The organism is Streptomyces sp. NPDC088147, from assembly GCF_044741565.1.
Taxonomy (GTDB): domain Bacteria; phylum Actinomycetota; class Actinomycetes; order Streptomycetales; family Streptomycetaceae; genus Streptomyces.
This window is the reverse complement of record NZ_JBIUSY010000008.1, coordinates 452,783-564,900: the sequence shown is the minus strand read 5'-3', so window position 1 is coordinate 564,900 and position 112,118 is coordinate 452,783. Positions and strand designations below refer to the sequence as shown.

Genomic DNA, 112,118 nt, shown 5'->3' with positions numbered 1-112,118 from the left:
GCCCCAGCTGCACCTATGTGCTGGACCGGCTCGCCGCGGTGGCGAAGGCGGCGGCCGGGCCGGTGCCTCTCGATATCCACATCTTCGACCGGGCGGGGCGGTTCGGCGCCGGGCAGGTCCACAGCCCCGACCAGCCGGTCACCAGCGTCCTCAACCGGATCGCCGGGCAAGTGGCGTTCGCGGCCGACGAGAGCGTCGTCGCCGCCGGACCGCTGCTGCCCCGGGAGGACCGCCCCACCCTGCACGAATGGTGCCGCGCCAAGTACGAGGAGACCGGCGACCCCGTCTTCGACCTGGTTGCCGAGGACTCGCCCAAGCGTTACGTCCACGGCCTGGCCCTCGCCGACCGGTTCCGGCGGTACGTCGGGATGCTGAGGGAAGTGCCCGGTGTGCGGGTCCAGTTGCATCAGGAGGAGGTGACCGACCTGGAGGAGCTGCCGGACGGCACGCTCCGGGTTGTCGGCGGCGACGGCGAGCCCGTCATCGACACCGGTCACGTCCTCTTGCTGACCGGGCACTCGTCCAACGACCCGGCCCGCTACCCCCGGCAGGCCCAATGGTCCCGGTTCGCCGAGAGCCACCAGGCCGTCTTCGTCCCCTCCGTCTATCCGCTGGAGAACGCCTTCGCGCCCGGCCAGGCCGGTCCCGGCACCACCGTCGGCTGCGCCGGTATGGGGCTCACCGGCATCGACGTCATCCTGCACCTGACCGAGGGCAGGGGCGGAGTCTTCACCGAGCGGCCGGACGGCACCCTGGCGTACCAGGCGTCCGGGCGGGAACCCGACTCCATCGTCATGTTCAGCCGTTCCGCGTTGTTCACCTTCACCCGCCCGTTCAACGCCAAGGAGCGCGACACCGGGAAACTGGAACACCGGGGCGTCTTCCTCACCGAGGACGCGGTGCACCGGCTGCGCCGGTCCGTGGGCCGGCCCGTCACCATCGGCGGCCGAGAGCAGCGGCAGCTCGACTTCCGTGATCACGTCTTCCCCGTCATAGCCCTGGAAATGGCCCAGTTGTACTACGCCACCCTGCTCGGTGACGACATCGGCCGCCGTCTCGAGGCGGCGGCCCGGCCCGGGTACGAGGCGTTCCTCACGGACGGCGGCCGCGGCGCCGCGTCGGACACCTCCGTACAGCGCCTCCTCGCCCCGCTGGAAGCCATCGTCGACCGAGTGGCGGAGACGCTCGACGCGGTCCTGTCCGGCGAGCTCGGACTCACCGAGGCCAAGGAGCGCGACCCGGACGCGGAGGCGGCGCTGCGCCGTGTCCTGGAGGTGATCTTCGGCCCCGAGCAGGCCGGTGCCATCGCCGCCCGGTTCGACGACCCCGTGGGATTCGCGGACGCCGTCGCGGCCGGAACGTCCCCGTGGCGCCACCCGAAGAGCGTCGCCGGCCAGCGCTTCTCCTGGGATCGTTTGATCCGTCCGATCGACCGGGGTTCCTTCGCCACGCCCGAGGAGTACCGGGCGGCGATGCTCGACTTCCTGGACCTCGACCGCCGTTGGGCCGTCCAGGGCAACCTGTCCAATCCGGCGAAGGCGGCGGCCGACGGCGTCTGGCGCGACCTGCGGTACGTCATCGCCGCCGCCGTCGACTTCGGCGGACTGCACGCCGCGTCGCACCGTGACTTCCTCGATGTCTTCACGCGTCACCTGAACCGGCTGTGCAACGGGTCCGCGCTCGAGGTCATGGAGAAGGTCCGCGCCCTGATCCGGCACGGCATCGTCGATGTGTCGGCCGGCCCGGAGGCCGACGTGACGCCGGACGAGCGGAGCGGACGCTTCGTCGTGCGCGGTGGCATCACCGGCGCCGTGCTGCCCGTCGACGTCCTGGTCGACTCCCGCGTCCATCCCTTCGACGCCAAGAACGACGTCCTGCCGCTCTACCCGAACCTGCTGAAGCGCGGGCTCGTCCGCACCTGGTGCAACCCCGGAACCGACGGGCCGGACTTCGCCCCCGGCGGCCTCGACCTGACCGAGGACTTCCACCCGGTGCGCGGCGACGGCGAGGTGGAGAAGCGGATCACACTGCTCGGCTGGCCGAGCGAGGGCGTCATGTTCTTCCAGTACGGCGCGCTGCGCCCGAACCAGAACCACCACATCATGCGGGACATCCTGTGCTGGACGCGGGAGTTCTGGGAACACACCGCCACCGGAACCGAGACGACCCACCCGGACGACACCACCTGGCCTCGCGTGGAACGACTACGGCACTGGCTGGACGCGAACGCCAACCCGGAGCTGACGGGGGACGTACGGCTGTGGCGCGTACTCAAGATCAGCGAGGAGGTCGGCGAGGTCGCCGAGGCGATGCACGGCGCGACAGGGGCCAACCCGCGCAAGGGTGCGTCGCACACCTGGGACGACGTCCACAAGGAGCTGTGCGATGTCGTCGTGGCGAGCATGATCGCGCTCGCCACCTGCACCCCTGACCCCGCGAAGCTGCTCGACGAACGGCTCCAGCACCTTGTCGACCGCGTGACGTCGTCCTGACCGGACTCCCGGCATGCCGTTGACCCGCGCGGAGGGCGATGACGCCCGCGTCCTGTCCGTGTGCGACCCGGTTCGGAGGACCGCTGGTACGTTTTCACCATGAGCGGCTACGGTCAGCGGAGTCCGGACGGGCAGCTCCAGGGGAGTCCGGGTGGGCAGGTCCGGGGAAGTCCGGGCGGGCAGGTCACACTCTGCCTGGACTCGCCCCCACGCCTGGTGGATCTCGGTGTGGGTATCCATGGCGTCAGCTCGGACCGTGATGTGTTCGTCCTGCCCGGTCTGTGGCAACTGCATCTGTACCGGTACGCGGCCGATCTCACCGTCGATGGGGTGCCGTACGCCGTACGGCCGGGCCGGGTGAGTCTCGTACCACCCGGCTCACCGGTCGAGTTCCGCTACCGGGGGCGCTCGGAGCATCTCTACGCGCACTTCGAACTCGCCGATGAGGGCGAGCGGTTGTGCGTTCCGGTCATGCAGGACGCCGGTGCCGGGGCGCCCGCGCTCAACAGCCGGCTGTCCCAGGCCGTCGCCGCGGCGACGCACAGCCCGGTGCGCGCGGTGCCGGAGCTGTGGTCGGCGCTGTGGCAGGTGGCCCTGCTCGGGCGGCGGCCCGGTACGGATCAGCCGCACGCGTCGGTCGCCGCCGCTGTGGCGTACATCGAGTCCCGGCTCCATGAGCCGCTGACCGTCCCGGAGGTGGCGCGTTCCGCGAACGTCTCGCACAACCATCTGCTCCGGCTGTTCCGGGCGGATCTGGACAGCACGGTGGTCGCGTATGTCCGGCGCCGCAGAATGGACCGGGCACGACATCTGCTGACGGAGTCGACGCTGTCGATCCCGGCCATCGCGGCGGCCGTGGGGATGCCGGACCTCCAGGCCTTCAACAAGGCGTGCCGGCGTGAGCTGCGCGCCTCGCCGCGAGCTGTCCGTGCCGGTGCGGCGTGACGCGTCCGCCGCACCGGCACGGGCGTGTCAGGTACGGCCGGAGCCCTGGTAGAGGTCCAGTTCGCCGTCCAGCTCGACGGCGAGGACGGTGGCCTGCTCGTCCAGGTCGGCGGCGCGCGGCGCGTCGATCCACAGCACACCGGGTACGTCGTGCAGCCCGCCGACGACACGGTGGTCCAGCTCCGCACCCGTACCGAGAACACGGACGCGGCGCACGGCGTTGCGCACTCCCCGTACCGCCACCGACTCACGGGGGATGTCGAGGCAGACGAGATAGAGGGTGCGGCGGTCCGCCGACAGTGTGCTGGGACCGTAGTGGTGCCCGGCGGGCAGTCCGGCCACCGTTCCGTACACCGCCCGGGAGTGCCGGCCGATCCAGGCGCCGAGCCCTTCGAGCCGCTCCGCCTGCTCCGCCGGAATCGTGCCGTCCTCCCGCGGACCGACCCCGAGCAGCAGATTCCCGCCCATGCCGATCGTCTCGGTGAAGTAGCGCACCAACTGCCCCACCGATTTGTGCCGGTGGTCGTCACGCTGGAAGCCCCAGGAGTCATTGACCGTCAGACACAGCTCCCACGGTCCGTCCGGCGGGACGATGGGGACGCCCTGCTCGGGGGTCGCGTAGTCCCCGTAACCGAGCATGCGGGCGTTGAGCACCGTCTCGGGGGCGAGCGAGAGAATCAGCTCGGAGAGCCGACGCATCCGCCACTGCGTCTCGCTGCGCTCCCACTCCCCGTCGAACCACAGCAGGTCCGGCCGGTAGCGGCCGACGAGTTCACCGACCTGGGCGTCGCGGTACGCGAGAAAGCGCGCCCACGCGTCGAGGTCCTCGGCCCCGTCCGCGGGAGCCACGAACCGGTTGGTGTTCAGCTCCTCCATTCCCTGGCCCGGGTCCGCGTGCGGCACGCTCGCGTAGTCGGGGTGATTCCAGTCCGAGTGCGAGTAGTACAGCCCGACCTTGAGACCGTGCTCGCGCAGGGCATCGGTGTATCCGGCGACGAGATCACGCCCCGCGGGGGTGTGCGCGGGCACGTTCAGCCCGGCTTGGGCGGTGTCCCAGAGGGCCACACCGTCATGGTGACGGGCGGTCAGTACGGCGTATCTCGCGCCCGCCCGTACGAACAGTTCCGCCCAGGACCTCGGGTCGTAGCGGGAGGCGGTGAAGCCGTCGAGCTGCCGCATATAGCGCTCGTGGGGCACCTGGCCCGTATAGAACGACCAGGACTCGGGCACTCCGTCCACGGCGTAGATGCCGTAGTGGATGAAGATGCCCAGCTTCGCGTCGGAGAACCACGGTTGCATCGGCATGCGGACGACGCTAGAGCGGACCGTCCGGTTCGCGCGTTGTCCGCGGCCACCCTTACTGGTCGATTCTCACCATCCGTCGGCCGGCGGTCCTGGAAGCGGGACGGCGGCGGCGTTCGAGGTCGCGTACACCCGGTGATACGGCCCGTCCCCCTTCCGGGTGTTACCCGGGGGGATTCGGGGTCCGGAAATCCGGCCGGGCGCATGCTTTCCCTCCGGTCGCGTACCGCGGCCCTGAGGAAGGATGGTGGGCACGCCGATGAGCACGAATCGTCGAACCGTTCTGGGTGCGGCTTTGGCCGCGCCGTTGCTGGCCCAGCTCACGGGGACGGCGTCCGCTGCCGCGGACGAGAAGTGGGGCACGATCTCCGAGGGCTGGGTCGAGGTCCGGTGGACCGGGGAGGTACAGGCGGAGCTGGACCGGCTGGGAGCCGTGATCGAGGCCGTGGCGCCGGCCGAGCTGGTCAGGGACTCCGGCGGCTCCGCGGTGCGGTTCCCCGTCCGGTCGGGCAAGGGCGACCCCTCGCCGAAGAGCCCGCCGAAGGCCGAGGGGGACGGTGTCCTCGACGGGGGTATCGCGGTGCGCACGCCCACGGGGCGCGCCCGGGTCGTCAACCTGCGGGGTGTTCTGAGGGACGGGCTGGCGTCGGGGGAGTGCCAGGTCAACGGCCTCGACGTCGGGCACCGCTCGGTGTTCCGGTGTGCCGTGTCCGAGGGACTGCTGACCACCTCCGATGTGCCGGTGGGCCGGCCGCTGAGGGTCAGGATCGACGGGGTGCCGCTGCACCCGACCCCCGAGGCGCTGGAGGTGTACACCGCCACCTTCGGCGCACCCGCGTTCACCGCTGACACGGTGCTGGCACGGGTGACCGCGGAGGGCGTGTACACCCCGCCGACGTAGTGCCGCCCGGGGGGCCGGCTCCGGCTCAGGGAGCCGGGGCCGGCCCCACCGGCCGGGCGGGACCGGGAAGGGTGCCTCCGAAGCGGCGCTGGCGGCCGGCGTACGTGGCGAGCGCCTCCCGCAGCCGCGCCAGGCCGAAGTCGGGCCAGGGGGTCGGATCGAAGACCAGCTCGGCGTAGGCGAGGTGCCAGGGCAGGAAGTTGCTGACGCGCTGCTCACCGGACGTACGGATCAGCAGATCGACGTCGGGAAGGCCGGGCGCGTACATGTTCCTGGCCAGGTCGGCGGGGCCGATGTCCTCGGGCCGGATCGTCCCCGCGACCGCCTCGGCGGCCAGCGCGCGGGCGGCGTCGGTCAGTTCGTCCCGCCCGCCGTAGTCGACGCACAGGGTCAGCGACAGCACATCGTTGTTCGACGTCAGGCTCTCCACCAGCGTCAGGGCGGAGGCGAGTGACGTATCGATACGGTCCCGCCGTCCGCACCAGCGCACCCGTACGCCCAGTTCGTGCAGCCACTCGGTGCCGCGGGCGATCCCGTCGGCCAGTGTGTCGAACAGGGCGGCCAGTTCCTCCTGGGATCGGTCCCAGTTCTCGGTGGAGAACGCGTAGATGCTCAAGTGCCGGACTCCGAGCCGCAGGGCGGCGTTGACCAGCCGCATCGCGGCCTGCCCGCCCGCCTGATGGCCCCGCGAGACCGGCAGGGACTGCCGGGTGGCCCACCGCCGGTTGCCGTCCATGATCACCGCTACATGGCCCGGCACCCCATCCGCCACCGGCCACGCCGGGCGGCGCCGCGCCGCCCCGGTCGACGTCAGTGGTTCCATTCCGTCGACGAAGACCCGGGACTTGCGGAGCGCGACCTCGTCGAACTGCATCCACGCGCCCAGGAGCACCGTGTGCAGGAACGGCTCGTACGCGGGGCTCACCAGCCCGGCCACCGGCATCGCCCGCTCCAGCAGGTCACGCCACCGTCCGAGCTGGATGTCCACCAACTCGTCCAGTGCCTCGCGCCGTTCACCGCTCCGGAGGTCGCCGACCTCCAGCCCCAGCCGCCGCAGATCGGCGCGCGGCAGATAGCACCGCCCGGCGGCGAGGTCGACCGGCAGGTCCTCGAAGTTGTCCACCAACTGGCACACCTCGCCCAAAAGCGAGGCCGACACCAACGCCTGTGGCCCGCTCACATCCAGCAGTGACATCCACATCACGTTGGTCGTCCCCGAGATTCCCCGCAGATAGCGCCGCTGTTCCGCGAACGTCTCGAAGACGGGAGGGGCGGCACAGTCGGCCCGGATGGTGTCGAGGAACTCCTCGACCAGCGCGTGGTCGATCTCCCACCGCCGCACCGTGTCCACGAACGCCCGCCGCAGCGGATGCGCGCTGCGCCCGGTGCGCAGGTCCTCCAGAGTCCCGGAACGCCACCGGGTGAACCGTTCCGCGCGTACCCGCCGCGTTCCGCCCTCATCCGCGATGCGGTCGCTGCGCACCGTGAAGGCGTTCACGGCCAGGACGTGGGGACGGATCGCGGCGGGCAGCACCTCGGCCGCCTTCCACATCGGCGTCAGGAACTGCCTGATCTCCGCCGCGCACAGCTCGTAGGACGCCCGCGTTTCTGGCGCATCGACGAACGGTTCCTCGTTGCCCGGCATTCTCCGTACCTCCCCTTCGACCGCGCCGCCGTGACGAGACGATGCCCCCGGCGGCGACGCGTCCTCCGGCGGCGCCCCCTCACCGACCCATGTCCGGGCGCCGTCACGTCACTAACGACACGTCGGCCGCCCGGTGTTGGTCCGGACGGCACAGCACGGGTCTCGTCACCTCGTTCATCGCGATCGGTGTCGAGCGCCTCGCCGAGCCCGGCGTCCTCGTCGAGATCGAAGCGGTCGCGGTGCGCCGAGTCACCGCGTCGGCCGAGGGCTGCCCGTGCGCCCCCCGGCCGACCCCGCGTACCAGCATGCGGACAAGGCCCGGAGCCATCCCGCGGCGTTGCCGGTGCGCCCCCGGGCCTCTTGGGACACCGGCGCCCGGAGGCATTCGTCCAGACACGTCCTGACCCGCACCCGTTCCCCCAACCGGCCTGCCCCCGACGGCCGTTCGCGTCGTGCTCGACACCCCTCCCCGGTCGCAGGAGTCGGTGGACTGCTTTCTCCGTTGCGGCGGAAGGCTGATCCCTGCGGGAAGAGCCCCGCCCCGAGAGGGAGCAGAGGGGTGGTCAGGCCGTGGAGTTGCGCCGTGTGGAATTCAGGGTGCTGGGGCCGGTCGAAGCCGTTGGCGTCAGTGAGATGCTTCCGCTCGGCGGACCCAAGCCGCGCACTCTCCTGGCGGCTCTCCTGCTGGACATGAACACCGCGGTCACCGCCGACCGGCTCTGCGAGGTGTTGTGGGCCGGGAGCCCACCGGCGTCCGCGCATGCGAACGTCCGCAGCTACGCCGCCGGTCTGCGCAGGGTGCTCAACGCGGCCTCCGGCGGTGACCGGCTCAGCCACGGTCGCCAGGGGTACCGTCTCCGGGCTCGGCCGGACGAACTGGATCTGAGGCTCTTCGACGACCTCGCCGCGCGCGGCCGGGCCGCCATGGCCCAAGGTGATCACCGCTCGGCAGCCGAGCGCCTGCGCGCGGCTCTGGCGTTGTGGCGAGGTGCCGCCTTCGACGGTGTGCCGCATCACTCCGCGCTGCACGTGGAGGCGTCGAGGCTGGAGGAGTCCCGGATCTCCGTCTTCGAGGACCACGCGGTGGCCCGCATCGCGCTGGGTGAGTACGAGGAACTGGTCCCGGAGCTGCGCGCGCAGACAGCGGCGCACCCGCTGCGCGAGCGACTGTGGGGTCTGCTGATCACCGCTCAATACCATTGCGGACGTGCGGGAGACGCGCTGCACTCCTACGCTCGGGCCCGTCGTACGCTCCGGGACGAACTCGGACTCGATCCCGGAACCGAACTGCGGCGGCTGCACCAGGCCGTACTCGCCCGCGACCTCTCCCCGGTGAAAGGACCGCCGCCGCGCTCCAACCCCGTCCGCCGACTGGACCCGCCGGCCCCTGACCCCGCCCATCCGGCCCCTGACCCCGCTCATCCGGGCGCGAGACCGAGGTCCGCGGGAGCGTGGCCGATCTGCCAACTGCCCACGCTCATAGCGGACTTCGTCGGGCGCGAGAAGCTGCTCACCCTTGCGGCCACGCTGTTGGCCCCCTCGAACGCCCGGAGGCCGCCGACGGTGGTACCGGTGGTGATCCTGACCGGTCTGCCCGGCGTGGGCAAGACCGCCGCGGCCACCCACCTCGCCCACCGGCTCCGTGGCACCTTCCCCGACGGCCAGCTCTACGTCCAGCTCGACAGTGCGCGCGGACCACGCCGTACATCCGCCGCCGTCCTCGCGGATCTGCTGCTCAGCATCGGCGTGCCCGGATCGGCGATACCCGCGGCCGAGTCCCAGCGGGCCGCACTGTTCCGGTCGAAGCTCGCGGACCGGCGCGTGCTGGTCGTCCTGGACGACGTCATGGACACCTCCCAGGTCCAGTACCTGCTGCCCGGGGGCGGCGGCTGTGCCGTCCTGATCACCAGCCGGGCGCGGCTCGCCGCCATTCCCGGCGCGCACCTGCTCGACGTGGAACCGCTGGACGACACCGACGGGCGCACCCTGCTCGACCGAATCGCCGGAACGCGGCGCTTCGCCACCGAGCCGGAGGCGACGGAGCACCTCCTCGTCGGATGCGCCGGTCTTCCTCTGGCGCTCAGGGTGGCGGGCGCCCGGCTGGCCGGGAGCCCGCACCGACCGGTGCGCTGGCTGGCCGAGCGGCTGGCCGACGAACAGCGCCGGCTCGGTGAGTTGCGCGCCGGCGACCTCGCCATGCGTGCCTGTGTCGCCACCGCGTATCACGGGCTGGCCCCGGACGCGGCCCGCGTGTTCCGCGCTCTCGGGCTGATCCCCACAGGCGAGTTCCCGTCCTGGATACCCGCGGTCATCATGTCCGGTGTGGCCGGGGACGAGGAACCGGACGACAGTGTGGACGACATCCTGGACGCCCTGATCCACGCCAACCTCATCCGGGCCCACCACGTCGATCCGGAGGGCCGGCCCCGCTACCGTATCCACGATCTGCTGCGCGCCTACGCCGCGGAACGCGCCGCCGAGGAAGAGTCCCCGGCGCGCCGGCGGGAGATCGTCGGACGTGTACTGGACGGCTGGCTGCACCGGGTCCCCGCCGCGAGGGAGCGGTTGCTCCGCACCGGAGCGGACGCGGCCACCGCCTGGCTGGAATACGAGCGCCCCAGTCTCGCGGCCACCGTGGAGTACGCCGCGCGCTCCGGCCACGGCGAGCAGGCGAGCGAACTCGTCGCGGCCCTGGACGACATATGCCACCAGTGCAGCTGGTTGGACGACTGGGAGCGTATGGCGCGGGCCGTGCTGGAGCGGGCGTCGGCCGAAGGCGACCGCAGGCGTATCGCGATGGCCCAGGGCTCGCTGGCCCGCGCCGGCGTCGGGCGCGGCCGGGCGCACGAGGCGATGCGCTGGTTCGTCTCCGCCATCGCGCAGTTGGACGAGCTGGGGGAGCGGCGTCAGGCCGCGTACCTCCGTGTCCACAGCAGCTTCGCGATCGCGGACCGGGGCATGACCGAGGACGCCTACACCGACGCCTCGGCGGCCGTCGCCGTGCTGAGCGAGCTGGGTGACCTGCGGGGCACGGTGCTGGCGTTGCGCAGTCTGGGCTCGGTGCTGTTCCAGCAGCGCCGCGAGGCCGAGGCGGCACGGGTGCTGGAGAGGGCGCTCGAAGCGGCGGAGCGGCTGCGGCAGCCGCTGGCCCTTGCCGATGCCCTGCAGGCGCTGGCCGTGACCGAGATCATGCTCGGCCGCTACGCCGCGGCAGCCCGTCACCTGGACCGGGCGCTGATCCACTACCGCGGGGTGCGGCACCGCCCCGGCGAGGCGTACGCGCACTACACGATCGGGCGATTACGGCTGGCCCAGGCCCCGGAGCGGGCCGACGAGGCGTTCGGCCCGCTGACACAGGCCGCGGAGATGTTCGCCGAGCTGGGTGAGCGCCGCGGGGAGGCGCTCACCGCCTTCATGCGGGGCCGCGCGTACGCCGCCCTCGGCGACCGGGAGCGCGCACGGGGCAGCTTCGGCGCGGCGCTGTCCGGGTTCCGCGCGCTGCGCATGCCCGACTGGGAGACACGCACCCGGCACGAACTCGGCGCCTTCGGCGGCTGATCCCGCCGAGGCAGCCGCAGCCTGCCGTGACGGCCGGTACCGAAATGGCTTTGTGCGTTCCGTGTGCGTCGTGAGCCCAGGGTGGAGCGAGTCCCCACTAACAGGAGGCACGGTGTTCGAACTTGCCACCCTCGATACCGAACTGGCCGCCATCGAGGTGATCCGCGACGTGCTGCTGCACCAGCGGAGACTGCGCGGCAGCGGCTGCACCGGCAGGGTCTGCCTGCGGTGCCTACGGCACCACCGAGACGCGATAGCGGAAGCCATGGCTCGGGGCCGGACCATCGAGTTCCTGCTCCCGGCCTTTCCCACCAAGTCCCCCAACCCGGCCAAGGTCCTGGGCCCACTGCCCGACATGGCCGAGGAACTCGCGCTGAGATTCCTCGAATCGCTCTGCGAACGCATCGCCGAGGTCTACCCGCCCGGCGCCCGCATCCTCATCTGCTCCGACGGCCGGGTCTTCAACGACCTGATCGGCGTGAGCGACGAGAACGTCACCCGTTACGTCCACGAGATCAACCGCATGATCGACCGGATCGGCGCCTCCCACCTCGGCCAGTTCACCCTGGACGAGGTCAGTCCGGGCGCCGGCCACGCCCAGCTGCGCGCGAGGCTCACGGACGGCCGCGGCCCCCACCCGGACGAACTGCGCGCCGAGGTGCGCCAGGGCGGCCACATGGTCCAGATGTACCGGGGGATCACCCGCTTCATGCTGGAGGACCTGTCCGTCCCCGAGTACACCGGCAGCCGCGCCGCCCTCCAGCGCCACTGCCGCGAACTCGCCTACGGCGTCATCGCCCGCAGCCGCGCCTGGGACGAACTGCTGGCCGAGCTGTTCCCGGACGCCGTCCGTCTCTCCATCCACCCCCAGCCGTGCAGTACACGGAAGATCGGGCTCCTGCTGGCGGACACCCCCGACGTCTGGCTCACGCCCTGGCACAGCACGGCCGTCGACACCGGCGACGGGCTCTTCACGCTGATGAAGCGTGCCGAGGCCGAGGCGGCGGGGGGCCGGCTGGTGACGGCCCACGGACGCCCCAGCCACTTCGTTCTGCCCCGGGCCCACGCCACCGCCCCCACCCCCTGACAGGAGGCTCCACCATGACCATCGACACCCCGCTCACCGACCAGGGCCTGAGGATCACGGCCCTCGAACCCTTCGGGATCGCCCTCCACGCCGTCGACCGGGACCGTCCGCCGACCGGCCTGCCCGTCGCGCCCCTGCGCGCCCTCGTTCGTGAGCACCGCCTCCTCCTTCTCCGCGGCTTCGCGGGGTTCGCCGAGCCCGACGAACTCTCGGCGTACGGCGAGCGATGGGGGCAGCTCAGCGTCTGGCCGTTCGGCACCGTGCTGGAGCTCGTCCAGCAGGCCGACCCGGCCGACCACATATTCGACCACAGCCACATGCCGATGCACTGGGACGGCATGTACCGGGAGCACATCCCCGAATTCCAGATCTTCCAGTGCGTCCACGCGCCCGGTGAGGGCAACGGCGGCGAGACCACCTTCTCCGACACCGCCGCCGTGCTCGCCGATGCCGATCCCGCAACCCGCGCCCTGTGGTCACGGGCCACGGGCACCTATCACCGGAAGATGGAGTACTACGACAGCACCTGCGTCTCCCCGGTGGTGACACCCCATCCGATTCATGGCACGCCCGTCATCCGGTACAACGAACCCACCGTGGAGGCCGGCGAGACCTTCGTCAACCACCCGGACCTGGAGTTCTCCGGCCTCGCCGACGAGTCGGAACGCGCCGAACTCCACCGCGGCCTGCGTGCCGCCCTGTACGACCCGTCCCACCTCTACGCGCACGTCTGGCGGACCGGCGATCTGGTGGTGACCGACAACCACACGCTGCTGCACGGCCGCAACGCCTTCACCAGCGGCGCGCCCCGGCACCTGCGCCGCGTCCAGGTCCTCGGCGACCCGCCGCTGGCCAACCCGGGGCTGGTTCGATGACGACCACTCAGCCGCGGAAGACCACCGACGCCCTGATGACCGGGGCCGAGTACCTCGAAAGCCTGCGCGACGGCCGTGCCGTGTACGTGGACGGCGAGCAGGTCAAGGACGTGACCACGCACCCCGCCTTCCGCAACTCCGCCCGTTCCATCGCCCGGCTCTACGACGCTCTCCACGACCCCACCACCGCCGGCGTACTCACCGGGGTGGACCCGGACACCGGCATCCGCACCCATCGCTTCTTCAAACCCAGCCGGTCCGCCACCGACCTCGTCCAGGCCGGGGAGGCGATCGCCACCTGGGCCCGCGCGAGCTACGGCTTCCTGGGCCGCACCCCCGAGTACAAGGCCGCCTTCATGGCCGGACTCGGCGTCAACGCCGACTACTACGGCCCGTTCGCCCCCAACGCCACCGCCTGGTACCGCAGGTTCGCCGGCAAGGCGCTCCATCTGAACCACGTCATCATCAACCCGCCGATCGACCGGAAACGCGCCATCCACGACATGGGTGACGTCTTCGTGCACGCGGTGCGCGAGACCGACGCCGGGGTGGTGGTCAGCGGAGCGAAGATGCTCGCCACCGGGTCCGCCCTGACGAACGCGGGGTTCGTGGCCCCGGTCGGCTCGGCCCAGCTGGAGAAGGGCAAGGCGGAACGCTTCGCGCTCGTCTTCTTCGTCCGGATGGACAACCCGGGGGTACGGCTCATCTGCCGCACCCCGTACGAACGGCGAGCCGAAAGCCCCTTCGACTTCCCGCTGAGCAGCCGCTTCGACGAGAACGACAGCGTGCTGCTGCTGGACGAGGCACTGATTCCCTGGGAGGACGTGCTCGTCCACCGCGACACCGAGCGCGCCACCGGCTTCTACGCGGGCTCCGGCTTCCCCAACCTCTACAACTTCCAGTCCGGGATCCGGCTCGGCGTCAAGCTGGAGCTGATGGCAGGGCTCCTCTCCCGGGCCACCCGGGCCAACGGCACCGATGTCTTCCGCGGGGTGCAGGCAGGCCTCGGTGAACTCCTCACCCTGCGCGACCTGGTCCGGGCACTCACCTCCGCCATGGCCCACGATCCCGAACCAGGCCCGGGAGGCACGGTCCTGCCGCGCCTGGAACACGCGTCCGCCATGCGGATGGCGGGCCCCTACATCTGGAACAGGGTGCACGAGCTCTTCGAGAGCCTGCTCGGCGGCGCGCCCCTCGCGGTCCCCTCCAGCGCCCGCGACCTCGCCCATCCCGAACTGCGCCCGCTCATCGACCGCTACTACCGGGGCGCCGACACCTCGGCACTGGAACGGATCAAGCTCTTCAAGCTGGTCTGGGACGCCATCGGCAGCGAGTTCGGGGCCCGCCACGAACTCTACGAGCGCAACTACTCCGGCAACGGCGAGCAGGTCCGGCTGGACGCGCTGCGCTGGGCCGTCCGCCGCGGCAGCCTCGGCCGCTACGAGGAACTGGTCCAGGAGTGCCTGGACGACTACGACACCGACGGCTGGCGCCGGGGCCCCTGGCTCGGCCCCGAGCAGGACTGAGAAAGGAGCGGACCATGTGCGGCATCACCGGATGGATCGACTTCTCCCGAGACCTCACCACCGAGTCCGGCACGCTCGACGCCATGGTGCGGACGCTGATCCGCCGCGGCCCGGACGCCGGCGGCGGCTGGCTCGACACCCACGCCGCGCTCGGCCACCGGCGCCTCGCGGTCATCGACCTGGAGGGCGGGGCCCAGCCCATGGCCACCCCGGAGCGCGGCCCACGCGGCGACCTGCCGCGCGCCGTGATCTCCTACGGCGGCGAGATCTACAACTATCGCGAGCTGCGCGGCGAACTCTCCCTGCACGGGCACCGGTTCACCACGTCCAGCGACACCGAGGTGGCGCTGCGCGCCTACCTCCAGTGGGGCGCCGACTTCGTGCACCGCCTCAACGGCATGTACTCCATCGCCATCTGGGACACCGCGAGCGAGGAACTCCTCCTCGTCCGTGACCGTCTCGGGGTCAAGCCCCTCTACTACCATCCGACCCCGGGCGGTGTGCTCTTCGGATCGGAGCCCAAGGCCATCCTGGCCCACCCGCTGGTGCGGCCGAGCGCTTCCGCGGAGGAACTCTGCGACGCGCTGCTCTTCCTGCGCACACCCGGCCGGGTGCCGCTGCGCGGCATGCGGGAACTCAGGCCCGGCCATCTGCTGCGGGTCGGCCGTGCGGGCCTGCGCGAAGAGCGGTACTGGGCGCTCGAAGCCCGCCCGCACACCGACGACCTGCCCACCACCATCGCCACAGTCCGCGACCTGCTGGACGACATCGTGCCGCGCCAGATGGTCGCGGACGTCCCCTTGGTCGCGCTGCTTTCAGGCGGTCTGGACTCCAGCGCCGTGACCGCCCTGGCCCAGCGCGTCCGCGCCGCCGAGGGCGGGCGGATCTCCACCTTCGCCGTCGACTTCACCGGCCACAGCGAGAACTTCCGCGGTGATCCCGTCCGCCCCACCCCCGACGGCCCCTACGCCCGCGCCGTCGCCGAGCACGTCGGCAGCGCACACCACACCATCACCCTCGACCGGGCCCGGCTTCTCGACCCGGCCGTGCGCAGGACCGTACTGGAGGCCTGGGACCTCCCGTTCAACTTCGCCGACCTGGACATCTCACTGCACCAGCTCTTCGCAGCCGTCCGCGAGCACGCCACCGTGGCACTCTCCGGCGAGGGAGCCGACGAGGTGTTCGGCGGCTACCTCTGGTTCTCCGACCCCGTCGCGCGGGCCGCGGAAACCTTCCCCTGGCTGCGGCTCGGCGCTCACCGCGGCCTCGACCCCCGCGCGCTCTTCCACCCCTGGTTCGTGGAGGGCATCGACCTCGCCACGTACCAGGCCGACCTGTACCGCACCGCGCTGGCCGAGGTTCCCCGACTCGACGGTGAGGGCCCCGAAGAACGGCGCACACGCGAACTCGGCTACCTCACACTCACCCGCTGGCTGCCCATCCTGCTCGACAAGAAGGACCGGATGGGCATGGCGAACGGCCTGGAGGGCCGGGTGCCGTTCTGCGACCACCGCCTCGTCGAGTACCTCTTCAACGTCCCCTGGGCGATGAAGATCTGCACCGGCCAGGAGAAGGGCCTGCTCCGGGAGGCCGCCGCCGACCTGCTGCCGCGGTCCGTACTGCGCCGCACCAAGGCCGCCTACCCCTCCATCCAGGACCCCGCCTACGACCGCGGGCTCATCGCCGGCCTCACCGCCGCGGCTGTCGGCGACGACGCCCCCCTCACCGGCTACCTGGACCCGGCGGCGGTGCGCCGGCTCACCGACAAGACGACGACCGGCACCCTCTCCGAGTTCGAACGCATCCTCCTGGAGTCCACCGTCCGTCTCGGCGACTGGCTGAGCACCTACGGGGTGGATCTCGACCTCGACCCCGACCGCCTCACCCTGCAAGGAGCGCACTGATGTCACAGCGGAACACGGCACCGGACCCGGTGATCCCCGCGATCGAGATCCGGCGGACCGGCGGCCCGGACGTCCTTCTCCCTGTCGACAGGCCGGCTCCCGGCGCGCCGGGACCAGGGCAGATCCTGGTCCGACTCGCCGCCGCGGGCGTCAACTTCATCGACATCTACCGCCGCGAGGGCCGCTATCCGCTGCCCCTGCCCGCCGTGCCCGGTGAGGAGGGCTCCGGCACCGTACTGGCCGTGGGGACCGGCGTCACCCGGTTCTCGGTCGGCGACCGCGTCGCCTGGACCACCGTCCTCGGCAGCTACGCGGGGCAGGTCCTCGTTCCCGAGGAGAAAGCCGTCGTCGTCCCCGACGGCGTCGACCTGCACATCGCCGCCGCCGCACTCGTCCAGGGCATGACCGCCCACTACCTGGTCAACGACTCCTACCGCGCCCAGGCCGGCGAGACCGTACTGGTGCACGCCGCCGCGGGCGGAGTGGGACTGCTCCTCACCCAACTGCTCAAGCGGCGCGGAGTACGCGTCGTCGGCACGGTCTCCAGCCACGAGAAGGAGAAGCTGGCGGCCGGCAACGGCGTGGACGAGGTCATCCGCTACGACCGCTGCCAGGACCTCCCCGCCGAGGTCCGGCGCCTGACCGACGGCGACGGTGTGCACGCCGCCTACGACGGTGTCGGCGCCGCCACGTTCGACGCCAGCCTGGACAGCCTGCGCCGCCGGGGCACGCTGGTCCTCTTCGGCGGCGCCAGCGGCCCCGTGCCACCCGTCGACGTGATGCGGCTGCTCTGGGGCGGCTCGCTGACCCTCACGCGTCCCTACCTGGAGCATTTCCGCGCCACCGTCGAGGAGTTCACCTGGCGGGCCGGAGAGGTCTTCGCGGGAATCACCGACGGCACTCTGCGCATCACCATCGGCGGCACGTATCCACTCGCCCGTGCCCGGGACGCCCACGCCGACCTGGCCGCCCGCCGCACCACGGGCAAGCTGCTCCTCGTCCCGTAGGTCCTGTCCGGGAAGTCTCTCTTCAGAAAGGCGACACGCCCATGGGCGCCATCGTCGGCGCGGGACTGCTCTCCCACGCCCCCGTCATCATGTTTCCCGAACCTCAGCGCGTCCAGGCCAATGGAGGACGCGACTTCACCCTCGCCACCGGCCTCGCCCGGCTCCGCCGCGAGGTGATCGACAGCACCGACCACGACGCCGTACTGGTGCTCGACACCCACTGGGCCACCACCACCGAGACCGTCATCACCGCCCACACCCACCGGTCCGGACGCTTCACCTCCGACGAGATGCCCAGCGAGGTCAGCCAGATCCCCTACGCCATCCCCGGAGACCCGGAACTCGCCCACGCCGTGGCCGCCGTGGCCGAGAAGGATTCGCTCTGGCTCCGCGCCAACGACGACCCCCACCTCCCGATCCACTACGCCACACTCAACCTCTGGAGCTACCTCGGCCGCCCTGACGTGCCGTGGCTCTCCATGTCGGTCTGCCAGACCGCGACCACCGAGGACCACCTGCGGCTGGGAGCGGCCGTCGCCGAGGCTGTCGACGGGATCGCCCGGCGGGTGCTGGTGCTCGCCTCCGGCGGCCTCTCGCACGGCTTCTGGCCGCTGGCCGAACTGCGCGACCGGATGGCCGGCGACCCGGCCAACATCGTCAGCCCCGAGGCCCGCGCCGCCGACGAGCAACGCGTCGCCTGGCTGGAGGCCGGCCGCCACGACCGGGTCATCGCGACCATGCCGGAGTACCGACGGCACTCCCCGGAAGGCGACTTCGGCCACTACCTGACGCTCGCCGGCGCCCTCGGCGGCCCCGGATGCACCGCCGCCGCGCGCCGCTACGGCGAGTACGAGAACGCCATCGGCACCGGCCAGGTGCATCTCTGGTTCGACCACCCCGCCGGGTGCGGGGCCAACTGACCCGCGCACCACCCTCATCCATCCGACGTCAAGGAGACCCGGTGGCGATCGATCCGCAGCAACTCCGCACCTGCCTCGGCTACTTCGCCACCGGCGTCACCGTCGTCAGCTGCCTGGTGGGCGAGACCCCCCACGGCGCGACCGTGAACGCCTTCACCGCGGTCTCCCTCGACCCGCCGCTCGTCCTGGTCTCCCTCTCCCGTACCTCGAAGGCGGCCCGGCTCCTGGCCGGCCGGCCGTTCACCGTCAACGTCCTGTCCGAGGAGCAACGAGACCTCGCTCTACGGTTCGCGGGCCGCCCGGAGGCTCCCGGCACTCCTCCCGCCTGGCTGCCCGCGCCATCGGGCCTGGCACCCGCCCTCAGCGGTTCGCCGGCCACCTTCTCCTGCTCGCCCTGGGCCTCCTACGACGGCGGCGACCACGTCCTCTTCCTCGGCCGCGTCGAACGGCTCGCGCACCACTCCGAGGCCGGTCCCCTGCTCTTCTACCGCGGCTCCTTCCACTCCGCCCTCACCCGTGGGGCCCACGAACCGGCCCACGTACCGGCGACCTGACTGTGGCCGTCCTGAGACATTCGCCGCGAGAGGGGGCGGGCAGGAATGGTGTCGACCATGGTCCTGACGGTGCACACGCGCAGGGCCATTGAGCAAGGCAAGGAGTGTTCATGATGCGTACCAACCGGAAGATCGCCGTCACCCTCGCTGCCACTGTGCTGGTGGGCACCGCGGGCGCGGGATTCGCGCAGGCTTCGTCGACGACGGGCAGGAGCGCTGCCCCGTCCGCCTGCCGTCCGGCCAACCACACCGCGAAGATCACCGATGCGCCCAGCAGCGCGGGGCACCGTCACTACCGTGTCACCCTCACCGCGGCGCGCGGGTACGAGCCGTGCGAGCTGGCGGGTTCGCCCACCGACGTGCGGTTCTCGGACCACGGCTCGGACAGCGGGGTCACCGCCGGCCGCTACGGCGAGCAGGGGAACGTGGTGACCTTCGGCCCGGGACACCCGGTGCACTTCGACATCCAGGTTCCGAACCACGGCCGCGGCACCACCGCGGACGAGGCGTCGTTCACGCTCCGGGCTCCCGGCGGGCAGATCCCCGGCACGTCGTTCGCCGAGGGCACGCTCACGGTGGCCGCGGGCACCCTCGTCGGACCGGTCCAGCGGGGCGCCTGACCCGGCGGTGTCACCGGGACGCCTGTCTCCCATCGCGGAGGTGCTGTGCCCGCCCGGAGGCGACCGGCGCGCTGTGAGGAGGCGTGAACCGTACGCGGTCACGCCTCCTCGGGGTCCGCCGCCCGCTTGCGTGGTCTCTGCCACGAGATGCCATGAACGCCCGCGGGACAGCGCCCGGGAGCCGCATGCACGGAGTGCGAGGCGTCCGGTGCCACCCGGTGGTTGTACGACGCCTCCGCCTCGTAGCTCTCGCGGTAGTAGCGGTGACAGAGCTCCGGCAGCGCCGCCGGATGGAAGTAGACCTGGAGCAGGTAGTCGCGCAGCCGGGTGCGGGTCCGGCGTTCGTAGTGGTCGTCCAGTCCGTCGCCGGATTCGACATGCACCGTGTAGTCGATGACGACCGTCTCGTTCTTCGCCAGTCTCCGCCCGAATCTCACATCGATGACAACAGTGCCCATGCGCGGCAGAAAGCGCATCGCCCCCGGGACGCCGCAGCGCACGTCGGCACGGACTGCCCGAGCGCCGCTGTCGAAGGTGTGGACGGTGGTGAAGCGGTCGGCGCCCTCGCGAGTCGCTCGCATCACCTGCTGGATGGAGAGGGAGCTGAGCCGGAAGTGTTCGTCGATGGTGACGGTCTCCCGGATGCTCAGGACGCTGACGTCCTCGTTGAGAGCGGCGAACTCCGCGCCGAGAACCTGTTCCGCCAGGGAGTTCTCCCCGAAGACACGGCGGGAGGCTGTCAGATCGTGAGCCGGGGGCGCCATCCGTCCGCGCGGGCGGTACGGGCGCAGCGCGGAACGCAGTGTGCCCGGCGGCAGTGCGAGGATGGACTCCAGGGCGTCGACGGCACGCAGCGAGTCGGCGCGTTCCGGTTCGCTTCTGCCGCGCTGCCAGTAGCTGAGTGTCGTCAGGCTGATGCGGATGCCGCGCGTCGCGAGCCGGTGGCGTACCCGCTCCAGCGAGAGTCCGCTCGCTCTGATCGCCTGCTGGAACACGTCGGCGAACGCGGGTGTTTCGTGCATCTGCGGCACGGCGGGCCGCGGGGGATGGGTGTGGGGGGTCAAGGATCCGGCTTCCGATGGCGTCCGGCCGGTCGTGCGAGGGGGGAGAACCGGCGGAATGGGGAACGGGCCGCTCACCGTAACCGATGGGCGGCCCGTCCCGGCAGACCGACAGACGAATCCGTCAGTCTCGGTGATCAGTTGGTGTTGAGTGTGAGCCCGTAGTGGTCGAGGGCGTCGTCCAGGGGCTGGAAGTACGACGAGCCGCGGGAGTTCACCGTGCCGTCGCACCGCTGGGCGCTGGGACCACCCGATGTCATGCCCTGAGCCTGGTTGCCGGAGATGTACGCGCCGCCGCTGTCGCCGCCCTGCGTGCAGACCGAGGAGCTGCCCAGCCCGGTGACGACGGTCTGGGGGCCGCCGTTCGGGTCGGTGTAGGTGACGGACACGTCATACGAGTCGATCTTTCCGCAGGTCCATTGTGTTGTGCGGCCCGACTTGCACACATCGGCCCCGACGGGGGCGCGCTCGGCACCCGCCACGGCGACGGTGCCCGCCTTGCCCCAGGTGCCGACCTCGGTGGTTATGGAACTGCCCTCGTCGACGGCCGCGATGCCCATGTCGACACTGTCCTGGCCGAGTGCGAACCGGCTGTCGGTTCCCTCGGCGAAGCGTTCGCCGTTGTGCGACAGAACGGGCAGGTTCTCGATGCAGTGACCGGCCGTGACGAGGAACTGCCGGCCGGAAGCGTCCTGGGCTCCGTATCCGACGGAGCATACGTAGCCGTCGAAGGCCATCTCGTCGCCGGGGGAAACGGCGCCCTGAGTGCTCAGCTTCTGCGCGGCGTTCACCACGCGCACCGCGTCCCCGTGGGCCCGCGCGGCCTTCAGGAAGGACTTGGCCGCGGTGCTCTTGTCGCTGTTCACCTTCACGGTGACGGTGTCGGACGCGAGATCGACGGCCCAGGCACTGATGCCGGTGGGCGCCTGAGCGAGCGCCAGCTTGTCCAGCGTGGCCTTGATGGCGTTCAGTGTGCCTTCGCCGTGCTCGGCGACGCGCGCGTTCAGACCGGCGCCCTCGATGCGCTTCTCGGCGGCGTTCCCACGGGCGTTGACGACGAGGTCGCCCTTCGCGTCGAAGTAGGTGCCGTCCATGGCGACGCCCTGCTCGCCGAGGGACGACAGTCTGGCCTGCTGGTCCGCCTGGCGGTCGAGCCGGTCCGTCGCGGCGCTCTCGCTGACTCCGAGCGAGGTCGCCAACGCCGCGACCATTCCCTGGTCGTAGCGCGGAGCGGTGTTCTCGACCGCCTGCCCGCTGGCGGCCGTGGTGAGGGACAGCAGCGCGCCCGCCGCGGCGGCCGCGAAGATCTTCCGGGAGATTCCCACAGGTGTTCCTTCCGGTCTCAGAGCACACGGCCGTACATGGGGATCACGACGGTGCGAAAGGATCGCGTCGTCGGGTGACCGTGTGTCCGGCGTCCGACGAGGTGATCGCCGGACACTGCGGGGAACTGTGGCCCGTGATCGCGGCCGGTACAAGGCAGTCTTCCGCCCCTGAATTTCACAGAGTTGGGGCTCTCTGTTGAAGTACGTTCCGCGCACCCGCCGTCCCGAGGACTCGCACCCACCGGGTTCCGGCCACGAACGGCACCTGAACCGCGCGTGGCCCGCGAGCGTCGGCCAGGGGTCGCTCCTCCATCGCTCACCGCGGATGAGCGATCTGCCGGGCGGGCGCCGGCCGACGCGTTCGCCGCACCACGCTCGCGAACGCTTCCGGGGCCGGTCCCGCGTGTCCGTTCAACAGGGGGTGCCTACGCGGGTCACGCCTTGTGGGCGACGTATCCCCACTGGTCGACGTCCGGGTCCGTCGTTCCCTCGGGATACCACCTGTTGATGGGGCCGAGGCCGGGCGGGGGGATGGTCAGGCCGGAAGCCATCGCTGTCATCTCGTCGGCGGTGCTCGCGACGTACGGGAGCGTGCCGGAGGCGGCGTAGGTCTCGTTCGCCGCGTTGACGGCCGGCGAGGCCAGCGTGGTGCACAGGACCAGACGGCTGCCGGGGGCCAGACGGTCCATGTAGGTCCGCACCAACCGCGCGGCCTCGACCGGGTTCTGGACGTGGCCGATGGTGGAGAGCAGCATCAGCGCGACGGGGCGCTCCAGGTCCAGCGTCCGCGCCGCACGGGCGAGAACCGTGCCGGGGGCGGTCAGATCGGCGTCGATGTAGTCGGTGGCGCCCTCCGGTGTGCTGGTGAGCAGCGCGTGGGCGTGGGACAGGACGATCGGGTCGTGGTCGACGTACACGATCCGGGCATCGGGGGCGACGCCCTGGGCGACCTCGTGGGTGTTGTCCGCGGTCGGCAGACCGCTGCCGAGGTCGAGGAACTGCCGGACCCCCGCCTCGCCCGCCAGGTGACGGACCGTACGCCCGAGGAACGCGCGGCTCGCGCGGGCGATGTCGACCGCGGCGGGCCACTCGGCCTTGAGCTGCTCACCCAGCCGTCGGTCCGCTTCGAAGTGGTCCGTTCCGCCCAGCAGGTAGTTCCAGAACCTTGCGGAGTGAGGCTTCTCGGGCTGGAGGTCCAGGTCCGGCGTGACGTTGTCGGTCATCGGTGCTTCCTTCCGGGAACGGCGGGGCGGGTGCTGGGGGACGGCTCGAAGACGGCTCCCGGCCGTCCCCCGGGCTGGTGCTGTTCCTACGTCTCGTCGCTGACGAGGATGGCGGTCGCGGGGCAGACGGCGGCGGCTTCGCGCACCGCGGCGTGCTGCGCCGGGGCGGGTTCGGGGGCGAGGAGGATGACGACGCCGTCATCGTCACGCTGGTCGAACACCTCCGGGGCGACCAGCACGCACTGTCCGGCGCCGCAGCACTTGTCCTCGTCGACAGTGACCTTCATGGGGCTTCTCTCTTCCTGAATGGTTGTCACGGCCCGAGCCGGACAGGGAGTTACCAGCAGACGGGCACCTGGCGCAGTCCGCCCACCAGGAGTCCTTCCACCCGCTCCAGGTCTTCGATGGGGACAGCCAGTTCGAGGGTGGGCAGCTTGCGCAGCAGTGCTTCCAGGACGACCTGGAGTTCGGTGCGGGCCAGCGCCTGCCCGAGGCAGGAGTGGGGGCCGGCGCCGAAGATCAGGTGGGGGTTGGGGGTGCGGGCGAGGTTCATCTCCTCGGCGTCGTCGAAGACGTCGGCGTCGCGGTTGGCCGCCGGCATGCTGCAGATCACGGTGGTGCCGCGCGGGACCGTCTCGTCGCCGATCACGATGTCCTCGCTGATGTAGCGCCTGAGGCCGAATCCGAGGTTGGTGTCGAAGCGGAGTGCTTCCTCGACGGCGGTGCGTACGAGCGTGGGGTCGTCCAGGAGTTGTTGCCAGCGGCTGCGGTCGGCGAGGAGCATGGCCACCATTTTGCCGATCATATTGGCAGTGGTCTCGTGTCCTGCGACCAGAAGGCCCATGCCGGTGGCCACGAGTTCGGAGTCGGAGAGCCCGTGGCCCTCGCCCTCGCCCTCCTTGATCATCATGCTGAGGAGGTCGTCGGCCGGGTTGTTCCGCTTGGCGGCGATGTGGTCGGACATGTACTGGACGAACTCGGTCTGCGCGGTCTCGATCTCCTCCTTGGAGAAGCGGGTGAGACTGAGCATCGCGTCGGACCAGTGGGAGAAGCGGTCCCGGTCGGTCGCGGGTACGCCCAGCATGTCGCAGATGACGTACACGGGCAGCAGGAAGCCCACGTTCGCCTTGAGGTCGGCGGGGTGGCCGCGCTTGACCATGTCGTCGATGAGCTGGTCGGCCGTGGCGGTCATCCTGGGCCGCAGCGCTGTCATGCGCTTGGCCGTGAACCACTTGCTGACCTGGCGCCGCCACTGCTGGTGGGGTTCTCCCTTGACGGGCAGGGAGAGCGGGTTGTTGCTGGTGACAGCGGATCCACCCGCTCCGTCGGGCGCGAGGCGGGCCGCGTTGTCGGCGGCGGTGGGGCGGGCGAAGCGGGGGTCGGACAGCAGGGCTTTCACGTCCTCGTGCCGGGTGAGGAGCGCCGCGTGGTCGCCGCTGGGCAACTCGACGCCGGCGACCGGGCATTGCCGGCGCAGACGTTCCCAGTCGGCCGGCGCGTCCAGCGCCCCCTCGACGGGCAGGGGGTAACGCACGGTCTGTTCGCTCTGGCTCATACGGAATCTCCCTCGTCAACGGTGGTGTTCTCGTCCGACGGCCGATGCCGCCGTCCCGCTCGGTCCTGTCGGTGGTTTCCCCCTGGGGTCCATGGGAACGTGGTCCGCTGTCACAGCCGGGGCGATTCGGTTGTTCCGCCTTCGCGGCCGGCGTGGCCGGGCAGGCGCGCGGGGCCGCTCGCGCCGGAATCCGCGGCGCGCGGAGCGCCGGGAGCCGGGGCGTCGCGGGGGATGGCGAGTGTCAGCAGTGCGGCGGCCAGAGCGGCGCCGCCGCCGATGAGGGCCGCGACACGGAAGCCGTTCTGCGTGGGTACGGAGTAGCCGCCGAGGCTGTGGCTCATCTGCGCCAGGACGACGCCGGTGACGGCACTGGACACCGAGAGCCCGATGGAACGCATCAGGGCGTTGAACCCGTTGGCCGCCGCGGTCTCGGACCGGGGAACGCTGGACATGATGAGGGCGGGCATCGCGCCGTAGGCGAAGGCCACACCGATACTGACGACGCTGCTGAAGATCACGATGCCGAGGACCGAGCCCATCAGGGGAAGCGCGAGTACGTAGCCGACGGTGACGATCAGGGCGCCGGTCAGCAGCGAGGTCCGTGGTCCCGAGCGGGCGGACAGCCTGGCCCCGAGCGGGGAGAAGGCCATCATGGCGAGTCCGGTGGGCACCATCCACAGTCCGGCCGCGAACATGGATTGGCCCAGACCGTAGCCGAGTGACGTGGGCAGTTGCAGAAGCTGGGGCGCGACGAGGGACTGTGCGAACATCGCGAAGCCGATCAGGACCGAGGCCAGGTTGGTCAGCAGGACTCGGCGACGGGCCGTGGCCCGCAGATCGACCAGCGGGTGGACGGTGCGCAGTTCGAACCATCCCCAGGCGAGGAGGATGACGACAGCCGCCGCGAGCAGACCGACGGTCGTCGCGCTGGTCCAGCCCCATTCGGCGCCCTTGGACACGGCGAGCAGCAGGCAGACGAGTCCGGCGGCGAGTCCCAGCGCGCCCGGGATGTCGAAACGGCCCTTCGCGGCCGGCGGGACGTGCGGCAGGCAGCGTGCGACGGTGAGGCCGGTCAGGGCGCTGACGGCTGCCGATCCCCAGAACAGCACGTGCCAGTCGAAGTTCTGGACCACAGCCGCCGACAGGGGCAGTCCGAGCGCGCCGCCGATCCCCAGTGACGAACTCATGAACGCCACCGACGTGCCCATGCGTTCGGGTGCCACGACGTCCCGCATGGTGCTGATCCCGAGCGGGACAACGCCCATGCCGATGCCCTGCACGGCCCGGCCCGTCACCATGGGGACGAGGGAGCTGGTCAGGGCACAGATCAGGGATCCGGCGACGAGCAGAGTCACACAGACCAGCAGCAGACGGCGCTTGCCGTACAGGTCGCCCAGACGACCGAACACGGGAGTCGCGACGGCGCCCGTGAGCAGGGGCGCGGTGATCACCCATGAGGCGCTGGAGGCGGACGTGTGCAGCAGCCCCGGTAACTCACCGACCAGCGGGATCATCAGCGTCCCCATCAGGGAGGCCACGATGCCCGCCGCGGCCAGGGCGGCGACCGTACCGGAGCGCGCCGCGGGTGCGGAAGCAGTCATGGAAGTGCACACTACACAGATAATGCATGATGCACAACGATTGCATTATGCATGGCGGGTGCATGGTGCACTTCGTGGCGTATTGTGGGCGCGTCCCTACGGAAGTCGAAGGCGGTTGCCATGGATGCCGAACAGGCCGGGGAGCGTCTCGAACGGGAGCTGCTGATCCTCACGCGGCACCGCGAGATGACGGCACCCCGTCGTCCGCACGGCGGCGATGCCCTCGACCGCAGCGCCTACGTGCTCCTCAACCGGCTCGAAGCGCAGGGCCCCATGTCCGTTGCCGACTTCGTCGACGCCTTCGGCCTGGCCGCCTCCACCTTCACCCGGCAGACGGCCGCCCTGCTCAAAGACGGACTCGTCGAACGGATGCTGGACCCCGCCGGAGGCGTGGCCCGCAAATTCCGCATCACGCGCGAAGGCAGGGACCGCGTCACCGCGGACCGTGACAAGGTCGTCGCGGGACTGGCCGAGGTGGTCGCCGACTGGCCCCCCGAGCGCCTCGGCCGCTTCCTCGACGACCTCCAGCAGTTCAACACGGACATCGAACGCCTCACCGGCAGAGCCTGGCCCCGCCGGCCCTCTCGGGGGGCCGCGTACCCCTCTCCCTGAGGCCGCTCCGGGCGACTGCGGGTCAGGTGGTCTGCCGGTAGTGGCCGTCCGTGCCGACGGCTCCGACGGCTCCGACGGCTCCGGCGGGGACAGCGGCGGGCGTGCGCTCGCCGGTGGCGTCCACCAGTGATTTGGCGTAGCAGCGGCTCAGCTCGTGGAAACGGTAGTGGCCGAACTTGGCGCAGGGTTCGTAGCCGCTGGAGAGGTAGAGGGAGATGGCTTCCGGCTGTTTGGTGCCGGTCTCCAGAACCATGCGCGTGCGGCCCGCGGCGCGAGCGTCGTCCTCCAGAGCGGCCAGGATCCGCCGGGCCAGACCATGCCCCCGCACCTCCGGGGTCACATACATGCGCTTGATCTCCGCGTCACCGTCCGCGTATCCGTCCTCGTTCTTCTCCTGGGTGCGCCAGCCGCCGGTCGCGACCGGGGCGCCCCGGTCGTCGTAGGCGATCAGGTAGAGGCCCCGCGGCGGTTCGAACATGCCGGGTGCGAGAGGCGTGGCGTCGCCCTCGTCCCCGTAACGCTCGGCGTACTCGCCCTGTACGCGGTCGTTGAGCTTGACGGCGTCGGGGTGATCGAAGGAGGTGGCTCGAACATTCACGCTGTAGACCGTACTTGTATCCGGCCTGGTGGGTGGGTGAATTGCGTCTCACCGTCCATTCAAACGCCGAGGAAGGCCGACTGTGCCCGGCCCGGGAACCGCGGAACAACGCGCCGCGCCCGTCGGGGGCCGCCTCGTTGCCGACGGCCATGGACTTGTCGAATATCGATATGCCGGTCTAGTCTTGAGCATATCGAAAATCGATAGGGAGCGATGTGATGAACGCGCGACTCACCAGGACCCTGGCCTCGGTGACCTTTGTCCTGGCGGTACTCGGCGGGCTTGCCTTCGCCGGCACGGCGGTCACCCGCATGCTCGACGACGGAGCGGTCTGCGTACAGACGGGCTTCTGGGCCAATGCCTCACTGGCACCGGACAGCCTGCCGATCGGCAAGGGCGTGGAGGCGTCCGGCAGTGCCACGCGCCTCTGCCAGGACAGTCCCTCCGCGGGGCAGCGCGCCGCCGACCTCGGGGGCGAACTGCCCTGGCTGCTGTTCGGCTCCCTCGCGCTGCTGCTCTTCTCCCAACTGCTCAAAGCCGTCCTGGAGCGGGGGCCGTTCACCGAGGCGGTCTCGCGACGGCTCACCGTCGTCGGCTGGTTCGTCGCCGTGGGCACACCGCTGGCCGGCCTGGTCGTCGGCTGGTCACAGTCCTGGCTCGTCGGGAGCATGGCACCGATCGTGGGTTCAGGGCCGACCGTCTCCGGCTCGCTCGTGCTCGTTCTCCCCGGCCTCGCGGCCGTGATCATGGGGAAGATCATGCGCGACGGCGTGCGCATGCGAGAGGACCTCGAAGGGACCATCTGATGCCCGAGGAGGAACTCCACGCGATCCAGATCCACCTCGACCGGCTCCTTGCCGAGCGCGGTCTCACGCTCACCGAACTGTCCGCGCAAGTGGGCATCACCGTCGTCAACTTGTCCGTGCTCAAGAACGGACGGGCCAAAGCCATCCGCTTCTCGACCCTGTCGAAGATCTGCGAAGCCCTTCGGTGCCAGCCGGGAGATCTGATCACCCACCATCCCACCGAACCCACCCCATGAGACGTGTGCCGCCTCTCCGACGCGTGTGCGGGGGAGAGCCTGTGGCCGGCCGCCGCCGGGCTCCGGTACCGCCGCCGGGCTCCGGTACCGGCGCGGGCGCACCGGCGTCAGAACCGGCGTACCGACTTCGTATCGCCGGCCTTGTCTCCCGGGTCCTCGCCGGGCTCGCCCTCCGTGGTACCCGCGCCCCGTGGCCGCGGGACCGCGGGCAGCCGCCCGCTCGCCGTGGCCGTCTCCGCGGCGGCCCGTTCCCGCGGCCCCCAGGTCTCCTTCGTGGTGGCCACCCCGAGCAGTCCGATGAGGCCGATGGCCACATAGAAGCCCGCCGGTCCCGTCCAGCCGAACGATTCGGCGAGCAGCACCGCGAGGAACGGCGCGAACCCGGCGACGGACGCCGCGATCTGGTACCCCAGGGAGGCGCCGGACGTGCGGGTGTTGGTCTTGAACAGCTCCGCGAACCACGCCGCCTGAGTGCCCGTCAGGGCTGCGTGGATCAGGCTGATGGTGACCAGGAAGGTCAGCACGATGAGGACGGGGTTGCCGGTGTTGGCCATCAGATACATCGGGAACCCGAAGGCGACGGCCAGCAGGCATCCGGCCAGGTACAGCGTCCGCCGCCCGATCCGGTCGGTCAGCGCCCCGGAGAGCACCGTCGTACCGACGGCGAGCAGGCTGGCGATGACGATGCCGGCCAGCGCGACCCCGCGGTCGTCCGCGTCGCGGTCGGTGATGTACGACAGCAGGTAGGTGGCCGTGAGGTAGTACGCGCAGGACTCGACGACGCGCAGCGCGATGATGCGCAGGATGTTGCGCCAGTCGTCACGCAGCACGGTCAGGACCGGGTTCCTGACCGTCTCGCCGCTCGCCTTGCTCTGCTCGAACTCCGGCGATTCCGTGAGTTTCACACGGACGACGAGGCCGACGACGATGAGTACGGAACTGGCGAGGAACGGGATGCGCCAGGCCCAGTCGCTGTCGAGCGAGATGGACAGCAGGAAGGCGATGTTGGCGAGAGCGATTCCCAGCGGGTTGCCCGCCTGAGGTATCGCGGCGTACAGGCCGCGCCGCCTGCGCGGGGCATGCTCGTACGCCATCATCACGGCGCCGCCCCACTCCGCGCCGAAGGCGAGGCCCTGTACGCAGCGGATCAGGACGAGCAGGATCGGGGCGGCGATGCCGGCCTGCGCGTAGGTGGGCAGCATGCCGATCAGGACGGTGGCGATGCCCATGGTGAGCAGGGCGGCCACCAGAACGGGCTTGCGGCCGTACTTGTCGCCGAGATGACCACCGATGGCACCGCCGATGGGGCGCATCAGGAAGCCGACGCCGAGCGTGACGAAGGCCAGGAGAGTGCCGACCACCGGGTCGGACTCGGGGAAGAAGACATCGCCGAAATAGAGGGCGGACGCGGTGCCGTACGCGACGAAGTCGTAGTTCTCGACACACGTTCCGGCGGCGGCTCCGAGCGAGGTCCTGAGCTTGCCCGGCGAGCCGTCCTGGTCGGGCGCGGTGGTGGGGTTCTCGGACGGCGCGTTGCGGTTCGCGCTCATGCCGTATCTCCTTTGATCAGCGGTACGTGGTACGGGTTCTGCCGCGGGGTGGTTCGTGAGCGCCCCGTCGGGGAGCCGGGGCTTGTCCGCGGGGAAGGGACGGGATCGGCTGGGTGCGGGGGACGGGGCCGTCAGGCTTCCGCGGTGAGTTCGCGGGCCGACCTCAGTTCCAGCTCACGGAGCTTGGCGACCCGGCGGACGGTGTCCGTGTCGTTGTCGAACGTCGCGCCGAGGAACGCCTCGATGACCGCGCCCGCCATCGCGGGGCCGATCAGCCAGGCGCCCATCGCGATGGCGTTGGCGTCGTCGTGCTCGACGGCCTGGTGGGCCGAGTACACGTCGTGGCCGAGACCGCAGCGGATCCCGGCGATCTTGTTGGCCGCCATGAGAGCGCCCGCACCGGTGCCGCACACGAGCACGGCGCGGTCGGCCTCGCCGGTGCGCACGGCGTCGCAGGTGGCGAAGGTGATGTCGGGGAAGTCGACCGGTGTATCGCTGTCGGTGCCGCGGTCGAGCACCTGATGACCGAGGCCTTCCAGGATTCCGCGTACATGCTCCTTGAGTGCGTATCCGGCGTGGTCGTTGCCCAGGGCGATGCGCATATGTCAGTCCTTGAGAGTGATTGGCGGGAGAGGTTAGGGCAGGTGGGACGGCGGAGAAGGAGGAGCCACGAAGACGGCTCCATCGGCGGAAGTCCGGTCGCAGGGCTCCGCCATCTCCGTTCATGACGTGGACGGCAGGGAACAGCACGGGACGGCGAACGCCCTCAGGCGTCGGCTCCCCGATACGTACGTACAGAAGGACAGTTGTGGTGTGCGGGCAGGAGACGGAAGGCAGGAGGCAGAAGGAGAAGACAGGAGGAGAGCTGGGGCAGGGCAGGGGTTACCGCCCCGGCGTGCGAAGTACTCAGGCCCCCCGGCCGGGGCTGCTTACGCTTCCCCGCACGTCCCACCCGACGACGCGCGTACGACGAGACGCGCCGGCAGGACCACCGATGAAGGTGTGCCGCCCTCGACGGCGTCGAGGAGCAACCGCATCGCCGTCGACCCCATGGCCTCGGCGTCGTGCGACACGACGGTGAGGGGAGGGTCGAGTTCGGAGAACCACTCGATGTCGTCGAAGGCCACCAGGTCGACGTCCACGCCGATCCGCAGCCCCCGGCGGCGCAGTGTGCCGAGCGCCCCGACTGCCATGAGGCTGTCCGCGGCGAGCAACGCGGTCGGCGGTCGCCCCCCGGACAGCAGTCTTTCGGCGGCCGCGTAGCCACTCGCGGAACGGAAGTCCCCCGAGGTGATCAGCTCGGGATCGCTGTCGAGTCCGTAACGCCGGACGGCATCCACGAAGGCATCGTGGCGGGCACGGCCGGTGGATATGGAGAAGGGGCCACCGATGTAGCCGATGCGGGTGTGTCCGCGGTCGGCGAGGTGGGCGACAGCCTGGTCGATGCCGCCGGCGTTGTCGGTGGTGACGCTGGGCACCTCGAATCCTTCGACGGTCCGGTCGACGAAGACGAGGGGCAGCTTCGTGGCGAGGGCGCGCAGATTGGCGCTTCCCTCGCCCTGCGGAGCGATGATGATGCCGTCGACCCGCTGGGTCAGAAAGCTCTCCAGATAGGTGTCCTGCTGCCGGGGGTCCTCATTGGCGTTGGCGAGCAGGGTGACGTACGACGAGCGCAGGGCGGCCTGTTCGGCCCCATGCGCGACGTCGGCGAAGAACGGGTTCCGCACATCGGAGATGAGCAGTCCGACCGTCTGTGAACGGGCGGAGCGCAGGGAACGGGCGCGGGCGTCCGGCCGGTAGCCGAGATCTTCGGCAGCTGCCCGGACGCGTTCGCGGGACTTGGCGGACGTGGAAGGGTTGCCGGAGAGCACTCGGGAAGTCGTGGCGACGGACACGCCGGCGCGCGCGGCGACGTCCTTGATGGTCACGGTGCTGTCCATGGGCCTCTCCATCGTGACGAGGATTGCGCGGTGCCTGCTGTCTGGAATCGTTTCCGTGGAAACGATTCCGGTCAGGATCCTGAGGGCTTCCCCCGCAGTGCGTCAAGGGGTTGGACCGATCCTCCACGCCACGTGAGCGTTTGCCGTTCCTGATCCGCGTAGCCGGGCCCGTGGCAAACGCGTCGGACTGCTCATCACCCACTGCCCCCTTGGCGCCCCGCCCGGATCGGCCACGGCCGGCCGTCGCCGCCGCAGCCCGGTGACTACTCCGCCCCCACGCCCAGTTCGGAGATCAGCCGCCGCACGCGCTGCTCGATCTCGTCCCGGATCGGCCGTACGGCGTCGACGCCCCGGCCGGCCGGATCGTCGAGCTGCCAGTCGAGGTACCGCCTGCCGGGGAAGACCGGGCAGGTGTCCCCGCAGCCCATGGTGATGACCACGTCGGACGCCTGGACCGCCTCGAAGGTGAGGACCTTCGGAATCTCGGCGGAGATGTCGACGCCCCGCTCTCTCATCGCCTCCACGGCGGCCGGGTTCACCGAGCCGGCGGGCGCCGATCCGGCCGAGCGGACCTCGACCCGGTCACCGGCGAGGTGGGTGAGGAAGGCGGCGGCCATCTGGGAGCGGCCTGCGTTGTGCACGCAGACGAACAGCACGGAGGGGCGTGGGGCGGCAGTGGTCATGGCAGGAGTCCTTGCGGAGGGGAGGGTGGTTCTCGGGCATGTCGTGGATGCGGCGCCGTCCGCCCGCAGGGGCGCGGGGCGTCACGGGCCGCCGGGGCTTTCGCAACAGGCCCTAGGGGGAGGCGAGTTCACGCTCGTCGCGCGGGACGACGGTGGTGTCCGTTGAGCGCGCCGGGCGTCCGTACACGACGGCCACCGCACCGAGCCCGAGCGCGGCGCCGACCAACTGGGCCGCGATGAACGGCGCGAGGGAAGCGGGTGCGATCCCGGCGAAGGTGTCGGTGAAGGCGCGGCCGACGGTCACCGCGGGGTTGGCGAAGGAGGTGGAGGACGTGAACCAGTAGGCGGCCCCGATGTAGGAGGCCACGGCGGCCGGGGCCAGTGCGGCGCCGCCGATGCGCTTCAGGCCGAGGACGAGCAGGACGAGCCCGGCGGTGGCGACGACCTCGCCCAGCCACAGATGCCGCGCGGAGCGGTCGTGCGTGGAGAACGTCACCAGCGGCTCGGCGAACATGGCGTTGGCCAGGACGGCCCCGCCGATCGCTCCGGTCACCTGCGCGAGCGTGTACGCGGCGACTTCCCGCAGGGCCGGTCCGGTCCGGTCGCGGCGGCCGGCGGACCAGGCGGCGAGGGTGACGGCAGGGTTGAAGTGTGCGCCGGAGACCGGACCGAGCAGTGTGATCAGCACGGCCAGGCCGAAGACGGTGGCGAGGGAGTTGGCGAGTAGTTGCACACCGGCGTCCTGCGACAGCTCGGTGGCCTGGATGCCGGAGCCGACGACCACCGTCACCAGCAGCCCGGTCCCCACCGCTTCCGCGGCGACACGGCGGCCGAGCGGCGCGCTCACGCGCTCGCTCCGGCGGGCCGCGGCATGGTCAGGAACACGGCGAGCCGGTCCAGGACGCCCGGCTGCAACCAGTAGTACACCCATGTTCCACGCCGCTCGCAGTCGATGAGACCGGCCTGCCGCAGCAGCTTGAGGTGGTGGGAGACCGTCGGCTGGGACAGGTCGAACGCCGGGGTCAGCTCGCAGACGCAGACCTCGCCGCCTTCCCCGCGCGAGGCGATCATCGACACCAGTCGCAGCCGTACCGGGTCACCGAGGGCCTTGAACACCTTGGCCAGCTCCCCGGCGCGCTCCTCGTCCAGGGGTGCGGCGGACAGGGCCGGGCCGCAGGCGGCGGTGTCTTGGCCGATCACCTCGAGCTCTTGATTCGACATGCCTCTATATTGACGTTCTTCGATCCAGGCCGCAAGGTTGCATCGAGGAAAGCCAATGCGGGCCGTTCCGGTGTGCCGCGGTCCGCCATCACCCAGGAGTGCGTCATGAGCGAACAGAGCACAGAGCTGCGCGAAACCGTCCGTCGGCGGTACGCCGCGGCGGCCGTGAAGGTCACGGAGGGTGTCACCGCCTGTTGTGGGCCCCAGCCGGTGGAGGTGGGCGAGGACTTCGGCTCCGCCCTCTATGCCGCCGACGAGCGTGACGCCCTGCCCGCCGAGGCCATGGCCGCCTCGCTCGGCTGCGGCAACCCCACCGCCGTCGCTGAACTCCGCGCCGGCGATCGCGTCCTCGACCTCGGCTCCGGCGGCGGCATCGACGTCCTGCTCTCCGCTCGCCGCGTCGGCCCCACCGGCAAGGCGTACGGGCTGGACATGACCGAGGAGATGCTCGCCCTCGCCCTGGCCAACGCCGAAAGGGCCGGCGCGACGAACGTGGAGTTCCTCAAGGGCACGATCGAGGCGATCCCGCTGCCCGCGGACACCATCGACGTGGTCATCTCCAACTGCGTCATCAACCTCTCCACCGACAAGTCGGCCGTCTTCGCCGAGATGTACCGCGTCCTCAGGCCCGGAGGCCGGATCGGTGTCTCCGACATCGTCGCCGATGACACCCTCACCCCGGCCCAACGCGCCGAGCGTGGCGATTACGTCGGCTGCATCGCCGGCGCGCTGTCCTTCACCGAGTACCGCCAGGGCCTGGAGACCGTCGGGTTCACCGACGTCGGGATCAGCCCGTCCCACCCCGTCGCCGACGGTATGCACTCCGCGATCGTCCGCGCCGTCAAGCCACTGACCGCGGACGCCTTCCAGGAGACGGCGGAGTCCGCCGACACGTACCGCGGCGTCAACGCCTGCTGTACCTCGGCCGGGATCTCCGCCGACTCCACCCCGACCGTCACCGACGCCAAGACCGCCACCACTCCGAACCCCGGTCCGTCGGGGACGCCCACGGACGAACACACCGATGGCGGGACCACCGCCAGGTGATCATCGGGACGCGCCGATATGTCCGCCTCGGGAAGGTCACCGCTGCGGCGCGTCTCACCCGGCTCCGCCGCTGAACGGCGAAGCGGCCGTCAGTAGTGGTAACGCATAGGGGATGTTCGGGGTTCCGGGGCGTGCTGTGACATTCCCCCACCTCTCCCGGCCTTTCCGCCACGGCGTTCACCTGCGCATACTCCAGGGCCGCCGCACCTCGAACCGTCGAGGTGGGAGGGGCCGATCGGATGGAGCTGATGAATCGGATGACGTCGCACACGGTCTCCGCGGCAGCCTCGGGCACGTGGCCGCTCGGTGATCTCATAGTCAACCGGATCGGCTTCGGCGGCATGCGCCTGACCGGCAGCGCCGCCTTCCACCAGGGCACTCCCAGCGATCGCGGCCAGGCAATCGCCGTACTGCGCCGGGCGGTCGATCTCGGCGTCAACCACATCGACACCGCGGCGTTCTACTTCTCCCGGCTGCGTTCCGCCAATGAGCTGATCAACTCGGCGCTGGCACCGTACGCGGACGGCCTCGTCATCGCCACCAAGGTCGGCCCGGCCCGGAACCTCTCCGGAGAGTGGGCCGAACCGGCGCGGCCCGACCAACTGCGCGGCCAGGTCGAGGAGAACCTGCGGCAACTCGGCCGCGACCACCTCGACGTGGTGAACCTGCGCGTCATGGGTCAGGACTCCATCAGCGAGCACTTCGGGGCCCTCGCCGAGCTGCGTGAGGCGGGACTCGTACGCCACCTCGGTGTCTCCGGCGCCCGCCTGGAGCACCTGGCGCAGGCAGAGGCGATCGCGCCGGTGGTGTGCGTGCAGAACCAGTTCGGTCTCGACGCGCCCGACGGGGAGGAGATGCTCCGTGCGTGCGCGGCACGCGGCATCGCGTTCGTGCCCTTCTTCTCCATCGCCGGAGAAGGGCGCGAGGCCGGTGCCGTACGGGGCGAGCACGACGCGGTCCTCGCCGTAGCCCGCGAGCATGGGGCCTCACCGGCGCAGATACGGCTCGCGTGGACCCTGCATCAGGGCACCCACGTACTGGCCATCCCCGGAACGGGCAACCCGGACCACCTCGTTGACAACGTGGCAGCGGGCGCGCTCCGACTGACCGAGGAACAGTTTCAGCTCCTCCATTCGATCGGCCGCTCCGCATCCTGATGCTGCCGGGCGGCAGGGGCGGCGCCGATCGTCCGGGAACGCCGCTATCAGTTACGTCCGGCGGCAGCTTGCCCGCGGGATCGCACAGGCAGGACCGGAACGGGACGCGTGGACGCGCTGGCGGGCCCATGACGATCGCCCGGCGCGAGGACGACGTTGTGCGTCGAGTCGCCCGTGCCGGCACCACTGTCGTTTGCCGGCGGCAGAGCGTGGGCGGCTCGGCTCCTCGCGGAACCGCAGAGTGTCGTCCCGTGGTGGCGGACCGGGGTGGGGAAAACTGGCCGCCGAGGACAACTGCCCGGCGAAAGGCACCGCACGATGACCACGGACGCTCACCCGGCTCCCGTTCGGGTCCTGGTATTCGGCGCGGCACTGCGCGCCGGGTCCACCAACGCGCGCCTCGCCTCGCTGGCGTCGGACCTGATCGCCGAGACAGGCGCCGAGGTCGACCTGGCCAGGATGCGGAATTTCGACATGCCGCTGTACGACGGGGATGTGGAGGACTCCGAGGGGCTGCCCGCCGGCGCCCTGGCCCTGTGCGAAAGACTCCAGCGCAGCGACGCGTTCGTGATCGCGTCGCCCGAGTACAACGCCTCCGTTCCAGGACTGCTGAAGAACGCCATCGACTGGGTGTCCCGGGTACGGCCGCAGCCGTTCAAGACCAAGCACGCGCTGCTGCTCTCATCCTCCCCGTCGATGATCGGCGGCAACCGCGGCCTCTGGGCGCTGAGAGTGCCGCTGGAACACCTGGGGACACGGGTCTACCCCGACATGTTCAGCCTGCCCCGCGCGCACGAGGCGTTCACCGAGGACGGCCGGCTCGCGCACCCCGGCTCCCAGGAGCGGCTCACCGAGACCATCTGCGGGTTCATGCGGCTGGTCCGTGCCGACGTGGAGTTCGTGTGCCTGCGGCGCCGCTGGTACGAGTTCCCCGGCGATCGCACCGACGCACCGGTTACCCACCGGAGCGAGAACTGACCCGCGTTCGCCGACCCGCCATCGCGTAGTTCCTCCACGCCGTCGCATCGGCCCCCGTGGGGCCTTCGCCGGGCTACGGACTCTCCGACAGCGGGACGAAGAACTCCTCCCGGTCACGCCTCTCCGGCGTGACCGCGACCGCGTGATCACGCAGTTGCCGGCGCGAGGAGATTCCCAGCTTGCGGAAGATGCTGCGCAGGTGTGTATCCACGGTCCGCCGGGACAGATACAGCGCAGCGGCGACCTCCTTCGACGTGTCGCCCCGGGCTACACGCTGCGCTATGCGCTGCTCCTGAGCCGTCAGCACGGCCGGCTCACCGCCCTCCGAGCGCGGTGCCCGCGCACCGGCCGCCGCCAGCTCGCCCGCGCAGCGCTCCCGGAATGACCAGGCCCCGGTGCGGCGGAAGATGTCGTACGCCGCGCGCAGCGGTATCCGGGCGGCCGACATGCGCGCCTGTCTGCGCAGCCACTCGCCCCACAGCAGATGGCTCCGGCCCGCCTGCGGGAGCGCCCCGGCAGCTGTCAGGGCGCGCACGGACTCACGGAAGAGCCCGTCGGCCTCGTCGCCGTCCGACAGCAGTGCCCGTGCCCGCAGGTGAAGCCCTCGCGCCCAGTCGCTGCCGGTCAGCCGCGCGCACTCCTCCAGCCGGGCGGCGGCGGCCAGCGCGTCCTGCCGGTGCCCGCTGCGTACCGCGGCCTCGACCAGTTCGGGCAGCAGCCAGTTCCGGTACGCCAACTCGTCCAGCGACACCGCCTCGGCGCAGACCTCGAATGCCTGGCCGTACCGCCCGCGCGAGTTGTACAGCACGGCCCGCGCGTACTCGGCCGCCGTCAGCAGCCGCCCCTCCTCGCGTGCCGCGGCGTCCCTGGCGCCGGTCGCGGCCAACGCCTCGACGGTGTCCCGCCGTCCGCTCCAGGCCGCCAGTGCCAGCGCGGCGTAGTCCAGCGGTACGGCGCCGATGGCCTCGCTGACCCGGTACGCCTCGGCGACGCGGACGCGCGCCTGGGCCAGGTCGCCGTGATGGATGTCCGCCAGCGCCTGGTGCGTCAGGCCCCAGGGGAGCGCCGTCACCGCGGCGAGCCGGCGCGCCGCCGCGGTCCGCCGGTCGGCCAGCGCCCGCCAGGCGGCGCCGTCCCAGACGTCGACGGCGGCATGGCAGGCCAGCCAGCCGCCGACGGCGTCGAGGTCGGTGTGGGCCGGGGCGTCCAGATAGGCGTCCACCGCCCGGCGCATCGGCTGGACGGCGGGACCGTAGCCCCGCAAGGTGCGGGCGGCGACGGCCGACAGAAGCGCCTCGTGGGGGCGTGCGGCCGTTTCTCGTAAGGTCTCCTCTGCCCTGCCCAGGGAGGTCTCCCGGGCCGCCTCCCTCGTGGAGAACTCGCACGCCCGCGCGGCGGCCGTGCGCAGCACGTGCGCCGGAAGCCGCCGGCCGGCGAGGACACCTGCCGACAGCGCCTCCAGCAGGGCGATGCCCTCCTGCCGTACGTCGTGGACGCGGGCGTGTTCCGCCGCCCCGTGCAACGCCCGCGCGGCCGGCCCGTCCCGGTCCACGCTGTATCGCGTCCGCGCGTGCAGGCCCGTCGCCTCCGCCCGCTCCGCGCGCGGCAGCGCGGCGAGCTGGAGGTGGCCCAGCAGATCCAGCGCGTGCCGCAGCCCGCCGCCGCGCCGCCAGGCCGAGGCCGCGGCCAGGAGCCGCAACGCCCGCTGCCGGCGATCGGCCGTCAGCAGCGCCGCCAGTTCCAGCAGGGCCGCGGCCGTCCGCGTCTCATGGCGGGTCAGCCGCTGTTCGGCCGCCGCCTGCAATCGCGCCGCCACGCGCTCGTCGAACGAGGCCGCGGCCTGCCCGAGGTGCCAGGCGTGCTGTTCGGGAACGCGCAGGACGTCACAGGTGCCCGCCAGCGCGCCGTGAACCTGTCGGCGCCGCGTGACGGACGCCCGCGCGTAGACGTACGTCCGCAGCAGAGGATGGGCGAACCGTACGCCCGGCCCGAACGCGATCAGTCCGGAGGACTCCGCCTCGGTCACGTCGGCACCGCGGAGCCCGAGCGCCTCGGTCGCCCGGAGCACGGTCACGGGATCTCCCAGCGGTTCCGCCGCGGCCACCAGCAGCACCTGGTGCGCCGCGTCCGGCAGGCCGTTCAGCGCGTCGCGCGTCCAGTCCGGCGGCAGCCATACGTCCGGCTCCCGCGCCGGGGGCCGGACGGATGCCATCTCCGTCGGGGAGAGAGCGTGCGGTACGGCCAGCAGCGCCCGCGGATTGCCCTGGGCCTCGGCGACGACCCGCTCGCAGACGGACGGATCGAGGGGAGCGGGCAAGTGGGCGCGCAGCAGCGCGAGTGCGTCCCGGTCCGTCAGTCCTGACAACCGCATGCGGGGAAACGAGGCCAGTTCGGGGCAGTCACCGGAGTGCGGCGGCGGCGGCAGCGCGAAGAGGCAGGCCACCCGCGCGTCGCCGCATCGACGCGCGGCGATGGCCAGGGCTTCCCGTGACGGCTGATCCAGCAGATGGGCGTCGTCGTGGAGGCACAGCAGCGGTTGCACGGCCGCGGCCGTGGACAGTAACTGGAGGAGCGCCAGGCCGATCTCCAAGGCGTCGGGGTGGTCGGCGCGCTGGCCCGGGAAGGGCGCCGCAGCCCCCATGGCCCCTTTCGCCATCATGCCCTCCACGGTCTCCCGCTGCCGGGGCGGCAGCCGGGGCACATGGTCGCGCAGCGCGGCGAACACGCGCTGCAAGGCCGCGTAGGGAAGTCGCCGTTCGGCGCTGGTGCCCGCCACCCGCACGACCCGCACGCCGGACGATGTGGTGCCTATGTGCTCCAGCAGGGTGCTCTTGCCGATACCGCGCTCCCCGTCCAGGACGATCGACCCGCCGTGACCCTTCAGGGCGTCCCGTACCAGCCTCTTGAGCGCGGCGATCTGGGGGTCTCTGCCGTACAGCCCGCCCCTGGCGTCCTCCCCTTGACGTGCCGTACCCGCCATACCTGCCGTACGTGCCGACGCGGCTCCCTGCATGCGATCCCCCAGCTCGACGGTGGCCCGCTCGTGGATGTTGACACGTCAATCATATGCGCTACTGTTGATGTGTCAACAAACGGTTGGGCGAAGGAGAGCGAACATGAAGGCGCTGGTCGCGCGGTCCTACGGGCCGCTGGAAGAGCTTGAGATCGCGGAACTGCCCACACCGGTCCCCGGCCCCGGACAACTCCTCGTCCGTCTGGAGGCGGCGGCCCTCAACGCCGTGGACAAGGCGCTGATCACCGGCGCCCTGCGGGACGCCATCCCGGTGACCCACCCGTTCGTCCCCGGAGTCGACGTCAGCGGCACGGTCGAAGCCGTGGGGGAGGGCGTCACCCGGTTCGTGCCAGGAGATCCGGTCATCGCCTGGAACGGCGTCGCCTCCGGCGCCCTCGCCGAGCGTGTAGTGATCGACGACGCCCCCTCGGCCGCCCGGCGCCCCCCGGAACTCACGCCCGCGCAGGGGGCCGCCCTGCCCACGGGCGCCCTCACCGCCGCCGCGCTGCTCGACCTCGCCGACGTGCCCAGCGGCTCCACCGCCCTGATCGTCGGTGCGACGGGCGGCGTCGGCTCGTACACGGTCCAGTTCGCCCGGCGGGCGGGGCTGACCGTGCTGGCCACCGGCCGCGCCGACGACGAGGTGTTCCTGCGCGGCCTCGGGGCCGACCACGTCCTCGACTACCGGGCCGTGGACATCGCCGAGGAGACCCACCGCCTGGTGCCCGGCGGAGTCGATGTCGTGTTCGACATGGCCAACGCCGGTCCCGCTCTCGCCGCCACCGCCGCGGCGGCGAGGCCCGGAGGCCGCCTGGTCTCCCCGCTCGGTGGGCCGCCCGCCTTCGACCGTGACGTCACCGCCTTGTACGGCGGCACGCGCGCGACCGAAGGACGTCTGGCGTCGCTCGCCGCTCAGGCCGTCAAGGGTGAGCTGCGCATTCCGATCGACGCCGACTACCCCTTCGCCGAGTCCCGTCAGGCCCTGCTCGACTTCGCCGGCCGCCATGTGAAAGGCAAGATCACCGTCACTTTCTGACGCCGTGACCTTCTGACGTCGTGACCTTCTGACGCACCGACCGCTCCTGGTGGGGGACACCGGCGGCACCGGCCCATGGCGCATCGCGCGGCGGGCGCCCGGCTTCGCCACCCCACCAGGACCCGGACGGACACCCCCGACCTTCCCCGTGCCTTCCCCTCAGGAGCTGAACAGCTGTGACGGATACGTACTTCGACTTCACCGGCAGGATCGTCCTCATCACCGGAGGTGCCGGCGGCATCGGACGCGCCGTCGCCCTCGCGTTCGCCCGGCAGGGTGCCACCGTCGTCATCGGTGACATCGACGAGCGCAGCGGCGAGACCGTCGCCCTCATCGAGAAGGAGGGCGGCACGGGTCTGTTCGTCCCGACCGACGTCACACGCGCGCGCGACGTGGAGCACCTGGTGTCCACGACCGTCGCCACGTACGGCGCTCTGCACATCGCCTTCAACAACGCGGGCGTCTTCGTGCCCCCCGCGCCCTTGGCCGAGCAGTCCGAGGAGGACTGGGACAAGGCGATCGCGGTCGACCTCAAGGGCGTCTTCCTCTCCCTCAAGTACGAGATCGCGCACATGGCCGGGGCGGGCGGCGGCGCCATCGTCAACACCGCCTCGATCGCCGGTCTCATAGGTGACCCGGACATGGCGCCGTACGTGGCGGCCAAGCACGGTGTGATCGGCCTGACCAAGGCCGCAGCCGTCGACTACGCCAAGGCCGGCATCCGGGTCAACGCGCTCGCTCCGGGCCTCACCAGGACCGCGATGACCCAGCCCTGGCTGGACGACCCGGTCAAGCGGGACATCGTCCTGGCCGGACCGCAGATGGGGCGGGCGGCCGATCCCGAGGAGATCGTCGGCATGGTGCTCCACCTCGCCTCTCCGGCCGCGTCCTTCACCACCGGCGGCGTCTTCGTCGTGGACGGCGGCCAGACGGCCCACTGAGCCGCCACCGCCACCGGCGCTGTCGTCGGCGCGCCGAGCACCGGCGCGTGGCCCTCGTGACGACATCCCGTCCCGCATCCCTGGAGCCGAGTTGACGACAGCACCCCCGCACGAGCCCACCTCGGACCCGCTGCCCTCCGGCGAGATCGCGGTGCTCATCGCCCGCCAGGTCGACCCCGGTCACGAGCAGGAGTTCGAGCGGTGGGCGCATGGCGTGCTCGACACCGCGACGTCCTTCCCGGGCCATCTCGGCTACGGCCTGTTCCGCCCGGCCCGACCCGGCGGCCCATGGTTCCTGGTGCACCGCTTCCGGGACGCCGAGGCATGCGCCGACTGGCAGAACTCGCCGGAGCGCGCGGCCTGGTTCCGCCGCGCGGGCTCCGGCCACCGGGAGATCGACCGCCGTCATCTCACCGGACTGGAGGGCTGGTTCCCCCGGCAGGACGGGGCCGGCGGTCCGGGCGGCGCGGATCCGGGTCCGGACTCGCTCGCGGGACCGGGCGCGTCCGCGATGCCCGCCAGATGGAAGATGACGCTGACGGCGGCACTCGGCATCTTCCCCGTGTCCCTGCTCAGTGGCGTCGTCCTCCAGCCGGCCTTGTCGGCGATCCCGTTACTGCCGCGCACGGCGCTGATCGCCCTCTTCTTCAGCAGCCTGATGTCGTACGCCGTGATGCCGGCACTGACCCGGATGCTGCGCCGATGGCTCTACCCTCGGTGACTCGCGCCTGTCACCCGCCGGGGCTACGGAGGGAAGCACCACGTGAGGACAGGCCCCAGGGGCCTGTCCTCGAAGTCCGTGTCTGCCCGGCGACGCCCGGCGGACACGCTCCGAAGACAGGCCCCAGGCCCCGGGCCCCGGGGGCCGTGCTCGTCAGTCCTTGTTCTGGCCGAGAAGCTGGAGCTCCCAGGCCAGGCTGGTGCCGAAGGCGCCACCGTGCTGGAGGAGGATCTCGGTCACGCCGGGCACGGTCTCCTCGCGCGCCCAGTCCCGCTGCCACTCGGCGATGACGGTGCCGGAGCAGGTCGGGATGACACCGGCCTGGATCATGCGCTCGATGCCCCGTTCGTGGGCCTCGTTGGAGGTGGCGCCGGAGGCGTCCGTGACGGCGAAGACCCGGTAGCCGTCGGCGAGGGCGTGGATGGCCGGCCAGGCCAGGCAGATGTCGGTCCAGAGACCGGCCATGATCAGGTCCTTGCGGCCGGTCGCGGCGACCGCGTCCACGACCCGCTGGTCCTCCCAGGTGTTGATCGTGGTGCGGTCTATGGGGGTCTGCTCGGGGAAGACGTCCTGGAGCTGGCTGATGAGGTGGCCGCCGCGTTCCTCGACCACCGTGGTCAGAATGGTGGGTACGTCGAACAGCTTGGCGCCCTTGGCCAGGGCGGTGACGTTGTTGACCACCAGGGTGGTGTCCATGCTGCGCATACCGGCGAACTGGGCGCCTTGGTGGTCGATCAGCAGCAGCACCGACTTCGAGGGCTCCAGAAGCGCGTCGAGTCCGGTGTAGGTGATGCCGTTGGCTGCCATGTCGTCTCCGTGGTCGTAGCGACGGCGGCCTTGACTGCGACCGCCACCAGCGACCCTTCCAGCCGGACCCCTGCCGCGACATCGGTAACCATTACGTAGTCGGCCGCTGCATCTCCACGACATTTCCTGAGTGAGGGGTTCCTGGGGGGAACATCGGGGTATTTTGGTGATGCGTCAACAATCTGGTAGCCTGGGTATATGCCCGAACCGCGATGGCTCACCCCGCGCGAGGCCGAGATCTGGGCCGCGTACCGCCGACTGTGCCGCGACCTCCAGCGTGCCCAGGATCAGCAGTTGCAGCAGGATTCCGGTATCTCGGCCGCCGACTACGCCCTTCTCGCCCCTCTGTCGGAGACGGAGGACGGAGTCCTGCGGGCCCGGGATCTCGGTGTGGAGGTCGACTGGGAGCGGAGCCGGCTGTCCCACCAGATCAGCCGGATGGAGAAACGCGGACTGGTCGTACGGGAAGCGTGTGAGGATGACGCCCGCGGCTCGATGGTGCGCTTGACCGCGGAAGGCAGAGCGACCATCGAAGCAGCCGCGCCCGGTCATGTGGAGATCGTGCGGCAGCTGTTCTTCGACCCGCTGGACGGGGATGAGATGCGTACGCTCGGAGACTTCCTGGAGCGGATCGTGGCCGCGGTGGAGGGGAACGCCGAGGGTCGCGCCTGAGAAGCGCGGCGCCCGGACCGTCTGTGTGAATCCACCCGCCGAGACTCCCGGGGCGGAGCCGGCCCGAGGTCCGCGCGCGGGGACCTCCGGCCGGTCGCCCCCCCCCCGGCGAGACGCCCCGGACCGGGCCCGGGGGCCGGGCCCCCGGACGGGGCCACATCGGAGGTGGTCAGAAACGCGGTTCCCCGTCGCCCGCCGTCTCCGTGTCGGCGAGGTGCGAGTCCAGGAACGCCAGCGACGCGGGCTGCCAGTGGGGCAGTACGGACGGCAGGCCGGTACCGCCGTGCGGGGCGTCGGGGTAGACCAGGAGTGTCGTGTTGCGGTTGGCGATGTCCCAGCGCCGTTCCAGGAAAAGGGTGTCGTCCACGAGGTGGTCCGCGGTGCCCACCCCGAACAGGACGGGCGGAAGCCCCGTCAGGTCGGCGTAGAGCGGGGACAGGTCCGGGTCGCGGCGCTGGGTGGGCGACAGCTCCGGGTGGGCCAGGTCCATCATGCCGCGCAGTACCGTCGTGCTCAGTACGTCGTGGTCCGTCTCCTCCTGGGTGCTGGGAGTGCCCGACAGGTCGTAGACCCCGAACTCCAGGACCGCGGCGGCGAATCGGCCCACGGTGCCCCGGCGGCGCAGCCGCAGCAGAGTGGCTGCCGCGAGGTTGGCGCCCGCTGACTCCCCGTGGATCAGAAGCCGCGTCGTACCGAACTCCGCGCCGGCATGGTCGATCAGCCAGGACGCGGCCGTCTCGCAGTCATCGTGGGCCGCCGGATAGCGGTGCTCGGGGGCGAGGCGGTAGTCGACCGAGACGACCGCGAGGTCCAGTGTCCGGGAGAGGAAGGCGTTGAGGCCGTCGTTCATCTCGGGGGAGCCCATGATGAAGCCACCGCCGTGGATGTTCAGCAGCACCGCGCGCGCGGGCCGGACCGGCACGAAGGTACGCAGCCTGACCGGGCCGTGCGGCCCCTCGATGTACCGGTCGACGGCCTGGTCCTCTCCGGCGGCGGACAGCTGCCGACGGAGATCGTCCAGGGCCTCGGCGTCGTACGCCTGGGCCGTGCCGCCGGGGAATACGGCGCTGAACGCGGGGGACATGGCCTCCACCATCGCGCGTCCCTCGTCTCGTATGACGGGACGAAGGCGATCGATCTCCGCACTCCAGAGAGCCATGGCGGTCGTTGTCCTTTCCTCGGGGGATCCCGGGGTGCAGGACGACCGCTCCCCGGCTTTGTTGATGCAACAACATCCTTGCATCGAGTTTATTGACACGTCAATCAATCGGCGGCGGGTGTGGGCCGGCGGGAGCGTCGGGCCGCGACGAGCCGTGCGTGCCGGCCCTGTCATGGCGTCGCCCATTGTTGACGCGTCAATCTGAATATGGGATAGTTGAAGCATCAACCAATGGAGTTGTCGTGAGTGACATGACTGACCTCGTACTCGGCCTCGACACGTTCGGTGACGTCCCGCAGGACGCCGGCGTCACCCTCTCCCACGCCGCCGCCATCCGGCAGGTCATCGAGGAAGCCGTGGTCGCCGACGAACTCGGCGTCGACGTCATCGCCGTCGGTGAGCACCACCGCCCGGAGTACTCGATCTCCGCCCCGGAGACCGTCCTGGCCGGCATAGCCGCCCGCACCTCGCGGATCAAGCTCGCCTCCGGTGTGACCGTGCTCAGCTCGGACGACCCCGTCCGGGTCTTCCAGCGCTTCGCCACCGTGGACGCGATATCGAACGGCCGGGCCCAGGCGATCCTCGGCCGCGGCTCCTTCACGGAGTCCTTCCCCCTCTTCGGATATGACCTGAGCGACTACGACGTCCTGTTCGAGGAGAAGCTCGATCTGTTCGTGAAGCTGCTCGACGAGAAGCCGGTCACCTGGAGCGGCACCACGCGTGCCGCGCTGGACACCGCCGAGGTGTTTCCGAAGACCGAGTCGGGACGGCTGGACACCTGGGTCGGCGTGGGCGGGTCCCCGCAGTCCGTCGTGCGCACCGCGCGGCACGGGCTGTCGCTCATGCTCGCGATCATCGGAGGCTCACCCGCGCGCTTCGGGCCGTACATCGACCTCTATCAGCGGGCCGCCGCCCAGTTCGGCACGGTCGCGCATCCCGTGGGCATGCACTCGCCCGGGTTCGTGGCCGACACCGACGAGGAGGCCAAGGAGGTGTTCTATCCGCCGTACAAGGTGATGCGGGACCGGATCGGCGCTCAGCGCGGCTGGCCGCCGCTGCGCCGCGAGGAGTTCGACGCCGAGGTCGAGCACGGCTCGCTGTACATCGGCGCGCCCGAGACGGTCGCACGGAGGATCGCCGGTGCGGTGAAGACGCTCGGCGTCGGACGCTTCGACATGATCTACGGTTCCGGTGCTCTGCCGGTCGGCGCCCGGATGCGTGCCGTCGAGCTGTTCGGCTCGAAGGTGGCGCCCATGGTCCGCGACATCCTGGCGGGCTGAGCCATGACCACCATCGGGATCCTCGGCGCGGGCAAGGTCGGTACCGTGCTCGCCCGGCTCGCGGTCGCCGCGGGCTACGACGTCCTGATCGCCGGTTCGGGCGACCCGGCGAAGATCGCCCTCATCGTGGAGGTGGTCACGCCCGGCGCGGTCGCGGTGACCGCGGCCGAGGCCGCCGAGCGCGCCGATGTCGTCGTACTCGCCCTGCCGCTGGGCAAGTACCGCTCCGTACCCGTGGACGCGCTGCGCGGCAAGCTCGTGGTCGACGCCATGAACTACTGGTGGGAGGTCGACGGGATCCGGGACGATCTGACCGACCCGCGTACCTCCTCCAGCGAGATCGTGCGCGATTTCCTGCCGCGGTCGCGGATCGTCAAGGCGTTCAACCACATGGGGTACCACGATCTGGAGGAGGGTGCCCGGCCGCTGGGCACCCCCGGACGCAAGGCGATCGCGATCGCCGGGGACAGCGAGGACGACGTCGCGGCGGTCGCGGCTCTGGTCGACGCCCTCGGCTTCGATCCGGTGGTCGCCGGTGCGCTGGCGGAGGGCGTCCGTATGCAGCCAGGTACCGAACTGTTCGGCGCCCACACCGACGCCGCCACCGTCCGCGAGATGCTCGACCGGTTTCCCGCCACTGACTCGGGCCGACTCGTGGCCGAGGTCCGTGGCGCCGCCGGCTGAGAAGGCCGTGCCGCCCGGTCCGCTCCCCGGCCCCCGCCGCGCGCGGTGCGTCAGCGCGGGGGATCTCGGTAGTCGGCCCGCACGGCGTGGCGGAGGCGGTTGGCCAGGGGCGGGCCCGGCCAAGGCCGGCTCGGTCAGGCGGCCTCGGCCAGGGGCAGGCCCGGCCAAGGCCGGCTCGGTCGGGGCGGGCTCGGGTCGGGGCCGGCTTGGTCAGGCGCGGCCTTGATGGCGAGGGGGCTCGTCGCTCTCGCGGTAGAGCACCAGGTGCTCGTGGTGAAGAACGCCGTCGCGGATGTCGCCGGTCGCGGTGAAGCCGGTGTCGTCGACGTAGTCGATGTGGTCCCCGGTGACGGTGTAGCTGCCGGTGTAGGCGCTGCGGCGGTTGCCCCGGGCCTCGTCGTAGCGACCGTTCGCCAGTAGTTCCTGCCGGATGAATCCGTCCGCGGTCACCCACATGCCGATGTACGGGTGTGCGGTGCGGGATGTGTCGTCGCTGGTCATGGGTCCACGGTCCACCCGGTGGCCGGGAGTGGCCAGGCCGCCGTCTTCCCAGGCGGGGGCCTCCTGGGTGCCGCGCACCCACCCTCGCGAGTGACCGGGCCCCCGTGCGGCACGACAGCGGCGCGGGCCGTCCGGGAAAGCCCTCCTCGCTCACGGCGGAACGGATCGTGGGTGTGCGACACCTGGGGACACCGCGGCCTGGTTGCCGTTGCGCCGCGCGACAAACCTGGGGGTCAGGCAGCCGTTGCGGGTGCCGGACACTCGCCTCGGACGCGCGCCGCCCCTCCCTCTCGCGGCTGGCGCCGCCCACGAGGCGACCTTCCCCGAGGAGCACGCCATGAGCAGCACCGACACCGTGAGCTGGAATCCGGAGACCCTCGACGAGATCCTCTCCGACGACGCGGGGCGCCCCGTCCTGTTCACCAACGCCCGCATTCTGACGATGGACCCGTTGATCGGGACCATGACCGGCGCCGACCTCCTGTACGTCGGCTCCCTGATCGTCGGGGTCGGCCCCGCCATCGTCACCGCCGCCCAGGACGACAACGCCATCGTCGTGGACTGCACGGGTATGACCGTCACCCCCGCCGTCGTGGACACCGTGGCGCTGGCCGGTGGCCGCGGACACCGCGCGGAGTACGCCGCGACGCTGACCCCGGGCAACACCTCCGACTTCCTGGTGGTGCCCGACGAACTCGCCGCCGACGTGCGGGACGCGGTCGCCACGGTCATGACCCGGCCGGGGCACGTCCGTGCGCTTGTCGCGGCCGGTCGGCCGGTGCTGTGGGCCGGCGTCGGCGTCCCCGGCCGGGCCACCGCCCCCGAGGCGGGCATCCCGGCCGCCACGGATCCGACCGGCGGCCCGCGCGTCGGCGTCTGGATCGACAGGAACGACTTCCTGCACCAGGAGCTCACGGCCGACGGCCGCTACGACGAGACCCGGGGCGGGCGCCCGCACGCCTACCAGGGCCGCTACTGGATCGAGGGCGACCGTATCGACTACCTGGACGACCTCGGCTTCTGGGCCTACGGCGAGTTCCGGGGCGATGAACTCCACCACGCGGGCTACGTCATGAAGCTCGGCTGACCCGGCCTCCGGTCAGCGCGCTCAGCCCTCCCAGCCGCTCAGGCTCACACTCCGGCCTCCCCGGCCGGCTCCGCCGTACGGAAAGAAGATCCCCATGAACGTCAACGACACCACCAGTGCCGCCGTGCTCGAAGCGGTGCGGCGCAGGCCCGCCGCCCGGCGCCGCATCCTCTTCACCGGCGCGACCATCGTCACCATGGACCCCGCTCTCGGCGTCATCGACGGTGGAGACCTCCTCATCGAGGGCGACACCATCACCGGCGTCGGCCACGGCCTCGACGCGGGTGACGCCGTCGTCGTGGAGGCCGGCGGTACGATCCTCGGCCCCGGCTTCGTCGACACCCACCGGCACGCCTGGGAGGCCCAGCTGCGCCGGATCATGCCGGACGTCGACGACCTCGGTGGCTATGTCATGGCCACCCTGGCCGGTTACGCCACCGTCTACCGGCCCGAGGACATGTACATCGGCACCCGGCTGGCCGCCCTGACCGCGATCGACAGCGGCATCACCACCATGCTCGACTTCTCGCACAACTCCCGTACCCGCGAACACTCCGACGCCGCCGTCGAGGCCCTCCGTGACACGGGCATCCGCGGCGTACACGCCTCCATGGGCCCGCACTTCGGCGACTGGGACCGGCAGTGGCCCGGCGACCTGACCCGTATCAAGGAGCGGTACTTCAGCAGCGACGACCAACTGCTCACGCTGCGCCTGGCGACCCTGGCCACCGACGAGATCGCCGGACCCGCACTCGCCTACGGTCCGGAACTCGCCCGTGTGGCGAAGGACTTGGGCATCGGAGTGAGCGTGGACGCCGTCTTCGGCACGTCCTCCTCCGAGGCGGTCCTGCGCTGGGCCGGGGACGGCATCCTCGGCCCCGATGTCACCCTCATCCACTCCACAGGACTGACCACCGAGGCCTGGCAGGCCATGGGCGCGACCGGCACCACCGTGGCGCTCGCCCCCACGTCCGACGCGCAGATCGGCCTGGAGACCGCGATCCCGGCCGTCGACGAGGCACTCGCGGTCGGGATCCGTCCCGGACTGAGCATCGACGTCGAAGTCGCCCTGGCCAGCGACATGTTCACCCAGATGCGAGCCCTGCACGCCATCCAGCGGATGCGCGCGGTCAACGCCGCCTACGGCACCGACCGGGAGCCGTCCCGTATCACCGCCCATGACGTCCTCGACTTCGCCACTCTCCAGGGCGCCCGCACCAACGGCCTGGACGCTGTCACCGGCTCACTCACCCCGGGCAAGAAGGCCGACCTCCTCGTCATCCAGGCCGAGGACCTCAACAACATGCCTCTCAACGACCCCATCGGCACGATCGTCCTGGGCTCCGACGCCCGCAACATCAGCGCCGTACTCATCAATGGCGAACCCCGCAAGTGGAACGGACACGTCCTCGATGTCGATCTGCCCGCCCTGCGCGCCGAGGTGCACACCTCACGCGCGTACGTGCTGAACACCCCGCCCGCCTGAGCGCCCTCCTCCAGCTCCCTCGCCGCACTTGCCCCGGCCGTGGGCACCCACCGGGACTCGGTGGGTGCCCACGGCCGCTCGTGTCAGGTTCCCCTCCGCTTCATGCGCCCGGGGGTGCGGCGGGAATACCGAGCCCGGGTGTCCGGCTGGCACCGGTATGAGCACTCTCGGACTGATCGGCAGTGGACACATCGGCAGCACCCTCGCGCGGCTCGGCGTCGCCGCCGGGCTGGATGTGGTCCTGAGCAACTCACGCGGGCCGGAGACCCTCGCCGAGCTGGTGGCGGAGCTGGGACCGCGGGCACGGGCCGCGACCCCCGCCGAGGCGGCGGCGGCCGGGGACTGGGTCGTGGTGACCGTCCCGCTGAAGAACTACCGCCAGGTGCCGGTGGCACCGCTGGCGGGGAAGGTCGTTCTCGACACGAACAACTACTACCCCGAGCGCGACGGGCGGATCGCCGAGCTGGACACGGAGCAGACCACCACCAGTGAACTCCTCCAGCAGCATCTGCCCGACGCCCACGTCGTCAAGGCGTTCAACAACATCTACTTCAAGCATCTGACCGCACTCGCCCGGCCCACGGGCGCGGCCGACCGCACGGCCCTCCCCATCGCCGGCGACGACCCCGCGGCGAAGGCGTCCGCGACCCGGCTGCTCGACCTCCTCGGCTTCGACACCGTCGACGGGGGGACCCTCGCCGACAGCTGGCGCTTCCAGCGCGACACACCGGCGTATGTCGTTCCGTACGCGCAGAACCCGCAGGGCCTCGGCATCACCGCCGATGACCCGGGCAGGAGCGCGGACGCCGCGACGGTCCGCACGGCGCTCGCCGCCGCGACCCGCGGCTGAGCCCGGTGACCCCGGCGGGTAACCCCGGCCGGGGTCACCAGCCAGGGGGCCTTGTCCGCCGAGACGGGCGCGTTCCCAGATGCAGGCGGTCCGACATCCGAGGAGAGTAGGAGCACCAGGAGCTTGTGTTGCCGGCGGAGTGTGGCCTGGCGCCGCCCTTCCTGAGGAGGCACTGGCCAACTCCGCCCGATCGCTGCGAGGTGCAGCCCATGCTGATCATCGGAATCCTGCTGATGGCGGCCACGGCCGCTTTTACGGCGCTCCTCATCGCCTTCAACCTCTCCGGGGGGCCGGATTACGCCGTGACGTTGTTCGGCAGTACGCCGTTCACCCTCAACGCGCTGGGTGCCTTCCTGAGCGGGATCGCCCTGGCGCTCATCTTCGGCCTCGGGCTCTGGCTCATGCTGGGCGGTGCGGCTCTCCTCGCTCACCGGAGCAGGAAGCGCCGCGCGGCGCGCGCCGCGGTGTCCGAGCGCGATGAACTCCGAGGTCGGCTCGACGACTCCCGCACGGCACCGCCCGAGGCCGACCACACAGGAGGGGGTGCCACCGGCCCGTCCACGCCTTCCCTGTCGGCCTCGCGTCGCCCGGCACACCGCTTCCACCTGCCCGGACACAATCACTGAGGGCGTATCCGAGGGCGGCTACGGCTTGGCCGCCCGGCGGCCGGGATCGGGTTTCCCGCTGTCAGTGTGTTTTTGGCGTGAGTTGCGGGTCTGCGGCGGAGGCCGACCGACTCACGGCCTGCGCTCGATACCGCCCCGGTGTGGTACCGAACTCCCTCGCGAAGGCGTGTGAGAGTGCGTACGGGCTGCCGTAGCCGACCCGGGCGGCGATGGTGGCCAGGGTTTCCGTGGTGTCGCGGAGCAGGGTGGCGGCGAGGATCACGCGCCACCAGGTGAGGTACGCCATCGGAGGACGGCCGACCAGGGTGGTGAACCGGCGGGCCAGCGTGGGGCGGGAGACGCCCGCCTCCGCGGCCAGGCGGTCGTTGCTCCACGGCGCGGCGGGGTTCGAGTGGAGCGCTCGCAGGGCGGCGGACGTCACCGGGTCGCCCAGCGCGCCGGGCCAGGCTCCGCTGGTGGATTCGGTCATCCAGGAGCGGATCATGTAGACGAGGAGGAGGTCGAGCAGGTTCGGGAGCGCCACGCAGGAGCCGGGCCGTACCTCGTCCAGCTCACCGGCCAGCAGGTCGATCGCGGCGCGGAGTTCGAGGTGGGTGCCCACCCGGCTGGGAAGGTGCACGACTTCGGGCAGCTCCGCCATGAGCGGGTGCATGCGGCTGCAGTCGAGCCAGTACGTGCCGCAGAGTATCTCCGTCTCGTCGCGATCGGGCCGGGCTCGCGGCCCCGACCCCGGGCTCGCCCCCGTCGCCACAACCAATCGTTCGACCGGCACCGCCTTCTCCCTCGCGGTCGCCGCGTCGACCGGGGAATCGGCGATCACACGGCCCGTGCCATGGGGCAGCAGCACCGCGTCACCCACGCCGAGGGACACGTGGGCACCGCTGTCGGTCAGTAGCCAGCAGCTGCCCTTCAGGACGACGTGGAAGCCCGCGCCGTCGTACGGGTCCAGCCGCGCGCACCAGCTACCGCCCATCCGCACCCGCTGGGACGAAGGGTGCCCGAGGTGCACGGCAGAGATCGCGTCGCTCACCACATCCATTCACCCAGGATATCTCCCATCTGAGACATGAGACGGAAGCGTATTTTATTGAGCTGGCCGCGCATTGAGAGGATCGTTCACCGTTCTTAGAGTCGAGCACATGGTGAATGAGGACGAGCGTGTACAGAGCATGGTGCTGGGGGATGTCGAGGTCATCCGGGTCGTGGAGTGGCATGAACCGTTCCTGCCCACCTCCGAGTTCCTTCCGGAAGTCACTGCCGATGTATGGAAGGACAACGAGCAGTGGCTCGCACCCGACCACTGGAGGCCGGACAGCGACAGGACGGTGATCGCGTTGCAGTCGTGGGTACTGCGCAGCGCCGGACGGACTGTCCTGGTCGACACAGGAGCGGGCGACGGGCGCGAACGACCCGGCATGGCGCCGTACTTCCACCAGCGTCAGGGGGACTTCCTCGACCTCCTGGCGAGGGCCGGCGTTCGCCCGGGGGATGTCGACGTCGTCGTCAACACCCACCTCCACGTCGATCACGTCGGCTGGAACACCGTCGACGCGGACGGGCAGTGGGTACCGACGTTCCCCAACGCCCGATACCTCATTCCCGCCGCGGACGATTTCCACTACGGTCCGGACAACGCGTACGGGAACGGCCGACAGGAGGTCGACCGCCTGATCTATGAAGACAGCGTCGCGCCCATCCACGAGGCCGGGCAGGCAGTGCTGTGGGACGGCCTCCACCGCATCGACGAACACCTCACCCTGGAGTCCGCGCCCGGCCACACCCCCGGCTCGTCCGTGCTCCGACTCGCCTCCGGAAGCGACCGGGCGGTCTTCGTCGGAGACCTGCTGCACAGCCCGGTGCAGATCCTCCGGTCCTGCTGCAACAGCAACGCCTGCCTGGCCCCGGACCAAGCGGTGGCCAGCCGCCGCCGTATTCTCGGGCGGGCGGCCGACGAACGGGAGTTGCTCGTCCCCGCGCACTTCGGTGGTGCGGGTGCTGTGGAAGTCGTACGGGACAGCGGCGGGTTCGCCCTCGGGCCATGGGCGACAGCCGGCCCGGAGACGAGCCCCGGGGCCGTTCGCGGATGGGCGGATGGGCGGATGCCGGGCGGCGTCAGCTCACCCATCCCTCCCGGCGATACGAAGCCAGCTTCACCGAGGTGAGTGCCCGGAGGTCGTCGACACAGCCGTAGTGCATGGCGATGGTCACGGCGCAGCGCACCACGTCGAGTACCTCCTTGGTGAGGTCATCGATGTCCGGTTCGCCGTGGCGCTCGCGTTTGACGCCCATGCCCTCCAGGCGGTTGATCTGCTGGGCGACCTCTCCCGTCTCCTCGGCCAGGCCGACCGCGTCGACGGCGGTGGTGATCCGGGCGTCCGCCATGACCGCGGCGTTGTCCATGCCGGAGCCGACGACGCTGACCTCCAGCGCGCGGGCCGCCTCGTCGAGGTCCTCAAGGTGCCTGACTCTTCTCGTATCACATTGACTGGTTGGGCGGTCATGAATCCCCGTCGCCGAAGGGGGGCATGGAGCTTCCGCGAGTGGCGCTCGGCCGGGAGACCCCAGCCGAGCGCCCGCGTCACCCGCTCGCGGCCCGATCAGCACGCGCACGTGTGGTGACGAACCGTCTGGACCGCCGTCGGGTACCGCTCAGGTGCGGTAGGCGTAGTACGCCGCGGTCGGGTACGACGCGATGAGGCTGGCCACCGACCTGTTGTAGGTGTCGACGGAGTGGTACGTGAGGTACGGCACGCCCTGCTGGCTGCGGGACGTGACGATCATCGTATGGTCCTTGGACCCGTCCTTGTCGAAGTCCAGCTGGAGCACGTCACCGATGTCCATCTGGTAGACGTTGGCAAGGCTGGTCGCCCGTGCGGACGACAGCGCGAACCAGGAGAACTCGTTGACGCCGACGAAGGAGTACGACTGGATCTCGGCGTTGCCGAACCACTTGTGGAAGTCCGTCGTGTAGCCGGGCACGTGCTTCCAGCCGCCCGCTTTCAGGGACTGGCTGACGAAGTTGGTGCAGTCCCCGCCGGCCCCGGCGCCGTCGAAGCTGGGGTAGTCCGGGTTGTAGTTCTTCCAGTGCTTCGTCGCGTAGGCCGCCATGGCGTTGTAGTCGTATCCGCTGGCCGTGAAGTTCTTGGGATTGGACGGAGCCGGGCGCGTGGTGGCCGCGCGGGGCGCCGAGGGCGGGTCGTCGGCGGCGGCGACCGGTGCGGCGGCGGACGGCTCGGCCACCTGGTTGACCGCGAGGTAGCCGTCGTCCGTGTCGCGGACGGCGGTCAGCTGCCAGCCGCCCTCGCGGTCGGCCTGGAAGGTCAGTTCGTGGTGGGCCCGGAATCCGGTGGTCCTCGGCTCGGCGCCCCTGGCCTTCCCGTACGTCAGGGTCGTCTTCTCGGTGACGGCGACTGTGGCGCGCCGGCCCTCCACCCGCGTGGCGTCCAGCGTGACACTGGTGTCGGCTCCGCTGTACGTCTCGCCGAGCCCGGCCAGGCGGGACTTGCGGGCACGCAGTTCTTCGAGTGCCGCGTCCTCCTCACGCGACTGCGTCTCGGACAGCCGCACCGTTCCGGTGAAGCCGGACGTGCGCTGCCGGAGCCCGCTCGGGGCGTCCACCAGGGCTTGTGTGCGGTCGGCGAAGACCGCGTCGGCCAGCCGCTGGAACGTGGCCCTGGTCGCCGAGTCCACCGACGGGTCGTCGACGACCGCCGCGCTCGCGCTCCAGCCGGGCCCGAGCGCGACGCCGGCGGCCATCGAGGCCACCACCGCGACTATGGCGGCGCGGCTCCGCCTACGGCTCACTCTTCTCGTTTTCAACGACGTTCCTCCTCTTCGTCGCGCCTACTGCGCGATCGCATCTTCACATGGGATGTGTGCGGGGTGTGAAGCGAAGGACACAAGTGGAACCAGACTGTTTCCAGGGTCACTTGACCACCGTGGACCAGTCGGGCGACTGTGCCGGATCCAGTCCGCGCATCCGCTCCAGCGTCTCGGGCTTCTGCACGTCGAGCCAGTCGGCGAGTTCCTTGAAGGACACACACTTGACGCCCTTCTTGGTGCAGACGTTCTTGATCACCTGGTCGACGGCCCTCATGTAGATGCCGCCGTTCCAGTCCTCGAAGTGATTGCCGATGAACAGCGGGGCCCGGCTGCCGTAGTAGACACGGTTGAACCCCGCCATGTAGGAATCGACGGTCTGCTGCTCCCAGCCGGGGTACTTGGCCGGGTCTCCCTCGGTCTCGCCCTCGGACTGGTTGTAGAGGAAGTTGAAGTCCATCGACAGGCCCTGGTACTCCCCGCCCGGGTACGGCAGCATCTGGAGCGGAAGGCCCCAGATGCCGTCCTTCTTGGTCGGCCATATCTGGAACTCGCCCGGGGAGCTGGCGTCGTAGCGCCAGCCGTAGCTCTTCATGGCCTTCAGCAGGTTCGCCTGGCCCTCCAGACAGGGCGCGCGACCGCCGGTCACCTCCTTGCGGGGGTCGAAGGGCAGCGGGGGCATGTCCTGGTAACCGGCGTTGGTCTTCCACTTCTCCACGAAGTCGTAGAACTGGTCGATCTCGCTCTTCCACTCCGCCACGCTCCAGTCACCGCCCCCCTTGTCGCCGCAGAAGTGGCCGTTGAAGTGGGAGCCGATCTCGTGGCCGTCCCGGTAGGCCCCGGCGAGCTGTGTCAGGGTGGTCCGGATGTGCTCGTCGGTGGGGTAGCTGATCGCGGCGGAGCCCACCGGGTGCTGGGGCGGGCGATAGAGGTCCTTCTTGTCCTTGGGCAGCAGGTAGATGCCGGTGAGGAAGAAGGTCATGTGGGCGTCGTACTTCTTGGCCAGCTCCCGGTAGTGGGAGAAGAGCCGGTCGTCGCCCTCCAGCGCGCCGTCCCAGGAGAAGACGACGAACTGAGGTGGTTTCTCACCCGGTTTGAGCGGCACCGCCTCCAACTGGCCTTTCTGCGGACCGGTGTAGGAGGTCGACCCGTCGCCGAGCACTTTGGTCTTGCCGTCCCATTCCGGCTCCTTGCTGGACTGCGCCGAGCCCCAGCCGGCCCATCCGTCGTCGCCGCCGGAGGCGGCCGGAGCACCGTCGTCGGAGGGGTTCAACGCCAGGAAGCCCGCGACGGCCGCGCACACGACGACCAAGGATGCCGCGAGGGTCACGAACCGGGTACGGGTGGTGCGCCGGGGTGCGCGCGCCTTGCGGCGGCGGCCGGGAGTCGACTTCATACGGGGCCCAAATCTCCGAGGGGGGTGCGGGTGCGGGTACGGGTGCCGACGGTCCGCCGGCCCACCGGTCAGCTCAATGGGCTCATGGCGCCGGCCCAGATGTCGTACGGGACGCTGTCGTCGGCGGTTCCCGCGACCCCCTTCAGCGGCAGCGGTTCGAGGCTCTTGGCCAGATCCATGCGGTAGACGACCACGGCGGTCGTCACGGCGCGGGCCGTGCCGACGTACCAGGCGGCGGTGTCGTTCGCGGTGGTGCCTGCCTTGCCGGACACCGCGGCGCCGGCGGGAGCGGCGTCCGGGTGGGCGGAGCGGATGGAGTCCGTGAGTGCCTGGGTCACCTCCTCGGCCACCCGGGCGTCCATCGCGCGGCGCGCGTGCGGCAGGTCCAGCCGCACGGCTGTGCCGTTCCGGGTGATGCGGCGCACGGAGTACGGATCGGTGTGCTGCCCCGCGGCGGCGAAGGTGGCGTAGCCGCTGGCCATACGGATCGCACTCGGCGTGGAGCTGCCCAAGGACAGGGCGGGTACCTGCGGCCCCATGCTCGACGACAGCAGTCCGGCCGCCAGTGCCGTCTGCTTCACCTTGTCCAGGCCCGTGTCCATGCCCAACTGCATGAAGGGGGTGTTCACCGACTCGGCGAGGGCCTCGCGCAGCGTGATCCGGCCCCATGACTTGCGGCCGTCGTTGCGGGCGGCGACCTTCTTGCCGGCGCGGTCCCAGTAGGGTCCCTCCGGCGTGCTGACGGGCACGCCGTCGTCGCCGTCGTAGAGGGACTGCGGGGTGACGGGCTCCCGGGGCGCGTCGCGCTGCTTGACGGCGCCATGCTCCAGACCCGCCGCGTAGACGAAGGGCAGAAAGGCCGAACCGGCGGGCACCGTCGTGGCGTTGGACTCGTTGTAGCCCTGCTTGCGGTGGTCCGGACCGCCGTAGACGGCGAGGATACGGCCGTCGGTGGCCACCGAGGCGGCACCGTAGTGGGCGGTGACGGCCGCGTCCGGGTGGGTCTCCTGGGCCTTCTTCCGGGCCTTGGTCACCTCGTCGTCGAGCGCCGCCTCCCGCTTCCGGTCGAAGGTCGTGTAGATCTGGTAGCCGCCCAGGTCGAACTGTTTGGCCGACATGCCGGCGGCCTTCGTGGCGTGCTGGGAGGCGAGTTCCACCAGGTAGTCGCTCTGCTGGCCGGTGTCGTACAGCGGGTTCTGCTTGAGCGGCTCGGGGAAGGCGCGATAGCCGGCCCGCTCGGATGCCGACAGCTTGCCGATCTTGACCATCCGGTCCAGGATCCAGTTCCAGCGCTCCACGGCCCGGTCGTGGTTGGCGGCGCTCAGCGTGGGGTCGTACAGGCCGGCACCCTTGAGCAGAGAGGCGAGGAAAGCGGCCTGGCTCGCGTCGAGTTGGCTGACATCCTTGCCGTAGTACGCCTGCGCGGCGCGCTGGATGCCATAGGTGCCCCGGCCGAACCAGCTGGTGTTGAGGTATCCCTCCAGGATCTCGTCCTTGCTCATCTGGTTGTCGAGCTTCAGCGCCATCATCGCCTCGGTGAACTTGCGGCTGATGCTCTGGTCCTGGTTCAGGTAGACGTTTTTGACGTACTGCTGGGTGATGGTCGAGCCGCCCTGGGTGTCACCCCGCCCGAGCGTGCGCCACAGCGCGCGGGTGAGGCCCTTGGACGAGATGCCGGGGTCGCTGTAGAAGGACTCGTTCTCGGCCGCGAGCACGGCTGAGCGGACTTCCTGGGGTATGTCCTTCAGCGGCATCGCCTGCCGCTGTACCCAGCCGGTGCGGGCCATGGGGGTGCCGTCGGACCAGAAGTACACGTTGTCCTGCTGGGTGGCGTACGTGTTGAGGTTCTGCGGTATGTCCGTCGAGGCGTAGGCGATGCCCAGGAACAGACCGGTCAGCCCGACGGCTGTCAGCGTTCCGCCCAGCCACTGCCGCAAGGAGGGCACCCAGCGGCGCCAACCGGCCCGGCCGGGGCGCGGATAGTGCGGCCTGAGCCGATGGGCGTACGACATCGGCGGCCCGGCGAGGGGGGCCAGGAGCGTGCCCAAGCGCATACGGGCGGACGGGGGCCGCGCGGCCTTGCGCCGGTCGGCTCGCCCGCTGGACGGCTCCGGCCGCTCCATCCGCGACGGCGTGGTCCCGTCGGCGAGCGGAGCCGACTCGGCGCGCGCGGACGGCGGGGGCACCTTGAGCTGCATGGTGCGTTCGGGGTCGGCGGGGATACGTGCCCGGACACCACTGTGCTCATCACCGAACCCGGCCCCCCGCGAAGCCATCCGTCGGCCCGATGCCCCGCGGCTCTCCTCCGGACCCCCCGGCCCCTGCCCTGCCTCTGTCATGGCTGGGTCTCACTCCCCACTACGTGCGGCCCGTACGGGTCGACACAGCTGCCGCTGACGCGGCTGCCATCCCCCCAGCCGCTTTACGGCCCTTGCGGTCATACAAAATTATCAGCGATCTTTTCAAGTTCTCCGCACAACCGCCCGACAGGACGAAACACACAGGAAACGCGGGGCATCCCGGCCTTGAAGGTCCGTCCCTTCCGGGCCTGATGTCCCGTCACGGGCACGTTCGCCGGGATCGGGGCGAGCGAAGGCGGACATCCGCGGCTCGCCGGCATGCCGGACCGCCCGTCCGTGAGCCACGGCCGCATGACCACCAAGCGTCCAGCGCCTGTCTGTTGCGCGACGGCTCCACCACCCCGGCGTTCACGCGCCACCGTTGAGGGCGGGATCACGGCTCGGCCCGAGCCGGTCCTCCGTGCGGGGCGACCCGGAACCGTCTCCGGCCTCTTCGGGGGTGAGCGGCCGGAGTGTGATCGATCGAACGAAGTCGACCTGTCGACAGTGGGATTGTGGCGTGCATGACAAAGTGTGGGGTTCGCGTGAAGATCGTCAACCGATGCTCACGGCACCGGGAATCCCGGGGAGGGCCCCAAGAGGTCAGCGCGATCGGTGTCGGTGAGGTTCTTCAGGCCGATGGTCCAGGTCTCACCGTGATAGAGGTCGTTCGTGATCCTCGTTCCCGCTCCGGTCAAGGTCGCCTCGCCACCCCGGTAGTCCAGGATCAGCTGAGCTTCGGTCAGGTCGGCCAGGTCCGCGGGGTCGCTGGTGATACGCCACCGGCCGGTGCCCGCGGCCGTGACCTTCGGGGCGGTGGGGGTGGCGCCGAGCCGGAAGCTGTAGCGCGCGAAGGGGGCACTGCCCTGAGCCCTTTCCCATCCGGCCCTCGGTGCGAGACCGCCCGCCGGCAGGATGTCGGCGGTGATGACGCTTCCCGCACGGGCGGTGAACCGCGCGGTCGGTGCCAGGCCGGAAAGCTGGGCCTTCCTCGCGATGATCAGCCGGTCGCGTCCGTTGAGCGGGGCGACCACCGCGTCGAGCGACTCGGCCTCGCTCAGGACGACGATCCGCGCGCGGGGGCCCGTGTGCCGGCCCCGCGCACCAGGAGGGACGTGCGCCGCCCGGCCGGGACACGCGCGATCCGCTCGGTGCCGGTCACGGTCTGAGTGAAGGATCCCGACTCGCGGGTGAGGACGACGGACGCGTCGAAGGCGAGCGCCCGGTCGGTCCAGTCCGGTGCCCAGTAGACGAAGGCGGGGACGTCGCCGGACACCTTCGCCAACACCACCGCCGAGGCGCCGGGAGCCGCGCCGCGCCTGCCACCACTCGGGTGAAAGCCGGGATCCCGCCCTCCGGCTGGACCCCCTGGGCGCCCCGATCACCGAGAATCGGGCTCCAAGCCCTGTCCGGTCGGCAGGACCGAGCCGGCGACGCGGCCATGGTTACGGAGTTCACGGTGGATGGAATCTTCTCGCTGATCCTCCTTCTTCTCTTCCTCTGGAGCCTGTTCTCGCAGCGGCTGGCACGCGTCGAACTCACCGCCCCCGTGGCTTTCGTACTGCTGGGCCTGTTACTGAGCGAGGGACTCGGCGTACTGGATCTGGCTCCGTCGCCGGAGACCGTACGCACACTCGCCGAGGTGACACTGGCCTGGGTGCTCTTCACCGATGCCGCACGGCTGTCCTTCCGGGCTCTGCGCCCGGAACTCGGCCTGTATGTACGGCTTCTGTTGCTCGGGCTGCCGCTGTGCATCGGGCTCGGCACCCTGCTGGCCGTGGGGCTGCTCCCCGGGGTGTCGGGGTGGGCGGCACTGTACGTCGCCGCCGCACTCGCTCCGACAGACGCCGCGCTCGGCGCCACGATGATGGTCGATCCGGTCGTGCCCGCGAGGATTCGCCGGCTCATCAACGTCGAGAGCGGTCTGAACGACGGCATCGCCACCCCGTTCGTCGTACTCGCCCTGGCCGGAGTGGCCGCGGCCGGGAGCACGTCGGACACGCACAGCCCTGGCAGCGCCCTCGTGGAACTCGCCATCGGCCTGGGCTACGGCACGGCGTTCGGACTGATCGCCGGATACGGGCTGCGCTTCGCCCTGCGCAAGGGCTGGGCCACCGAGGATGTCGCCGGGACGGGTGTCCTGGCACTGGCCCTCCTCAGCTACACCTCGGCCATCGCGATCGGCGGCAACGGCTTCGTCGCCGCCTTCGTCGCCGGACTGGCCTTCGGATCGACACACGGCGCCCGGCAGCGTGTGCTGCTGTTCGTCGAGCAATCCGCCTCGCTGTTCTCGGTGCTGGTGTGGCTTCTCTTCGGCGCCGTACTGGTTCCGGCCGCCTTCGATCACCTCACCTGGCAGGCAGCGCTCTACGCGGTACTGAGCCTGACGGTGGTACGCATGCTGCCGGTGGCCCTCTCCCTCATCGGAAGCGGTCTGGACAGGAAGACCCTCCTGTTCGTCGGCTGGTTCGGCCCTCGCGGTCTGGCGTCCGTCATCTTCGGTCTGCTGGCGGTCGAAGAACTCGCCCCGCCGGCCTGGCAGTCGATCGTCCCGGTGGTCGCGTGCACCGTGCTGCTCAGCGTCGTCGCACACGGCATCACCTCCGCCCCTCTCGCCCAACGCTACGGAAGAGCGTCAGCCGCCCCCGGCACGCCCCCGGCAAGCTCGGACGGCCCGGCAGCGAACGATCTGCCCATCCGGGGGATGGGGACCGGCAGCATCGGTGCGCGTCGGCGCGGCAGGCGGGACGGGCATACGTGACCGGGACGGGCATACGTGACCGGGACGCGCGCATGGGCCGTCTGCGTGGGCCGTCTGCGCGGTGCGGCCTGCCGAACGATCGTCACGACTTCGCCGAGAGCGCGACGTCTCATCGTCGTCCCGGGCGTCGTGTCGGAGCCCGGGGGCGATAGGCGGTGTCCGGTCAGGAGGCGCTGGCGTCGTAGCCGTCGCGGTGCGCGAGGACCTCGTCCATGTGGGTCTGTGCCCCATATCCGAGGCCGCGCGTCATCTCGTGGAGAGAGAGCCCGAGGCCGGTCAGCTCGTATGACACGCTGACAGGGACGGCTGGCGGGGGAGGCCGCAGACGCCACCCCCCGGTGAAAGGCGAAAGCCACCCACGATGAACGCACCCTCCACTTCACTTCCCGGCGGCACCTGGACGCTGGGCGACTCGACCATCACCCGTTCGGCTACGGCGATCCGCTGAGGACGTGGCCGAGCTGGACCGTATCGGTCACTGAACGACAGTCGGGCCACGCCCGGGACCGGCGACACGTACGTGGATGGCACGGGGGAGTCAGCCGAACAGGGGGGAACCGAGCGGGTGTTGGTGGTCGAAGCCGGGGAGGATCAGGAAGGTCGCGCTGGCGGTCGTGGTGGTGAAGGGCATCAGTGCGTCGGAGGTGTCCATGCGGCTGAGCGTGGCCGTGAAGGTCCGCAGATCGTTCTGGAAGCTGATGAAGAGCAGGCCGGGGGCGGGTTCGTCGGTGCTGTAGGAGCGGCGGAGCATATGGCCGACGCCGACCACGGTCGGATTCGCCCTGCGGACGTGGGCGTCCACGGGGACGAGATAGCGGCCGTCGGGCGTCTTGGCGCCGAGTTCCGGGCCCGAGGCGACGGTGCCGCCGGAGAGGGGTACGCCGCTGGCCCGGCGCCGCCCGAAGACCGCCTCCTGTTCCGCGACGGACAGGGCGGCGAACCGTGTCAGGTCGAGCTCCATGCGCCGCAGGACAGCCAGGGTGCCGCCGGCGACCGCGGGGGGCCCGGCCAGCCACAGGTCACGTTCTTGTTCGGCGGTCGTGTGCGGGCCCACGATGCCGTCGATGAAACCGAGCAGGTTGCGCGGTGCGGTGCGGCCCTCGGCGACGGACACGTTCGTGCCGCGGCGTCCGGTCTGCCGCCAGCGTTCGCGGATGCGGTCGCCGGCCCGGTCCAGGAGCGCGGCGGCGACGACCGGTACGAGCAGTGCGTCGTCGGCGCAGATCTGTATCAGCAGATCACCGCCGCGTGCCCGCGAGGCGATCCGCTCGCGGGAGAAGCGCGGGAGGTCGGCCGCGCCGGGCAGTGTGGCACCGGCCGACCGCACCAGCCGCGGACCCACGCCGACGGTCACGGTCAGGTCACCCGGGGACAGGCCCAGCAGCCGCGGGTCGGACCCGGCGGTGAGGGTGCTGATGGTCTCGCCGAGTTCGGCCAGTAGCGGGCCGGGCGCCACCGCGGTGCCGAGGTCGGCCACCACGGCCAGCAGGTTGCGCTGGGCCGACCGGGGAAGCGTGACGCCGGCCTGATGCCGACCCGTCGCCGGAACCGGCGTGGCCGCCGCGGAAGCGGCGGGCGGGCCCGGCCGGGCGGAGTCCGATGAGCACCCGGCGATGAGACCGGTGGCCACCATCGCGCCGGTGGCATCGAGGAACGCGCGACGTGACGGGTGGCGATCGGCGCGGTTCATGATGTGCAGAGTGCCACACCCGCCGCGCGTCCGCCGTTCAACTTTCCTATTGCGGCGGGGAATTCGCCGCCGTGCCAGACTGGGATCATGTCTCGATCAGCTCTTCGCGTGATGGCGGCGGTACTGGGCGTACTGACGCTGGTGGCCGGTTGCAGTGGTGGCGGTGGCGGTGGTGGCGACGACGGATCGGGCAAGGGCCGGCGGCCGGAGGGCGCCCAGGTGACGATCCGTGTGCCCGGCGACGCCCCGACGATCTCGGACGCGGTGTCCCTGGCCAAGCCCGGCGACCTGGTGCTGGTGGCTCCTGGTGTGTACCGCGAGTCGGTGAGGATCGACACGGCTCGCATCACGCTGCGCGGCGAGTCCCGGGACAAGGTGGTCATCGACGGGCAGTTACAGCGGCCGAACGGGGTGGTCGTCACCGCGCCCGGGGTGGCCGTGGAGAACCTGACCGTACAGAAGAACACGCAGAACGGGGTGCTGGTCACCGGTTCGGCGGCGGCGGTCACCGGGCTGCCGGGGAGCGGCGGCTACGACACCGGCGATGAACCCGTCACCCTCCTGAAGTCGTTCCTGGTCTCGTATGTGACCGCGACCCGTAACGGTCTGTACGGCATCTACGCGTTCTCCGCACAGAACGGTGTCATCGAACACTCCTACGCATCGGGCGGGGCGGACTCGGGGATCTATGTCGGCCAGTGCAAGCCGTGTCGGATCGTGGTGCGGGACAACATCTCCGAACTCAACGCGGTCGGTTACGAGGGCACCAACGCCAGCGGCGACATGTATGTGGCCGGAAACCGGCTGGTCGGCAACCGCGTCGGACTGACCACCAGCTCCGACCATCAGGAGAAACTGCTCCCGCAGCGCGACGCCGTCGTCGCCGGCAACCTGATCGCGGACAACCAGCAGCCGAGGACCCCCGAACAGGCCGACGGCGGCTGGGGCATCGGGGTCGGCGTCGACGGCGGCAGCGACAACCAGTTCATCCGCAACCGGATCACCGGCAACACCAACGCCGGGCTCATGATCACCGCGACCGCCGACCTGACGGCGGACCGCAACCGGGTCACGGACAACACCTTCACCGCCAACGGCGTGGACGTCGGCTGGACGTTCCCCACCGCCACCCGCGGACAGGGCAACTGCCTGCGGGGGAACGCGCTTCGGCGGACCGTACCCGCAGGGCTCGCGGACACCGCGTCATGCCCGGTTCCCGCCACGTCACCCACGCCGTCCGGCAGTTGGGCGAGTCCGACGCCGCCCGCGGGCATCCCGTTCACCGACGTGGCCGCGCCGGGCCCGCAGCCGGAGTTCCCCCGTGCCACCACCGCGGGCGCCACCGTCGTGCCGGACGTTCCCGCGCTTCCGGACATCGCGGACATCGCGCTGCCGTCGGCGTCGCTGCTCGCCGCCGGTGCGCGGGTGCGGACCTCGTGAGCGGCGACATGCGGACCCTGTGAGCGGCGGCTATGGCGCCGGTGTGATTCCGGGTACCGGCTGGACGGGTACGTACGTTTGGGTGTCGAAGTCGAAGACCACCGGCTCCGGTTCTGAGGCGACACTGACCTGAACCCGGTGCATGGTGCCGTCCGAATCGATCCAGTAGCGCACGGTCCCCGACGTACTGGCCTTGGTACCGGCGTCCGGCCCGTTCATGATGTCCGTCTGCCGGCCGTGCACGTTGTCCCGCCCGACCCATGCGGCGCCGTTCTGCGGCAGCAGTGCGGCGTTGTCCGGCCGGTCGTTGCCGAGGCGGAGCGCGATTCCCAGCGAGCTGTCCAGCGACATGCCGGATGTCCGCAGCTGACGTCTGTGCCAACCGGACGCGGGCGGCGACGCCGGCGCGACTGCCGGGGGATCCGTCATGGGGTGGACCAGGACGGTGGTGGCTGTCCACTGGATCAGTCCGTCGCTGGACGTGTCGCGCCCGGTCCCGCGCACCACCCCGTAACCGGTGTGGGTGCGGAAATCGATGGATCCGGTGATCACCAGCCCGCCCGTGGCGTTGGGCACGGTGATCGTCACCGCCCGGCCTCCCGCCTGGTAGTTGAGGAACCGCGTGATCGCCAGCCGGTTCACCTCGTCCGAGGTCAACGCTCTCGGGGCGGTGGGGCCACCGCTGTTGCCGAGGAGGGCGAAGGCCGTGATCGCGGCAGCCGTGATGCCGATGACGACGGCTGCCACCCAGCGCGCCCTCGGCCACCGGCGGCACCGCGCTGCCGCGCGCCCCAGGAGACCCTGCTTGATATTGCTGCTCCGCGTTCTGATGCTCCGCACGCGGCGCGACTGTAACAGGTCTCCGCCGAGGCACCCTCAAACTCTGCGTTTACCAGACATGACGTTGAGTCAACTTGTAGGCTCGCCCCTGCATTTGCCGCGTGGGCAAAAGTGTGGGACGAGGTAAAGGAATGCCATGCCATTACGTGGAGTGGTGCGGTTAGGGCTGTCCGGCCTCTTACTTGTGGGGGGCGGCGCAGGCGCGGTCTTGACCGGCGCCGGGCAGGCCGACGCTTCGGCCTCTGACGGCACCCTGACCGTCCAGGTACTGCGGGACTTCTTCGGCACCGGCGTGATCAACTCGACGATGGACGTGCCGCAGCGGGGAATGAAGGTCGATGTCGCCGACTCCGCCGGCCATCACGTCACCGGTGTCACGGATGCCACCGGAAAGGTCATCGTGCCGCCGTCGAACGAGCTGACCGGCGGCAGGTACCGGGTCGATGTCACCGTCCCGGAACCCTACAGCGACTATCTGCGGGCGGCGCCCGCCTCGACCGCGCCGAACCACTTCGACAGCTTCACCACGTTCGTGGACGTCTCGGACGGCAAGGACGACTCGGTGATCACGGGGGTCTGGGACCCGGCCGACTACACACTGCCCGATTCCCGCTATTTCGTGCCGATCCAGAGCGGCGCCGGCGGGACCGACACCCGGGCACTGGTCGCGTTCGGGACGGACGCCCGGGGCAACTGTCCCGACCAGGAGGCATGCCCGGAGGTGCTCAACACGCAGGACCAGGTGGGCACGACCTTCGGGCTGGCCTACGACAAGTACCGCGACCAGCTGTTCCAGTCGGCTTTCGCCCGGCGGTACACCGAGTACGGGCCGGAGGGCGGTGACGCGATCTACACCGTGCCGGCCGACGGCGGGGGCGCCCCGAAACTGTTCGCGAAGGTACCGGGCGCCACGGAGACACCGCACGACACCGCCAACCTGATCAAGGACGCCGGGTTCACCGACGCACCGGGCAAGGAGAGCATCGGCGGCCTGACCCTCTCCGAGGACGGCTCGACCCTGTACGCGGTGAACCTGCTCACCCGCAGCCTGGTCAGCTTCGACGCGACCGGGCCCACGGCCTCGGCGCCCGAGGCGACCGTGCCGATCCCCGACCCGGGCTGCGCGTCGGCCGACGACTGGCGTCCGTTCAGCCTGGCCACCCACAACAACACCCTGTATGTCGGGGGCGTGTGCAGCGCGGAGAGTACACAGGAACGCTCGGACCTGAAGGCCGTGGTCGCCACCTATGACGGCGAGCGGTTCACCACGGTGCTGTCCCAGCCGCTGACCGCCGAGCGCGGGAGCGTGCTCACCAGCAACTCCGGCCGAGACCAGGTCAACCACTGGAACCCGTGGAACACCGACCTGGAGGACTGGGACACCTTCAGCGTGAACGGCCCGATGATCGATCCGCAGCCGGAGCTGGCCACTACGGCCTTCGCCCGCGACGGATCGCTGATCCTCGGCTTCCGCGACCGGTTCATGGACGTTGTGAGCTGGGGCGGGCTGGACCCGAGGCCGGGCAACAACACTCCGCAGAACGGCATGTCCGGCGGCGACATCAGTATGGCCTGCGCCACGCCCACCGGCGGGTACGAGTGGGAGGGCACCGGAAGCTGCCCCGACCACGCCACGGACCCGACCGTTGACGGGGTCCAGCCCGGCGGCGTCGTCGAGTACTTCCCGGGTGACTTCTTCCCGAACGGCGGCTCCGCGACCCAGCCCGGCCCGCACCAGGAGTCCGCGCTGGGATCGGTCGCCTACATCCCGCAGCAGCAGTGGGTCGTCAGCACGCAGATGGACCCGACCGGCAATGTCATCACCAACGGAACCGGCTACTACGACGTCGCCACCGGCCTCGGCCCCGGCAACGACCCGGCCGCCAACGCCTACCAGTTCATCGGCCCGAACCAGAACGGGTTCGGCAAGGCCGGTGGCCTCGGCGACATCGCGTACGCCGCGGCGAACGCACCGATCCAGATCGGCAACGTGGTGTGGTACGACGGCGACCACAACGGCGTCCAGGACCCCGGGCAGGTGCTGCTGCCGGACGCGACGATCAACCTGCTGGACGCGGAGGGCAAGAAGGTCGCCACGACCACGACCGATGCTGCCGGCGAGTACTACTTCGGCGGTGTCGGCGCGGACTACGAGCTGACACCGGGCGCCAAGTACACCGTGCAGTTCGACGTGTGCACCGCGGACACCAGCGAGGTGCCGGGCCGTCCGGCCGCCACCGACCTGCGGTTCACCTTGCCGAGGGTCGGCGACGACCGGGTCCATGATTCCAATGTGACCCCGCCGACCACCGGCCGGCTGTGCGACGGGTACGCCCCGGTCACCGCACCGACCACGCCAGGAGGGGTCGATCACACGATTGACGCCGGCGTGTACATCCCGCAGGAGGCATCGCCGACACCCACGCCGACCGCATCCACGTCCCCGACACCTACACCGACACCGGCGCCGCCGACAGGCCCGGCGCCCAACACCCCGGCACCGGCCGGCCGGCCCCCGGGTTCCCTCGCGAACACCGGTACGTCCGGTCTGGGAGAGGCCCTCGCCCTCGTGGCCCTGCTGCTCGGTGCGGGTGCGACAGCCGTCCTCGTCACCCGTAAGCGGCGCGCAAGGCACCACTGACACCCGAAACCCCCGACGGGCCGGTGCGACGCACCGGCCCGTCGGCACGGACCGAAGGTGGTGGGCCTCAGTCGTTGAGGTCCGCGAGGATGAGGTTGGGGTCTTTGGCGGTGGTGTAGGCGGCGCTCAGGACATAGACGGTGTTTCCGTGCAGCGCGATGGATGTGGGGTTCTGGAGACCGTCGGTCGTGCTCAGGACGGTGGTGTGGCGGCCGTTGGGCTGTACGAGCGCGACCTCGCTGGGGCCGTTCAGTGTGGCCAGGATGCGGTCGCCGTGGCCGGTGAAGGCGAAGTCGTCGATGCCGGTCAGGCCGGTGGCCCGGATCTGCACCCGTCCGGCCTGCCCGCCACGGAGGACGGGGATGCGCAGGAGGGTGCCCTTGTCGAGGTTGGTGGCCCACACCGCCCCGTCGCGGATCTTCAGGCCGTTGGCGCCGAGGAAGCCGGCGGAGGCCAGCTCGGGGGCGGCGGACCAGACGGTGGGGGTGCCGCCGGTGGCGGGGACGCTCCAGATGGTGCCGCGGACCGAGTCCGTGATGTAGAAGGTGCGCGTACGCGGGTCCAGAGCAAGGCCGTTGGGAAGACCGTCGGCGGGCAGGGCGGCGATGCGCCGCGGTTCGCCGCCGGGGCGCAGGCGCCACAGACCCGTGAGGCTGTCGGTGCCTGTGGCGTACAGGAAGTACAGGGTGCCGTCGTGGGTTCGGGCGATGCCGGTGGTCAGGGCGAAGCCGAGGACCGGGGTGTGGATGCCGCCGTCGGCCGGCTCGGGCAGTGTGGCCAGGATCCGGGTGCTGCCCGCGGGGGTGACCTGGGCGATCTGGCGAGCGGCGGCGAAGGTGACGTAGGCGGTACCGTCCGGGGACAGGGCGATGTTCTCCGGCATCCGCCCCTTGCCCAGGTCGAAGTGGGCGGCGATCCGTGCGTTGTCCACCGGGGCTGTAGCACGTGTGGTGGCGGCCGACGCGGAAGCCGGACCGGTCGCGGCGACGGCGACCGCGACTGCGGCTGCGGTCAGGGCGGTGGCTGACAGGGCGGTCCTGGAGAGCTTGTTCAGCATGATGCCTTCACTGTTTTCTGGTCGGGGATTGAGGAGTGCGGGGGATTTCGGGCATGCGGCAGCGGTACGCCGACGCGCGAGGGTGTGGGGCGGCTCCGGCCCCGGACAGGGCGGGGCTCGGCAGCGGCCGGTGGTGCGTTGGTTCGGGTCCGCTCCGGTGCGGGCGGGGTCAGCTGCTGCTGACGCGGGTCTTCGGCCGGGACGGAATGGCCGGAGCCGTGGCCTGGGCGAGCAGGGCCAGGGCGGTACGTGAGGGTGAGCCGGCCTCGGTGGTGGCGACCACGATGCTGGGCCCCGGTCCGTGGCTCAAGGTCTGCTGGGTGACGGTCAGTGACCCGACCAGCGGGTGGCGCATCTCGTAGTCGGCGACATCGCAGGCTTTGACACGGTGGTCGGCCCACATCGCCGCGAAGTCCTCGCTCTTCGCGCTCAGTTCACCCACCAGAGCGTGCAGTGCGGAGTCCTCCGGGTACTGGCCCGCCACCAGGCGCAGATTCCCCACAACCGCCCTGGCCTTGGCCGGCCAGTGCACGTACAGGCCGCGGGTGTGAGCGTCGAGGAACACCAGCCTGGCCATGTTGGGCCGCCGGGCCGTCAGGTCCGGAGCGCCGGGGTCCAGATGTCCGGCGAACAGCGCGTGGCCGAGCCGGTTCCACGCCAGCACGTCGCCGCGCCGGCCGATCACGATCGCGGGCACGTCCACGAGCGCGTCCAGGAGCTGGGAGGTCGCCTCCGTGATCCGCTCCGGCGCCGGACGTCGGCCCCGGCCGCGGGACTTGGCCGACCGGGACAGGTCGTGCAGATGCAGACGTTCGGACTCGTTCAGGCGCAGAGCCTGGGCGATCGCGTCCAGTACCTCAGGTGAGGCGTTCAGCGAGTGCCCCTGTTCCAGCCGGGCGTAGTAGGAGGGGCTCACCCCCGCCAGCAGCGCCAACTCCTCACGTCGAAGCCCCGGTACACGGCGGCGCTCCCCGTAGGTGGGCGTCCCGACGTCAGCGGGGCGCAACTGGGAGCGTCGTGTCCGGAGGAACTCCCCGAGCTGCGATCTTCCGTTCATGGATCCGAGTATGGGCCGACCGGAACGACGCTGCCTCCCTCTGCCGGGGATAGGCACCGGCGGGTGCGGCTGCCCGGCGGGACAGCCGAGGGAGGCGGCGGCAGCGGCCAGGGCTGGGGCGGGCGGGGCTTGCCCAACCACCGGGCGGCGGAGGTCGAGACGAGAGCTGACGGGTGGCCGTCGTCACCTGGTGCGAGGCGTCGAGGAGAAGTAACGGTTCGCGGCGGGCAGGAACATCAGCAGGACCGCACCGGCCGCAAAAGAAACAGCGCGTTGGTGACCGCCACCCTGGGGCGCCTCTTCCCCTCCGCCGCCACGCTCATCGTCCGCCTCTGCTTTCCGTCAGACAGGGGCCTGTGCGCCCGGAGAGACGGCGGAGACGGCGGAGGCGGTTCGGCCCGCGGGGACCTCGCCGGCGCTGCGGGATCCTGGTTCCGGGTCGGCGGCCTACTCGTGATCCGTGCAGAGGTGGGCGGTGAGGGCCGCACAGGCCCATTCCTCCCAGGCCTCGGGGGACCAACCCCGGTCGCGGACAAAGATCAGGTAGAGCTCCGGGCTGAGCAGCCCGTACAGCAGGTCGGCGGCGCGGGCGGTATCGACGTCGCGGCGGGCGTCGGGCTTGGAGGTCAGTGCCTGCGCCGCGGCGTGCTGGACGGTGTAGCGCGGGTCGGGGCCGGCGGGCCACTGCGCGGCGATCTCCGGGTCCGTGGCAGCCGCGGCCGCGATCAGCGGCATGATCGGGGCGACGCGGCCGAGGATGTCGCGTACGCCCCGTACGTGGGCGCGCAGTTGCCCGGCCCCGGTGGGCTCGGCGCACGCGGCACGGAACCAGTCGCGGTCCATCGTGGCGACCGGTTCGACGTCGCCCGCGATGGAGGTGTCGACGACGTCCTTGAACAGCGCGCGCTTGTTGCGGAAGACGAAGTACACGGTCTGGACGGCCACTCCCGCGCGATCCGCAACCTCCTGAAGGCTTGTCGCGCCGTACCCCTGCGCGATGAACAGGTCCCGCGCCGCCGCGACGATCTTCTCGCGGGTGCGTCGCGAGCGCTCGGCCCGCTTGTCGGGGCGCTTGGGGTTTCCGTCGGATCCCTTGACTTCATCCATGACAGGAGTCTATCTCTAGAGTTGAGCACTAGAGTTGGACTCTAAATTCTTGGAGGGTGGCGATGAGTGAGACGCGGACGGCTGCGGAGCTCGATCAAGAGGCTGCCGTACGCCGCGAGTTGGAGGACTTCTACCGCGACGGCAGGCCGCCCTGGGACAGCGGCATCACGCCGCCCGAGCTCGTGGCCCTGGTGGAGGGGCCTGACGCACTGGTGCCGGGCCAGGTCCTCGAACTCGGCTGCGGCACCGGCACCAACGCGGTGTACCTGGCCCGGCACGGCTGGCGGGTGGCGGCCGTCGACCTGGTCGACCGCGCTGTCCGGCAGGCGAGGGGGAAGGCCGCCGCGGCCGGAGCGGACGTCACGGTGCTGTGCGGGGACGCCACCCGACTGGACGAGGTGGGCGTGCCCGGCCCGTACGATCTGTTCTTCGACCTGAGCTGTTATTGCGGGATTCCACCGCACCGCCGCGATGCCTACGCGGCCGGCCTGACGAAACGTGCCGCTCCCGGCGCACGACTGCTGATGTTCGGCTACGGGCCCGAGGCGTTCGACGACCCGATCTCCGGTGTCACCGCCGACGAACTCACCACCAGGTTCACCGAGTGGCACCTGGCCGACGTGACACCCGGCACGAACCCGGTCCCGACGTTCTGGTTCACACTGCACCGCGCCGCCACCACGGCATGAGCCCAGCCCGCCTTCGATGGCACCCTGTACGAGACGACCTGGTCGCCGCGGCACCTTCGCGAGGGCGTCCGGCGTCAGGGGCGAGATGTCGTCGTGCGATACGACTGATGAGCCCGTTCGGGTGACATGGCATCGCTCGGGTCCGACACGCCCAACGAGGCTGATAACACGGGAACATGACGAAGTTCAGCGCCTTGGGGCTCGCGCTCCTCACCGCTCCGCCGCTGCTCGCCGACGCCGCCGGCCACCGAGACGCGGTGTCGCTCCCTGTCGGACGGGGGCGAAGCCGCGCCGTGGCCTCTCCGCCGCCGGGCTGGAGGTGACGGCGCTCACCCGGGACACCGAAGGTGGCGGCCGTATCCGGGCCACCTTCACCTCGGCGTCCTGATCGTCCGCTCCGCTGCGGTCACGTCGCCTTGGACGCGGCCGCAGCTCCATCCTCCGTACCGGAAAAAGGGTGTGTCGTGCGGGTTCTGTTCACCACTCTCGCCAGTCCCTCGCACGGCCGCGCGCAGCTCCCCCTGGCTCGGGCGCTCGCGGCGGCAGGACACGACGTGCTCGTGGCCACCACCCCGGCCCTCGCCTCCGTCTTCGCACGGGACGATGTCCGGGTGGCCGTCCCCGTGACCGTGCTCACTCCGCAGTCCTTCATCACACCCGAACTGGTCGAGCAGGCGACGCGGCAGGGCCGGGGGAGCGGTGAACAGCAGGACGTCCTGGTGAGCCTGCTGCCCCGCATCGTCTCGGGCCCGATGGCCAGGAAGCTCTGGGAAGAGATCTTGCCGGTGGCGAGGGACTTCCGGCCGGACCTTGTCCTGCGCGACGGCATGGACTTGGGCTCCTGCCTGATCGCGGAACGCCTCGGCATCCCGCAGCTGTCCACGCCGTCGGGCACCAGCAACTTGCTCGACCCCGCCGAGGTGCTGCCCGGCCTCAACGACCTGCGGAAGGAACTCGGGCTCGCCTGCCGGCAGGACCCGCTCTCGCTCGTCCCCCACGGGCATATCGACTACGTGCCGCCCGCGTTCTCGTTCGCCCAGCACCTGACCCCGTCGTGGGCCTACCGGCAGACCCTGTCCGTGGACCGCGGCTCCGTCCTGCCGCGGTGGATCGCCCAACTGCCCACCGACCGGCCCCTGGTGTTCGCCGCCCTGGGCACCGCGTTGCCGATGGCCAGGGAGTTGGCAGCCGACAACGGGCACGAGCGGTCGTCGCTCCCGATGCCGGATCCGACGGTGACACTACGGTCGATGATCGAGGCGGTATCGCGACTGGAGGAGTGCACCGTCCTCGTCGCCACCTCCGGCATCCCGGCGGACACCGACGGCCTGCCGCCGCACGTGCATGTCACCGACCGGGTGCCACAGCCCCTGCTGCTGGACTCCGTCGACCTGTTCCTCACCCACGGCGGCTTCAACAGCATCCGGGAGTCCCTGCGCACGGCCACCCCGATGGCGGTGCTCCCGCAGTTCGGCGACCAGTTCGCCAACGCGCGCCGCGTCGAGCGGCTCGGCCTCGGCCGGGAGATCACCGAAAGTACCCCCGACGGCATCAGTGCAGCCCTGCGCGAGACCCTGACCGACCCTCGTGTCCTGGCCAGAGCGCGTCAGGCCCGGATGGCGATGCTGACGCTGCCGGAGATCGACAGCGCCGTGACTGATCTTCAGGAGATCATCGGTGCCGGCGCACCAACTCGTTGGAATCCGTCGCACAAAAACCAGGGCGACAAGGCCGTGTGAGCTGCCCGGCCCTGCCCTGCCCTGAACTTTCTGATCCGCTCTCTCCCCGGTGGGCGTGATCAGCGGGTCGCGGACGGTGGCGCCCCGTTCGGCTACGTCAACGACCGCCTGGCCCTGCGGGAGTCCCACCGGAACCCGTACGGCGATGACCGCACTCCCGCCGACAAGGCCGTCGCCTGGCTCGACGCGCACCGTCCGTTGAGGCGGGGCCACCGGCCTGCCGCGCGCGGACCTCAGTCCGTCCGATCGAGCACCCGCCGCAGAATCTCGGCGAGGCGGGCGATCTCCTCCGGCTCGCAGTCGGCGAACGGGGTCCGATCGAGTGTCAGCCGCACGACGCGCTCGCGCATCTCCCGACCCCGTTCGGTCAGCACGGCCACCCGGACGCGCCGGTCGGCGGGATCCGCACCGCGCTCGACGAGCCCGTGGTCGATCAGCTGATTGACGACAAAGCTGAGGTTGGGCGCATTGCAGTGCATGCGGCCCGCCAGCACCTTCATGGACGGCGCGGGCTCATCCGGCTCGATCAACCACAGCGCCTGCGCCGTCGCGGGTGTGAGTCCCAGCTCGTCCAACGGCTTGGCGAGGCGGTCGGCGGTGCGCATGAACAGCTCGTGGTTGGCGCGCACCACCGATTCCAGAGCCTCGTTCGTCATGGCCGAAGACTAGCACTGTGCTTCGAGACTCGAAGCTGTTACGTTTACTTATGCTTCGAGACTCGAAGCACTTTGGGTTGCTCCGGCACGCCTCGACGGCGGCCGGCCGCATGGGAAGGACACACGCACATGGGCGACTACTCCGGCATCACCGCGCTGGTCACCGGGGCTTCGAAAGGGCTGGGCGAGGCGTACGCCCGTGAACTGGCCCTCCGCGGGGCCCGCTTGGTACTCGTGGCCCGCTCCGGCGACGCGCTGCGCCGGAACGCCGAGCGGATCCGGGAAGAACACGGAGTCGAGGTCGAGACCGAGGCGCTCGACCTGGCCGTCGCCGACGGGGTGCCCCGGCTGATCGCGGAGCTGGACCGGCGGGGCAGGACCGTCGACCTCCTGGTCAACAACGCGGGCGCCGGTACCGTCGGCCCCTTCCTGGACTCCGCGCCGGAGCGGCACGCCGACTCGGTCGAGCTGAACATCGTGGCCCTGATGCATCTGACCCACGCGCTCGGCGGCCGCATGGCGGCACGGGGGAGCGGAGGCATCATCAACGTGGCGTCCACGGCGGCGTTCCAGGCCATGCCGTACCAGGCGACCTATGCGGCGACGAAGGCGTTCGTGCTGTCGTTCACCGAGGCGCTCGCCGAGGAGCTCCGGGGAAGCGGGGTGCGGGTCATGGCGGCCCATCCCGGAGCCACCGCCACGGGATTCTTCGACGGCACCACCGCCACGATGAATCCCGCGTTCACCGATCGGCCCGAACGCGTCGCGGCCAAAACCCTCGACGCCTTTGCCAAGGGGGCCATCAACGCCTACCCGGGCCGCCCGAGCACACGTGCGACCACCTGGGTCGGCCGGCTGCTGCCCCGCACCGTGGTAACGCGTGCCACAGGGCGGTTGAACCGGAGCCTGGGCCACCACCGCGCCCGCCACCTCGACGCCCCGGCGACGCCTGCGCAGCCGTGACCCGCTGCGGGGAGCACGCGCCGCTGTACGCGCCCGACTGTTCGGGGCAGGCTCAGTTGACCTCACTTCGGCGGTGATCGACTGACCGCCGCGCTAGCCGGGCACCGCACGTCTCACGGCGCGGTGTGGCGGTGGCGGGCCCACAGCGGAAGCACGAACCAGCTGGCCAGGTACCAGGCAATCACACCGGCCACCAGCCACGGTACGAATTGGTCGTGCGTGGCCACGCGGAGGACGAGGAACAGTGCCGAGGTCATCGTCGCCAGCAACAGCAACAGGCCGGTGACCGTGAGGCGCGAGGCCCATTGCACAGCCGCCGGCTTGATGCGCCGTCCTGAGACGATCCGGTGGAAGGACACGGGACCGATCAGCGCCCCGGTCGCCGCCGCGCCGAGGACAACGGTCACGATGTAGATCGTCTTGTCGGTCTGCTCCAGTTGCTGGTAATGCGGAGTGAACACAACAGTCAGCAGGAAACCGAACAGGATCTGCACTCCGGTCTGGGCCACCCGCACTTCCTGGATGAGTTCGCCCCACTTACGGTCCGCCTGCTCCTCCGCGGTCTCGTCACGTCCTCTGTCCGCCGGCCCCTCCGCCGCGCCGTTCGACATCCGCTCCCCCACTTCATCTCAGCAGCCCGTCGCACTCACGCGGGCTGTTGTCGGATCACCTGGCCCCAATGGGGCCTGCGGTGGCGCGTGCCGCCCATCGTCGAGAGGAGGCGTTCGGCACCGCGATGATCTGCCATCACGTTGACAGTGCCTCTAGTACCCGCGTTCGAGTCGTACACGCCGGTCAGCGCAGGGGGACGCCTGTCATGGGTATGCGCCGCGGAGGCAGTGACCGCGACGGGAAGGGCGGAGACGCGGAGACGATTGCTCATGGGGCCGGCTGTATCGTGAAGTGGTCCAAGCGCCCGCCCAGTTGACAGGGCTCCGCTGCGCTCCGGCTCCGACGCCGCAGGCGCTCGTCGCCATCACCCGCAGCCGCCGGGGCCCGGGACAAACTGCTCCGCCCCACCCCGACTGGAGGCCCCCTCGGTGTTCGTCGAAAGGGCACTTACTGGTGCCCCGTTGGCTCTGGTGATTCTCGCCCTGTCCGGCTGCTCGTCCCCCTGGGCCTGCACCGACACGAGGGCGGAGCGCGGTGAGGCCGGTGTCAGGGTGCAGGTCGAGGACACGTCCGGGCGGCCGCTCGGCGTCACCGCCGAGGTCGTTGACTGGCGCCTGGAGCCCCATCCGCAGGTGCCCTCCGAAGGTGACCAGGTCCGCTTCCACTACCGCTTCGACGGCGCCGACGAGATATCCGGCCCTGCGGTGGACGCCTGCGCGGTCGATAAGGAGCGCGTGGCGTTGGGGTGCCAGACGGTGTATTCGTCCGAGGCGTGGTCCCGGCCGGACGGTGGCCTCACGGGCGACGACTGGTTCGCCGTCGAGCACCCTGAGCAGGTTGCCGGAGTGCTGTTGATCCCCAATGACCAGTCCTACGACGGACGAACCTGCGAGCAGGACATCAAAGACGGAGGCGGTGCGCATCCTCCGGAACCAGCTGGGATGGGGGATCAACTGTAGGGAGGTCAAGGCGGTTGAGCAGCCGCCGAGAGCGATTCCGGTGCTTACGCGGAAGTCGAGTTGGCCCGGCAGGCCGCAGAAGTTGCTCGCCCGAAGAAGAACGGGAGCCGTCCCGGCGCGGAAGCCGTGGCGCCGTGCCGTTACGGTCCGCCGCGACGGCCGCGAACCGTACAGTCTCGGCGAGGCGATCATGGCGATGATGACCGAGCGCGCCCGGAGTGCTCCGGGCCGCCGGTTGGCGGCGTCCCCGCCCACAGGAGTGGCATCCTCACCGCGGTCCCCCCGCAACTCGCCGGGCGCGCCCAGGCCGTGAGGTTCCGGAGGAGACCGGGCAACTGCGCGTCGTCCCGCGAGGCGTCGGGCAGGAGGCCGTAGTCGTACGGCTCGGGGCGCCGGTCTCTCCGCGCTCGATCACGGACAGCACGAGGCCCCGGGAGTCGATCCCGGGGCCTCGCCGTGCACGTCGCATGACCGACCAGCCCGCGACCCACACCCAGCTCAGCCAGGGAGCCCCGCCGCGGGTCGGTAAGCCTGGTCCGGGACCAAATCGTCTAGGCGCGCTTGCAGGCCTGGTTGATGTGGGTGCCGTTGGTTATCCCGAGCGATATCAGCTTCGCGGTACAGAGGGGATGGGCGCCGCCGAGGAACGTGCCGTGGCTGCATGCCGACCGAACGCCGTCCCCGACGAGGTAGCCCTTGCCGGCCAGGTAGCTCGTGCACTGGCTCTGTGTGGCCTGTGCCGAGGTAGCGGTCGCCAGTGGTATTCCCACTGCTCCCACGGTCATCGCCAAAGCGACCAGGGCTCGTCTCATCTTCATGTTTTCTCCCCGTTGGGCCCCGGACGCCTCCCGGGGGCACGTGGTGGTGACGGGATCGATCTTGCCGTGGTGTCGCCAGAACGGCTTTGGCGTGGAGACCACACTTCTTGACGATGCGTCTACATCGCAGCCCCGAGTGCCGGCAGCGTTGTTGGCCTCGTATCCGAGGGCGAACCGCCGTGGACCTGGTGACGGTAGTCGCGGGGCGAGAGGCCAAACGCGGTGGTGAAAGCGCGGGTGAAGGCTGCGTGATGGGTGAAGCCCCAGCGGGCGGCGATGCGGTGGACAGGGACCGTGTACTGGGCCCGGTCGGCCAGGTCGCGGCGGGCGTTTTCCAGGCGCTGGCCGCGTATCCAGGCCGAGACGGTGAGGTCCTGGTTCCGGAAGAGGCTGTGCAGGTAGCTGGTCGAGATGTTGTGCGCGGCAGCGATCGCACCGGGTGTGAGACCCGGGTCGTGCAGATGGTGCTGGATGAAGGTCCGGATGCGCAGGGGCAGGGTCCGGCGGTGCGTCTCGGGCGGCAGATCATCGTCGGCATCGAGGTGGTGGGCCAGCGTGGCGGTGAACAGATCGATCAGGATCGTCTCCAGCCGCTGTTCGTCAGCGGGCTTGTACGAGCCGCTGTCGTCCGCCAGGCGGGCCAGGAAGCCGGCGAGCAGCGCGCCCGGCCCTTCCTGTGCCGACATCCGGCGGGTCAGCAGTCGGCCGACGGCATGCGCGGGCAGGGGTACGAGTGTCTTGGGCACTTCGAGCCCCACGCCGCGAAGGGGCTCGCCGAATACACGGCATTCATACGGCTGTGAGGTGTCGACGATGTACATCTCGTTGGCGCCGTGGACGGCTTCGCGCCCGGCTTGTGAGATGGCCATCGAACCATTCATCGGGAGGGAGAGGTGGTAGTTCTCCGGATCGGACTGCCGGATCAGCTGGGGAGTCCGCTGGCAGCGCATCGGCTGCTGCATGTCTCCCGGCCAGATCGAGAGAGAACCGAGTTGGAGGAGGCTCGTCTCCGCGCTGAATGTGGAGTGGTCGTCACTGTTCATGTCCATGGGACACAGCAGCCGGGTCATGCACTCACGCCAGTAACCGAATCGTTCCGCTGCGGGCACTCCCTCGGTCCGGAACACCGTCTCCATCATCGCCTTCTCCCCTCGCGAGAGGGGCGCGGCGCTGGTTCGTACGGTGAGGCCCATGGCCTCCAGTGGCCGCAGACTTCATGGAACCGGGCTTCCACGGTGTACTCCTTTGCCCCGTCGTTATTGGCGGTTATGCCTCTTGGACGGGACGGCTCCCGCACGTTGTGACATGAACGAAGGTGACCTGCGTCTCGTCTCTCGCACCGCGGCGGGAGCATCCCTTGCCGCCGTTCAGGTCCGCCGCCGGGACATCGCCCCGGGCCCGAGCGTCCCCGATCGGACGAAGGCCCCCCCATGTCCGGCGAACCCTCAGGTGAGCTTCCTGCGAACAAGCTGAGAAGCGACGCCCCGCCCCACTCCTCGCCCTTCAGAGGGTGCACAAGCTCCTCTCCGGCCGCGCGGGCAGTGGTAGGGAAGCACTCTGCGGGAAGCGAGAGGTGGCTTCATCTCACCAGACGGGTTGTATGGGCATGGACAACCGGATAGGACTGTCCGCGTGACTGATCAACGCAGCTTCGCCCGTACCGTCATCACGCTCTCCCTTGCCGTGATCGCCTGTTGCGCGCTCACCTACACCATCATGCTGTTGGCCGGGAGTCCCGCCGTGCAGCCGCACCGCGTTCTGGATCAGGACGCGTTGGCGCGGGCCGTGCTCAACAACGTCGAATCCGATGACGCGTTCGCCAAGCCCCCGACCATCGACGATGTCAGCTGCCCCGCTTCCATCCCCGTCGAGGCGGGCCGGGAGTTCGAATGCAAGGTCGTCGGCGTCGGCGACGGCAACAGCAGCGGCCGTGCCTGGGTCAAGGTGAAGATCAAGGACGATCAGGGCGACCTGTCACTGGGCTGAGGAACGGCGGAGCGGGCGAGCGGGGCGGCAGCCGTGACATTGGGCCATCCCGGCGCCTGCTGGTGCCAGTAGGGCACCACCGATAGCCCCGGCCACAGCTCCAGGCCAGGGGCGAGACCGTCAACGCCCCGATACCTTCCAAGCCCATCGGTGAGCCTCGAAGACCCTGGCAGGTCAAAGAGCAAGCTCAGGCGGGTGGCCAGTTGTGGAGGGCGGCGTCCGCGACCCGCTCGAGTTCGTCGCGGGTGGCACCCGTGGCCGCCTGGACCGCGATGCCGTTCGCCATGGTCATGAGGTAGTGGGCGAGGGTGTCCGGGTGGGTGCCGACGGGCAGGTCGCCTTCGTCGATGGCTCGTTGGAAGCGATCGCGAAGGTGTGCTCGGTTGTCGTCGCGCCACGCGGCGAGCGCGTCGGCAACGCTCTGTCCGAGGTGTTCCGCGGCAAGGAAGCCCTGGACGCCGAGGCATCCGGCCGGACAGCCGGCCCGGGTGGAGGCCTGGATGGAGCCGGTGAGGTAGGCGGTGGCCACCTCCCGGGCGGTGGGCTCCCGCAGGGCGCGGGCGGTGTAGGAGGCGGGGCCCTCTGCGTAGCGTTCCAGGGCCTTTCGGAAGAGGTCTTCTTTGTTGCCGAAGGCCGCGTACATGCTGGTCTTGGTGATTCCCATGGCTCGGGTCAGGTCGGTGAGGCTGACGCCGTCGTAGCCGTGTTCCCAGAAGACGACCATGGCCCGTTGCAGGGCCTCGTCGGTGTCGAACCCTCGCGGCCGGCCGATTGGTGCCCTGCTCGTCGCTTCCACGCTCCCGATCGTACTTCTTCTGTCCCGATCGGACCAGAAGTGCTACGGTCTATTTCTGTTCCGATCGGAACAGAAATAGGGAGAGGTCACACCATGGGAACGCTCGAAGGCAAGACGGCTGTCGTCACGGGTGGCGGAACGCGGGGGATCGGCCGGGCCACTGCTGCGCGGCTGGCGGCCGAGGGGGCGCATGTGTTCATCACCGGCCGACGCGAGGCCGAGCTGAAGGAGGCGGTCGAATCCATCGGCTCCGCGGTCACCGCGGTGCCGGGCGACATCACCGACCCGGCCGATCTGGACCGGCTGTACGACACGGTGCGCGAGCGGGGGCGGGGCCTGGACGTACTGTTCGCCAACGCGGCCACCGCCTCGTTCGCGACGCTGGAGCAGATCACCGGCGAGGACTTCGACCGCATCTTCGCGGTCAATGTCAAGGGCACGCTCCTGACCGTGCAGAAGGCACTCCCTCTCCTCAACGACGGTGCCTCGGTCATCCTGAACGCCTCCACGGCCGCCGACCGCGGCACACCGGCGTTCGGCGCGTACGCGGCGTCCAAGGCCGCCGTCCGGTCCTTCGCGCGGACCTGGGCCAACGAACTCAACAGCCGGGGCATTCGTGTCAACGCGATCTCGCCAGGGCCCATCGACACCTCCGGCATCACCGAGCTCGTCGGCGAGGAGAACGCAGCAGCCTTCAAGGCGGACGTCGGGTCAAAGGTCGCCATCGGCCGGATCGGACGCCCGGAGGAGGTCGCCGCCGCGGTCGCCTTCCTCGCCTCCGCGGACAGCAGCTACATGATGGGCGCCAACCTGTACGTCGACGGCGGCGAGAATCAGATCTGATGCGGCTCCACTGCTCGACAACAGCTATGTGCGAGTGGGCGCGTTGGTGAGCTACCGCTGTCGGCTGCCCGCGATGACGGGATCTTCTCGGCACCGATCCGGGAGTCCGGCCGGCCACCGGCCCCGGGCCCGGATCCGCCTGGGGATCCGGGCCCTTGGGGGACGGGGTCAGCGGGTGCTTGTCCGCCGGCGCCGACGGAGCACGGCGGCTCCGCCCACGAGGGCGAGTGCCGTGCCGGAACCGCCGGCAAGGAGCAAAGCGGAGGGCGAGGCGTCGTCGTCCGTGCTCTGGAGGCCGTAGCCGCTGGAGTAGCCCTTGCTGTCGTACTCCGAGCCGGGCAGCTTGTCGGCGTAGCGGGCCTTGACGAGTTTCTGGTAGTCGCTGAGTGACACCGACGCCTTGCCGCCCAGCCCTTGCCGGGCCTGGTCGTTGAGCGGCTCGACGGTGAGGAGTCTGAGCTGGTACCAGCCGCGGATCTGCGGCTCGGTGAAGACCAGTGTGCCCGCGGTGGCCTTGCCGGCGTATGTGGCGTCGCTGTCGCCGTCGCGCATGGCCGCCAGATGCCAGCCGCCGCCCTGGGTGGGGGCGAGGACGACGGTGACGTTGCGGCCGTTGACGGTGGTGCTCAGCGAGGAGACCAGCTGCGTCAGCTTGATCGCCTCGGTCGGCAGGGGCCGGGCGGTGCCTGCGGCGAACCCGGGGGTGATTTCGTTCCCCGCCACCGGATCCTTGATCGTGAAGACCGGGAGGCCCTGGCAGGGCTCGGCCGTCTCGGGGATCGTCTGCACCGGCTTGCCGGCGTCGCCGGTGGGCAGCGGAGTGCGCAGGAAGCGGCAGACGGCGTTGCGGACGTCCGTGGACTTCACCGCGTTGAGGGCGGCCCGGTAGTCAGGAATGTCGGCCGGAAGCGGGTCCTTGGCCGGCGCCGCGTGCGTCGGACCGACGACGGACAGCACCGCGGACGCACTCGCCGCGATGACGATGGACAGACGGGAGAAGCGGGTGGCAGCCCGCCTGCTGGACATTCTGGTGCCGCTGGTGTCGCGCATGTCGCCTGCCTTAGCGGGAGATACCGATGCGGGAGTGGGTCCACTTGGACGAGCTGTTGCTCACGTAGTCGTTGTAGTTCCACCACGTGTACGTGGTGGTGTCCGGCCACGGATCGGCCACGGCGATCGTGTTGTTCGACGTGTCGAAGCCGTAGACCACGTTCATGTGGCCGCCACCGGACGTCCACCCGATGCGGGTGCCGATCGGCCGGGCCGCCTTGACTTCGGTGTACACCTGGTTGAACGTGGCCGCGCTGCTCAGGCCCGAGCCGGGGCGGGTCATGCCGAGGCTGCTCCAGCCCTTGGCCATGTCGTCGAGCGTGGCGGGCTGGTTGTTGCAGCCGTAGTAGGGCTGAGCCCGGTTGCAGAAGTCTGTCTGTGTGGAGCCGAAGCCCTGGAACCTGGCGATGGTGAGCCCGGAGGCGACCCAGCACCACTGGGTCTTCTCCTGCTTCAGCATGCTGATGTTGTCCTGGCCCGCTTCCGCGCGAGCCGTGCCTCCCGCGGCCACGAGCGATCCCAAGGCGGCCAGCGCGATGGCCGACGCCGTGGTTCCGTACCTGAACCTGCCCATTTTCCTGCCTTCCCCTGATGGGTGCAACGAGATGAACGGGGCAATCTGGCAGGGGTATGACAGCACATCACTTATGACGCATATAGGGGACGTGCGGGAAACTACCCCCTACTGATTACTTATCAGGTAATGATGCGACTCAAGGCGGCGTACCGTCCGCTCGGCGTGCATGCCCGACCCGGCAGGGGCGGGTTCAACAGTCCGTGGTGCGGCCGGTTCTGCCACTTCGCGACGATCCACTCGTCCCACTCGTCCCCCCACTCGTCGCGGGAGGCACCAGCCTTGACCGCATCGACGCGCAGACTGGAGCTGTTCGACCCGCGGGGGCCTCCGTGTTCCGCGCGCACACGTCCAAGTCGATGCCGTGCCAGGGGCGTTCGGGGCCGTTCCGGCGCACACGCAGGTCGTACAGTCCTCCCAGCGGCGGGCGGTGACCGGGGCTTCCGGCCGGCCAGGGGCTGCCCGAAGCCCCGGTGTCACGACGCGCTGGGTCCTGACCATGAGGAGTGACGATCTGCATGCCGTACACGACGACGCCCGACGGTGTCGGTATCGCCTATCAGGTACAGGGTGAGGGGGCGCCGCTGGTTCTGCTGGCGGGCCAGTCGAACAACCACCACTGGTGGGACGGGGTACGGGACGATTTCCACGGCGACCACAGCACCATCACGTTCGACTACCGCGGTACGGGGCAGAGCGACAAGCCCGACACGCCCTACAGCACCGAGCTGTTCGCCCTGGATGTGATCTCGGTGCTCGACGGTCTCGGTGTCGACCGGGCCGATGTCTACGGGACATCCATGGGCGGGCGTGTGGCCCAGCAGCTCGCGGCCCGCCATCCGGGCCGGGTGCGTGCCCTGGTGCTCGGGTGCACGTCGCCCGGCGGGCCGCACGCGGTTGAACGCACCGACGAGGTGCGCCGGTCGCTGGTGCGGACGCAACCGGATGCGGCGCGGCAGGCCCTGCTGGAGTTGATGTACACCCCGGCCTGGCTGGCGGAGAACCCCGGCCCCTACCAGACGCTCGGGGACCCGGGGATGCCCGCCCATGCCCGGCGTCGCCACCTGGCGGCCAGCAACCAGCACGACGCGTGGCAGCTCCTGCCGGGCATCGGCGCACCCACTCTGGTCGTGCACGGCGGCGACGACCTGCTCAACCCCGCCACCAACGGCCCCCTGCTCGCGGACCGTATCCCCGGCGCCCGACTGCACATGATCCCCGGAGCGAGGCACGCCTATTTCGAGGAGTACCGCGCCGTCGCGAGCCCGCTCGTCCTGGACTTCCTCACCACAGTGCGGCAGCGGTGACGAGCGGCACGGCGCACGGGCGGGGGGCCGCTTGGTAACGGCCCGCGCCACTACGTCACTGATCTCAACTAAGCCTGGCAGAAACAGGCTTGGGGTGGCGTAAGCGTAAGCGTAGGTGTGGACGTGGACGTAGGCGTGATCTTCACGGGATCTTCCGGCGGGCGGTGGAGACCGCGACGGTGTTCGCCGTGACGATCACCGCAATCGCGAGCCAGGCAAGGGTATCGAGCCGCTGTCCGAGGACGGCGAGGCCGATCAGGGCGGCAAAGACGGGATTGACGCTCATGAACACCCCGAAGAAGTGTGCCGGGACGCGGCGCAGCGCCAGCAGGTCGGCCAGGAACGGCACCGCCGAGGAGAGCACCCCCGCCGCCAGGGCGCAGCCCAGCGCGGCGGGCGTGGGCGGGTGATGCCACAGCACGCACGCGCCGACGGGAAGGTAGAGGGTGCCGGAGACGGCCGCTGCGGCGGCGGAGCCTTCCAGGCCGGGCAGGCGGGCGCCGACGGTCCGGTTGAGCAGTATGTAGCCGGCCCAGCATGCCGCGGCCAGCAGGGCCAGGCCGATGCCCAGATAGTCGGTGGAGGGCGTGGGGCGGGTGAGGACGGCCACCGCGCCTGCGGCCGACACGGCGGCGGCCAGGTCGACACGGCGGCGTGAGCCGGCCAGGGCGATGGCCAGCGGCCCGAGGAACTCCAGTGTGACGGCCAGCCCGAGTCCGATCCGGTCGATCGCCATGTACAGGGAAAGGTTCATCCCGGCGAACACCAGGGCGAGGCCCAGGACAGGACGCCACTGCGCGGCCGTGAAGTGCCGCAGCCGGGGTCGGCCGACGGCGCCGAGGACCATGGCGGCCACCCACTGGCGTACCGCCACCACCCCGGCGGGCCCGAGTACCGGGAAGGCCAGCGCCGCGATGGCGGCGCCCGTCTGGTTGGACAGTCCGCTGCCCAGCATCAGAGCCACCCCGGCCCCGCGCCCTGTACTCCGCGGTGGGGCGGCCCCGTCGGCCGCGGTGGAACAGGGCGTCACGGAGGAGGAATTGAGCTTCATGCCTGCCCACGATGGGAGAGCCATCGGTATACGCAAAATGCATCCATGCACGCACCTATACGCTGGGCGTATGGATAAGGCGGGGAGCGGGGCGGCCGGGCTGGAGCTGAAGCACGTGCGGTGCCTGGTCGCCATCGTGGACACCGGCAGTTTCACCGACGCCGCCCATGAACTCGGCGTCTCCCAGGCCGCCGTCTCCCGTACCCTCGCCGGCCTCGAAAGGCTCCTCGGGGTACAACTGCTGCACCGCACCAGCCGCAGTGTGGCTCCCACCGCCGCAGGGGTGCGGGCGCTGGCCCGCGCCCGCGTCCTGCTCGCCGGCGCCGAGGATTTCGTCCGTGAAGCCACCACCGGCCACACCCGCCTGCACATCGGCCACGCCTGGTCCGCCTTCGGCCGGTACACCACCGAGTTCCAGCGCCGTTGGCACGAACAGCACCCCGAGACCGACCTGCGCCTCATCCGCCACAACAGCCCCACCGGCGGTCTCGCGGAAGGGTTGTGCGACCTCGCCGTCATCCGTGCTCCGATCGACCTGAAACCGTGGTCCCACGCGCGGATCGGCGACGAGGCGCGCTGTGTCGCCATGGCGTCCGACGACCCATGGGTCCGGCGGCGCCGTATCCGCCTGGACGAGGTCCCGGCCCGTACCCTGGCCATCGACCGCCGGACCGGCACCACCGCCCTGGGCCTGTGGCCCGAGCGAGAAGGCCCCGCGGTCGAGTTCACCCACGACATCGACGACTGGCTCGCCGCCATCGCCACCGGCCGCTGTATCGGACTCACCCCTCAGGCCACCGCCGCCCAGTACCGCCGCGACGGCATTGCCTACCGCCCTCTCCGCGGCGCCGAACCGGTCCCCGTCCACCTCATCTGGCGCGCCCACACCACCCATCCCGCCACCCACGCCGCGATCGCCCTCGCGGTCGGCCTCTACCGCGAAGGCCAAGGCGCCCCGCGCTCGCGTAGGTGACCCGATGCGCGCAGTTCCGCGCGGGACGGGCCAAAGCCGGCTGAGACGGGTCAGGAGAGGACCGAGCGGCCGGTGGGCGCCAGCCGCAGTATCCGGGGCGCTGTTGTCTGTTCCCGCTCAATGCCCGGCAGGATCTCGTCCCGGACAAGGGGATGGGCCAGTACATCGGCGAGGTGTTGCCGGCACGCGCTCTCGGCGGGGTAAGAGGTGAAGATCGCGGCGACGTTCTCCCCACTACGGATGGGCAGCCTGGGGAATGTGTTGTGTGCGGTCTCGGTGGTGAGGGCGACGAGTGGTGCGGGTCCTGTGCTGTGCAGGGCGGGAAGGAGCCCGTCCCGGATCAGTGCGACGCCGTCGGAACGTCCTGGCGGGAAGGACCACACGGTGGCGGACACGAATCGGTCCGGTGCGGGAGCACCGAACCGGGGACGCCTGGACGAGGAGAGAGCGAAGCCGTGCTCGTCCGAGAGGGGGCGCAGGAGCAGGACGTCGTCGGAGTCGAGCATGGTGGCGTTGGCCTGGGGGCCGTGCTCGGCCCAGGCGGGGCCGTTGTAGAAGGCTGTCAGCGCGTGGTGTCGTGCCGCCATGTCCCGGAACCCGCGCAGCCAGACGAAGCGGTCCGGGTCGTCGAGGTCCCGGAACTGGCCGAGGACGAACATCCCGGCCTCTTCCTGGGTTTCGACGAACTCCCGGTCGAACAGCTCGATGAGTTCGTCGCGTCGACCGGGACGCAGCGTGTACTGGCGAAGCTCGATCACGGCGATGGTGTCGGCAGGATCGGTAGGGGGCACGGCAGGCTCCTGTTCAGCGTTGTGCTTCCGGTGGGTTCCCGGCTCGTTCGCCGGGAGCCGGGTACGGACCGACGGTAGGGCGGGCGTGTGCCAGGGGGTGTCAGGGTTTCCGGGGAGAATGGGCCCATGTCTGCTGGTCGACTGCTTTCGGTGCTGCTGTTGCTGCAATCGCGCGGCCGTATGTCGGCGCGAGGGATCGCCGACGAGCTGGGTGTGTCCACGCGGACCGCGTACCGTGATCTGGCGCGTCTTCAGGCCACGGGCATTCCGGTCTACGCGGAGACGGGCCGCAACGGCGGCTACCGGCTGCTCGAGGGCTATCGCACCCGGCTGACCGGAATGAGCGAGGGTGAGGCGCGGGCGCTGTTCTTCGCCGGGCTGCCCGGCCCCGCCGCCGAACTTGGGCTGGCGTCGGAGGTGGCGGGAGCACGGCTGAAGCTGCTGGCAGCGTTGCCCGCGGGACTGCGCGAGGAGGCAGCGCGGACCGCGGAGGTGTTCCACCTGGACGCCCCGGCCTGGTACCGGGAGCCCGAACAGACGCCGTATCTCACCCTGTTCGTCGACGCGGTGCTCACGCGGCGTGTGGTGGAGGTGCGCTACCGACGTTGGCGTGCCCCGCAGGAGGTGGACCGCCGCCTTCGCCCCTACGGGCTGGTCCTCAAGTCAGGCGTCTGGTATCTCGTCGCCGCTTCGAAGAGCCGGATCGCGACCTACCGGGTCACTCACGTCCTCGACGCGACGCTCAGCGATGAACGATTCGACCGACCGCCGGACTTCGACCTGGGCGCGTACTGGAACTCGTATCTCGACGATTTCCGGACCCGCCGCTACAGCGGCCGGGCCACCATCCGCCTCTCCCCGCGGGGGCTCCGACGCCTGCCGGACAACCTTCCACCAGAGGTGGTGCGGGCGGTCGAGTCCACGGCGAGCGCCGTCGGCGACGACGGATGGGTGGAGGCGGTCATTCCCACCGAGAGCCCCGAGCACGTATGCGGTGAGCTGCTGCGGCTCGGTGTCGACGTCGAGGTCGTCGCGCCTGCGGAACTCCGCCAGGCCATGGCCGACACGGTGGGCGTCCTCGCCGGAGTGTACGGAACCACCTGACCCGCCAGGACCCACATCCGGCGGCCGTACGTCCGCGATCTCCGGACCAGCGCCGTACCGCGCGAACGGGTGAGGGCGACAACCGCACCGGTGGCGCCCCTCGTTCAAGGGCGCCTGCGTCCGGGGGCTCGGGACGCTCAACCGTCAGCCGCCCGAACACCCCTGTGCCGCAACGGTCAACCGCCGGGCGAGCAGCGCCTACGCCCGCCACCGGCATCAGGTCGATTCGCGCACCACGAGTTCATTCGGCATGATCACCGGCCCGGTGGGACCGCCGTCGATCAGGCCGAGGAGCAGGTGGACGGTGGCGGTCGCCTGGTCGGCCATCGGACTGCGCACCGAGGTGAGCGCGGGACTGGTGTAGGACGCGGCTTCGATGTCGTCGAAGCCGATGACCGCCACGTCCTCGGGCACACGGCGGCCCGCTTGATGGAGGGTGCGCAGGGCTCCGATCGCCATCAGGTCGTTGGCCGCGAACACCGCGTCGAGATCGGGATCGTCCTCCAGGAGCTGCCGCATGGCTTCGGCGCCGGAAGCTCTGGTGAATTCGCCCAGCGCCACGATGGAGCGTCGGCCGGTGTCACGCAGTGTCTGACGGTAGCCATCGAGACGCTCACGCGCCTCGTACAGTTCGAGTGGCCCCGTGATGGTGGCGATACGGCGCCGACCGCGTTCCAGAAGATGACGCACGGCCAGTGCCGCTCCGCCGGCGTTGTCCAGCGCCACGTACGGGACGTCCTGTGCGGAGGTGCGGTTGAAGGACACAACAGGCAGGCCCTGCCGTGCCAGTGAGGCCGGAAGCGGATCAGTACCGTGCAGGGCGACCAGAAGCACACCGTCCACATGCCCGCCGGCGATGTACCGCACCACTCTGGTCCGACTCTGGTCCGATTCCGCGAGCATGAGCACGAGCCGTTTGCCAGCCGCCTCGAGCTCTCTGCTGACGGCGCGGACCACGGCGGAGAACAGGGGGTCGTCGGAGACGACTCCTTGAGGCGGGTCGGAGACCACCACGGCGAGCGTGTCCGTGCGGCGGGTGACGAGATTGCGTGCCGCCCCGTTGGGCACGTAGCCCAGCTCCTGTACGGCGCGCATGACGACGTCTCGGATCTGCGGGGCGACCGTCGTCTCGCCGTTGATGACACGGGAGACGCTCGATTTGGACACGCCCGCTCGAGCTGCGACCACTTCGAGAGTGGGGCGTTTCATACCTGTCCGTCCCCTGTGCCGCAGCCCGGGTTCGTGCGCGGAGCGGGTTTTCTCATCGGGGCGACCTCCGGCTCTGCGTCATGACGATGTGAGCAGCGTATCCGCAGGCCGGGGCGGCATGAGCACGCTCGGGAGTGCGTCTCCCTCAGCGCCGCCCCCGTGGCCGACAGTGCGTCACCCCGATCATGAGAGACCGCTCCCTCTGCTTGTCGGCAATGTTACGCCGCTGTTTTTTCAAGGTGGAACAGCCCCTTGACAGCCTTTCCCGACCCCTCCATCCTCCCTTTCAGGGAGCGCTCCCTCACCTCCCCCACTTGAGGAGTCGCCCATGAAATCGCTGCTGCGCCGCTTCAACTTATTCTTGGCCCTCACGGCCTCACTGCTCGCTTTCGTCGCTCTCCCCGCCCCTTCCGCCCAGGCGGCGGAGGTCCTGCTCTCCCAGGGAAAGCCCGCCACCGCGTCGAGTACCGAGGGAGCCTTCAGCGCTCCGAGCGCCGTCGACGGCGACCCCGGGACGCGCTGGTCCAGCGCCTTCGCCGACCCGCAGTGGATTCAGATCGACCTCGGCGCGAGTGCCGAGATCAGCCGGGTCGTCCTCAACTGGGAAGCCGCATACGGCACGGCGTTCAGGATCGAGGTATCGAACAACGCGCAGAGCTGGACCGTCGTCCACCAGACGGCCACGAGCACAGGCGGCAACCAGAACCTGGCCGTCTCCGGCACCGGCCGCTATGTGCGCATGTACGGGACGCAGCGTGCCACCGCCTACGGCTTCTCGCTGTGGGAGTTCCAGGTGTACGGCACCGCCGGTGCCGGCGGTCCGGACGGTGACGCCGGCGGACTGCTCTCCTACGGCAGGCCGGGCACGGCTTCTTCCTCCCAGAGTGACCAGAACTGCTGGGAGTGCACGCCGGCCAGGGCCTTCGACCGGGATCCGGCCTCTCGCTGGGCCACAAGCTCCACCACGGGATGGACCGATCCAGGCTGGATCTCCATCGATCTCGGCGCGACGGCGCAGATCGACAAGGTCGTCCTGCAGTGGGATCCCGCCTACGCCAAGTCCTTCCAGATCCAGGTCTCGCCGAATGGAACCGACTGGACGCCGATCTATTCGACGACGTCCGGCACGGGCTTCAAGCAGACGCTGGCCGTCTCCGGCACCGGCCGCTATGTGCGCATGTACGGGACGCAGCGTGCCACCCCTTACGGCTACTCGCTGTGGGAGTTCCAGGTGTACGGCACGGGCGGCGATCCGATCCAGCCTCCGCCCCTGCCGAGCGACCCCGCGAACCCGCCGCGACTGGTGTGGAGCGACGAATTCGACGGCGCCGCAGGCGGCAAGCCCGACGCCTCGAAGTGGAGGGCCGATCCGGGCACCGGGCCGAACAACGAGCTGGAGTACTACACCGACCACCGCAACGCCTCACTCGACGGGGCGGGACACCTGGTGATGGAAGCACGCAAGGAGGCCACCGCCGGATCGTCATGCCCGCGTGACCCGTTGACCGGCAGCACCACCTGTCAGTACACCTCGGCGCGGATGAACACCGGCGCGACGTTCCAGTTCACCTACGGACGCGTCGAAGCACGCATCAAGGTGCCCAAGGGCAACGGTCTGTGGCCCGCGTTCTGGATGATGGGCGCCGACTTCCTGACGGGCCGGCCGTGGCCGTACAACGGCGAGATCGACATCGTCGAAGTCCTCGGCAAGGACGTGAAGACCGCTTACTCGACCGTCCACGCGCCCGCCTACAACGGCGGAGGCGGAATCGGCTCGCCGTACACACTGCCCGGGAACGCGGACTTCTCCGACGACTTCCACACCTGGGCCGCCGACTGGAACAGCAAAGGCATCACCTACAGCCTGGACGGCCGGACCGTCTTCACCCTCGACAAGGACCAGGTGGAGCAGACACGCGGACCGTGGATCTTCGACCACCCCCACTACATGATCCTCAACCTCGCGGTCGGAGGTGACTGGCCGGGCCCGACAGACGCCAGCACCCCCTTCCCGTCCAAGATGCTCGTCGACTACGTGCGGGTCTATCAGTAGTCCTCGGCCGCCCAGCGTTCGCGTAGATCCCGGGCCGCTCCGCCCGCACCCTCGGGGCGGCCCGGGACACCTGGATCACGCCGTGGGCACACGCCGCCGGTCCGGCTCCCGCTCTCCCCATCGCTCCGCTCCGGCAAGAACTCCGGCAAGAACTCCGGCAAGAAGAAGGCCCTTCACCCCGATGCCCATGAGGATGTGAGATGCGTAGATATCCCGCACATCTGTACACGCTGTTAGTGAACGCTCTGGTGGTCGTGCTGGCCGCCGCCGTGGGCTTGACCGTCTCGACCCAGCAGGCGCAGGCCGCGACGGTCACCGTCCAGGCCGAGTCCTACGCCGCCCAGTCAGGTGTCGCGTTGGAGGCGACCTCGGACACCGGAGGCGGGCAGAACGCCTCGTTCCTCGCCGACGGCGACTGGATGCGTTTCGACAACGTCGACCTCGGCGCGGCCGGCCGGCTGACGGTGTCCGCCCGGATCGCCTCCGCCGTCGGCTCGGGCACCTTGGAGTTGCGCACCGCCGGTCTGACCGGACCGCTGCTCGCCGTCCTGCCGATCTCCCCGACCGGCGGCTGGCAGAACTGGGCGACCCGGACCACCCAGGTCACCACCCACCCCACCGGTTCCCAGACGGTGTTCGCCGTGCTGCGCGGCACGGCACCCGGCGACTTCGTCAACATCAACTGGTTCTCCTTCGTCGGCGAGGGGGATGACGCGGCGGCTGGATGGGTTCCCATCGACCAGGCCAAGTGGAACGCTCAGCTGGCGCAGTTCCGTGCGATGACGCCGGCCGCGGTGCCCGCCGGTGTGGTCCGGGTTCCGGAGTTCAACGCCACCTGCACCTACAGTCACTCCAAGCCGGACGACCCCATCGTCTTTCCGGGCCTTCCCGGCGCGTCCCACATGCACAGCTTCTTCGGCAACAAGAGCACCAACGCGTTCTCCACGACCGATTCGCTGCTGGCCAACGCGCCGACCAGTTGCACCCCTGCCGACGACCTCTCGGCGTACTGGATTCCCACCCTCTACGAGAACGACAAGGCCGTCGAACCCGAGGGCATGATCGTCTACTACGGTTCCCGGCTCCCCGACCCCTCGGTGACGGTGCCCTTCCCGCAGGGATTCCGCATGATCGCGGGTGACGCCAGGGCGCAGACGCCCACCCCGGCCGGATCGCCGGGCCAGTTCTGGTGCGCCGGCGAGGGCGGTGAGACCGGCAGAAGTGCCGACGGCAACTGGCCGGTCTGCGCCCCGAAGGCCCACCTCACCCACCAGCTCGTCTTCCCCGACTGCTGGGACGGCAAGAACCTCGACAGTCCCGACCACAAGTCGCACGTGGCGTTCACCTACGACGGCAAGTGCAGCGGCGCCTACCCCGTCGCCATCCCCAACCTCTCTTTCGTCACCAGCTACCCGACCAGCGGCAGCACCCAGGGCTTCCGGCTGGCCTCGGGCATGCCATCGTCCATCCATGGTGACTTCTTCAATGCCTGGGACAACGCCGCTCTCGGACACCGCGTGAAGGACTGCATCACCCAGAAGGCCAAGTGCAGCTCCGCCGGCACGTTCTGACCCTCTGGACGGTATGAGCCGTGGCCATGGCGCTGCCGGCTGTCGGCTGCTCCGCGCAGCCGACAGCCGGCACGTCGCCGAGATCAGCTTTCACCGCCACCGCCACCGCCACCGCCACCGCTTGGTTCCTGTTGATGATCCCCATGGCCGAGCGTGCGCGGCTCCTGACCGATCCGGCGTCCTCGGTACTGGCGGCGGACCTCTCGGGCCGCAACAGGATCACGGTCCGCGCCCTGCCCTCCCTGCGTCGGATCAGCCAATTCGCCGTGTCCGCGCCGTCCCTCGACGAGGCGACCGGAGAACCGGACACGATCGACATCATGTTCCAGAGCGACGACAGGGTGGTCACCTTGTCAGGTTCGGTCCTCGAGTACTGGGACGCACGGCAAGGGCGCCGCCTCTCGTCCGCCGTGGAACTCCCCAGCCTCGCTCAGTACAGCCGAGGACCCGTTCTCCACCATGGGGCTCATCCGGATCGGGCATATGTCACGGCGAGCGTGCAGGGAGAGCCCGAGGTCCACACCATCGACCTGCGGACGGGAAGACGGGACGGGAAGCAGCGCATCCGCCTCGCCGAGGACCTGCTCACCGCGGAGTACCTGAGCATGCCGATGCAGGGCGATCTGGAGGACCCGTCCGAATCGGGAGGCAAGCTGACGCTCTTCGTGGGTGGCCTCCTCACTACCTCGTACGGCCTCTGTCGCCCTGTACATGAGGTGATCCCCACACTCGGGCAAGCTGCTGAAGGGGCTGGAAACGAGCGACGACGATCTGTTCGCCGGGGATGACGGCCGGCCTCGTCGTCGAGCTCATCAGGGACCTGCCCGTGCACCAGGTCATCGACGATGATCCCCGGATCTTCTGCACGATTCGCAGGATGCCGCAAACACACGGGAGTGAGACAATAGACGGGGTGAGCCGAAGTGTAGGCCCGGGTCGCAATGGCGGCCACGGTGTGGATTCGTTGAGGTGACGCGGGTGGTCTGTCCTCGGAATCAACCCCGTGTGGAGGAATTTGCGATGACGAAGATACGCGACGACCTTCTTCTCGCGCGGTCCGCCGTCACATCCCGGATCAACGCGCCTGCGGACAAGGTCGATATAGCCACGTGGCTGTTGAGTATCCCGGACGCGGAGTACCAGCGTTGCGCCCCCGGTGACCATATCTCCGCGGGCTACACGACGACGGACGACGGCCGGCCGATGTCGATCAACGTCGAGCAGGTCGGCAGCGCGCTCCTCATCGAGCACTACGTCGGTGAAATCACGGACAAGCTGCACTGCAAGATGGTGTCGACTTCCGATGTCTTCTCCGACGGTGGCCGCAGCAAGATCCAGGTGATCTGGGAGCTGACAGCGAAGCCCGACGGTGACGGACTGGAATTCACCAATGAGGTGACCGTGCATCCCACCGACGAATTCCTGGAGTTCCTGGAAAGGGCCGGTCTCACTTTCGACCAGGCGTCCGAGGCCCACAAGGTCGCCTCAACAGCGCACAACAGGCTGGAAACCCCGCACTTCGCCAAGAGTATCGAGAACGCGGCTCTCGCTGCCGCATAAAAGGAAGGGACCGGCCGCAGGGGCGGGCCACGCCTCATTTTGGTGCTGTCCCCTCGTAGGGACGCCAAGCGACCGTCGGCCGTTCCCTCGTTCGTTCGCCATGTGATGGGACTGAGGAACGGTGACCGTCGACACGACAACCTACCCTCCCGACCAGACAGCTCTGCTGATCATCGACCCCTACAACGACTTCCTGTCGGAGGGCGGGAAGCTCTGGCCTCAGGCCAAGGAGGTGGCAGAAGGCGTCGACCTGCTCGACCACATGCGCACGATGCTCGCCGTGGCCCGCGACCAGGGCTTCCGCGTCTTCATCGTGCCGCACCACCAGACGGAGCCGGGCGACTACCTCAGCTGGGACCATCTGTCCCCGACCCAGCAGCGTGTCGTCAAGGGGCAGACCTTCGCGAAGGGAAGCTGGGGCGCGCAGTGGCACCCGGACTTCCAGCCCCGTGAGGACGAGCTGATCATTCACCAGCACTGGTCCTCCAGCGGATTCGCCAACACGGATCTGGACCTGATGCTCAAGCAGCACCACATCCGGAAGGTTGTGATCATCGGCATGAAGTCGAATACCTGCGTGGACACCACGGCACGTTTCGGGCAGGAGCTCGGCTTCCACGTCACCTTGATCAGGGACGCCATCGGCTCCTTCAGCTGGGACGAGATGAAGGCGACGTTCGAGGTGAACGCGCCGCAGTACGCCCACGCCATCCTCGCCACGGACGAGTTCGTCAAGGCCGTTGGCACGCAGCCGCACGCATTCGAGACCGGCGAGTGACTCCAGCGCCGCGTCCACCCGATGGGCGCGGACGAGGACGGCGATCAGGTCGTACGCCGCGAAGGCGCCTGGCGGGCATATTGCCTGGTCAGGCGCCCCTCTCTCGCGGCTAGAAGAAGCCCAGCTTCTTCGGCGAGTACGACACCAGGAGGTTCTTCGTCTGCTCGTGTACACCGTCGGTATGACTCTGATCAGCGCGAACGCACTCTGTGGAGGGATACCGGGGGGATGCCAATCACATACCTACTCAACGTACTTCCCGCTGGACAGGCCAGCGAGATCGCCCGGTCGTCGTAGGCCGCGGTGATGTCAGAAAAGGCGTCTGTGGGAAGGATTGGGAGTGGTCGTACAGGAAGCGGAGTAGGTCTCGGTGCGCGAGACGTGATGCACCTGCTGTCGCTGAGGCCCCGCTAACTGACGGATGGAGTCCAGTGGCCGGCAGTCCTCCTGCGAAAATGCGGCCCAACGAGTATGACGGGAGCGTTGTCGGCGTCCCAGCATGGATAGGGGTGATGACGGATGGTGGGCCAGCTGCCCCAACACCACCCCAGCGTGGTAAGGCCGCGTGTCGCCCTCAGACTTTTCAGAGGGCGGCACACTGTTCACCCCAGGGAGTCTCCACACATTTCAAGCCTTAGGCCACCCGGGTCGGCCATCTATTCGAAACAGACAGTAAATCGTTCATCCCATCCAAATTCTTCATCCTGCGCCTGAACCCGCAGCAATAGATCACGGACTGGATCGAAAGCCAGACTCCCCATCGCGGCTCGACTCGCGTTCGAGTTTCGCCAGATGACCTGGACTGGCCTTTCGACGTCAGTCGACAGGATATCCCAAAGGGCGGCCAGATTTGGGCGATAATACGAGCCGAGGTCAAGCATGCTGGCCATTGCGGCATGGAAGTCGCTTATGGTGCGGATTTTTGTTCCGTCAATTTCGAGGATCATCACCATCACTTCCGATTCGATATTTCCAATATCAGCTTCGTGTCACGTCCGCCCACTCGCAGACGGAAGTTTGACCTAGCCCGTGTTCTGGAAGACTTCTCCCCCGAGTTGAGCGCCAGGGACTTTATTCCCCCCAGAGCCTTTCCAGGCTGCCAACCCTGCGCCATCGCCTCACCCTTTGTCACGTAGTTGACGGGAAGCATTCCCGTACTCCTGAGGCCGACCCCACCGGGCTCCGCCCCGACGGCGCGTGCGGTGGCTCCTCAAGCTCCTGCAACGGTGGCACCGAGACCTGGACCAAGACCAAGAACGGCTGGAAGCGGTCATACACGAAGACCTACACCCAGAAGTTCCAGTACGCGAAGAAGAACGGCACCGCCGGAAGCGGCACCATGACCACCACGGTCACCCAGACCAGCGGCGCGACCACTGCGAAGATCGTGTTCAAAAAGGGGCCTGACCCAAAGCCCAAGAAGGACGACGGCTACTGCAACGCCTGCTGGGCCATGGGAACCAACCCCCAGTACGACCCGAACGCCAACGACCTGCCGGACACAGGGAAACTCTCAACTTGGCAGAAGGTCGTGCTGGGTGCCATCACAGTCGTGGCAGCCGCCGTGATCCTTGCCCCAGTCGCCATCGTCCTGGCCGAAGGATGCCTGGCCACAGCCCCAGTATGCGCCGCGGAAATCGCGGAAATGGCGACCGGCGGCGCCTCCGGCGGAAGCATGGCAGTCGGCGACGCGACCGTCGCGGCCGGGACCAAGGTACTGACCGCAGGCAAGAGCCTGCCGGATGGCCCGGTGACCCTGTACGGCCCGTTCCACCGGCTCTCCTCGCCGACCCAGACGGCGGATGACGCGCGGGCCATCGTCGAGTCCGGCGAACTGTGGGGCCTGACCCCGAAATGGGGCGGCAACGCCACGGCCCAGGCGCACCGAGGCCCGATCCCGACGAACGCCAAACCAGGAAGCCTGGAATTTTACACCACCGTGAAACCCAAGCCCCAGGGCAACACTCCGCCCGGATACGCTTCCTGGGAGGCCGACGTCGAGGCCGACGTCCGCTCCTTCATCAAGGACGGCGACGACTGGGCCTCTATTCCGATCATCATCACAGAGGTGCGGTAAGCATGGATCCGAGAGAGCTGGAAGCAGCAGAGTTGAAGAGGATTTCCGAACGGGATGTCCCCCTTGGCGACATGAAGTTTCTCGCTCAGGTCGACGTTGATCGCGCGGCTCTGGAGGAGCGTTGGGGCGATCCGGAGACCGTCCACGACGCCCTCGCAGAGTGGGTTTGCTTCGCCTTCTCCCCGGCGGATGGAGAGGCGTTCTTCCTACAGCGGGAGGTGCACCATCCTCCTGCACCAGGATTCATCCTCAGCGTGACCAAGGGCCTCTTCTCCGTGGAGGCCGCCGGTCGGATCGTTGAGGTCCTGGGGATTGCCAAAGCGCGGGTGATTCAAGTCAGCGCCGAGGCCCCGTAGTATCCGACGCGCCCGGTGCAGACCTCCCCTTCCGGGGGAGTGGCCGCGCCGGACGCACGGCTGTCTTCCGTCTGTCTACGCCGGGCGGAGCCAGACCGTTACTCCGGCACCCTTGGCACGCCGTTGTGCGGAACATGGTGGAGGCGGGCGGGTTCGGCCGGCTCCACAGCATGCACAGCCGGTTCGGGTTCCAGGCGCCTTCCCCTGGTGGTTACCGGATGCGGCCCGAGCTGGGCGGCGGCATCTTCAGGAACTCGGCGAGCTACTGGCTCCAGGCGCTTCAGGAGATCACCGGGCTGCCCGAGGCCGACGGCACTGGCACGGCCAGGTGCTCGGAGCCTGAGGGGGTCGATCATGCTTTCGAAGCAGAGCTGCCGCTGCGAGGCGGGGTGATGGCACGCCTGTCGTGCTCCTTCGCCGGACGTCACCTCGCCGAGCATGTTTTCGCGTTCGACCAGGCGCGCGTCCGGGTTCGCGGGGTTTTGCTGCCCGCCGCGGGGACGGTACCGCTGAACATCGCCGTACGTACCACGACGGGTCACACGGAGATCATCTGTACGGAGCCGGTCGCATACTACGAGCAGCAGGGGAAGTAGCCGGGATTCGACTGACGGTACTTGCGGATCGCCGAGGCGTCCTGGAAGCCCAGCCACCGGGCGGCAACGTTGATGGAGACGACGTTGTTCGGGGCAGCCTTGTGCAGGGCGGGGTCGGCCTTGAGGACCTTGCTCTTCTTCTCGTTCTGGTTGGCCTCCGGCGTCGACCCTGCGGAGTGTGCGCGCCGGGCCGGGCAGAGCATCCAGGTCCTGTTCCGCTACTACGCCAAGTTCCTGGCTGAAGCGCGGAATCACGCCACCCTGATCGAAGACTCCATGCGGCGATGGGAGGAGGTCACGGACGACGACGATGCGGAGAGCGCCTTAGCGGGACCTTGGCCCGGAAACGCCCCGGAACTGCTGGTCAGGGCTGGGATACGGGTGGGGGATATCGGGAGCAAGGGCGTGTTTCGACTCGCTGCTTAGATGTGCGCCGAGAAGGGCGCCTGCCGGGCATCTGCCCTGGTCAGGTGCCCTTCTCTTGCGGCTAGAAGAAGCCCAGCTTCTTCGGCGTGTACGACACCAGGAGGTTCTTCGTCTGCTGGCGGTACAGCCGCTGCACCCACGTTGACCAGGCCAAACGGTAGTTGGTGCAGCCTGCGGGTGGGGGCTGGTCCGGGTAGGTCGAGACCCACTTCGCGACGGAGCTGCGCGGCGATCCGCTGTGGGAGGCCCATCCCAAGGAATCCCGTGCTGCCTCCGGTGAACCGGGCTGGCTCCGGCCCCAGAGGATTACCTGTGAAGGCCATCATCGGCGGCTTGTACGCCTCCAGCGCGGCACAGGCGGAGTCGAAGTAGATGGTCTGACAGGCCGGACGCGCGGGGAGCGCTTTTGCCTAACCCGGCGGCCCGTGACTGGGGTTCAGACCGCTACGGTGATGCCTGGGCGTCTGAACGCGAGACTGAGGCAGTCTCAACTGCGCGTTCGGACAGCTCCACCACTGCCTTCAGGCTCACGTTCCGTCCGACGAAACGATCGCCTTTCCTGCGGGGGCCGAACACCGCTACGGGGTGACCGTAGGTGCTCCGTCTTCGGGCACGGCCATGACGAGACCCGAGCTGACGGGGCGCTCGTCGTTGACAAGAATGAGCCGGCTCCCGGCCCAGCTGTCGAGTTGAGTGCAGGCCCACGCGGGGTCATACGCCGCCGTGGGCAGTTGAGGTATGCGCTTACGGCCGGTGTCGTCGAGCCGATAGGGGACTTCGAAGGCCGTGTTCCAGCTGTCCAGGTTCGCGGCAAACCGCTCTTCTGCTGCTGCGGGATCGATTCCTAGATACTGGGCGATCTCCGCCCAGGAACTGCCGCGCTCCCGTTCGTAGATCACGGCCGAGGCCAGAGCGCGATCCGCGAGTTCGATGAGCTGGATTGCTTGGCTGACCCGGCCCCCTGGACCGGTGTCAGGGTCGTTCTCAGTGGCGACCAGGCCCGCGGCGCCATCGGCGATGTCCACGGCGTGATCGCAGAGGACCAGGCGTGCCAGCGCCTGGCGGGTGAATCGGGCACGGTCGGCGTCGTAGGGGGTCGTCTCAGTCACCCGCACAGCCTCCCAGGCCATGTCCGCATCAGTACGCAATCCTCTCCGGGGACAATCCCCCGCTTGACGGCGTAGCCGCTGTGACTGATTCCCCATGACCGTTGTCAAGCGTCGGTGGTGCCTAAGGGCCGTCCCGTAAACGATCTTCGACCGGTTGCGGCAGTGCCCCGCGCGCTGGGCACTGGGCCCTGATGGCAGGATGATCGCCCCGACGATTCTGGGGGCCATGTCTGTGCACACGCCTGCTGACTACCTCGAGCTGGCGCATGTCGAGAGCGACAGCGCCGTACTGCATCGACTTGCACGGTGTCCGTACCCCTTCGTATGGCAGGCGCTGGCCGCCAATCCCGCCACGGCGCCTGGCACTCTGCTGGAACTGAGCACGGCTCAAGACAGTGCCTGGAACGACAACAGGCTCCTTCGGCTGCTGGCGGAGCATCCGAGTGCGGACCACGCGGTGCTGCGAGGCGTCCGTGATGCCGTGGCGGCGAAGCTCGCCGAAGGTGAACGGCCCTATGCCGCTGTGCTCGCGCTGGCTGGGCGGACGGAACTCGCGGCGGCAGAAGTGCGACAACTCGGGACTCTCCGTGGGGCTTCTGCGCGTCTGCGCGGTCAGCTGGACCGGCACCTCGGGCTCCGTACTTGACCCATACTCGGCCCAATCGCCTCCAGGTGAAACGATCTTGGTGTGACTGCGGTGATCACGGCGTCGGTGCCGTCCTGGATAGGTCCCTTCACCGGGCTGAGCCTGCGCTGCTTCCGCAGGCTGGTGACTGCCGTGCGGTGCGAGACCGCCGCCGGACTTCAGCGTGGGCGGCCCTGGGGGCTCCCGCTTGAGGACCGCATTCTGCTCGTCACGGCCTACTGGCGCACGAACTTGACCATGCGCCAGATCGCCCCGCTGTTCGGCATCTCGAAATCGGCCGCAGACCGGATCATCGACCACCTCGGGCCGCTGCTCGCACTCCAGCCCCGCAAGCGGTTCGCGAAGGACACCGTCCTGATCGTGGACGGCACCCTGGTTCCCACCCGTGACCACACGATCGCTGAGCAGTCCAAGAACTACCGCTATTCCACGGCCCATCAGGTGGTCATCGACGCCGATACCCGCCTGGTCGTTGTGGTCGGCCGGCCCCTGCCGGGAAACCGGCACGACTCCCGCGGCTGGGAAGAATCCGGTGCCAAGGCCGCCGTCGGCAAGACGATGACCATCGCAGACGGCGGCTACCAAGGCACCGGACTGGTCATCCCGCACCGCCGACGCAAAGGCGGGGACCTCCCGGCCTGGAAAGAGGCACACAACCACTCCCACAAGCAGGTCCGGGCCCGCGTCGAGCACACCTTTGCCCGCATGAAGGGCTGGAAGATCCTGCGCGACTGCCGACTCAAAGGCGACGGCGTTCATCACGCAATGCTCGGCATCGCCCGCCTGCACAACCTCGCCCTCGCCGGGTAAGCACAGCAGGGGACGCAGCGACCGACCTCTCTTCCACCAACTCCAAGATCGTTACGGGACAACCCTTAGTGGGCCCTGCCGATCGCACGCCGGAACCTTGCCCATAGAGAGGTCGGCAAGGTGATGTCAGTGGCTTCGTCCGGAGAGCCGGCTTTGTGCGCCGTGGCGGTCCGCTCTGCTGGGTCCTCGTGAGCGTCTCCGCGGAATGCGACGGCGTCCTCCCCGATCCCGACTACCTCCAGAAGGGTGTCCAGGGCCTTGTCGGCTTGCTCGTGCGGCTGAGTGAGCCAGACATACGAGACGCCGACCGGATTGCCGTCGTGCTTGCTGATCGCGAAGCTGAATCCCTTCAGCCGGAACAGTACGACGTCGAGCTCGTCCAGCCCGTCCCACGACCGCTCCACGTGCAGACGTAGCCGCTGGGCCACGGGCTGCACTGGCAGCGCCAGCACTCCGATCATCTGGAACAGCGAGGCGTGGTGTTCCCAGACGCTGTACTGGTAGGCGGGGTTCTTGCCTGTGTAGTAGGGCGGTTGTGTGGCCGGCTGCCAGTCGGATTCAGGCCCCGCGACCTCGATCTCTGTCACAGCAGCTCCTCCCCACGGCCTCCGGCCAACTGATGATCAACCTACCTGCACCGGGTCGGCCAGCGTTATGCGGCGCCGGTCAGGGCCGGTTGCGGGAATCGCCTGCTTGTGACTCTTGCCTTCGCCTCTCTTCCGGTCGTGGAAGGTCTTCGAAGTGGGGGAGAACCGGGCGGCGGTCTGGGCGGAGAGATAGAAGACCCGCAGGAGCCGGCGGTGGTAGCGGTGTGGCCGGCGCATGTTGCCGCTGATGCGACCGGAGTCCCGTGGGACCGGTGCGAATCCGGCGACGCCGACGAGTCGGCCCGAGCTGCCGACGGCGTCCATGTCCCCACCGGTGCAGGCGATGAACGAGGCTGCGCTCGCCGTCGCGGTAGCCGCCGAGGCGGGCATCGAGGACTCCGTGTGTTCCGATTTCCGCGAGGACCACCGCCCTGACCTGGGGGAACCGAACCGAACACCGCTCCTGCTGGATTGCGGTGCGCACGGGCCGTGGCTCCGTCCATGACGGGACAGGGCTACGGCCGGATCGTCAACGTCTCCGGGCTCAACGCCCGCCGCACCGGATCCATCTCCGGCACCATCCGCAACGTCGCCGTGTCCGCGCTGACCGCCAACTTGGCCGACGAGCTCGGCCCCCACGGGATCGGCGTCACCGTCGCGCATCCCGGACTCGTCGAGACCGAGCGGACCCCGGGTCTTGTCACGGACCGCGCCGCGGCCACCGGGCTGAGCGAAGAGCAGGTGCGCGCCGAACTTGGTGTCGCGACAAGTCTGGGCCTCATCGTCACGGCCGAGGAGGTCGCCGACGTTATCGTCTTCCTCAGCTCGCGACGCGCTGCCGCCGTGACGGGTGACGCCGTGAGCGTCGCGGCCGGCAACCGTGGCTCCGTCCACTACTGAGAGGGCGGTCCGTGAGTCTACGGAGCGGGTTTTCGATGATGCGGTGAGGATCGGCCGTGAGAATGCCGTCGCCATTGAGATGGCTCGTCGTCACTGCCTGGTTCGCACCTCACCGCACCGGACGGGCTTGACCTGATCGCTATGCAGAAGGCCCCTCTGTGAGATTCCGCCATTCGGTCCGCTCGCTTCACTTCCCCTGTCCTCTTCGTGCTCGGCGCGCTGAACGCTTGGTATGGCCAGGCGTCGGGCGCGCGCACACTATTTCGCAGCGGGTGACTCCCCCAGCATGGTTGCGAACCAGCGTGAGGCCCGTCGGGTCAGGCCCGGAGTCGAGCGTGTCACAGGCTGCAACGGGCGTCGGTGGGCGGGGATTCGAGGTCGAGGAGATATTTCTTGACCACGTCGTCGACGCACTTGCTGCCGCCGAGGAGGTAGGCGCCGTGCTGCTTGCCGTCGACTGTGAGCAGGCTGCCGTCGAGGGCTCGCGCCATCGCGATGCCGCCCTCGTGCGGCGTCACAGGATCGCCGGTGACGGACACGACGAGCGTCTCGGGGATGCCTTCGACATCGGCGAGCCAGGGCTCGTCGCGTGTTGGCGGCGCGGGCCACGCCTCGCATTCGCTGTAGTGGTTGCCCGCCGTGAACACGTCGATGTCGAACATCGGGGCGGCCTCTCCGATCTTGCGTGCGAGCGCGGTCTGTTCCTCGGGCGTCGGACGGGGTGAGTCCATGCAGCGCACAGCGACGTTCGTGTCGGGATCCGTGCCGTAGGCGCCGTCCGCCGTGCGGGCGAAGAAGGAGTCGCGCAGGGCGAGCATCTCGTCGGCGTTGCCCGCTTCGAGCGCGGTCAGGGCGGAGATGACGTCGGGCCATTTCTTTTCGGAGTACAGTCCGCCGCTGATGCCGAGGTAGACGTCCCAGATGCTCAACTCCCGGCCGCCGGTGGTCGGTGCTGGTGTCTCGATGAGCGGTTGGACGATCTCGTGCAGGCGGTCGTTCGCAGCCGCGGGGTCGGGGCCGAGAACGCAGTCGGGTGATTCTGCGCAGCGTGCGGCGAGGTCGTCGAACCGTGCCTGCAGTCCGGTGAATGAGGAGAGGCGGAACTCGCTCGCCGTCAGGTCGGGCGAGACGGCCCCGTCGAGCACGATCGCGCGGACCTTTTCGGGGTAGGTCGCGGCGTACATGGCGCCTAGTTCGGTGCCGTAGCTGTAGCCGAGATAGGTCAGCCGATCGTCACCTAGCACCTCTCGCATGATGTCCATGTCGCGCACGACGTTGGTGGACCCGGCGTTCACGAGGTTCGCGATGCCGCCAGAGCCGTCCGCGCAGCGCTCTGCGAGTTCGGTCGCCTCCCCGGTGCTCGTGATGTCGTACACCACGCCGAACCGCGGTGCGTCGCCTGCGTCGTACTGCTCGTCGGTGTAGCAGTCGAGGGGCGGGGTCGACGACCCGATCCCGCGAGGATCGAAGCCGACGATGTCGAAGCGCTTGGCGACGGGACTCGCCTGCCACAATGGCAGGGTGGACGCGACGAGGCTGGTGCCGGATCCTCCTGGTCCGCCCGGGTTCAGCAGCAGCGAGCCCTCGGCCTCACCCGCGGCGGGGAGGCGCGTGAGCGCGATGTGCGCCTTCTTCCCCTCCGGCTTGTCGTAGTCGAGCGGTACCTCGACCGAGGCGCACTGGAGCGCCGGGTTCGCGAACAGCTTGGCGTCCGCCTTGCTCGTCGCGGTGTCCTCGCATCCGACCCAGTCGAGCTCTTGCCCGAGATAGGCGCCGAGGTCCGCGTCCGCGCCGGAGTCCGGTGGAGGAGAAGCGGGCGTGCATCCGGCGAGCAGGAGGAGAAAAGCCGTGGCGGCCGCGCCGAGCACGGTCTCGCGGTATCGGGATCGAGGATCTGAGCGCATGCGTTTCTCCCGTGTCGAGCCGCGGTCGTGCGCGAGGGTGCGGCGGTGGTTTGACGGTCTGTTCTCGGTCGGGGCGCTGAGGTGGCCGACAGGGCGGCACGTGACCGGTCGGTGCGGGGGTGTCAGCTCTCGTTCCCGTCGGTCTCGGCGTCTAGGAGCCGGTGATGGCGGAAGGTGAGTGCTCGTTCGATCCCTGCGAGGCCGGCCGTGATGGTGAGAACCGTGTTCGCCCATGCCGGCAGGTCGATGGGCGAGACGAGCGAGGGGGTGCGATCAGTCCAGGGTGGCTGGTGGGTGACCAGCTCAAGCAGCTGCGGGGCGAGGATCAGCAGATTGATCATCAGCACGGTGACAGCGCAGGCGGCGAGGGCTCGCCCGGATCCGGGGCCGGGCGTCGATCAATCTTTCCGCCAATCTTTCCGCATCGCCGTCGAACCCGTCGAAGCCGTAAGGATCTTTCCGCGCCGCACCGGTCCAGAGATCGTGCCGGTCGCTCATGTCTCCCCTGTCCGGGGTCGTGACGGAACAGAGCACCGCCACGACGCCTTCTAGCATGCCCGTGCTAGATAAAACTAGCACAGGCATGCCAAAGATTGACTAGGATGGGGTCATGCCCAAGAGAGCCAATCCGGATATCCGCCGAGAGCGGGTCGCCGACGCCGTGATCGAGGAGATCGCCGCGCATGGGATCCGCTCGGTGACCCTCGCCCGGATCTCCGCACGCACCGGCCTGGCCATCGGGAGCATCCGCCACTACTTCGGCGACACCGTCCGAGAGGTCATGCGCTTCACGTTGGGCGTCGTCCTGCAGCGCGCCGCGAGCCGCGACGTGAAGATGTCCGACGATCCGGTCGCACGGATTGTGGATGTGATCGCATTCACCGCTCCGACCAGCGAGCAGGAGCGCAAGGAGAACATCGCCCTCGTCGAATACCGTGTCATGGCGCGCACGGACGCGGAGCTCGCGTCCGAAATCGCTGCCACGTCCCTCGCGGGCGCGGAGGTGATCCGCTCGTTGCTGCGCGATGCGCTGGCCGACCGCGCGATCGACGAGGAGGCGCTGCACCGCGAGGCGCTCCTGCTGTTCGCCCTGGTCGAGGGCTTCTCGTTCAGTTCGGCGCTCTTCTCCGCCCCGTTGAACGAGGCGGACGTCCGTGCCGTTGTGACGGCGACCGTGCGCCGTCTGCTCGATGCTCTTCCGTCTTCCGGTGAAGCCGTCGAGGGAGCGGCTGGAACTGAGCTTGTTCTTTAACCTGCGTCTGGCTTCTGGCAAGGCGGCCGGCGGGCGTGGGAGTGGTCAGCCGAATCGGGATGCGCTGGTCTGTGGGACAGTTGCATACTCACCAGATGGCCTTGTTCTCTGGTCGGTTCCGGGATCCGCGCAGCAGCGAGTACGACTTCATCAGCTCGATCATGGTGCGATGCCCCAGTTGTGCGAAGGCCGCTCGTGTCGTTCTGGCGCCCAAAGGCTCCGATCTCGGCGGTCGGATGCTGTTCAGGCCGCGACGTCTGGTCTGCCGTGGCTGCGGGCTGTCACGGGTGTGGAGCGGTCGTCTCGTCACGCTCTCCCGTGGAACAGCTCAACCCGCGACGGATCCGTACTTCGGTGTCCCGCTGTGGCTCCAGGTTGAAACCCGGCATGGGTGGTTGTGGGCCTATAACCTCGAACATCTCGACCTGATCCGCTGTTTCGTCCAAGCGTCGCTGCGAGAGCGAGCGCCCTGGTATGGCACCGGACAGAAGATGACTTTGGTGGCCCGCCTCCCGGCATGGATCAAGCGGGCGAAGAACCGAGACGAGGTCCTGCGTGCCGTCAGTCGGATCCACGCGTCACTGGCTGCCGCCTGAGCTGCTCAAAAGGCGTCCGGACGCCGCTCGAACCTGATCTCTGGTTGTGCTGTTCAGCTGACGCGCGGGCGGCCTTCGTCTGATCATGTGCTCCGACCAAGGTGCACGTGACCAAGACGATGGCTGTGAGGGTGAGTCTGCTGCCTGACGCTGTCCGGAGAGAAGCGTTCGCGGAAGCGTCACGCTTCCGGCGCGAATTCTACGAGTGTCTCACCACGCGAAGCGATGAGTTGTTCGAGCTGGTGGACGCCATTCTGTGTGCGGACGGTGCGGTGAATACGCCGGTGGACCTGACGTTGCTGCCCGAGCATCGTCGTGGGCACGGAGCGATGTGCGGTGTCCTGAACCACGTCCAGATCGACGTCGGTCGGCTGCGGACGGTGCTGGCCGGGCTGCCGCTGCCACCTTTCGACGGCGGGCGCCTGGTCCTGGCAGTCGATGTGTTGCCCTGGCTTCGCTCGGACGCGCCCTGTTCGGCGGAGCGACTGTTCTGCCAGGTCTACGGCCGCGCGAAGACAGCTTCGCAGTTCATTCCGGGCTGGCCCTACTCCTTCGTGGCCGTGCTGGAGCCGGGCGCCACCTCTTGGACCGCGATCCTGGATGCGGTCCGGCTGGGGCCGGTGGACGACGCGACCGCGATCACCGCCGGTCAGCTGCGAGGTGTCGTCGAGCGGCTCATTGCCGCGGGTCAGTGGCAGGCCGGGGACCCGCATATCGTGATCGTCAGCGACGCCGGCTTTGACGTCACCCGTCTGTCCTGGGTCCTGCGCGACCTGCCGGTCGAGCTGGTCGGCCGGTTCCGCTCCGACCGCGTCATGCGCCTGCCGAAGCCACCGAGAATTCACGGCGTCACTGGCCGGCCGCCCAAACACGGCCCGGAGCTCCGCTTTACCAAGCCGGAGACCTGGCCCGGGCCTGCGATCAGCACGGTCACCGACACCACCCACTACGGCAAGGCCGAGACCCAAGCGTGGGACCGGGTCCACCCCCGGCTCACCCACCGCTCCTCCTGGCTCGATCACGACGGTGAACTACCCTTGGTCGAGGGCACGTTGATTCGGCTGAAGGTTGAGCACCTGTCGAAGAAACGGGATGCTCCACCAGTGTGGTTATGGTCCTCGAAGACTGGCGCCACCCCCGACGACGTGGACCGTTTCTGGCAGGCGATTCTCCGCCGCTTCGATCTTGAGCACACTTTTCGCTTCGCGAAACAGACCTTGGGCTGGACCACCCCGAAACTCCGCACACCCGAGGCCGCAGACCGCTGGACCTGGCTCCTGATCGTCGCCCACACTCAGCTCCGACTGGCCCAGCCCCTCGCCATCGACCTCCGCCGACCGTGGGAGAAACCCACCGTCGTCGGGAGGCTCACCCCAGCCCGAGTCCGCCGAGGGTTCAGGAACATCCGCGCTCACCTCGCCTGCCCGGCTCGTGCTCCCAAACCCACAGGCACTGGGCCTGGACGGCCACCCGGCGCCAAGAACAAACACCCGGCGCCCCGCTACGACGTCGGCAAAGCCGTCAAACGTCCCGAGACCCTCAAGGCCATCGGCAAGCCTGGAAGATCTCGGTAGACAAAGAACAAGCTGACCGCCTGGTGCAACAACGCCGTGGGCCGGCTGCCCAGCGGGCAACGTGCCACCGTGCGAAGGATCCTGACCTCCCTGGTCCGCCCCGCCGACGACGTCCGCGGTATCCCGGCCGCCCGTCAGCAGGTCCCCCTCGCCCGGCTCCGGTCCCTGGCCACCGGCGCGAGGAGCGCCGACCCCGTTCTGGACGGGGCCTTCGACGAGATCATGGCCGCGCTGAGCCGGGATCGGATCATCATCACTGGCACGGTTCCGCGGCCTGATGGGGAGCCCGGTGAGCCGATCGCGGAGCTCATTCATGACGCGCTGATCCGTGACTGGGGAGACCTGCGCGAATGGATCACTCGGGACCACCGGTTCCAGGCCTGGCTGCACCGCGTCACCGAGCAGCGCGACCGCCACACCCGGACGGGGCTCTCTGCGGACCTGCTCGACGGCACCGACCTCGCCGAGGGCCTGGACTGGGCCGGGCAACGCTCGCTGCCCACGGAGATCATCGACTTCCTGACCGCCAGCGAGCGCCACCAGCAGGCCACCGCCCGCCGCGCCCGCCGCCTCAACAGCATCCTCGCCAGCCTGCTCGCCCTCGCCCTGATCGCCGTCGGCCTGGCAGCGCGAGGAAGCCGTCGTGGCAGAGCGTGATGCCCAGTCCCGGCAGCTCGCCGCCCAGTCCCGGGCACTGATCGACATCGAGCCCGAGCTGGCATCGCTGCTGGCCGTGCACGCCCACCGCACCGCACCCACCAAGGAGGCCCGCGCGAGCCTCATCCAGGCCGCCGACCTGGGACTCACCACGCTCCTTGCCGGCCACTTGGACGATGTGGAGGCGCTGGCGTTCGGTCCGGACGGTCCGACGGCTGGTCTCGGGCAGCGGCGACGGTGTGGCTCGGAGGTGGGACATCGATTCGGGTGAACAGCGGGGAAGACCGCTGACCGGCCGCGACGGACCGGCGGTCGGCGGTGTGACGGTGGCATTGAGTCCGGACGGCCGGACGTTGGCCGTGGACGCTGCGGAAGGGGACAGCGACGACTTCGTGGTGCGGTTGTGGGGCGTGGCTTCCGGAGAACAGCGAGGCGAACTGCCAACCGGATCCGACGAACTGGTGGGGGAGTTGCTGTTCAGTCCCGACGGACGGTCGTTGGCCGCAACGAACAAAGATGGTCAGGCAACGTTGTGGGATCTGGCTTCGGGCCATCGACGGAGCGTGCCACTGACCAGCCAGACGAGCAAGGTGGTGTCGCTGGCGTTCAGTCCGCACGGGAAGACCGTGGTCTCCGGATACCAGGACGGCACGGTAGGACTCTGGAACGTGGCGCTCCCCGGTACAGCGGAAGCGATCGAACAGATCTGCAGTGCCCTCCGCCGGGATTTCACCCAGGAGGAACGCTCCCAGTACCTCCAAGGCATGCGAACCGACCCGGTCTGCCCTCGATAGCAACGAACGGGGTGCGAATCTGCACCGGAAGGACACGCCGCGACCTGCAGCAACCTCACGAGCCGTCACCGTAAAAAACTCACCCCAACCGGGGTTGCCTGCGAGAGGAAGCGGGCGTAGCCGCGGTCGGCGCGTGCCAGCAGGGCCGGGGAAGGCCGGCCGAAGGCGGGGCTGGAGTCCGCGTCCTTCAGGTGCGGGGCCGAGGGCCGACCGTCGCCGGGGGAGCCGCGTCGATCTCCTCGTCAAACTCCGAGCGGCGTGACCGCTCCGCGTCGACGGCAGAACCGGCTGTCGACCACCGAACCGATCGCCGCGCCGCCCGGACGGGCGAAGTCGAAGGCGGTCTGTTCGTCGCGGCCAGCCTCGTCGGCATTCGAGCACGAGCCGAGGACCCGGCGAAGACCGTCTGCCTCTCAGGGCAAAGCGGACAGTGCCAGCTCAGGCGTCCGGCTGAGCCGGGCCCGTGGCGGGTGGCCAGCTTCGCAAGGTCATGTCGGCCACCTGCTGGAGGACGTCGCGAGTGATGCCGCCGGCGGCCTGGACGGCGATGCCGTTCGCCATGGTCATGAGGTGACGGGCTAGCAGGCTGGGATCGGCGTCGGGAGGCAGGTCGCCTTCGTCGACGGCCTGCCGGAAGCGGTCGCGGAGGAGTGAGACGTGCTCGTCGCGCCAGGCGACGAGTGCGTCGCGGGCGTTGCTTCCCGGCTCACCGGCGGCGAGGGATCCCTGGACACCGAGGCACCCGGCGGGGCTGCCGATGCCGGTGGTGGCCCGGACTGCGCCGTTGAGCAGGGCGGTGGCCACCTGACGGGCGGTCGGTTCCCTCAGGGCACGGGCCCCGTATGAGGCGGGGCCCTCCGTGTAGCGCTCCAGGCACTTCCGGAACAGGTCCTCCTTGTTGCCGAAAGCCGCGTACATGCTGGTGCGATTGATACCCATGGCGCCGGTCAGGTCGGTGAGGCTGGCGCCTTCGTAGCCCTGTTCCCAGAAGACCCGCATGGCGCGTTCGAGGACTTCCTCGGTGTCGAATCCCCTCGGCCGGCCGATCGGCGCCTTCTGTCCCGTCTTCATGCCGTCGATCGTACCCCTTCTGTACCGGTCGGTGCGAAAGATGCTACGGTCTCATTCAGTACCGATCGGTACCGAATCTGTGGAGGTCTTGATCATGGGACAGCTCGAAGGCAAGACCGCCGTCGTCACCGGCGGCAGCAGCGGGATCGGCCTGGCCGCCGCCGTTCGACTGGCGGCCGAGGGCGCGCACGTGTTCATCACCGGCCGGCGCAAGACTTTGCTCGACGCGGCCGTCGAGACCATCGGCCCGGCGGCGGCCACCGCTGTGGTGGGCGACATCTCCAGCCTGGCCGATCTGGACAGGCTCTACGACACGGTCCGCGCCCGGGGCCGCGGCCTGGACATCGTGTTCGCCAACGCCGGAACCGCGTCGTTCGCGACACTCGAGCAAGTCACCGAGGACCACTTCGACGAGACCTTCGGCGTCAACGTACGGGGCACGCTGTTCACGGTGCAGAAGGCGCTGCCGCTGCTCAACGACGGCGCGTCGGTGATCCTCAACTCCTCGGTGCGCGCCGACGACGGCGTCACGGCGTTCGGCACGTACGCGGCCTCCAAGGCGGCGATACGGTCCTTCGCCCGCACCTGGGCCAACGAGCTCAAGGATCGCGGCATCCGGGTCAACGCGATCTCCCCGGGCACCATCGACACTCCCGCGGTCGACGCCGTGGCCGAGGGAGACGCGCCCGTCACCAAGGCCCAGTTCGTCGCGGGTGTCCCGCTGGGCCGGATCGGGCGCCCC

At 69.8% G+C, this 112,118-nt stretch carries 108 protein-coding genes and 1 pseudogene (2 of these 109 running past the window's edge); 59 read left to right on the top strand and 50 right to left on the bottom strand.

What is annotated here, in order from left to right; genetic code table 11:
• Window positions 1-2,492 carry the 3' portion of an FAD/NAD(P)-binding protein gene (locus tag ACIOGX_RS28815; RefSeq protein WP_401917526.1) on the top strand. Its footprint begins 34 nt before the window's first position, so only the last 2,492 of its 2,526 coding nucleotides appear in the window; the start codon falls outside the window, past its left edge; its stop codon occupies window positions 2,490-2,492.
• A 99-nt stretch (window positions 2,493-2,591) separates the two neighbouring features.
• Window positions 2,592-3,437 (top strand): helix-turn-helix domain-containing protein, encoded by an 846-nt coding sequence (locus tag ACIOGX_RS28810; RefSeq protein WP_401917524.1) that lies wholly within the window; start codon window positions 2,592-2,594, stop codon window positions 3,435-3,437.
• A 27-nt stretch (window positions 3,438-3,464) separates the two neighbouring features.
• Here ACIOGX_RS28810 and ACIOGX_RS28805 read toward each other — a convergent pair whose 3' ends face one another.
• Window positions 3,465-4,742 (bottom strand): alpha-L-fucosidase, encoded by a 1,278-nt coding sequence (locus tag ACIOGX_RS28805; protein WP_384774658.1) that lies wholly within the window; start codon window positions 4,740-4,742, stop codon window positions 3,465-3,467.
• 256 nt (window positions 4,743-4,998) lie between these two features.
• On the opposite strand from ACIOGX_RS28805, the gene ACIOGX_RS28800 reads away from it, so the two are divergent.
• Window positions 4,999-5,640, top strand: coding sequence for a hypothetical protein (locus ACIOGX_RS28800; RefSeq protein WP_401769175.1), 642 nt, complete (start codon window positions 4,999-5,001; stop codon window positions 5,638-5,640).
• 25 nt (window positions 5,641-5,665) lie between these two features.
• On the opposite strand, the gene uppS is transcribed toward ACIOGX_RS28800, so the two are convergent.
• Entirely contained in the window at window positions 5,666-7,285 is a 1,620-nt protein-coding gene (uppS, locus tag ACIOGX_RS28795; protein WP_401917521.1) for a polyprenyl diphosphate synthase, read from the bottom strand.
• Between the two features lie 585 nt (window positions 7,286-7,870).
• Between uppS and ACIOGX_RS28790 the strand changes: the two genes are divergently transcribed.
• From ACIOGX_RS28790 to ACIOGX_RS28750, 9 genes are all read left to right on the top strand, one after another.
• The gene (locus ACIOGX_RS28790; protein ID WP_401917519.1) at window positions 7,871-10,843 is read left to right on the top strand and encodes an AfsR/SARP family transcriptional regulator; all 2,973 of its coding nucleotides are present in this window, start codon (window positions 7,871-7,873) and stop codon (window positions 10,841-10,843) included.
• A gap of 112 nt (window positions 10,844-10,955) precedes the next feature.
• Window positions 10,956-11,930 carry an L-tyrosine/L-tryptophan isonitrile synthase family protein gene (locus ACIOGX_RS28785; protein WP_401917517.1) on the top strand — a complete coding sequence of 325 codons (975 nt, stop codon included), beginning with the start codon at window positions 10,956-10,958 and terminating at the stop codon, window positions 11,928-11,930.
• A 14-nt stretch (window positions 11,931-11,944) separates the two neighbouring features.
• Window positions 11,945-12,805 carry a TauD/TfdA dioxygenase family protein gene (locus tag ACIOGX_RS28780; protein WP_401917515.1) on the top strand — a complete coding sequence of 287 codons (861 nt, stop codon included), beginning with the start codon at window positions 11,945-11,947 and terminating at the stop codon, window positions 12,803-12,805.
• Window positions 12,802-14,331, top strand: a complete 1,530-nt coding sequence (locus tag ACIOGX_RS28775; protein ID WP_387019745.1) for a 4-hydroxyphenylacetate 3-hydroxylase family protein — start codon at window positions 12,802-12,804, stop codon at window positions 14,329-14,331. The genes ACIOGX_RS28780 and ACIOGX_RS28775 overlap by 4 nt, the downstream gene beginning before the upstream one ends.
• Window positions 14,332-14,345: 14 nt before the next feature.
• Window positions 14,346-16,235, top strand: coding sequence for an asparagine synthase (glutamine-hydrolyzing) (asnB, locus tag ACIOGX_RS28770; RefSeq protein WP_401917513.1), 1,890 nt, complete (start codon window positions 14,346-14,348; stop codon window positions 16,233-16,235).
• Window positions 16,235-17,242, top strand: coding sequence for a quinone oxidoreductase (locus ACIOGX_RS28765; RefSeq protein ID WP_356516019.1), 1,008 nt, complete (start codon window positions 16,235-16,237; stop codon window positions 17,240-17,242). Before asnB ends, ACIOGX_RS28765 begins: the two co-directional genes overlap by 1 nt.
• A 41-nt stretch (window positions 17,243-17,283) precedes the next feature.
• Window positions 17,284-18,162, top strand: coding sequence for a catechol 1,2-dioxygenase (locus ACIOGX_RS28760; protein ID WP_401917511.1), 879 nt, complete (start codon window positions 17,284-17,286; stop codon window positions 18,160-18,162).
• 41 nt (window positions 18,163-18,203) lie between these two features.
• Window positions 18,204-18,716, top strand: a complete 513-nt coding sequence (locus ACIOGX_RS28755; RefSeq protein WP_401917509.1) for a flavin reductase family protein — start codon at window positions 18,204-18,206, stop codon at window positions 18,714-18,716.
• Between the two features lie 110 nt (window positions 18,717-18,826).
• Window positions 18,827-19,336, top strand: a complete 510-nt coding sequence (locus ACIOGX_RS28750) for a DUF4232 domain-containing protein (protein WP_356516025.1) — start codon at window positions 18,827-18,829, stop codon at window positions 19,334-19,336.
• A 98-nt stretch (window positions 19,337-19,434) separates the two neighbouring features.
• Here ACIOGX_RS28750 and ACIOGX_RS28745 read toward each other — a convergent pair whose 3' ends face one another.
• The 6 genes from ACIOGX_RS28745 to ACIOGX_RS28720 form a co-directional block, all read right to left on the bottom strand.
• The gene (locus ACIOGX_RS28745; RefSeq protein WP_401917507.1) at window positions 19,435-20,358 is read right to left on the bottom strand and encodes an XRE family transcriptional regulator; all 924 of its coding nucleotides are present in this window, start codon (window positions 20,356-20,358) and stop codon (window positions 19,435-19,437) included.
• Between the two features lie 176 nt (window positions 20,359-20,534).
• Window positions 20,535-21,722, bottom strand: a complete 1,188-nt coding sequence (locus ACIOGX_RS28740; protein ID WP_401917505.1) for a S1 family peptidase — start codon at window positions 21,720-21,722, stop codon at window positions 20,535-20,537.
• A gap of 434 nt (window positions 21,723-22,156) precedes the next feature.
• On the bottom strand, window positions 22,157-22,945 hold the full coding sequence (locus ACIOGX_RS28735; protein ID WP_401917503.1) for an SAM-dependent methyltransferase: 789 nt from the start codon (window positions 22,943-22,945) through the stop codon (window positions 22,157-22,159).
• Window positions 22,946-23,031: 86 nt separating this feature from the next.
• Entirely contained in the window at window positions 23,032-23,232 is a 201-nt protein-coding gene (locus tag ACIOGX_RS28730; RefSeq protein WP_356516033.1) for a ferredoxin, read from the bottom strand.
• A 50-nt stretch (window positions 23,233-23,282) separates the two neighbouring features.
• Window positions 23,283-24,500, bottom strand: a complete 1,218-nt coding sequence (locus tag ACIOGX_RS28725; protein ID WP_401917501.1) for a cytochrome P450 — start codon at window positions 24,498-24,500, stop codon at window positions 23,283-23,285.
• Window positions 24,501-24,610: 110 nt separating this feature from the next.
• On the bottom strand, window positions 24,611-26,101 hold the full coding sequence (locus ACIOGX_RS28720) for an MFS transporter (protein WP_401917499.1): 1,491 nt from the start codon (window positions 26,099-26,101) through the stop codon (window positions 24,611-24,613).
• A 120-nt stretch (window positions 26,102-26,221) separates the two neighbouring features.
• On the opposite strand from ACIOGX_RS28720, the gene ACIOGX_RS28715 reads away from it, so the two are divergent.
• A complete protein-coding gene (locus ACIOGX_RS28715) occupies window positions 26,222-26,713 on the top strand; it encodes a MarR family winged helix-turn-helix transcriptional regulator (RefSeq protein WP_401917497.1) in 492 nt (163 codons plus the stop codon).
• A 22-nt stretch (window positions 26,714-26,735) separates the two neighbouring features.
• On the opposite strand, the gene ACIOGX_RS28710 is transcribed toward ACIOGX_RS28715, so the two are convergent.
• Window positions 26,736-27,311 (bottom strand): GNAT family N-acetyltransferase, encoded by a 576-nt coding sequence (locus ACIOGX_RS28710; RefSeq protein ID WP_401917495.1) that lies wholly within the window; start codon window positions 27,309-27,311, stop codon window positions 26,736-26,738.
• A gap of 218 nt (window positions 27,312-27,529) precedes the next feature.
• Here ACIOGX_RS28710 and ACIOGX_RS28705 point away from each other — a divergent pair, with 218 nt between their 5' ends.
• Together ACIOGX_RS28705 and ACIOGX_RS28700 are read left to right on the top strand one after the other, a co-directional pair.
• On the top strand, window positions 27,530-28,117 hold the full coding sequence (locus ACIOGX_RS28705) for a DUF2975 domain-containing protein (RefSeq protein WP_401917493.1): 588 nt from the start codon (window positions 27,530-27,532) through the stop codon (window positions 28,115-28,117).
• Entirely contained in the window at window positions 28,117-28,353 is a 237-nt protein-coding gene (locus tag ACIOGX_RS28700) for a helix-turn-helix domain-containing protein (RefSeq protein ID WP_387019779.1), read from the top strand. The genes ACIOGX_RS28705 and ACIOGX_RS28700 overlap by 1 nt, the downstream gene beginning before the upstream one ends.
• 107 nt (window positions 28,354-28,460) lie before the next feature.
• On the opposite strand, the gene ACIOGX_RS28695 is transcribed toward ACIOGX_RS28700, so the two are convergent.
• The 6 genes from ACIOGX_RS28695 to ACIOGX_RS28670 all read right to left on the bottom strand — a co-directional run bounded on the left by ACIOGX_RS28695 (window position 28,461) and on the right by ACIOGX_RS28670 (window position 33,747).
• Entirely contained in the window at window positions 28,461-29,903 is a 1,443-nt protein-coding gene (locus tag ACIOGX_RS28695) for an MFS transporter (RefSeq protein WP_401917491.1), read from the bottom strand.
• Between the two features lie 131 nt (window positions 29,904-30,034).
• On the bottom strand, window positions 30,035-30,505 hold the full coding sequence (locus tag ACIOGX_RS28690) for an RpiB/LacA/LacB family sugar-phosphate isomerase (RefSeq protein WP_356516049.1): 471 nt from the start codon (window positions 30,503-30,505) through the stop codon (window positions 30,035-30,037).
• 327 nt (window positions 30,506-30,832) lie between these two features.
• A complete protein-coding gene (locus ACIOGX_RS28685; RefSeq protein WP_401917489.1) occupies window positions 30,833-31,843 on the bottom strand; it encodes a LacI family DNA-binding transcriptional regulator in 1,011 nt (336 codons plus the stop codon).
• 263 nt (window positions 31,844-32,106) lie between these two features.
• On the bottom strand, window positions 32,107-32,526 hold the full coding sequence (locus ACIOGX_RS28680; protein ID WP_401917487.1) for an arsenate reductase ArsC: 420 nt from the start codon (window positions 32,524-32,526) through the stop codon (window positions 32,107-32,109).
• 112 nt (window positions 32,527-32,638) lie between these two features.
• Window positions 32,639-33,373, bottom strand: a complete 735-nt coding sequence (locus ACIOGX_RS28675) for an aquaporin (RefSeq protein ID WP_401917485.1) — start codon at window positions 33,371-33,373, stop codon at window positions 32,639-32,641.
• Entirely contained in the window at window positions 33,370-33,747 is a 378-nt protein-coding gene (locus ACIOGX_RS28670) for a metalloregulator ArsR/SmtB family transcription factor (RefSeq protein WP_356516057.1), read from the bottom strand. The genes ACIOGX_RS28675 and ACIOGX_RS28670 overlap by 4 nt, the downstream gene beginning before the upstream one ends.
• A 105-nt stretch (window positions 33,748-33,852) precedes the next feature.
• Between ACIOGX_RS28670 and arsM the strand changes: the two genes are divergently transcribed.
• The 3 genes from arsM to ACIOGX_RS28655 all read left to right on the top strand — a co-directional run bounded on the left by arsM (window position 33,853) and on the right by ACIOGX_RS28655 (window position 36,929).
• Window positions 33,853-34,794: an arsenite methyltransferase gene (arsM, locus tag ACIOGX_RS28665; protein ID WP_401917483.1), complete on the top strand. Its 942-nt coding sequence runs from the start codon at window positions 33,853-33,855 to the stop codon at window positions 34,792-34,794.
• A 257-nt stretch (window positions 34,795-35,051) separates the two neighbouring features.
• Window positions 35,052-35,951 (top strand): aldo/keto reductase, encoded by a 900-nt coding sequence (locus ACIOGX_RS28660; RefSeq protein WP_401917481.1) that lies wholly within the window; start codon window positions 35,052-35,054, stop codon window positions 35,949-35,951.
• A 318-nt stretch (window positions 35,952-36,269) separates the two neighbouring features.
• Entirely contained in the window at window positions 36,270-36,929 is a 660-nt protein-coding gene (locus ACIOGX_RS28655) for an NADPH-dependent FMN reductase (protein WP_401917479.1), read from the top strand.
• A gap of 73 nt (window positions 36,930-37,002) precedes the next feature.
• Here ACIOGX_RS28655 and ACIOGX_RS28650 read toward each other — a convergent pair whose 3' ends face one another.
• Window positions 37,003-39,942 (bottom strand): AAA family ATPase, encoded by a 2,940-nt coding sequence (locus ACIOGX_RS28650; RefSeq protein ID WP_401917477.1) that lies wholly within the window; start codon window positions 39,940-39,942, stop codon window positions 37,003-37,005.
• Between the two features lie 103 nt (window positions 39,943-40,045).
• Between ACIOGX_RS28650 and ACIOGX_RS28645 the strand changes: the two genes are divergently transcribed.
• The 3 genes from ACIOGX_RS28645 to ACIOGX_RS28635 all read left to right on the top strand — a co-directional run bounded on the left by ACIOGX_RS28645 (window position 40,046) and on the right by ACIOGX_RS28635 (window position 42,640).
• Window positions 40,046-40,978 carry an NADP-dependent oxidoreductase gene (locus tag ACIOGX_RS28645; RefSeq protein ID WP_401917475.1) on the top strand — a complete coding sequence of 311 codons (933 nt, stop codon included), beginning with the start codon at window positions 40,046-40,048 and terminating at the stop codon, window positions 40,976-40,978.
• Window positions 40,979-41,154: 176 nt separating this feature from the next.
• Window positions 41,155-41,919 carry an SDR family oxidoreductase gene (locus ACIOGX_RS28640; protein WP_356516067.1) on the top strand — a complete coding sequence of 255 codons (765 nt, stop codon included), beginning with the start codon at window positions 41,155-41,157 and terminating at the stop codon, window positions 41,917-41,919.
• Between the two features lie 91 nt (window positions 41,920-42,010).
• Complete coding sequence (locus ACIOGX_RS28635; RefSeq protein ID WP_401917473.1) at window positions 42,011-42,640, top strand: antibiotic biosynthesis monooxygenase; 630 nt, start codon at window positions 42,011-42,013, stop codon at window positions 42,638-42,640.
• A gap of 153 nt (window positions 42,641-42,793) precedes the next feature.
• On the opposite strand, the gene ACIOGX_RS28630 is transcribed toward ACIOGX_RS28635, so the two are convergent.
• A complete protein-coding gene (locus tag ACIOGX_RS28630) occupies window positions 42,794-43,447 on the bottom strand; it encodes a hydrolase (RefSeq protein WP_356516071.1) in 654 nt (217 codons plus the stop codon).
• A gap of 198 nt (window positions 43,448-43,645) precedes the next feature.
• Between ACIOGX_RS28630 and ACIOGX_RS28625 the strand changes: the two genes are divergently transcribed.
• Window positions 43,646-44,119, top strand: coding sequence for a MarR family transcriptional regulator (locus ACIOGX_RS28625; RefSeq protein ID WP_356516073.1), 474 nt, complete (start codon window positions 43,646-43,648; stop codon window positions 44,117-44,119).
• 169 nt (window positions 44,120-44,288) lie between these two features.
• On the opposite strand, the gene ACIOGX_RS28620 is transcribed toward ACIOGX_RS28625, so the two are convergent.
• Complete coding sequence (locus ACIOGX_RS28620) at window positions 44,289-45,278, bottom strand: alpha/beta hydrolase (RefSeq protein ID WP_401917470.1); 990 nt, start codon at window positions 45,276-45,278, stop codon at window positions 44,289-44,291.
• A 251-nt stretch (window positions 45,279-45,529) separates the two neighbouring features.
• On the opposite strand from ACIOGX_RS28620, the gene ACIOGX_RS28615 reads away from it, so the two are divergent.
• Together ACIOGX_RS28615 and ACIOGX_RS28610 are read left to right on the top strand one after the other, a co-directional pair.
• A complete protein-coding gene (locus tag ACIOGX_RS28615) occupies window positions 45,530-46,558 on the top strand; it encodes an LLM class flavin-dependent oxidoreductase (RefSeq protein WP_383972944.1) in 1,029 nt (342 codons plus the stop codon).
• Window positions 46,559-46,561: 3 nt separating this feature from the next.
• Window positions 46,562-47,242, top strand: a complete 681-nt coding sequence (locus ACIOGX_RS28610; protein ID WP_401917468.1) for an NADPH-dependent F420 reductase — start codon at window positions 46,562-46,564, stop codon at window positions 47,240-47,242.
• A gap of 210 nt (window positions 47,243-47,452) precedes the next feature.
• On the opposite strand, the gene ACIOGX_RS28605 is transcribed toward ACIOGX_RS28610, so the two are convergent.
• Window positions 47,453-47,743, bottom strand: coding sequence for an Atu4866 domain-containing protein (locus tag ACIOGX_RS28605; protein WP_356516079.1), 291 nt, complete (start codon window positions 47,741-47,743; stop codon window positions 47,453-47,455).
• 337 nt (window positions 47,744-48,080) lie between these two features.
• Here ACIOGX_RS28605 and ACIOGX_RS28600 point away from each other — a divergent pair, with 337 nt between their 5' ends.
• The 4 genes from ACIOGX_RS28600 to ACIOGX_RS28585 all read left to right on the top strand — a co-directional run bounded on the left by ACIOGX_RS28600 (window position 48,081) and on the right by ACIOGX_RS28585 (window position 51,792).
• Window positions 48,081-48,830 carry an Atu4866 domain-containing protein gene (locus ACIOGX_RS28600; protein WP_401917466.1) on the top strand — a complete coding sequence of 250 codons (750 nt, stop codon included), beginning with the start codon at window positions 48,081-48,083 and terminating at the stop codon, window positions 48,828-48,830.
• A gap of 94 nt (window positions 48,831-48,924) precedes the next feature.
• A complete protein-coding gene (locus tag ACIOGX_RS28595; protein ID WP_401917464.1) occupies window positions 48,925-50,316 on the top strand; it encodes an amidohydrolase family protein in 1,392 nt (463 codons plus the stop codon).
• Between the two features lie 157 nt (window positions 50,317-50,473).
• Window positions 50,474-51,166 carry an NADPH-dependent F420 reductase gene (locus tag ACIOGX_RS28590; RefSeq protein ID WP_401917462.1) on the top strand — a complete coding sequence of 231 codons (693 nt, stop codon included), beginning with the start codon at window positions 50,474-50,476 and terminating at the stop codon, window positions 51,164-51,166.
• A 209-nt stretch (window positions 51,167-51,375) separates the two neighbouring features.
• Window positions 51,376-51,792 (top strand): hypothetical protein, encoded by a 417-nt coding sequence (locus ACIOGX_RS28585; protein ID WP_387019974.1) that lies wholly within the window; start codon window positions 51,376-51,378, stop codon window positions 51,790-51,792.
• Window positions 51,793-51,853: 61 nt separating this feature from the next.
• Here the strand turns inward: ACIOGX_RS28585 and ACIOGX_RS28580 are convergent, their stop codons facing one another.
• Window positions 51,854-52,831, bottom strand: coding sequence for a cupin domain-containing protein (locus ACIOGX_RS28580; RefSeq protein ID WP_401917460.1), 978 nt, complete (start codon window positions 52,829-52,831; stop codon window positions 51,854-51,856).
• A 100-nt stretch (window positions 52,832-52,931) separates the two neighbouring features.
• On the opposite strand from ACIOGX_RS28580, the gene ACIOGX_RS28575 reads away from it, so the two are divergent.
• On the top strand, window positions 52,932-53,954 hold the full coding sequence (locus ACIOGX_RS28575; RefSeq protein WP_401917458.1) for an MBL fold metallo-hydrolase: 1,023 nt from the start codon (window positions 52,932-52,934) through the stop codon (window positions 53,952-53,954).
• Here the strand turns inward: ACIOGX_RS28575 and ACIOGX_RS28570 are convergent.
• From ACIOGX_RS28570 to ACIOGX_RS28545, 6 genes are all read right to left on the bottom strand, one after another.
• The gene (locus ACIOGX_RS28570) at window positions 53,905-54,192 is read right to left on the bottom strand and encodes a hypothetical protein (protein WP_401917456.1); all 288 of its coding nucleotides are present in this window, start codon (window positions 54,190-54,192) and stop codon (window positions 53,905-53,907) included. The two genes, ACIOGX_RS28575 and ACIOGX_RS28570, sit on opposite strands and share 50 nt — an antisense overlap.
• A 249-nt stretch (window positions 54,193-54,441) precedes the next feature.
• Entirely contained in the window at window positions 54,442-55,548 is a 1,107-nt protein-coding gene (locus tag ACIOGX_RS28565) for an amidase domain-containing protein (RefSeq protein ID WP_401917574.1), read from the bottom strand.
• A 169-nt stretch (window positions 55,549-55,717) separates the two neighbouring features.
• A complete protein-coding gene (locus tag ACIOGX_RS28560; protein WP_356516095.1) occupies window positions 55,718-57,007 on the bottom strand; it encodes a hypothetical protein in 1,290 nt (429 codons plus the stop codon).
• Window positions 57,008-57,075: 68 nt separating this feature from the next.
• Window positions 57,076-59,061: a transglycosylase domain-containing protein gene (locus ACIOGX_RS28555; RefSeq protein ID WP_401917572.1), complete on the bottom strand. Its 1,986-nt coding sequence runs from the start codon at window positions 59,059-59,061 to the stop codon at window positions 57,076-57,078.
• An 851-nt stretch (window positions 59,062-59,912) separates the two neighbouring features.
• Window positions 59,913-60,380 (bottom strand): hypothetical protein, encoded by a 468-nt coding sequence (locus tag ACIOGX_RS28550; RefSeq protein ID WP_401917454.1) that lies wholly within the window; start codon window positions 60,378-60,380, stop codon window positions 59,913-59,915.
• 23 nt (window positions 60,381-60,403) lie between these two features.
• Window positions 60,404-60,622, bottom strand: a complete 219-nt coding sequence (locus tag ACIOGX_RS28545; protein WP_401917452.1) for a hypothetical protein — start codon at window positions 60,620-60,622, stop codon at window positions 60,404-60,406.
• Between the two features lie 183 nt (window positions 60,623-60,805).
• Here ACIOGX_RS28545 and ACIOGX_RS28540 point away from each other — a divergent pair, with 183 nt between their 5' ends.
• Window positions 60,806-62,107 carry a cation:proton antiporter gene (locus tag ACIOGX_RS28540; protein ID WP_401917450.1) on the top strand — a complete coding sequence of 434 codons (1,302 nt, stop codon included), beginning with the start codon at window positions 60,806-60,808 and terminating at the stop codon, window positions 62,105-62,107.
• Between the two features lie 163 nt (window positions 62,108-62,270).
• Here the strand turns inward: ACIOGX_RS28540 and ACIOGX_RS28535 are convergent.
• Window positions 62,271-62,420, bottom strand: a pseudogene (locus ACIOGX_RS28535) (transcriptional regulator); the annotation flags it as partial.
• 225 nt (window positions 62,421-62,645) lie between these two features.
• Entirely contained in the window at window positions 62,646-63,797 is a 1,152-nt protein-coding gene (locus ACIOGX_RS28530) for a Dyp-type peroxidase (RefSeq protein ID WP_401917448.1), read from the bottom strand.
• 87 nt (window positions 63,798-63,884) lie between these two features.
• On the opposite strand from ACIOGX_RS28530, the gene ACIOGX_RS28525 reads away from it, so the two are divergent.
• Complete coding sequence (locus ACIOGX_RS28525) at window positions 63,885-65,237, top strand: right-handed parallel beta-helix repeat-containing protein (RefSeq protein ID WP_401917446.1); 1,353 nt, start codon at window positions 63,885-63,887, stop codon at window positions 65,235-65,237.
• Window positions 65,238-65,267: 30 nt separating this feature from the next.
• Here ACIOGX_RS28525 and ACIOGX_RS28520 read toward each other — a convergent pair whose 3' ends face one another.
• Window positions 65,268-65,948, bottom strand: coding sequence for a hypothetical protein (locus ACIOGX_RS28520; RefSeq protein WP_401768811.1), 681 nt, complete (start codon window positions 65,946-65,948; stop codon window positions 65,268-65,270).
• A gap of 265 nt (window positions 65,949-66,213) precedes the next feature.
• On the opposite strand from ACIOGX_RS28520, the gene ACIOGX_RS28515 reads away from it, so the two are divergent.
• Window positions 66,214-68,718, top strand: a complete 2,505-nt coding sequence (locus tag ACIOGX_RS28515; protein ID WP_401917444.1) for an SdrD B-like domain-containing protein — start codon at window positions 66,214-66,216, stop codon at window positions 68,716-68,718.
• Between the two features lie 67 nt (window positions 68,719-68,785).
• Here the strand turns inward: ACIOGX_RS28515 and ACIOGX_RS28510 are convergent, their stop codons facing one another.
• The 3 genes from ACIOGX_RS28510 to ACIOGX_RS28500 form a co-directional block, all read right to left on the bottom strand.
• Window positions 68,786-69,775 carry an SMP-30/gluconolactonase/LRE family protein gene (locus tag ACIOGX_RS28510; protein ID WP_401917442.1) on the bottom strand — a complete coding sequence of 330 codons (990 nt, stop codon included), beginning with the start codon at window positions 69,773-69,775 and terminating at the stop codon, window positions 68,786-68,788.
• Between the two features lie 169 nt (window positions 69,776-69,944).
• Complete coding sequence (locus ACIOGX_RS28505; RefSeq protein WP_401917440.1) at window positions 69,945-70,832, bottom strand: helix-turn-helix domain-containing protein; 888 nt, start codon at window positions 70,830-70,832, stop codon at window positions 69,945-69,947.
• Between the two features lie 447 nt (window positions 70,833-71,279).
• Window positions 71,280-71,939: a TetR/AcrR family transcriptional regulator gene (locus ACIOGX_RS28500; protein WP_401917438.1), complete on the bottom strand. Its 660-nt coding sequence runs from the start codon at window positions 71,937-71,939 to the stop codon at window positions 71,280-71,282.
• A gap of 62 nt (window positions 71,940-72,001) precedes the next feature.
• Between ACIOGX_RS28500 and ACIOGX_RS28495 the strand changes: the two genes are divergently transcribed.
• Both ACIOGX_RS28495 and ACIOGX_RS28490 read left to right on the top strand, forming a co-directional pair.
• Window positions 72,002-72,628 carry a class I SAM-dependent methyltransferase gene (locus ACIOGX_RS28495; protein ID WP_401917436.1) on the top strand — a complete coding sequence of 209 codons (627 nt, stop codon included), beginning with the start codon at window positions 72,002-72,004 and terminating at the stop codon, window positions 72,626-72,628.
• 464 nt (window positions 72,629-73,092) lie between these two features.
• Complete coding sequence (locus ACIOGX_RS28490) at window positions 73,093-74,367, top strand: glycosyltransferase (protein WP_401917434.1); 1,275 nt, start codon at window positions 73,093-73,095, stop codon at window positions 74,365-74,367.
• Between the two features lie 233 nt (window positions 74,368-74,600).
• Here ACIOGX_RS28490 and ACIOGX_RS28485 read toward each other — a convergent pair whose 3' ends face one another.
• Window positions 74,601-75,023 (bottom strand): MarR family winged helix-turn-helix transcriptional regulator, encoded by a 423-nt coding sequence (locus tag ACIOGX_RS28485; RefSeq protein WP_356516118.1) that lies wholly within the window; start codon window positions 75,021-75,023, stop codon window positions 74,601-74,603.
• 129 nt (window positions 75,024-75,152) lie between these two features.
• On the opposite strand from ACIOGX_RS28485, the gene ACIOGX_RS28480 reads away from it, so the two are divergent.
• Window positions 75,153-75,986: an SDR family NAD(P)-dependent oxidoreductase gene (locus ACIOGX_RS28480; protein ID WP_401917432.1), complete on the top strand. Its 834-nt coding sequence runs from the start codon at window positions 75,153-75,155 to the stop codon at window positions 75,984-75,986.
• Window positions 75,987-76,099: 113 nt separating this feature from the next.
• Here ACIOGX_RS28480 and ACIOGX_RS28475 read toward each other — a convergent pair whose 3' ends face one another.
• The gene (locus ACIOGX_RS28475) at window positions 76,100-76,597 is read right to left on the bottom strand and encodes a DUF6328 family protein (protein ID WP_383972916.1); all 498 of its coding nucleotides are present in this window, start codon (window positions 76,595-76,597) and stop codon (window positions 76,100-76,102) included.
• Between the two features lie 471 nt (window positions 76,598-77,068).
• Between ACIOGX_RS28475 and ACIOGX_RS28470 the strand changes: the two genes are divergently transcribed.
• Entirely contained in the window at window positions 77,069-77,557 is a 489-nt protein-coding gene (locus ACIOGX_RS28470; protein WP_401917430.1) for a hypothetical protein, read from the top strand.
• Between the two features lie 551 nt (window positions 77,558-78,108).
• On the opposite strand, the gene ACIOGX_RS28465 is transcribed toward ACIOGX_RS28470, so the two are convergent.
• Both ACIOGX_RS28465 and ACIOGX_RS28460 read right to left on the bottom strand, forming a co-directional pair.
• Window positions 78,109-78,327: a hypothetical protein gene (locus tag ACIOGX_RS28465; RefSeq protein WP_383972919.1), complete on the bottom strand. Its 219-nt coding sequence runs from the start codon at window positions 78,325-78,327 to the stop codon at window positions 78,109-78,111.
• Window positions 78,328-78,494: 167 nt separating this feature from the next.
• Entirely contained in the window at window positions 78,495-79,514 is a 1,020-nt protein-coding gene (locus ACIOGX_RS28460) for a helix-turn-helix domain-containing protein (protein WP_401917427.1), read from the bottom strand.
• Window positions 79,515-80,007: 493 nt separating this feature from the next.
• Between ACIOGX_RS28460 and ACIOGX_RS28455 the strand changes: the two genes are divergently transcribed.
• Complete coding sequence (locus ACIOGX_RS28455) at window positions 80,008-80,361, top strand: DUF4333 domain-containing protein (RefSeq protein WP_401917425.1); 354 nt, start codon at window positions 80,008-80,010, stop codon at window positions 80,359-80,361.
• Window positions 80,362-80,548: 187 nt separating this feature from the next.
• Here the strand turns inward: ACIOGX_RS28455 and ACIOGX_RS28450 are convergent, their stop codons facing one another.
• Complete coding sequence (locus ACIOGX_RS28450) at window positions 80,549-81,157, bottom strand: TetR/AcrR family transcriptional regulator (RefSeq protein WP_401917423.1); 609 nt, start codon at window positions 81,155-81,157, stop codon at window positions 80,549-80,551.
• 93 nt (window positions 81,158-81,250) lie between these two features.
• On the opposite strand from ACIOGX_RS28450, the gene ACIOGX_RS28445 reads away from it, so the two are divergent.
• Window positions 81,251-82,000 (top strand): SDR family NAD(P)-dependent oxidoreductase, encoded by a 750-nt coding sequence (locus ACIOGX_RS28445; RefSeq protein ID WP_401768531.1) that lies wholly within the window; start codon window positions 81,251-81,253, stop codon window positions 81,998-82,000.
• A 168-nt stretch (window positions 82,001-82,168) separates the two neighbouring features.
• Here the strand turns inward: ACIOGX_RS28445 and ACIOGX_RS28440 are convergent, their stop codons facing one another.
• Both ACIOGX_RS28440 and ACIOGX_RS28435 read right to left on the bottom strand, forming a co-directional pair.
• Window positions 82,169-83,050, bottom strand: a complete 882-nt coding sequence (locus tag ACIOGX_RS28440) for a hypothetical protein (RefSeq protein WP_401917421.1) — start codon at window positions 83,048-83,050, stop codon at window positions 82,169-82,171.
• Between the two features lie 10 nt (window positions 83,051-83,060).
• Window positions 83,061-83,624, bottom strand: a complete 564-nt coding sequence (locus tag ACIOGX_RS28435; RefSeq protein WP_356516138.1) for a papain-like cysteine protease family protein — start codon at window positions 83,622-83,624, stop codon at window positions 83,061-83,063.
• A gap of 518 nt (window positions 83,625-84,142) precedes the next feature.
• On the opposite strand from ACIOGX_RS28435, the gene ACIOGX_RS28430 reads away from it, so the two are divergent.
• Window positions 84,143-84,931 carry an alpha/beta fold hydrolase gene (locus tag ACIOGX_RS28430; protein ID WP_401917419.1) on the top strand — a complete coding sequence of 263 codons (789 nt, stop codon included), beginning with the start codon at window positions 84,143-84,145 and terminating at the stop codon, window positions 84,929-84,931.
• A gap of 142 nt (window positions 84,932-85,073) precedes the next feature.
• Here ACIOGX_RS28430 and ACIOGX_RS28425 read toward each other — a convergent pair whose 3' ends face one another.
• Window positions 85,074-85,886, bottom strand: a complete 813-nt coding sequence (locus ACIOGX_RS28425; protein ID WP_401917570.1) for an EamA family transporter — start codon at window positions 85,884-85,886, stop codon at window positions 85,074-85,076.
• A 166-nt stretch (window positions 85,887-86,052) separates the two neighbouring features.
• On the opposite strand from ACIOGX_RS28425, the gene ACIOGX_RS28420 reads away from it, so the two are divergent.
• The gene (locus ACIOGX_RS28420; protein ID WP_401917417.1) at window positions 86,053-86,955 is read left to right on the top strand and encodes a LysR family transcriptional regulator; all 903 of its coding nucleotides are present in this window, start codon (window positions 86,053-86,055) and stop codon (window positions 86,953-86,955) included.
• A 50-nt stretch (window positions 86,956-87,005) separates the two neighbouring features.
• Here ACIOGX_RS28420 and ACIOGX_RS28415 read toward each other — a convergent pair whose 3' ends face one another.
• Window positions 87,006-87,746, bottom strand: a complete 741-nt coding sequence (locus ACIOGX_RS28415; RefSeq protein WP_401917415.1) for an NIPSNAP family protein — start codon at window positions 87,744-87,746, stop codon at window positions 87,006-87,008.
• 126 nt (window positions 87,747-87,872) lie between these two features.
• Here ACIOGX_RS28415 and ACIOGX_RS28410 point away from each other — a divergent pair, with 126 nt between their 5' ends.
• Window positions 87,873-88,850 carry a helix-turn-helix transcriptional regulator gene (locus ACIOGX_RS28410; protein WP_401917413.1) on the top strand — a complete coding sequence of 326 codons (978 nt, stop codon included), beginning with the start codon at window positions 87,873-87,875 and terminating at the stop codon, window positions 88,848-88,850.
• Between the two features lie 216 nt (window positions 88,851-89,066).
• Here ACIOGX_RS28410 and ACIOGX_RS28405 read toward each other — a convergent pair whose 3' ends face one another.
• Complete coding sequence (locus ACIOGX_RS28405; protein WP_356516148.1) at window positions 89,067-90,059, bottom strand: LacI family DNA-binding transcriptional regulator; 993 nt, start codon at window positions 90,057-90,059, stop codon at window positions 89,067-89,069.
• A 328-nt stretch (window positions 90,060-90,387) separates the two neighbouring features.
• On the opposite strand from ACIOGX_RS28405, the gene ACIOGX_RS28400 reads away from it, so the two are divergent.
• The 5 genes from ACIOGX_RS28400 (at window position 90,388) to ACIOGX_RS28380 (ending at window position 96,021) form a co-directional block, all read left to right on the top strand.
• A complete protein-coding gene (locus ACIOGX_RS28400) occupies window positions 90,388-92,112 on the top strand; it encodes a discoidin domain-containing protein (protein ID WP_401917411.1) in 1,725 nt (574 codons plus the stop codon).
• Window positions 92,113-92,312: 200 nt separating this feature from the next.
• Window positions 92,313-93,683, top strand: coding sequence for a DUF1996 domain-containing protein (locus ACIOGX_RS28395; RefSeq protein ID WP_401917409.1), 1,371 nt, complete (start codon window positions 92,313-92,315; stop codon window positions 93,681-93,683).
• 26 nt (window positions 93,684-93,709) lie between these two features.
• On the top strand, window positions 93,710-94,471 hold the full coding sequence (locus ACIOGX_RS28390) for a hypothetical protein (RefSeq protein ID WP_401917407.1): 762 nt from the start codon (window positions 93,710-93,712) through the stop codon (window positions 94,469-94,471).
• A gap of 232 nt (window positions 94,472-94,703) precedes the next feature.
• Window positions 94,704-95,243: a hypothetical protein gene (locus ACIOGX_RS28385; RefSeq protein ID WP_401917405.1), complete on the top strand. Its 540-nt coding sequence runs from the start codon at window positions 94,704-94,706 to the stop codon at window positions 95,241-95,243.
• 121 nt (window positions 95,244-95,364) lie between these two features.
• Entirely contained in the window at window positions 95,365-96,021 is a 657-nt protein-coding gene (locus ACIOGX_RS28380) for a cysteine hydrolase family protein (RefSeq protein ID WP_401917403.1), read from the top strand.
• A gap of 656 nt (window positions 96,022-96,677) precedes the next feature.
• On the opposite strand, the gene ACIOGX_RS28375 is transcribed toward ACIOGX_RS28380, so the two are convergent.
• A complete protein-coding gene (locus ACIOGX_RS28375; RefSeq protein ID WP_401768816.1) occupies window positions 96,678-96,974 on the bottom strand; it encodes a barstar family protein in 297 nt (98 codons plus the stop codon).
• 386 nt (window positions 96,975-97,360) lie between these two features.
• On the opposite strand from ACIOGX_RS28375, the gene ACIOGX_RS28370 reads away from it, so the two are divergent.
• From ACIOGX_RS28370 to ACIOGX_RS28360, 3 genes are all read left to right on the top strand, one after another.
• Window positions 97,361-98,098, top strand: coding sequence for a hypothetical protein (locus ACIOGX_RS28370; RefSeq protein WP_401917401.1), 738 nt, complete (start codon window positions 97,361-97,363; stop codon window positions 98,096-98,098).
• 2 nt (window positions 98,099-98,100) lie between these two features.
• Window positions 98,101-98,454: a hypothetical protein gene (locus ACIOGX_RS28365; RefSeq protein ID WP_401768558.1), complete on the top strand. Its 354-nt coding sequence runs from the start codon at window positions 98,101-98,103 to the stop codon at window positions 98,452-98,454.
• Window positions 98,455-98,588: 134 nt separating this feature from the next.
• On the top strand, window positions 98,589-99,050 hold the full coding sequence (locus ACIOGX_RS28360) for a hypothetical protein (protein ID WP_401917568.1): 462 nt from the start codon (window positions 98,589-98,591) through the stop codon (window positions 99,048-99,050).
• Here ACIOGX_RS28360 and ACIOGX_RS28355 read toward each other — a convergent pair.
• Window positions 99,029-99,253, bottom strand: a complete 225-nt coding sequence (locus ACIOGX_RS28355; RefSeq protein ID WP_401917399.1) for a hypothetical protein — start codon at window positions 99,251-99,253, stop codon at window positions 99,029-99,031. The genes ACIOGX_RS28360 and ACIOGX_RS28355 overlap by 22 nt on opposite strands.
• An 801-nt stretch (window positions 99,254-100,054) precedes the next feature.
• Entirely contained in the window at window positions 100,055-100,585 is a 531-nt protein-coding gene (locus ACIOGX_RS28350) for a hypothetical protein (protein ID WP_401917397.1), read from the bottom strand.
• Between the two features lie 226 nt (window positions 100,586-100,811).
• On the opposite strand from ACIOGX_RS28350, the gene ACIOGX_RS28345 reads away from it, so the two are divergent.
• Together ACIOGX_RS28345 and ACIOGX_RS28340 are read left to right on the top strand one after the other, a co-directional pair.
• Window positions 100,812-101,231 (top strand): hypothetical protein, encoded by a 420-nt coding sequence (locus tag ACIOGX_RS28345; RefSeq protein ID WP_401917395.1) that lies wholly within the window; start codon window positions 100,812-100,814, stop codon window positions 101,229-101,231.
• A 42-nt stretch (window positions 101,232-101,273) separates the two neighbouring features.
• On the top strand, window positions 101,274-102,041 hold the full coding sequence (locus tag ACIOGX_RS28340; RefSeq protein ID WP_401917393.1) for a transposase: 768 nt from the start codon (window positions 101,274-101,276) through the stop codon (window positions 102,039-102,041).
• Window positions 102,042-102,106: 65 nt separating this feature from the next.
• Here the strand turns inward: ACIOGX_RS28340 and ACIOGX_RS28335 are convergent, their stop codons facing one another.
• Window positions 102,107-102,628, bottom strand: a complete 522-nt coding sequence (locus ACIOGX_RS28335) for a hypothetical protein (protein WP_401917391.1) — start codon at window positions 102,626-102,628, stop codon at window positions 102,107-102,109.
• A gap of 36 nt (window positions 102,629-102,664) precedes the next feature.
• Window positions 102,665-103,018 (bottom strand): transposase, encoded by a 354-nt coding sequence (locus tag ACIOGX_RS28330; protein WP_401917389.1) that lies wholly within the window; start codon window positions 103,016-103,018, stop codon window positions 102,665-102,667.
• An 81-nt stretch (window positions 103,019-103,099) separates the two neighbouring features.
• On the opposite strand from ACIOGX_RS28330, the gene ACIOGX_RS28325 reads away from it, so the two are divergent.
• Entirely contained in the window at window positions 103,100-103,528 is a 429-nt protein-coding gene (locus ACIOGX_RS28325) for an SDR family oxidoreductase (RefSeq protein ID WP_401917387.1), read from the top strand.
• A gap of 338 nt (window positions 103,529-103,866) precedes the next feature.
• Here the strand turns inward: ACIOGX_RS28325 and ACIOGX_RS28320 are convergent, their stop codons facing one another.
• Window positions 103,867-105,432 (bottom strand): alpha/beta hydrolase, encoded by a 1,566-nt coding sequence (locus ACIOGX_RS28320; RefSeq protein ID WP_401917385.1) that lies wholly within the window; start codon window positions 105,430-105,432, stop codon window positions 103,867-103,869.
• Window positions 105,433-105,554: 122 nt separating this feature from the next.
• Window positions 105,555-105,779 (bottom strand): hypothetical protein, encoded by a 225-nt coding sequence (locus tag ACIOGX_RS28315; RefSeq protein WP_356516168.1) that lies wholly within the window; start codon window positions 105,777-105,779, stop codon window positions 105,555-105,557.
• A 263-nt stretch (window positions 105,780-106,042) separates the two neighbouring features.
• On the opposite strand from ACIOGX_RS28315, the gene ACIOGX_RS28310 reads away from it, so the two are divergent.
• The 6 genes from ACIOGX_RS28310 (at window position 106,043) to ACIOGX_RS28285 (ending at window position 110,305) form a co-directional block, all read left to right on the top strand.
• A complete protein-coding gene (locus tag ACIOGX_RS28310) occupies window positions 106,043-106,684 on the top strand; it encodes a TetR/AcrR family transcriptional regulator (protein ID WP_356516170.1) in 642 nt (213 codons plus the stop codon).
• Between the two features lie 95 nt (window positions 106,685-106,779).
• The gene (locus tag ACIOGX_RS28305) at window positions 106,780-107,280 is read left to right on the top strand and encodes a hypothetical protein (RefSeq protein WP_401917383.1); all 501 of its coding nucleotides are present in this window, start codon (window positions 106,780-106,782) and stop codon (window positions 107,278-107,280) included.
• A gap of 119 nt (window positions 107,281-107,399) precedes the next feature.
• Window positions 107,400-108,854: an NF041680 family putative transposase gene (locus tag ACIOGX_RS28300; RefSeq protein WP_401917566.1), complete on the top strand. Its 1,455-nt coding sequence runs from the start codon at window positions 107,400-107,402 to the stop codon at window positions 108,852-108,854.
• 12 nt (window positions 108,855-108,866) lie between these two features.
• Entirely contained in the window at window positions 108,867-109,511 is a 645-nt protein-coding gene (locus ACIOGX_RS28295) for a hypothetical protein (protein ID WP_401917564.1), read from the top strand.
• Window positions 109,498-109,782, top strand: coding sequence for a hypothetical protein (locus ACIOGX_RS28290; protein ID WP_401917381.1), 285 nt, complete (start codon window positions 109,498-109,500; stop codon window positions 109,780-109,782). The genes ACIOGX_RS28295 and ACIOGX_RS28290 overlap by 14 nt, the downstream gene beginning before the upstream one ends.
• A gap of 49 nt (window positions 109,783-109,831) precedes the next feature.
• The gene (locus ACIOGX_RS28285) at window positions 109,832-110,305 is read left to right on the top strand and encodes a WD40 repeat domain-containing protein (RefSeq protein WP_401917379.1); all 474 of its coding nucleotides are present in this window, start codon (window positions 109,832-109,834) and stop codon (window positions 110,303-110,305) included.
• A 438-nt stretch (window positions 110,306-110,743) separates the two neighbouring features.
• On the opposite strand, the gene ACIOGX_RS28280 is transcribed toward ACIOGX_RS28285, so the two are convergent.
• Entirely contained in the window at window positions 110,744-111,376 is a 633-nt protein-coding gene (locus tag ACIOGX_RS28280; RefSeq protein ID WP_401917377.1) for a TetR/AcrR family transcriptional regulator, read from the bottom strand.
• Window positions 111,377-111,470: 94 nt separating this feature from the next.
• Between ACIOGX_RS28280 and ACIOGX_RS28275 the strand changes: the two genes are divergently transcribed.
• On the top strand, window positions 111,471-112,118 hold the 5' portion of the coding sequence (locus tag ACIOGX_RS28275; protein WP_356516180.1) for an SDR family oxidoreductase. It continues 99 nt past the right edge of the window; 648 of the gene's 747 nt are visible here — the first part of the coding sequence; its start codon is at window positions 111,471-111,473; the stop codon falls past the right edge of the window.

Bases quoted from the DNA above. Each gene is read 5' to 3' on its own strand.
- ACIOGX_RS28810 (WP_401917524.1), top strand. From the start codon at position 2,592: ATGAGCGGCTACGGTCAGCGGAGTCCGGACGGGCAGCTCCAGGGGAGT.
- ACIOGX_RS28805 (WP_384774658.1), bottom strand. From the start codon at position 4,742: ATGCCGATGCAACCGTGGTTCTCCGACGCGAAGCTGGGCATCTTCATC.
- ACIOGX_RS28800 (WP_401769175.1), top strand. From the start codon at position 4,999: ATGAGCACGAATCGTCGAACCGTTCTGGGTGCGGCTTTGGCCGCGCCG.
- uppS (WP_401917521.1), bottom strand. From the start codon at position 7,285: ATGCCGGGCAACGAGGAACCGTTCGTCGATGCGCCAGAAACGCGGGCG.
- ACIOGX_RS28780 (WP_401917515.1), top strand. From the start codon at position 11,945: ATGACCATCGACACCCCGCTCACCGACCAGGGCCTGAGGATCACGGCC.
- ACIOGX_RS28775 (WP_387019745.1), top strand. From the start codon at position 12,802: ATGACGACCACTCAGCCGCGGAAGACCACCGACGCCCTGATGACCGGG.
- asnB (WP_401917513.1), top strand. From the start codon at position 14,346: ATGTGCGGCATCACCGGATGGATCGACTTCTCCCGAGACCTCACCACC.
- ACIOGX_RS28765 (WP_356516019.1), top strand. From the start codon at position 16,235: ATGTCACAGCGGAACACGGCACCGGACCCGGTGATCCCCGCGATCGAG.
- ACIOGX_RS28760 (WP_401917511.1), top strand. From the start codon at position 17,284: ATGGGCGCCATCGTCGGCGCGGGACTGCTCTCCCACGCCCCCGTCATC.
- ACIOGX_RS28750 (WP_356516025.1), top strand. From the start codon at position 18,827: ATGATGCGTACCAACCGGAAGATCGCCGTCACCCTCGCTGCCACTGTG.
- ACIOGX_RS28745 (WP_401917507.1), bottom strand. From the start codon at position 20,358: ATGCACGAAACACCCGCGTTCGCCGACGTGTTCCAGCAGGCGATCAGA.
- ACIOGX_RS28735 (WP_401917503.1), bottom strand. From the start codon at position 22,945: ATGACCGACAACGTCACGCCGGACCTGGACCTCCAGCCCGAGAAGCCT.
- ACIOGX_RS28730 (WP_356516033.1), bottom strand. From the start codon at position 23,232: ATGAAGGTCACTGTCGACGAGGACAAGTGCTGCGGCGCCGGACAGTGC.
- ACIOGX_RS28725 (WP_401917501.1), bottom strand. From the start codon at position 24,500: ATGAGCCAGAGCGAACAGACCGTGCGTTACCCCCTGCCCGTCGAGGGG.
- ACIOGX_RS28720 (WP_401917499.1), bottom strand. From the start codon at position 26,101: ATGACTGCTTCCGCACCCGCGGCGCGCTCCGGTACGGTCGCCGCCCTG.
- ACIOGX_RS28715 (WP_401917497.1), top strand. From the start codon at position 26,222: ATGGATGCCGAACAGGCCGGGGAGCGTCTCGAACGGGAGCTGCTGATC.
- ACIOGX_RS28705 (WP_401917493.1), top strand. From the start codon at position 27,530: ATGAACGCGCGACTCACCAGGACCCTGGCCTCGGTGACCTTTGTCCTG.
- ACIOGX_RS28700 (WP_387019779.1), top strand. From the start codon at position 28,117: ATGCCCGAGGAGGAACTCCACGCGATCCAGATCCACCTCGACCGGCTC.
- ACIOGX_RS28695 (WP_401917491.1), bottom strand. From the start codon at position 29,903: ATGAGCGCGAACCGCAACGCGCCGTCCGAGAACCCCACCACCGCGCCC.
- ACIOGX_RS28690 (WP_356516049.1), bottom strand. From the start codon at position 30,505: ATGCGCATCGCCCTGGGCAACGACCACGCCGGATACGCACTCAAGGAG.
- ACIOGX_RS28685 (WP_401917489.1), bottom strand. From the start codon at position 31,843: ATGGACAGCACCGTGACCATCAAGGACGTCGCCGCGCGCGCCGGCGTG.
- ACIOGX_RS28680 (WP_401917487.1), bottom strand. From the start codon at position 32,526: ATGACCACTGCCGCCCCACGCCCCTCCGTGCTGTTCGTCTGCGTGCAC.
- ACIOGX_RS28670 (WP_356516057.1), bottom strand. From the start codon at position 33,747: ATGTCGAATCAAGAGCTCGAGGTGATCGGCCAAGACACCGCCGCCTGC.
- arsM (WP_401917483.1), top strand. From the start codon at position 33,853: ATGAGCGAACAGAGCACAGAGCTGCGCGAAACCGTCCGTCGGCGGTAC.
- ACIOGX_RS28660 (WP_401917481.1), top strand. From the start codon at position 35,052: ATGACGTCGCACACGGTCTCCGCGGCAGCCTCGGGCACGTGGCCGCTC.
- ACIOGX_RS28655 (WP_401917479.1), top strand. From the start codon at position 36,270: ATGACCACGGACGCTCACCCGGCTCCCGTTCGGGTCCTGGTATTCGGC.
- ACIOGX_RS28650 (WP_401917477.1), bottom strand. From the start codon at position 39,942: ATGCAGGGAGCCGCGTCGGCACGTACGGCAGGTATGGCGGGTACGGCA.
- ACIOGX_RS28645 (WP_401917475.1), top strand. From the start codon at position 40,046: ATGAAGGCGCTGGTCGCGCGGTCCTACGGGCCGCTGGAAGAGCTTGAG.
- ACIOGX_RS28630 (WP_356516071.1), bottom strand. From the start codon at position 43,447: ATGGCAGCCAACGGCATCACCTACACCGGACTCGACGCGCTTCTGGAG.
- ACIOGX_RS28625 (WP_356516073.1), top strand. From the start codon at position 43,646: ATGCCCGAACCGCGATGGCTCACCCCGCGCGAGGCCGAGATCTGGGCC.
- ACIOGX_RS28620 (WP_401917470.1), bottom strand. From the start codon at position 45,278: ATGGCTCTCTGGAGTGCGGAGATCGATCGCCTTCGTCCCGTCATACGA.
- ACIOGX_RS28615 (WP_383972944.1), top strand. From the start codon at position 45,530: ATGACTGACCTCGTACTCGGCCTCGACACGTTCGGTGACGTCCCGCAG.
- ACIOGX_RS28610 (WP_401917468.1), top strand. From the start codon at position 46,562: ATGACCACCATCGGGATCCTCGGCGCGGGCAAGGTCGGTACCGTGCTC.
- ACIOGX_RS28605 (WP_356516079.1), bottom strand. From the start codon at position 47,743: ATGACCAGCGACGACACATCCCGCACCGCACACCCGTACATCGGCATG.
- ACIOGX_RS28600 (WP_401917466.1), top strand. From the start codon at position 48,081: ATGAGCAGCACCGACACCGTGAGCTGGAATCCGGAGACCCTCGACGAG.
- ACIOGX_RS28595 (WP_401917464.1), top strand. From the start codon at position 48,925: ATGAACGTCAACGACACCACCAGTGCCGCCGTGCTCGAAGCGGTGCGG.
- ACIOGX_RS28590 (WP_401917462.1), top strand. From the start codon at position 50,474: ATGAGCACTCTCGGACTGATCGGCAGTGGACACATCGGCAGCACCCTC.
- ACIOGX_RS28585 (WP_387019974.1), top strand. From the start codon at position 51,376: ATGCTGATCATCGGAATCCTGCTGATGGCGGCCACGGCCGCTTTTACG.
- ACIOGX_RS28580 (WP_401917460.1), bottom strand. From the start codon at position 52,831: ATGGATGTGGTGAGCGACGCGATCTCTGCCGTGCACCTCGGGCACCCT.
- ACIOGX_RS28575 (WP_401917458.1), top strand. From the start codon at position 52,932: ATGGTGAATGAGGACGAGCGTGTACAGAGCATGGTGCTGGGGGATGTC.
- ACIOGX_RS28570 (WP_401917456.1), bottom strand. From the start codon at position 54,192: ATGGACAACGCCGCGGTCATGGCGGACGCCCGGATCACCACCGCCGTC.
- ACIOGX_RS28565 (WP_401917574.1), bottom strand. From the start codon at position 55,548: ATGGCCGCCGGCGTCGCGCTCGGGCCCGGCTGGAGCGCGAGCGCGGCG.
- ACIOGX_RS28560 (WP_356516095.1), bottom strand. From the start codon at position 57,007: ATGAAGTCGACTCCCGGCCGCCGCCGCAAGGCGCGCGCACCCCGGCGC.
- ACIOGX_RS28555 (WP_401917572.1), bottom strand. From the start codon at position 59,061: ATGCGCTTGGGCACGCTCCTGGCCCCCCTCGCCGGGCCGCCGATGTCG.
- ACIOGX_RS28530 (WP_401917448.1), bottom strand. From the start codon at position 63,797: ATGAACCGCGCCGATCGCCACCCGTCACGTCGCGCGTTCCTCGATGCC.
- ACIOGX_RS28525 (WP_401917446.1), top strand. From the start codon at position 63,885: ATGTCTCGATCAGCTCTTCGCGTGATGGCGGCGGTACTGGGCGTACTG.
- ACIOGX_RS28515 (WP_401917444.1), top strand. From the start codon at position 66,214: ATGCCATTACGTGGAGTGGTGCGGTTAGGGCTGTCCGGCCTCTTACTT.
- ACIOGX_RS28510 (WP_401917442.1), bottom strand. From the start codon at position 69,775: ATGCTGAACAAGCTCTCCAGGACCGCCCTGTCAGCCACCGCCCTGACC.
- ACIOGX_RS28505 (WP_401917440.1), bottom strand. From the start codon at position 70,832: ATGAACGGAAGATCGCAGCTCGGGGAGTTCCTCCGGACACGACGCTCC.
- ACIOGX_RS28500 (WP_401917438.1), bottom strand. From the start codon at position 71,939: ATGGATGAAGTCAAGGGATCCGACGGAAACCCCAAGCGCCCCGACAAG.
- ACIOGX_RS28495 (WP_401917436.1), top strand. From the start codon at position 72,002: ATGAGTGAGACGCGGACGGCTGCGGAGCTCGATCAAGAGGCTGCCGTA.
- ACIOGX_RS28485 (WP_356516118.1), bottom strand. From the start codon at position 75,023: ATGACGAACGAGGCTCTGGAATCGGTGGTGCGCGCCAACCACGAGCTG.
- ACIOGX_RS28480 (WP_401917432.1), top strand. From the start codon at position 75,153: ATGGGCGACTACTCCGGCATCACCGCGCTGGTCACCGGGGCTTCGAAA.
- ACIOGX_RS28475 (WP_383972916.1), bottom strand. From the start codon at position 76,597: ATGTCGAACGGCGCGGCGGAGGGGCCGGCGGACAGAGGACGTGACGAG.
- ACIOGX_RS28460 (WP_401917427.1), bottom strand. From the start codon at position 79,514: ATGATGGAGACGGTGTTCCGGACCGAGGGAGTGCCCGCAGCGGAACGA.
- ACIOGX_RS28445 (WP_401768531.1), top strand. From the start codon at position 81,251: ATGGGAACGCTCGAAGGCAAGACGGCTGTCGTCACGGGTGGCGGAACG.
- ACIOGX_RS28440 (WP_401917421.1), bottom strand. From the start codon at position 83,050: ATGCGCGACACCAGCGGCACCAGAATGTCCAGCAGGCGGGCTGCCACC.
- ACIOGX_RS28435 (WP_356516138.1), bottom strand. From the start codon at position 83,624: ATGGGCAGGTTCAGGTACGGAACCACGGCGTCGGCCATCGCGCTGGCC.
- ACIOGX_RS28430 (WP_401917419.1), top strand. From the start codon at position 84,143: ATGCCGTACACGACGACGCCCGACGGTGTCGGTATCGCCTATCAGGTA.
- ACIOGX_RS28425 (WP_401917570.1), bottom strand. From the start codon at position 85,886: ATGCTGGGCAGCGGACTGTCCAACCAGACGGGCGCCGCCATCGCGGCG.
- ACIOGX_RS28420 (WP_401917417.1), top strand. From the start codon at position 86,053: ATGGATAAGGCGGGGAGCGGGGCGGCCGGGCTGGAGCTGAAGCACGTG.
- ACIOGX_RS28410 (WP_401917413.1), top strand. From the start codon at position 87,873: ATGTCTGCTGGTCGACTGCTTTCGGTGCTGCTGTTGCTGCAATCGCGC.
- ACIOGX_RS28405 (WP_356516148.1), bottom strand. From the start codon at position 90,059: ATGAAACGCCCCACTCTCGAAGTGGTCGCAGCTCGAGCGGGCGTGTCC.
- ACIOGX_RS28400 (WP_401917411.1), top strand. From the start codon at position 90,388: ATGAAATCGCTGCTGCGCCGCTTCAACTTATTCTTGGCCCTCACGGCC.
- ACIOGX_RS28395 (WP_401917409.1), top strand. From the start codon at position 92,313: ATGCGTAGATATCCCGCACATCTGTACACGCTGTTAGTGAACGCTCTG.
- ACIOGX_RS28390 (WP_401917407.1), top strand. From the start codon at position 93,710: ATGGCGCTGCCGGCTGTCGGCTGCTCCGCGCAGCCGACAGCCGGCACG.
- ACIOGX_RS28385 (WP_401917405.1), top strand. From the start codon at position 94,704: ATGACGAAGATACGCGACGACCTTCTTCTCGCGCGGTCCGCCGTCACA.
- ACIOGX_RS28375 (WP_401768816.1), bottom strand. From the start codon at position 96,974: ATGGTGATGATCCTCGAAATTGACGGAACAAAAATCCGCACCATAAGC.
- ACIOGX_RS28370 (WP_401917401.1), top strand. From the start codon at position 97,361: ATGACCACCACGGTCACCCAGACCAGCGGCGCGACCACTGCGAAGATC.
- ACIOGX_RS28365 (WP_401768558.1), top strand. From the start codon at position 98,101: ATGGATCCGAGAGAGCTGGAAGCAGCAGAGTTGAAGAGGATTTCCGAA.
- ACIOGX_RS28360 (WP_401917568.1), top strand. From the start codon at position 98,589: ATGGTGGAGGCGGGCGGGTTCGGCCGGCTCCACAGCATGCACAGCCGG.
- ACIOGX_RS28355 (WP_401917399.1), bottom strand. From the start codon at position 99,253: ATGCTCTGCCCGGCCCGGCGCGCACACTCCGCAGGGTCGACGCCGGAG.
- ACIOGX_RS28345 (WP_401917395.1), top strand. From the start codon at position 100,812: ATGTCTGTGCACACGCCTGCTGACTACCTCGAGCTGGCGCATGTCGAG.
- ACIOGX_RS28330 (WP_401917389.1), bottom strand. From the start codon at position 103,018: ATGCCCGCCTCGGCGGCTACCGCGACGGCGAGCGCAGCCTCGTTCATC.
- ACIOGX_RS28320 (WP_401917385.1), bottom strand. From the start codon at position 105,432: ATGCGCTCAGATCCTCGATCCCGATACCGCGAGACCGTGCTCGGCGCG.
- ACIOGX_RS28310 (WP_356516170.1), top strand. From the start codon at position 106,043: ATGCCCAAGAGAGCCAATCCGGATATCCGCCGAGAGCGGGTCGCCGAC.
- ACIOGX_RS28305 (WP_401917383.1), top strand. From the start codon at position 106,780: ATGGCCTTGTTCTCTGGTCGGTTCCGGGATCCGCGCAGCAGCGAGTAC.
- ACIOGX_RS28300 (WP_401917566.1), top strand. From the start codon at position 107,400: ATGGCTGTGAGGGTGAGTCTGCTGCCTGACGCTGTCCGGAGAGAAGCG.
- ACIOGX_RS28280 (WP_401917377.1), bottom strand. From the start codon at position 111,376: ATGAAGACGGGACAGAAGGCGCCGATCGGCCGGCCGAGGGGATTCGAC.